This is a genomic window from Microvirga yunnanensis, from assembly GCF_025460875.1.
This window is the reverse complement of record NZ_JAMXFI010000017.1, coordinates 1-102,313: the sequence shown is the minus strand read 5'-3', so window position 1 is coordinate 102,313 and position 102,313 is coordinate 1. Positions and strand designations below refer to the sequence as shown.

Here is a 102,313-nt window from a genome sequence, read left to right as displayed (position 1 = left end):
CGTGCTGCTGGTGGCAGGTCACAAGCATCCGGAGCAGGAGAACGGACAGTTCCTGCACCGCGGCATCGCCACGCGTGCCTTCAAGCAGAGCTTCAGCCTCGCCGACTACGTGAAGGTCCGGGAGGCGCAACTCGAAAACGGCCTGCTGACAATCGATCTGGTGCGTGAGGTGCCGGAGGAGATGAAGCCCCGTCGCATCGAGATTGCCACCGGGGGTGGCCCCAAGACCATCGAGCACGACAAGGCCGCCTAGGAGCTGGATCAGGGGTGAGGTCGATGCTGGTCAAGATCGGCGCCGATCTCACCCGCTTGGCTGAACTGATGAGACAAGGAGGATGCCACCATGACCATGCGCGATCTCATTCCCTGGGGTCGCAACCAGCAGACGACCCCGAGCCGCTACCGCGAGGACAGCGATCCCTTCATGACCCTGCATCGCGAGATGAACCGGCTCTTCGACGACGTGTTCCGCGGCTTCGACATAACCCCGCTCGGCTCTATTGGCAGTACGGGCCGCACCATGGGTTGGCCGAGCTGCCCGGCATGAACGAGAAGGATGTCGAGGTCCTGATGGGCGACGGCGCCCTCACCATCCGGGGCGAGAAGAAATCCGAGGTTGAGGATAAGGAGCGGGCCTTCAGCGAGCGCTACTACGGCCGCTTCGAACGCCGCATCCCACTGGGCCAGGACGTCGACGAGGACAAGGTCGGGGCTACCTTCAAGAACGGCGTCCTGACCGTCACGATACCCAAGACGGCCCAAACCGCCTCGCAGATGAAGCGCATCGCTATCAACAGAGGTGACGCGACCACGCATTAGCCACATGACCGCTGGGCCTGGGTGGGCCGGTTGGCCGCCTGGGCCTAGCCCTCTGCTCAAGAGAGGAAGGATCCTATGGACCCGGTGACTGTTGACCTGCCGCCCACCCGTAACCTATCAGCATCGTCCCTTGCCGTGAAAGCCCACGAGCGCGACGCTGTGCTCGAAGCAGAGCTTCTTGCGTTCGGCGACCCGCAGGAGGTTCTGGCCTATCCTGCCCTCGGCACCAGCGACAAGCGCGCAATCCTCGCCGGCTGGGCCTCGGATGCTTGCGCCGTGGCGAACCTGCCGCACTGGCGCAGGCTGCCCGGGACCGGTGCTCTCGTGCCGCTAGACAACATCCTCGACGCCCTGCAGGCGCTCGATGGCGATGCGCTCCACTAAGCGGGGAGGGTGCCATGATCCCATTCAATCCGCGAGACTGGCCCCGCCTGCCGGACTGGCTCGACCCTCATCAGGGCCGCCGCAGGCCACGGGAGATCAACCGGGAAGCGCTGGAACGCTGCTGCATGGCGCTGGCGTTCTGCCTGTGCTTCGCCTCCCTCGCGCCGGTACACCTGATCCCGTTCGCGTTCGCCGGTTTGCTGTTCCTGGCCGGGATCGCCTCGCTTAGCCTGGCGGTCCTGCGCGGGGATCAGCCGCTGGCATCGCACCTGACCGCCTGGGACGAGGCGGCGCTGCTGTTCACGGTAAGCCTTGGCCTGCGCCTGTGGCTTGGGCCATAGCCGGCCAACTGACACTCCAACCCGTCATTGATCGACTTGCATCTGGAGGAGTGTAATGGAGCAGCAGACGATCAGGATCAGACAGACCCAATCACCACCGCCATTCCTGACCCAAGGTCACTATCGGGGCCTGGGAGACTCGCTGATCACGTCCGCATCAGGCCGAAGATGCAGGGGTCTGGACCCCGCTCCTCCACATCGCGAGACAGGTGCCGCACGCGACGAGTATGAGGAATATCACCTGGACGGGCGGCATGCGCATCGGGTTCCTCCAGTTGGCTGTCTTAAGGCCAAGCCTGAGCCCGGGCCCCCCAAGATCGCCGCCATTGCTCTCCTGGGTTCAGCCATACCGGGGCTGGGCGAGAAACGCCTTCGCTTCGGAATAGCCAAGCATCAATGGTAGTTGACAGGGCCGGCCATGGTGCCGGTCGAGGGATCACACCCCGTCTGTCATTAGCCTTGGCATGGTTTCCGGCCCTGCGGGCGTTATTGTTGGGTGGAGTGCATTGCACGTTTCGCGGTCAGCCTCCGATGTGGGTCGACAAGGTGACTTCAGTGCGTCTCGCAGCCTTCCTGATAGCCTGCGCGGCACTGCTCCCCGAGGGTGCCGAAGCCGCTCGGCTCCATTGCACCACGCTCTCGCATGTCAGGTCCAATGCTGAAGGAAGAATCGAGGAGGCATCGCCAGGGACACGGGCCTCGATCACGAGGAGCCGAAGTCCCGCGAGGAATGGGCGCGCCTCATGCAGCGCGTGGGCGTGAAGGGCATCCACATCGCCGAGCGCGACACACAGCGAGCCGAGCATCCCAAGCCCATGAACGTGTTCGTGAATACCTGGTCCGTGGAGGGCTTCCTGTCGGAAGGCTTGCAGCCGGCCGAACTCGGCTGGGGCACGCACGAGAAATGGATGCACGAGAACGCTCGCACCCATGACAAGGGCTGCGGCGCCGCGATCTATCTGCTCCAGCCCGGTGCCAACACGCGGGTGCGCTCCTGGTGTCCCACGCCCGGTCCGCAATACGGCTTCCTGGTCACGCACAACGAGGCGATCTCGATCGCGGATTTCTTCACCGTGAGCGAGGGCGATGAGGTCGCCTACCGCCCGACCTGCCACTACGCCTATCACCCGGCCAACGACGCGGTGCTCTCCCTGCACGAGATGTTCGGCAATGCCGGGCAGTTCCAGGAGAGGCATCACATCCTCACCGAGGATGAGATCGTCGACGGCATCGACGAACTCGGCGTGCTGCTCTACGGCCATGGCAGGAACGCGTACTGGTACGGCTCGCAGCTCTCCATCGAGGAGACGCGCAAGCTCGTGCCCTACCAGAACGCCACAGGTCTCCAGGTGACCTCCGCCGTCTTGGCCGGCATGGTCTGGGCGCTGGAGAATCCGAACGCGGGCATCGTGGAGGCCGACGACATCGACTTCCGCCGCTGCCTCGAGGTGCAGATGCCCTACCTTGGATCGGTCGTCGGCGTCTACACGGACTGGACCCCGCTCAGCAACCGCCCCGGCTTCTTCCCGGAAGACATCGATGCCTCAGACCCGTGGCAGTTCCGGAACGTCCTCGTCTCCTAGCGGGCACCCACGTCAGCGTCGAAGGCATGATCCGGCCCATGTCCATGTCGGATCATGCCGGAATGGGTGCGGGGCACCCGCTAGGCCATGTCAGGGCATGCCGATCACCATGCAGGCGTGGCGAAATCCCGCAAACTTGCATGTAAACCCTAAAATCCATCCAAGGAAAATCTTCAAATACTTATCGATCGGGCAAGGTAAAGGCTTCGGGTTATTCCACATTCGCCGCAGTTCTTGACTATCATCTTTTGATGCTTACATTTGTATTGTCATGATTACTTCGCATCATATCCTCATCCTCCGCGGAGGCCGCCTGCTGGCAGGCCGCTGAACCCCGAACCCGGGCGAGCGCCTCGCGCCGCCGTCGTTCGGGGTCATAACACATCGCACACAGTCGAATTCAGCAAGCCCGATCCCGGGTGAGCGCGGGCGTTCGCCTCGAGGCAACGCGTCCGCGCGTCCGGGTCGATGCCGCAAAGGAGGATTCCATGTACGGAACCATGAATCTGCCGCCGGTCACCGTCGCAACGCACGACTACAATCGCCTCATGTCCGTCGCGGCTTTGGACAACAACCGGCGCAAGCCGCATCGCGAGTTCCTGATGTCCGAGCTGCGGCGGGCGTCGCTCTGCCATCCCGACGCGCTGCCCGAGGACGTGGTCTCGACCACCGCGAAAGTCACGTACCGCCTGAACGGCGGCGGAGCGCCGAGGGCGCACGTCCTGGTGTATCCGGAGGATCTGCACTGGCCGGGAGCGGAACTGTCCGTGCTGACCCCCCTGGGGATCGCCCTGCTCGGCCTGCGCGTGGGCGACCGCATGCCGTTCCGGACTGGCCAGGATGGGGCATGGCACGAGGTCGTGGTCGAGGATGTCCAGTTCATGCTTGTGCCGGATGAACCCGAAGCCGCCCGCCGTTCACCCGATCGATCGGGCCTCGGGGACGGCAACTCGCGGGACGATCTCGACCGCCGGCTCGACGAGGCCCTGATGGAGACCTTCCCGGCCAGTGACCCGGTGTCGGTGGTGATCTGCGGACGGTCCTGACACGAAGAACCAGAATGCTCGCTACCTTCGCATGATGGGCACATGGCAAGGCGCGGCTACACATCGGAGAAGCTAATGAAACAGGTAACCTTTCCTCCCATCACGATCACCACGGTCGATTACGACCGGCTGGCCTGGATTGCGACCGCCGGCGTCAATGGCCAACGCTACACCGTGGCCGAGATGCTAGCGGACGAGCTCGATCGTGCGACGGTCGCGGCACCCGGCGCCATCCGTCCGGACATCGTGACCATGCACTCGGAGGTCGAGTACGAGGACGAGGTCACGGGCGACGTGCCACCCTGGTGTATCCGGGTGAGGAGGATCTGGATGCCGGACGGATCTCGGTCCTGACACCGGTCGGTGCGGCCCTGATCGGCCTCTCCGAGGGACAGTCGATGGAATGGCTGGGGCCGACCGGCGGACGGCGCAAGGTGACGGTGCAACGGGTGCGTTTCCAGCCCGAGCGCATGGCCGGCCTGAGCACCTGAACCCACACCGAAAACACGCCGCAGGGGCTCGCCCCGCAGCGGCCAGGGAGAAGAAGCATGAAAACCGCAGACAAGATCACGGTCATCGACAAGGTTCCGGTGACCAGGGAGCCGCGTAACCGCCAACGGCCGACTAAGGCAAAGGCATTCGTGGTTCCGGAATGGGTGCCGCAACCCAGCCCGATGACGCGCGAGGAGATCCGGAAGCAAGTGATCGACCAGATCGGGTAGCGGCGTCTCCCCTGCCGCTGCTACCCTGCAACGGACATTCGCGACCGCTCCGAGCCCTCGAAACGACAGGAGACGAACCCATGCACATTCTGGCAGCGACGGACTTCTCGACCCGCTCGCAGCGGGCCGTGCGGCGGGCCGGCCTGCTGGCGCGGGACACCGGGGCCGAGCTCACCCTCGTGCACGTCGTCGACGACGACCAGCCGCCGGAGCTGGTTGCGCTCGAAACGCGCGAGTCCGAACGGATCCTCGGCGAGCAGATCGGTGCGGTGGCCGAACTGCGCGGGTTGCCGTCGCGGGCCCTCGTGGTCGCGGGCGACCCGTTCGACGGCATCCTGCGCGCTGCCGCGTCGACGGGTGCGGACCTCGTCGTGATGGGAGCCCACCGCAAGCAGCTCCTGCGCGACATCCTGGTCGGAACGACCATCGAGCGCGTGATCCGCACGGGACCGCATCCGGTGCTGATGGTGAACGGGGAGGTGGACCGACCCTACCGGACGGCCCTGGCCCCGGTCGACCTGTCGGAGCCATCCGTGAACGCCATCAGGACCGGCATGGCCCTGGGATTGCCAGGCGGCAATCAGCTTGCGCTCGTTCATGCCTTCCAGCCGCTGGCGAAAGGAATGATGCTTTATTCCGGACTGGACCGCGACACCATCGACGGGCACGTGGCCGACGAGCGTGTTCGGGCCACCAGGGAGCTGATCGCGTTCCTGAAGGCGAATGGTCTCGATGATCATGGCCAACCGGTGCGCGTGGTGGAGGAGGGCGCCCCGTTCGAGGTGATCTCCACGGCCGTGAAGCAGGTGAAGCCCGATGTCCTGATCATCGGGACGCACGGCCGCTCGGGGATCGCCAAGGCGTTCCTGGGAAGCGTGACCGAGGAGGTCCTGCGGTCCCTCGACATCGACATCCTTGCCGTTCCGCCGACCCGGTAAGGCCGCAGGGTCTCCGCCGGGGATCCTCGCGGCGGCCTCAGGATCCGTCCGGCACACGGACGGGGCCGCTTCACCATCGGCAATCAAGCGGGAAGTGAGGCTTCCCCGAACTGACGAGCTTCGCCTCGCATGCTTGGCCCGTTCCGGTCACGTGCAGGGAGGAGGTGCCTTCACGGGTGTCCAAATCCGCCGTTCGTCAGTCACCGCCTGGAACGATGCCCCGTTCCGCTTGGCCGATCCTCTTGTGCCCCGCGTGTTACGGCCTAGATCCGACCATAATGGGCAACTTCATGCCCGAACCAGAACATCCCGAATGCCGCCACTCACTCCCGAGCAGTGCCGTGCCGCCCGTGGCCTCCTGGACTGGACGCAGGAGGAACTCGCCGCACGGGCGGACGTCTCGCGCAGCACCATCCGCGACTTCGAGAACGGGCGCCATAGCCTGCATCTGGGGACGGAGGCCCAGGTCGTGGCGGCGCTGGAACGGGGCGGGGCGCTTCTGATCCCGTCTGACGAGGCCGGTCCGGGAGTGCGGCTCCGGAAGCCCGTGGCCTAGGATGCGCACGCTGCGTGCCGCTGGGTTCTATCCTGGAGGGTTCAGGTCCTCCACCGCTTCGGCTGGCGGAACGTCCCTGCTGCCTTCGGTGCGGTCGCGGTAGAGTGCCGCCCGGACGAGCAGCATCAGGGTCACCGGCGTGGTCAGGGTGACGAACACGGCGATCAGGATCTCGTGGACCACGGGCCGCGCCTCGGCCACGCTGAAGAACAGGGCCGATCCGGCCAGGATGCTGGCCATGCCCAGCGTCGTGCCGAGCGTGGGTGCATGGACGCGGGCATAGAAGGTGCGGAGGCGCAGGAGACCAATCGATCCGATCAGGGTGACGGCCGCGCCGAGCAAGACCAGGACGGCCGTCAGCAGGGCCGCCCAGGCGGGAAGTCCTTCTGACATCGTCATTCGATCACCTCGCCGCGCATAAGGAACTTGGCGAGTGCCACGGTGGAGACGAATCCGAGCAGCCCGATGACCAGCGCCGCCTCGAAGTACAGGGTGCTGCCCGTTCGCATCCCGAACGTCACCAGCATCAGCATCGCGGTCACGTAGAGGGTATCGAGCCCGAGGATCCGGTCCTGCGCCCGTGGACCCGTGACGACGCGGAAGGTGGCGCAGCACATCGCCAGGCCGAGCAGGATCTGGGCAACGGTGATGGCCCATCCGAGGATGAGGAGAGCGCTCATTCGAAGATCTCCATCAGCAGTCGCTCGTAGCGGCCCTTGATCGTCCGGATCCACACCGTCTCGTCCACCAGGTCCAGCACGTGCAGCAACAGGGTGCACTTGGCGGCATCGTAGTTCACCCAGATCGTGCCGGGCGTCGAGGTGATGATGATGGACAGCACCGCAAGTCCCTGGCGGCTTCGCATGTCGAGCGGGATGGTCATGAAGCCGGCGTTCACGCCCGGCTCCCTGGAGCGCACGATGATCCGCCCGACCGCGAGGTTGGAGCGCAGGATGTCGACCAGCACCATGCCCGCAAGGCGCAGGGCTGCCCCGGGGCGGCGGATGCGGGGCCTCTCGGGCCGCAGGGCCGCCATGGCCCATGACGCGAGGACGGCGATCACGCTTCCCAGGACGAGGTGGCCGACCGAGACGGACTGGTTGAGCAGCAGCCACAGCACGAGCAGGGCCAGCGAGAGCAGCGGGTAGGGCAGGATCCCGCTCATGGGCTTGCCCCTCCTCCATTGGCGGATCCGACTCTCGGCGCACCCAGCACGCCCGTGACGTAGTCCTGCGGGGCCTGAAGAGCCTGTGCCGTCGCTTCCATGTAGCGCATGGCCGGGCCGCCGCCGACGGTCAGGCCGAGGCAGAGCAGCAACAGGCACAGCACCGGGGCCATCTCGATGACACGCACCCGCGGAACGCTGTCATCCAGGCGAGCCCAGAAGGAGCTGATCCCGCTCCGGGTCATGGCGATCAGGGTCGCCAGGCCCGACAGCACCAGAAGACCGATCACTGTCCAGGCCTCGGCCTGGACGGTGGCGCCGTCGGCCTTCAGCATCGCGGCCATCATGCCGAACTTGCCGATGAAGCCGGACAGCGGCGGAAGGCCTGCCAGGAGGAGGGCACAGGCGACGAAGCTGCCGCCCAGGAGGGCCACGGTCGCCGGGATGGCCACGCCGATCTCCTCGGCGGGATCGTCATCGCCTTCGCCATAGGCTTCCATCGTGACGGCCAGCACGTCGGCGCCGGGATCGCGCATGCGTTCGACCAACTCGACGAGCAGGAAGAGGGCGGCGAGGCCCAAGGTGGAGCTGACGAGATAGAACAGGGCCGAGCCGATCGCCGCGCCGCCTCCTGTACCGATGGCGGCGATCACCGTTCCGGAGGAGACGAGGACGCTGCATCCGGCGAGCCGCGACAGGGATTGCGAGGCAAGCACGCCGACCGTGCCGAACACGATGGTCAGCATGCCTCCGAGCAGCAGCCACTCGCCACCAAACCCGGCGAGGGGGCCTGCCTCGGGGCCGAACACCAGCGTCCACAGGCGCAGGATGACGTAGACGCCGAGCTTGCTCATGACGGCGAAGATGGCGGCGGCCGGGGCGGAGGCGGCCGCGTATGCCGTCGGGAGCCAGAAGTTGAGCGGCCACGCGCCTGCCTTCATCAGGAAGGCGGTGCCGAGGATCGCCGCCGCGGCCGCGAACAGCGCCGCATTGCCTGGCGCAAGGGCCGGGATGCGGCGGGCGAGATCGGCCATGTTGAGGGTGCCGGTGATGCCGTAGGCCAGGCTGGCGCCGATCAGGAACAGCAGGGATGCGACCAGGTTGATGGCAATGTAGGCGAGGCCTGCCCTGACCCGGGCGGTGCCATCCCCGTGCAGGACGAGGCCGTAGGAGGCGGTGAGCAGAACCTCGAAGAACACGAAGAGGTTGAAGAGGTCACCGGTTAGGAAGGCGCCGTTGAGCCCCATGAGCTGGAGCTGGAAGAGCGTGTGAAAGCGCGGCCCGGCGCGATGCCAGCGGGCGAGCGAATACAGCAGCGACGCGATGCCGAGCACGCTCGTCAGCACTAGCATGACAGCGGAGAGGCGATCCAGCACCAGCACGATGCCGAACGGCGCCGGCCAGTTGCCGAGCTGGTAGACCCACACGGCCGAGCCAGTCCTCCCTGCGGACGGCGTATCGGCAATTCCGAGCAACACGATCGAGACAGCCAGCAGCGCAACCGTCGTCGCAAGCCCGATCACACCCTTGAGGGTGCGGCGGCGCTCGTTGAGGAGCAGCATCACGGCCGCGGAGACGAGGGGCAGCAGGATCGGCACGATGATCAGGTGATCGAGGAGGCCGCTCACTGCACATCCTCCCGACCGTCCACGTGGTCCGTGCCCGTGAGCCCCCGCGAGGCCAGCAGGACGACGAGGAACAGGGCCGTCGTCGCGAAGCTGATGACGATGGCAGTGAGGACCAGTGCCTGGGGCAGCGGGTCGGCGTAGAGCGTCGGGTCGACGGCCTCGGGGTTCTCCAGGACAGGCGGCGCCCCGACCCGCAGGCGGCTCATGGCAAAGATGAACAGGCTCACGGCATAGGAGAGCAGGGACAGGCCGATGATGACCTGGAAGGTGCGCGGGCGCAGCAGAAGCCACACCCCCGAGGCGGTCAGGATGCCGACCGCGAGCGCGAAGACGAGCTCCATCATGCGTTCTCCTTCGTCAGGGCAGGCCTCTCGGCGGGGAGTGGCGGTCGGGTGGCGCGTGGGGTTCGGACCGATTGGTGCGCCAGGGCGACCAGGATGAGCACGGTGGAGCCCACCACGACCGCAAAGACGCCGAGGTCGAACAGCAGTGCGGTGGCGGCCGGCACCTTGCCGATGGTGGGAAGCTCGAGGTACCGGAAGTAGGAGGTCAGGAACGGATGGCCGAAGAGCCAGGCACCCACGCCCGTGAAGACGGCGCAGAGCAGGCCGAGGCCGATCCAACTGATGGGAAGGATTCGCAGCCGCGCCTCGATCCAGCGCGTTCCGCCTGCCATGTACTGAAGGATGAGGGCGATCGACATCGTGACCCCGGCCGCGAAGCCTCCGCCCGGCAGGTCGTGGCCGCGCAGGAACAGATAGATCGCGACCATGATGATCACCGGGAACAGCCACTGCATGATGATCCCGGGAATGGTGAGATAATCGGCGAGGGTGTCGCCGACGGCGCGGGTTGCGCTGGCCCTGTCGTAGGCGTCCTGCACCCGCTGCTGCTCCGGTGCCTCGACGCTCTCCGGAGCGGGCCGGAAGCGCCGCAGGAGGGAGAAGACCGTGACCGCCACGACGGCGAGCACCACGATCTCGCCGAAGGTGTCGAAGCCGCGGAAGTCGACGAGGATGACGTTGACGATGTTGCGTCCGCCGCCGCCGGCATAGGCGTTCTCGACGAAGTAGCGCGAGACGGTGTCCGGCAGCGGCCGCGTGAGCATCGCATAGACGACCAGCGTCATGCCCGTTCCGGCCGCAACCGCCAACATCAGGTCCCGTGCCCGCCGCAATCTGGCCCGGACTCCCATCGAGAGTGCTTCGCCAGCGGCCTCGAACCGTTGCGGCAGCCAGCGCAGGCCGAGCAGGATCAACACGGTCGTGACGATCTCGACGAGAAGCTGGGTGATGGCGAGGTCGGGCGCCGAGAACCAGACGAAGGTGATGCAGGTGACCAGCCCGGCCCCACCCAACAGGACCATGGCCGCGAGGCGGTGGAACTTGGCCAGATAGGCAGCCCCGATGGCGCAGGCGCCGCCAACGATCCAGAGCAGGAGGAAGGCGGGGTCGAAGGCCGTGCCTGGGTGGGAGCCAGTCTCAAAGCCCTGGCGGTAGAGCGGCCAGAGGGCCGCGAGCACGGCGAACCCCACCAGCAGGCGCAATTGCGGCTGAAGCCGCTGGGTGCCGAAGACGCGCTCCAGGGACCGGGCCCACTTCCATGACAGGGTGACGAGCACCCGCTCGAAGATCCGCTGACCCTTGAGTCGACGCAGCAGGGGGGCGCCGTCGATGCCCTTCGCGAGGTATCCCTGCAACAGCCAGTACAGGATAACGCCGCCGGTGAGCGCGATCAGGCTCATGAGCAGAGGCTCGTTGAAGCCGTGCCACACGGCCAGGCTGTAGTAAGGGGTGTCAGGCCCCAGGACCGCACGTACTGCCGTGGCGAGGAACGGCTTGATGGTCATCGCCGGGAGGATGCCGACGAGCAGGCATGCCAGGACGAGGAACTCGACGGGAAACCGCATCCAGTGGGGTGGCTCGTGCGGCGTGCGCGGCAGGTCGACCGGCGGAGGGCCGAAGAAGACGCCGTGAATGAACCGCAGGGAATAGGCGACGCTGAAGGCGCTGAACAGCATGGCGAAGTAGGGCAGGGAGTGGTCGAGCAGCGAGTCGATGTGGAAGGCCGCCGCCTCGGCGAAGAACATCTCCTTGGACAGGAAGCCGTTGAGCAGGGGCACGCCGGCCATGGCGGCGGCCGCAACCATCGCCAGGGTGGCGGTGATCGGCATGAGCCGGAACAGGCCACTCAGACGCCTGATGTCGCGCGTGCCGGACTCGTGGTCGATGATGCCGGCCGCCATGAACAGCGACGCCTTGAAGGTCGCGTGATTGATGGTATGGAAGATGGCCGCGACGGTAGCAAGCGGGCTGCTGAGCCCGAGCAGGAGCGTGATGAGGCCAAGGTGGCTGATGGTGGAGTAAGCCAGCAGACCCTTCAGGTCCTGCTGGAAGATCGCTGCGTAGCTCCCGAGGAGCAGCGTGCATAGGCCCGCCGACACCACGATGTAGAACCACGCTTCCGTTCCGGACAGCACCGGCCAGAGCAGGGTGAGCAGGAACACGCCGGCCTTCACCATCGTGGCCGAGTGGAGATAGGCCGAGACCGGCGTCGGCGCGGCCATGGCGTGCGGCAGCCAGAAATGAAACGGGAACTGGGCGCTCTTGGTAAAGGCCCCGAGCAGGACCAGGATCAGGGTTGGCAGGTAGAGGCTGCTGGCGCGGACCTGGTTGCCGGACGCGAGCACCTTGTCCAGATCGTAGCTGCCGACGATGTGGCCGAGCAGAAGAACGCCGACGAGCAGGCACAGTCCGCCTGTGGCCGTGACCGTGAGCGCCATGCGGGCGCCGTCTCGGGCGCCCGCATTGTGATGCCAGTAGCCGATGAGCAGGAACGAGAAGAGGCTGGTCAGCTCCCAGAAGAAGACGAGCTGGATCAGGTTGCCCGAGAGCACGATGCCCAGCATGGCGCCCATGAAGGCAAGCAGGAACGCGAAGAAGCGCGGCACCGGATCGGACGGCGACATGTAGTAGCGCGCGTAGAGTGCCACCAGAAAGCCGATGCCGGTGACCAGCATGGTGAACAGCCAAGTGAAGCCATCCATGCGCAAGGTGAAGTCGAGGCCAAGCGTCGGGACCCATTCGATGCCGATGCGCAGAACGCCGCCGCGTCCGATGGCCGGAAACTGGATGGCGGTCAGGACGGTGCCGCAGAGGGCGATGGTCCCGGCCAGGAAGGCGGCGCCGTTGCGGGCATCCTTCCGCAGGAAGGTGGCAACGATGCTCCCGATGAAAGGAAGGGCGACGATGGCCAGGAGGGGCATGCCACTGGACATGGTTTGGGTGGTCTCCTTCCGGGGGGAGCGCGCGTGAAACTCCGAGACTGGGGGCGATATCGCCCAATATGGTTGACATGGGGGCCAGGATACAAGGGCTTGGCCCGCTCAAACTAACATCTGGGCCGCTCAAGGCCGAAGTCGACGGGCGTGCAGTCCCATTGGGCTTGCCCCAGGATCGCGCCGGAACGGGACGACGGGGCATGGGGAACCAAGTTGAATGGCGTCCGTTTGTCAGCACCGGGCCGGGGAGCTTTCTCGGGAGGCAGTGATGCGCGCCTCGACCATCCTGACAAGTCTTCCCTTGACATTCGTCTTGCTGACACCCGTGAACGCGCAGGAGATGCGGACCGGGGCCGATGCCTTCGGCACCTGGGAGAGGGACGCCCCCGGCGTCAGCCGGCACATCAGGCCCGCCGACCTACCGCCGCCGAGCCTCGATCAGAACGATCCCGAAGCACCGGATTTCGAGCGGCTGCCGAAGGTCGTCGATGCGCCGCAGGGCAGGATGCCGGCCGTGCCGCAGGGCTTCACGGTGCAGGTGGTCGCGAAGGACCTGAACAAACCGCGCGTCATCCGGATCGCCCCAAACGGCGACGTCTTCGTGGCCGAAAGCGGCAGCGGTCGCGTCGTGGTCTTCCCCGCCGAGGCGGCCAAGGGCGGGTCGGCGACACCCCAGGCCTTCGCCGAGAACCTGGATCGGCCCTTCGGCATCGCGTTCTATCCGCCAGCCGACCCCCGCTATGTCTACGTGGCGGCGGCCAACCAGGTCGTGCGCTTTCCGTACCGCGGCGGCGACCGCAAGGCGAGGGGCCCGGCCGAGGTCATCATCGCGGACATCCCCACCAAGCGGCATTGGACCCGCGACCTGGCAGTCTCGCGCGACGGCCAGCGCCTGTTCGTCTCCATCGGCTCGGCGTCCAACGTCGCCGCCGGGATGCCGAACAAGTCGCCCGAGGAGATCAAGGCGTTCGAGAGGACGCATGGGCTCGGTGCCGCCTGGGGCGAAGAGGAGAACCGCGCCGTGGTGCGCGTGTTCGACCCGGAAGGCGACGGCGTCCGCAACTTTGCGACCGGGCTGCGCAACTGCTCCGGCATGACCATTCAGCCCGGCACCGACACCCTGTGGTGCACAGGCAACGAGCGCGATCACATCGGCCCCAACCTGGTGCCTGACTTCCTGACCAGCGTGCGCGAAGGCGGGTTCTACGGCTGGCCCTGGTACTACACGGGTGGCAACGAGGACCCGGCGCACGCCGGCGAGCGCCCTGACCTCAAGGACAAGGTCCTCGTGCCCGACGTCCTGCTCCAGCCGCATTCGTCCACAATGCAGATAGTGTTCTACGACGCGGGCGCGTTCCCGGCCGAGTACCGCGGCGACGCCTTCGCGACCATGCGCGGATCGTGGAACCGGGAGGACAGGACCGGCTACAAGGTGGTGCGTGCCCGCATGAAGGACGGCAAGCCGACCGGCGTGTACGAGGACTTCATGACTGGGTTCGTGCTCGACAAGGACACGGTCTGGGGGCGGCCGACGGGTCTCGCGGTCGCGCCGGACGGCGCCCTGCTGGTCAGCGACGACGCCAATGGCACGATCTTCCGGGTGACGCACGGAGGATCCAGGTAGCCGACATGGCTCCAGCCAACGGTGGGTGTCGGCGAGGGGCCGGGCGACCAAGCCTGTTCGGCGGAGAGCCGGGGAATGCCGTGCCCTGACCGTGTGGCGGGTTTCGCGTGTCAGGCGTCTTCCGGGAGAGGCGGTCGTGATGACCGCCCGCAGACTGGCTCGGCCCATCACGTCGGCGGCTCCGTGCCGGTGTCGGCCGTGTGCATGTCCTGGAGGACGACCACCGGGGTTCCGACCGGAACGCGGCCGTACAGGTCGAGGATGTCCTGGTTGAGCATGCGGATGCAGCCGCTCGACACGGCCTCGCCGATGGTGTCGGGCTCGGTGGTCCCATGGATCCGGTACAAGGTGTCCCGGCCGTCCTGGAAGAGGTAGAGCGCCCGTGGCCCGAGCGGGTTCCCCGGTCCGGGAGACATGCCGCCCGCCCAACGCCGATTGCGCTCGGGGTCGCGCTTGATCATCGCGGCGGTGGGCGTCCAGCGCGGCCATTCCGCCTTGCGGCCCACCTGTGCCCGTCCGGCCCATTTCATGCCCGCGGCGCCCACGCCGATGCCGTAGCGGAGCGCGCGTCCGTTCTCGCGCACGAGGTACAGGTGGCGATTGGCCGTGTCGATCACGATGGTGCCGGGCCGCTCGACGGTGTCGTAGGCGACCTCCTGCCTGAGAAACTGCGGATCGACGCTCGAGATGTCGGTGGCCGGGAAGGGAAACCTCTCGTTCGGCTGCGGTCCATACATGGCGACGTAGGCTGGATGCGGTCCCTTGAGACCGGCCTGTTGAGGGGCTTGCGTCGAGACGCACCCTGCCAATGTCAGCGCGAGCAGCGTGATGCCGAGCACCGCAAGATGGATGGACGAACCCTGATGGGGGAGGAGACGGAAACGGGGCATGGGGAGGGGTTGCTCTTTTGATGGAAGATCGACGGGATGACATCCGCGCGCATTCGCCCGCCGTGCCGCTTGGGTACGGGACGGGACGCGGTAGCGGCTCACGAGTGCGGACGCGCACGGCCGCAGCGGCGTGCAAGCCGATGGGACTGGGTTCAGGGGGTGACCGTGTGCGGCTGGCCTACGCGGCGCACCGCCGGCCAGGAGGCCTGGGTGCCTTAGGCCGGATGGCCCGGCGTCGGTGCGCATGAGGATCGGGTGGGAAGTGCATGATCAGGCTCCGGGAGGCTCCGCACGCGGATGGCGCGCGAGCCCCCTCTGTCATTGGCCTGAGAGCTTCATCGCAGCCTGCTTATCGCGGCGGCGACTTACACCGTGGGCGGGAGCATGACGCTCCGCTTTTCAGAGTGTTGCACCAGCGAGCGGTCCTCGGTGCCTGAGAGTTTCCGGGGCGGTTGCTCCTTCGGCGGCCAGCACGCTGGCTCTCTCCCGCTTGCAGTGGTTCGCACCCTAAGCCGCTTTGCGGCCGAATTGTGAAGCTTGGACGCGGCCCGTACCTCCTGCTGCCGATCAGGGCCGAAGCGCCGACGTGTTGCGGGAAGGGCACATGGTGTTGGCTGGGAGGCGGTCGTGGGGTCAACGGTCGGGCCGGAGATCGCACCACCGAGAGGGCGACCCGGGAGCCAGGGCTGCTCGGGGGTGACTAACCATAGAACCCGATCCCCATGGTCATGACGGGTTCGCCCTCGTCAGGCACGCTCACGCGGGTGATCCGCGGGTCCAGCTCGTTGCCCATGTAGGCCGAGCACCTGCGGACGTAGACGAGCGGCTCCCCGTCCTCGCGGACGCCGCGTCTGATCACCCGGGACTCGAGGTCCAGCACGGCTGCGCCAATCCTATCCTGCACGAATTCCGGAACGAGCATCCGGGACGCGTCTGGCCCTTGCCGTGGCTCAGGCGGCCAATCTGCCTCAGGCTGAGGCTTTGCCACTTGTTGGAGCGGTTCTATCGGAGACCAGCGACTGCTTGGTCGCAGGAGAGCCAGTCAAGATTTCTGGCTTCGGCGGTTTCGTCCCACGCAAGAGTGGCAAACGAAAGGGGCGCGACCCAAAGACTGGGTGCAAGGTGGCGATTGAGCCGCGCACCGTGGTCTCTTTCAAACCATCCGACGTTATGGTTTCGCATGTTAACGACGAGTTGCGCAGGTTGGCCGCAGAATAGCAACCAGCGATCTCAGCGGCGGGGAGGCAGCAGCGAAGTTCCATAACACACTGCGCAATCGGGCTCGGTTAAATGCCTATTCTTCTGCCAAAACCTTTCTCTCAAGTTCCATAATGTTTGTACCGGTCGTTTTGTTGTAGGCGCAGTTACATTCATTGCATCTTTGTGACGGGATTATCAGCCGGCTCTTCGATGCACATTTCTACACTGAAGACCAAATGGTCCTATAATCGCGGATACTCGGGTCGCTACAAGCGTTGCAACCGCGTGCTCGGGTATTGCAGAGTCTAGGATAACTTCCCAGGGAGCGTCGGATTCGAGTCTGGCGCTCTCTACCTGTTTCGAGCTGTCGAAGCGGCTTACAAGTCGCCCGACAGCCAAGAGGCACCATCGGACTCCGGTGTGGATGGCACCACAACCGCCGCGGCATGTCGGACCACGGTCCTCGCGCTGGTCTTCTATCCTGCCCTGCGTCACGAGCCGTATGCGCCCCGTGTGCAGCGGATTGCCGTCCGCACTAAAGAGAGCGGCGGGGGCAGGAGTCAGCAGCCCTTGGCTTAGGCTGTTTGTGGCCTCACGCCCGGGCTCTCCTCCGAGAATAATTCCCGTTCCGCCATGCGGGCCAGCAGGCGGTCCCGCGCGGCGCTGACGTGGTCGAACACGGCCTGGCCCGCCGCCTCGGGATCCCTGTTCTCGAAGGCGAGGATCATCTTCTCGTGCTCGGCAATGACCGTCTCGTAGACGTCCGGCGTGTAGCCGCCGAGGCTGTCAGCCACGGTGCGCACGACCCTGGTCCGGCCTTCGAGAATGAGCTCGGCCTCCGGGTTCCTGGCGATCCCGTAGATGCGGTTGTGGAAGGCGATATTCTCCCGCGACGCCACCATGGCTCTTCCCGACCGGATCAGGTCATTCAGCTCCTCGTGCAGCCGGCGCAGGGTCGAAATATCCTCGTTGGTCGCCTTCTCCACCGCACGATGGGCCAGCATGGATTCAATGCCGACCCGAATGTCGTAGATGTTGCGGATGTAGGGCTCGGTCAGGGCCTCGACCCTGAATCCCCGGTGGACGATCGAAATCAGGATACCCTCGCCTTCCAACTGGCGCAGCGCCTCGCGGATGGGCATGTGGCTGACCTTGTAGCGGGAGGTCAGCGCATCGATCGTCAGGTGAGTGCCGGGCGCGAAATGCCCTGATACCAGATCCCCGATGATGGCGCGCTTCACCCTGAGGTAGGTCGGTTCGTTCAGGGGGAACTCCCCGACGGAGTTTCGCGGCGTCTCCACATGCATCTCCTGTGCAAAGCGTGGCATCGGATTCGGGCCCGACGATGTGGCACTGTTTTATCTCTTCGTTGCTTGACGCGCAAATATATTTGCGCAAATGTACGAGCCATCGATGGTGAGAGCGCTCGCTAGAAGCGTCCCCAAGTCAAGCCGTTCCTGAGAGGATTGACATGGCCGATCACGAGAATACCAAGCATTCACGTCGCCAAGTGCTGCGAGGCAGCGCTTTCGCGCTCATAGCCAGCCTCGGCTGCCAGTTGATCCCTGGCGCCACGTTGGCACAGAGCGCACCAACAGGACTGAGCGCTGAACTGGTCGCGGCGGCCAAGGCGGAAGGCACCCTGACGTACTACCACACGACTGCAATCGACCCGACAGCCACCTGGACGGGAGAATTCACCAAGAAGTACGGGATTAAGACCCAGAACGTCCGTGGACCCAGTTACCCGCTATGGGAGCGCTGGCTCACCGAGGAGCGTGTCGGTCAGCACATGGCCGACGTCGTCCAGATCACCGACACCGTCCTGATCGAGGCTGCCCACAAGGAAGGGCTGATCGCCGACTATACCCCGCCTTCCGGAGCAGGCATCCGCCCGGACATGAAGAAGGAGGGCGTGTGGTACACCCTGTTCGTGAACGCCATGGGGATTGCCTGGAACACGACCAAGGTCACTCCCGAGGAGGATAAGCTGATCCGCGAGGGCGGCTGGAAGGTACTGACCGACCCTCGCTGGAAGGGGCGGATCGCCACGGGAACCCCGGCGTCGGGCGGCAGCAGCTATTCCTACGTCTACATGTTCCTCGGCGGGAAGCGTGACCAGTTCGGGCCCGACTTCGTGGCCAAGATGGCGGCCCTGAAGCCGCAGGTCTACGACAGCAAGTCGCCGATGTACGATCGCTTGGCCGCGGGGGAGCACGCCATCGTCGACCAGGCCTCGCAAAGCGACATGGGCGGCTTCTATCAGAAAGGGGCTCCCATCCGTTGGGTTTTCCCGAAGCCGACCCCGGCCAACCTGACCGTGCAGACCCTTTCTGCCAAGGCTCCGCATCCGAACGCCGCACGCCTCTTCCAGGAGTGGGCCGCAAGCCCGGAAGGACAGGCGGCCTGGTTCAAGGTCGCGGGCGTGGCGTCCGCCAGGCTGGATACCGTTGACCCCCGCAAGGCGGCGAAGGCCGACTGGTACAAGGAGGACTGGTACAAGGACCCGGAAGAGATCTACATCAACTATCTCAACGATCCCGGGTACGTGGATCCGGAGAAGCCGATCATCACCGAGTGGAACCAGATCTTCGGCCGCTGAGGCGCGACGATGTCCATGTCCGTTGCCGCTCCCTCGCTGAAGGCAGATGACCGCATCATCGACTACGCGGCCTTGCGCAAACGCCGCCGAGGAGTCCTGCTTCCTCTCATCCTCGGCGCGATCCTGTGCGTGCTGGTCCTCGTCCCGATCGTGCTGATGTTCGTCGGGGCCGTCCGGACCGGCACCTTCGTCGACCCGCGGGCCCAGTTTTCGCTGCGGAGCGTAATCGCGGTCTACACCACGCTGCCCTACCTCAGGACACTTGAGATCACGGTCGGTGCCTCCCTGCTGGTGTCCTTCATCGCCTGCACCGTCGGGATCGCGCTGGCCTGGCTGCTCGCGCGAACTGACATGCCTGCAAAGGGGTTGATGGAAAATTCCGTCATCGCCCCGCTCTACCTTTCCCCGTTCGTCGGGGCACTGGCCTGGCTGATCCTCGCCTCGCCGAACGCAGGCCTCCTTAATGTACTCGCCCGCGACCTGTTGGGTGTCACCGGCCCGGTCATGAACGTCATGACGGCCACAGGGGTGATCCTCGTGATGGCGCTCTACAACGTGCCGTACGCCTACATGACTGTGTCGGCCGCGCTGAAGGGCATGGACCCGTCGATGGAGGAAGCCTCCTACCTCAACGGGGCGGGAACGTTTCGTACGGCGCTGAAGGTCACCTTCCCGGTCGTCCGTCCGTCAATCGTCTCGGCGTTCTTCTTCGTGTTCGTGCTGACCTGCGGCACATTCTCGATTCCAGCGGCGCTCGGGGGAACGCAGGCCATGCCCTTCCTCGCCGTCGACATCTATCGCTCGGTCGCGACGTACCCGATCAACTACTCCCGCGCCGCGGCAATCGGAACGCTCCTGTTCTGGATCTCCCTCATCGGCGTTGCCTTATACCGCTATGCCTCAAGGGCTGCGGCACGCTTCGTCACGGTCACCGCCCGCGGCTACCGGATGCGGATGGTGAGGTTGCGGGGGTGGCGCCTGCCGGCCATGCTGCTGATCCTGGCCTACGTGACGCTGGCGATCGTGCTGCCTTACTTGGCGCTCTTCTACGTCGCCTTCACGAGCTTCACCTCGTCCTCCATCGGGGAGGCGGCGTTCACGCTCGAGAATTTCCGGTCGGTGGCCGGATCGGTGGCCGTGCAACAGTCCGTCGTGAACACGCTGCTGGTCAGCGTTCTCGCCCCCACCCTATGCGTGCTCCTCGGCCTCGTCATCGCCTATGCCATCCGGCGCATGCGCGTCATTGGCGGCGGCATCCTCGACTACATCGCGATGTTCCCGATTGCCGTGCCGGGGATCGTGTTCGGCACCGGCATCTTCTGGACCTACCTCTTGACCCCGGCCTACGGAACAATCTGGATCTTAGTGATTGCCTTCGTCGCCTCCTATATCCCATTCGCCTACCGTATGGTGGACACCTCGATCATCCAGATCGACAAGGCGTTGGAGGAAGCCTCCTCCGTCTGCGGTGCCTCCCACTGGCGAACAGCCTCTCAGGTGACATTCAGGCTCATCCGCCCCGGCATCCTCTCGGCCTGGATTTTGGTCTTCATATTCTCAGTCCGAGAGATCAGCGCCGCCATCCTCCTGGCGTCGCCGAGCAACAAGGTGCTGTCGGTGATGTCGTGGGATTACCTGGAGTTCGGGAACGTCCAGAACGCGGCCATCATCGGCCTCTTGCAGACGCTCATCCTGCTCGCGGGGGTGCTCGTGGGCCGTTACGTGCTGCGGGTGAGGCTTTCGCAACCGACCTGAGCAGCACAGGGATTTCGAGGGGAACAATGGCCAGACTTAGCGTAGAGGATCTCGTCGTCGCCTACGGCAGCGTTAAGGCCGTCCGCAACATCAGCTTCACGGTCGAGGACGGCGAGTTCGTCTCCCTTCTCGGGCCGAGCGGATGCGGAAAGACAACGACGCTACGCTGCATCGCGGGCCTTGAGGGTTCAACGGCGGGAACGATCCGGATTGGCGATGAGGTCGTCGCGGCGGACGGGCGGGAGGTCCCGCCAGAGAAGCGCGGCATCAACATGGTCTTCCAGTCCTACGCCGTGTGGCCGCACATGACGGTGTTCGAGAACGTCGCCTACGGCCTGCGCACCCGCCGGGAACCCGCAGCGACCGTCGAGGCAAAGGTGCGCGAGGCCCTGAGGATCGTGGGGCTCGAGGGATATGCAGCGCGATACGGGACGGAGCTCAGCGGCGGCCAGCAGCAGAGGGTGGCGCTCGCACGTGCCATCATCACGTCGCCCCGCCTTCTCCTGTTCGACGAACCTCTGAGCAACCTTGACGCGGGACTTCGTGACCGGATGCGCTTCGAACTCGTCGAGCTTCAACGGCGCCTTGGGCAGACCTCGCTCTACGTGACCCATGACCAGTCGGAAGCGATGCTGATGAGCGACCGCATCATCCTGATGAAGGATGGCGAGATGATTCAGTCGGGAAGCCCGCGCGACCTCTATGACCGTCCCGCGACCCGCTTCGCCGCCGAGTTCATCGGCAATGCTAACATCCTGAACGGAATGATCGCCCGCTCCGAAGGCCAGGGAGGCGCAATTGTGGCTCTCGCTGGAGGGGTCACGATCGAAGGCCGCTTCTCCTGGACGGAGCAGGAGAGGGTATCGGGCCCCGTCCTGGTCTGCATCCGCGCCGAGAGCATCCAGCGTGTCGCGGACGGCGAAAGCGGCGCGAACTGCTTCGATGCCGAGGTGACATCCACGAACTTTCTCGGCGCGATTGTGACGTCCGCGATCCGGATTGGCGACGTAGGACTGCGCGCCGAGTTCGCCGCGCGGCGCCCGCCGAGCGTCGGCGAGACAATCCGCGTCCGCATTGAGCCGGATGCCGTGATCCTGATTACCGAACATTAACCAAGGCGGCGATGCCGCCACCTGACCTAGCGAGGGAGAACCCATGCGGATCGAAAGCGTCGAGAGCATCTTCGTGGACAAGTACCTGTTCGTGGAAATCCGCACCGACAATGGTCTCGTCGGGCTGGGCGAAGGGGGAGCCTGGGGTTTCCACGAGGCAACGGCCGGAGCGGTGGTACGGTTCAAAGATTACCTCCTCGGCCAAGACCCACTGAAGATCGAGCACCACTGGCAGTACATGTACCGCTGGGCCCACTTCCGTGGGTCGGCTGTCATGGCCGCCCTCAGCGCCATCGACATCGCCCTGTGGGACATCATGGGAAAGCATTTCGAGGCTCCGGTCCACGCCCTGCTCGGTGGCAAGGTGAGAAACAAGGCGCGAGCTTACTACCACGTGTTCGGTGAGACCAAGGATGAGCTGTTCTCCGGCATCGAGGCAGCGAAGAAGTTGGGCTTCACCGCCGTCGGCCACCTGACGCCCTTCCTGGACTCCCGCAGGGAAGAACCCTATTTCCAGACCCACGCCCAAAAGATCGGGGATGCGGTCGAGACCGTGCGCCAGTATCGAAAGATCGCGGGCCCTGAAATGGACCTGTGCATCGAGATCCATCGTCGGATGACCCCGTACGAGGCGGTGCAACTCGGTCGTGCCATCGAACCCTTCTACCCGATCTTCATGGAGGATCCGATCCTTCCGGACAACCTCGATGAGATGGCCTATGTCGCGGACAAGATCGGCATCCCGATCGCGACCGGCGAGCGCATGACGTCAATCTGGGAATTCCAGATGCTCCTGGCGCGTAACGCGGTTCAGCTCGTCCGGCCGGACGTCTGCATCGTCGGCGGCATCTCCGGCGCGCGGAAGATCGCGGCACTCGCCGAGGCTTCGCATGCGGGAGTCGTGCCCCACAACCCGCTCAGTGCAGTCTCGACCGCAGCCTGCCTCCAGATCGCGGCAACAGCGCCAAACTTCGTCCTTCAGGAATTCCCGAACGATACCTGGGACGTGACTGACAAGCGGCCGGACTCCGATAGCTTCCTTGTCGGCTCCGCACAGCACGACGGCGAGGGCTTTCTGACGATCAGCGACGAGCCCGGCATCGGGGTCTCGCTTCGTCCGGATGCCGCTGAGAAATTCCCGTATCGGCCGCGTACCCTTCACACCCGGTTGCACAAGGACGGCTCGGTTGTGGACCAATAGCATCCTGAGCGCCCCGTCGTCCGGTGCGGGCACGGGGCGCCTTTGGCGGGACCGTTGCATTAACCTAGACCTTGTAGCGAGGGATGCCGATTGAAGAGCCGCGCTGATGTCTCTGCTCAAGCTCCGTCGCTTTCCCGTGGAGATCATCCTGCTGTGCTGCGTGCGCTGGAACTGCAAGTATGGGATCAGCTATCCCGATCTCGCCGAGATGATGCAGGAGCGGGGCGTCGAGGCCGACCCATCTACGAGCTTTCGGTGGGTTCAGCGCTACGCGCCGGACATCGAGAAGCGGGTCCGTCGGTATCAGGGACATCGCACTGGTTCATGGCGTGTGGATGAAACTTATGTGCGGGTCAGCGGGAAATGGAAGTATCTCTTCCGTGCAGTCGATAAGCACGGGCGGCTCGTCGACTTTATGCTCTTCGACTGCCGAAACACCCGAGCCGCTTATCGCTTCTTGCGCAACCCCTCAAGCTGATGGGCGACTATCCTCCATCCTCGATTACGGCCGATAGGCTAGCCTTTTATCCAAAGTCCATCCGACGATTACAAAGCGAAGTGCTGTTGTCGAAAGATGCCGTGCACCCGACCTCGAAATATCTCAACAATATCATCGAAGCGGATCACAGCGCACTCAAGCGTGTGATCCGTCCGACCCGAGGCTTCCAGAGGATGAAAATAGCCTCCGCCACTATCAAAGGTTTGAGGTCATGCGGATGATCCGCCGCGGCCACTGAGTTCTGCCGGCGCCTGGTGCGACAGGTGAAATCCGCCTCGTGAGAGCTCTTCGGTGTTGCCGCCTGACGAGAGCCTTCAGATGGATGCATTGTGCCTTATGGCAGTTACTGCAACAAAGCCGGTTAATGCAACGGAGCCCTCAGGTCCTTGTGGCATCACTCGCGGTTGACTCTCTCACAACGAGGCTGCCAGATAGCCGTCGTATGACCTGGGTCTGTCCAGGTTGACAGGAACCTTCTTGGAGCATCCTGACGGTCTCGCTGACAATGCCGTCAAGAGGCTGACGAAACGTCGTGAGTGCATAATGCGGCCAGCTTGCCATCGCGATATCGTCAAATCCTGCTATTGAGATGTCTTCCGGCACTCGCAAACCCGCTTCCTCCCGCAATGCGTCCATGCCTCCAAGCGCCAGAATGTCGTTGGCGAAGAATATCGCATCTGTTTTACTCCCTGCTGCGATTTCTAGAGCAGTGCGACGCCCAGCATTGTAGCTGTACTCTCCGCCGTCAATGTTGGCTGTGAGCGTCATGCCGAGCTCGGCGACCCTCGTAACGAACGCATTTCTTCGCTCCCGGCCTGTGCTGGTGTGAGCTAATCCGGCGACGTAGGCCACTCGGCGCTGGCCGAGTTCGTAGAAATGGTCTGCAACGGCGCGTCCGCCCTCAATGTTGTCACACGCTACGCATGCAATGCTCACGTCCTCAACGACTCTGTTGATGAGAATGGCCGCACGTCCTTCGGTTACCCGCTGCAGTGTGGGACCTGATAACACCGTGGCCGAGATAACGATCACTGCATCCACATTGTAGCGCCGCAGGGCCGATAACTGCTCCTGAAGGTTAGCACCAGCCGTAATATTAAACAGAAGGCTTTGAAACCCGATTCTCTGTAATTCCTGTGACAGCTTTTCAAGCAAGGCCGGATAGAACGGGTTTTGCATCTCGGAAACGACGATGCCGACGATATTCGTGCGGCGCTTCGATAGCATGCTGGCGATGGCGTTCGGCTGGTAATCCACCGTTGCGGCATACTGTAGGATTTTCTCGCGAAGTTCCGGTGCGATGCTCGCGCCAGGCGTAAACGCGCGTGAGACCGCTGATTGGCTCACTCCGATCATGCGTGCCAGTTCACGTGCTGTAAGGGAGTTACGCTTCGGTCTGGTGTCCATAGGGCCGTCCTGTCCCCCGTTCATATTGCTGATCCCCCGATTGCCGGAGCGGCTACAGGCCATTCTACTTGTGGAGCGGACCGGCTCCAATGGACCAGACCGCACAACGAAAGTCGCAATTGCATACGGATGCAAAACTGTCTAGACCAGAGTCTGTAAGGGAGGAAAGCGATGCCCTTTCTCGCAGCGGCGAATCTTGAACCCGGTTGCATCACGCCGTCCGCTTTAATCGGCCTGAGAGTTGTGGACTTTTCCGACAGTGTTGGAGGACAGTACTGTGCACGGCTCCTCGCCGACTTTGGGGCCGAAGTCGCCCTGATCGAACCAGAGACCGGATCGCCAATCCGGCGCATGCCTCCCTTTTCCGTCCAGGGTGATGAGGTTTCCTTGTTTTTCTGGCACCTCAATTGCGGCAAGCGATCCGTGAGCCTCAATCGGGAGAGTTCGCCCGGGCAACAGCAATTCGAGGCCTTGCTGACTGCAGCTGACGTCGCCGTATTACCGCAAGGCTTCGATGCCGATAAGGTCTCTCGCATCAATCCGCAGTGCATCCCGGTGCACGTCAGCGCTTTTGGGGACGATGGCCCAATAGCTCACTGGAAAGGCCCTGAAATCGTATTGCAGGCGCTGTCCGGAATGATGAACAACAATGGCGAGTACGGCCGGGAACCCCTCTATGGGACTGGTGAGCGTGCCTCGTTTGCTGCGGGTCTTGCGGCTTATATCGGCGTCTTGGCCGCGCTGCGGGCGCGGGACGGCACCGGCGTCGGGCAAAAGGTATACGTCGATGCTGCCGAGACGGCAGCGGCCATGTGCTTTCCGTATGTGATGCGGCATATATACAATGGAAGCGTCCATACCCGGCGTGACCAATCGATCCCGGCCAGCCAGGTGAAATGCCGGGACGGATGGGTGTGCATCTGGATCTACAACCACCGCTGGCATGCATTCTGCACGGCATTGGATCTGCCTGGCGTAGAGTCCGATCCGCGTTTTGCAGATCCCCTGACCCGGCGCAGGAACTGGGATGCGCTCTTCGCGATCATTCAGGACCGCGTCGGCGATTCCAAGGCTGAAGATCTAGTCGATCTGCTCCAGCGAGCCGAAGTGATTGCGGCAAAAGCCTACCGCCCCTCCGAGTTGTACCACAATGCTCACCTCAACAGTCGTGGTTTTTGGGAGGAGGTCGACGGGCGCGTCGTTCTAGGGCCGCCCTTCCGAATGAGCGAGACGCCGCGCAAGGTACGCTCAGGCGCGCCGGCTTTAGGAGAGGCGAATGCCTGCCTCAAACACCCGTCGCGTTCAGGCGGGTCGCCTGCACAGGCACGGCCGGCGATGCGTCGGCCACTGGAGGGTATCAGGGTCATTGAGATTGCAACTGCATGGGCGGGACCGATGGCTGGCCGGGTACTGGCCTACTTGGGAGCAGAGGCGATCCACGTCGAGTCGCCCAATCGGGTCAATTCCTGGCGCCTGAATAAGGAAAAGCCGAACCCGATCAACTTTCCCGACGGCGTACCAGGTGAACGGCCATTCGATCGCGCGTTCCTGTTCAATTCCCAGAACGTTAACAAGCTCTCTTGCATTCTCAATCTCAAGACAGAGGAGGGGCGTCAAACGCTCCGGAAGCTCGCTGCAGTGGCCGACGTACTTATCTGCAACTTCCGGCCCGGCACGCTGGCCAAGCTGGGTCTGGGATATGATGAGCTTGCACGGATCAAGCCGGACATCATTGTCGCCGAGTTGCCCGCCTTTGGCCGGGAAGGGCCTATGTCACGGTATGCCGCACTGGGGCCGACCATGGAAATGGCGACCGGCATGTCCGCCATGATCGGCTATCCAAAAGGTCAGCCTGAAAATACGGGACCGTCTTACCTTGATCCCATCGGAGGGTTCAATGCCGCTGCCGCGATCCTGACGGCGCTGCACTATCGGCAACGGACAGGCCAGGGGCAATACATTGAAGTACCTCAGGTCGAAGCGGCGATGCAGTTCATCGGTGCCGAGCTTTTGCACGCAACGGAGACGGGGACAGATCCTGTGCCTGATGGAAACCATGTCGGGACCATGGTGCCACACGATGCCTTCCCTGCTCGTGGCGAGGATCAATGGGTTGTGATCGCGGCCCAAACCGATGAACAGTGGCGACGGTTGTGCGAAGTCATGGGCCACCCGGAACTCCTGGACGATGTTCGCTTTGCGTCGCTGGCCGGTCGTCGCGTTCATCAGGACGAGCTCACCAGGATCATATCCGCTTGGACCAGCAGCCGCGATAAAGACGACACTGCCAAGATGCTGCAGAACGTCGGCATCGCAGCGGCCCCTGTCGCCGATTCGGCTGATGTGGCGAGGAGCGAGTATCTGGCCCACCGGGGATTCTTCACCGAACTCGAGCATCCTGATGCTGGACGGCATCATCACCCAGGGCTGCCGATTCATCTAAGCGCTACTCCCGGCGATCAGCGGTCAGCCGCCCCCTGTTTCGGGAGCCACAATATGCTGATCCTCCAGGAGGTTCTGGCCCTCACTCGGCATGATATCTCCCACTTAGAGGCAAGCGCTGCCGTCGCCACAGTTCCCTTGCCGGATAGTTGATCTCATGAACAAGCGCCTCTCCTATCAAGCGGGCGAGTTCCCACGGACGTTGAGCCTCCAGATTCGTCTCGACGACGATCCTCGCTACAAGGGATCGATCCACGACGATGCAGTGGCCCGCGCCCGAGGCTATAAGGCTGCACTGGTACCTGGTGCCTTCATCTACGGTCATATCAGTCGTGTCGCGGTCGAGGCCTGGGGCAGGGACTGGGCCGAAAGAGGGGGCATGGGTGCGCGGTTCCGCCGCCCTGTGTACAACGGAGACACACTGAGAATATTCGCCACGAACCTTTCAGGTGGGCCTGAAATGCGTCGAGCTTCTATCAGTGTCGTTAACGAAGACGATGAAGAGGTAGCAACAGGTTGGGTCGGCTTGCCCGACTCGCCGGGGTCACCACCGAGCTTTTCGGATTTCAGGATCATTCCCCGGCCTGAGGTGCCTCCCGAGATATCACCAGGAGCACTTCGCCCCGGGCTGCCGGTCACTACCGCCGACAGAATCCTCAGTGAGACTGAGTTCCGCGCCTCCCTTCGGGCTTTTGGAGAACACCACCCCGTCTACGCTGAACCCGCTTTCGTGCATTCGGGCTGCCTGATGCGCATTGCCATGGGAGACACCAATAACAGCTTCCGGTTCCCCGCACCGATCGTTCTGGTCTCTGTAGAGGCCCGGCATTTCGCGCGCGTTCGCCCTGGTCAACGATTAGCGACTGTCGGCCGGATCACAGGAACCAGTCTCCGAAAAGGCAAATATTATTTCGAAAGCGAAGAGGTCGTGACTGCAAACGGCACCCCGGTCGCTCACTTCGCCCGATCTTCAATCTACGCCTACGAACCGGATCGTGAGTCGTCATGACGGATCAGGATAGATCAGGCGCAGGGATCACTGTTGCCGACCAAAACAGCGGGTGCATCAATGCCTATGATATTTTTTCCGAGCCGCTCGCATACGGATGCAAAGTAGGTCATACTCAATAAGATTGGGATCGCCAATGCGGAGCATACCGCATTCATGGAAACACCAGGAGGATGCTCTGAGCCGCAAAATCGGCAGGCATTATCACATTATTGCGTTCGCCAACCTGCAGAGGTCGGCTGGATCCCTGTTGCTGGGTCCGCGGCAGAAGCTACACGCCAGGGGCATGATAACGCGCCAAACGCGTCGCCTCTCAATGACGCGATGCATTCCAATCGATAGGCAGATATCGCTGTCGCTTCCCTTGGGTCTGCCATCGGCGCACTCGCCCAGACGGATCGGGGCGAGGAAATAGCCATGGCTACCGCCCGCCTCTGGTTAATGGACCTTTGTTCAAAACCGATCGCAGGCGGGCGGCCTTTGAAACGGCGCAATCCGTTAGACCCGCAGCGTCCATCGACTGCGAGGATTCACTCCAGCGCATGTCGTTTCCACTCGAGCGCCCGCCGGGTTCGCTCATCCGCAAAGCGACGCACCTGCTTCGATGTCGCCCAGTCTTCAGTTGAACAATCTGATTCTTAGGAAGGATAAACAACTTGTCGGCCCGCTCCCTCATCGCAAAAATCGACGCCTTTCAGGTTGCTTGGGATATCAACGATCCACCGGGGCGACGCACTGCGTTCGTCCGAGTAACGACTGCGGACGGCCTGGTCGGATACGGCGAGGCGTCTCCAATGATGGGCGGCGAGCATTCTCTCGGAGTCATTCGAGACTTCGCAGAATCGCTGATCGGCGCGGACGTGATGGATCAGGCGGTCCTTCAGGACCGGCTTCTGCATAAATACGTAAAGCTTGGGCCAGAAGGTGCTGTCACAGGGGCTTTAGCAGCGCTCGACATCGCACTCTGGGACATCAAAGGGAAATATTTTGATCAACCCATTTACAAGCTCTTGGGAGGGGCTTGGCGCACCGAAATTCCCTTTTATGCCTCTATCGGCGGGAATGCAGCGCGAACACTCGATGAGACAGTAAGAGTCGTGGAGGCTCGCTGGAAGGCGGAGAAGCCTGCTGCGATCAAAATTCGGTGGGATGGCGATCGAACCCGGCAAGACTACGATATTCCGGGCGACATTGCCAAAGCGCGCGCAGTTCGTAAGCTTGTGGGAGGCGACTTCCCACTGGCGTTCGATGCCAACAACCAATATTCAGTCGGGGGAGCGATCCGTGTTGGCCGGGCACTGGAAGAGCTGGGGTACCTCTGGTTCGAAGAGCCCGTACAACACTACAACGTACGAGCCATGGGCGAGGTTGCGCAACGCCTCGACATTACCGTGTCCGCTGCTGAGCAGTCCTATACTCTCCAGGCTGTCGTGGACATGATCAACGCCGGGGTACGCATGGTGCAGCCCGATATCGTCAAGATGGGTGGTATCACCGGCCTCATGCAATGTGCCGCGATTTGCCACGCTCATGGTGTGGAGTTGGTTCCTCATCAGACGCAACCGTTGATCGGTCACGCGGCCAATCTGCATGTACTCGCAACGATCATGCACCTGACCAAGCCCGCTGAGTTTGCCGATCCCTCCACGCGGATGCATGTTGCTTGCGCCAATCCGCTCAAGCCCGAGGAGGGAAAATTCATCGTACCGTCTGGCCCGGGTTTAGGACTGTCGATCATCGATAACGAACTGGACAGGCGCCGGGTCTGAAACCTGTCTTCAGGAGGAAAGCCAATGACGATAAAACGCCGAGAGTTTCTTCAACTTAGTGCCGCAACCATAGGCCTGACAGCGATTGGGGTCCGGACTGCCCGGGCGGCAAATCGTCCCGACGTCCTTCGTATCGGCATTGCCGCAAAAGGCCCGCGCACCAGCGACCCCAACCAAACAACGCAGGGATCGGATAATTGGGCGACGGAGCAAATTTACGAACAACTCGTTAGGCCCGAGGATGGCGATTTTGCAACCTCACCAAGCAAGTACGTTCCTACGCTGGCGACTGAATGGTCAACTTCATCAGACGCAAGGACCTGGACGTTCAAGCTGCGCCAAGGGGTTCAATTCCATAAAGGTTACGGGGAGATGACCTCTGACGATGTCGTTTTCTCGTACAAACGAGCCATCAAGGACGGCACCAATACGACAATTTTGTCCAATATCGCCGATGTCGTGGCAAAGGGGCCATATGAAGTCGAAATCACATTGAAATCGCCTGATGTGAACCTCCTCGGAACGAGCATATTCTCGAATAATACCTCTATCGTATCTCGGAAGGCCTACGACGCGATTGGAGAGAAGAAGTTCGCCACTGACGCGGTTGGGACTGGTCCTTACGAACTTGTTCGTTTCGACAGCCAGTGGGGTGAGGCCCTAAAGCGCCATGAAGCGTATTGGGGCCCTAAAGCCAAGATTCCCAATGTGGAGTGTGTCTTCATTGCAGACACCACGGCCCGCACTCTGGCCCTCCTATCAGGCGATGTCGATATGATCGAGGCTGTACGTGCCCCAGGATGGGTCGACTCAATGCTTCAACGCGATCCAACGTTGAAGTTCGACATGACTGCTCCTGGTTCCTTCAATACCTTGCATATCAATTTAAACCGCAAGCCATTCGACAATCTCAAAGTTCGTCAGGCGGTCATGTACGCAATCGACCGGCATGCTGTCGCGGACGCCCTGAAACCGATGGGCGGATTCATGGCAGGACTTCAGCCTGACTTCTTCCCGGCAGGATTTAAGACTGAGGAGCTGCCACCTGAGCTGCAATATAACTACGATCCAAAGAAGGCCAAGGCTCTGCTCGCCGAAGCGGGTTTTCCCAATGGCTTCGATTTCGACAGCAACTGCAGCCAGCGGGAAGATTATGCGTCGACCATGCTGATCGTGCAGGAGCAACTGCGGGCAGTTGGGCTGAGGATGAACCTGAAGATCGGCGACCACACCGCTTATCACGCGGATAATCGGAGTGACAAGAACACCTTGGCGATGCATTCGTCCAGTTATCCTCCGATACCGACCCAGCTCTATTTCCAGCAACTGTCGTCGAAGTCCGAGGTCAAGGCCGATGGCTCGGGCGGAGGAAATTACAGCCACTACGGTACGACGATCCCCGGGATCGACGCCCTCTTGGATAAAGCTCTGCAAGCAACCGATTACGAAACCTACATCGATAGTTGTAAACAGATTGAGCTGCAGGTGCTACGCGATCTCCCCTTGATTGGGCTCTCGACACTGTCGTTCACCGTAGCCCGTAACGCACGCGTCGACTTGGGGTATCCGGTGAAAAGCGGGTACGCTCGCTGGAGATTCCATCGCGCCACCAAGACCGCTTGAGCGAAAACACCGAGGCAAAGAGGGTGCGCACGTCATGAACCGCTACCTGCTTCTCAGACTTGCTGACGCCGTTCCAACGGTTTGGCTCGTCCTTACCCTCGTGTTCATTGCGATGCGCATCCTGCCGGGCGACCCAGCGCTAGCGGCGCTTGGCGACATGGCGCAGCCGGAGCAACTGGCTGCGTTCCGGGAAAAAATGGGGCTGAACGTGCCCCTATGGCAGCAATACATCAATTTTCTGGCTGGAGTTCTGACCTTAAACCTCGGTGATTCGTACATGAACGGCTCGTCGGTGCTCGATTTGATCGGCCGGAACCTTCCGTACACGATCGAGCTGACGGCAGTCGCGATGGTCTTCGGGATTGCGGCGGGCGTACCGCTTGGTGTTCTCGCCGCGGTCAATCGCAACAGACTACCAGATTCTGGAGTGCGAGCATTCTCGCTGCTCGGATATGCAATACCGGACTTCTATTTAGCGGCCTTGCTGCTCATCGTCTTCGCACTGAATCTCCGATGGTTCCCGATCAACGGCGTAGGGGAAGGCTTCGTCGACCGAATGCACCACATTGTATTGCCGGCGCTCACTCTAACGCTCGTCAAGGCCGCCTTCATTGGTCGACTAACGCGAACCTCGCTTCTCGAAGTGTTCGGCAAGGACTACATTCGCACGGCGCGCGCGAAGGGAGCGCGCGAACCCAGGGTCATCTATCGGCACGGCCTACGTAATGCTCTTCTCCCACTTTCGACCGGAATGGGGTTGAGCCTGCTTGCCACACTTTCCGGTTCCGTTGCCGTCGAACTCGTTTTCAACAGGCCCGGAATCGGCAGGCTTCTCATTCAGGCAATCAACGAGCGTGACTACGGTGTCATTCAGGGCGGCGTGATCGTCTTCGCGATGATGGTCGTCTTGATCAATCTGCTGATGGACCTCCTCTACATCATCATTGATCCACGCATTCGGGTAACGTCATGAGCATGTCTTCCGACCCGGTGGTCTTGCCGCCCCTGCAGACTGATGCTGTGCCACTTGTGCCAGTGACGCCTGGGGTAAGCGTTCTCCTCCGCCAAATGGTGCTTAACCGGCCTTCAACCGTATTCGCACTCGCGATTGTGGCCGCGTTCATTGCGGTTGCGGTGCTCGCACCGTGGATAGTTCCCTACGATCCGCTGGCTCAAAGCGTCCTCAAGATCAATAAATATCCGTCCGCACAGCACTGGCTCGGCACCGATCAATTTGGGCGCGATGTGCTGTCGCGGATGATCCAGGGATCGCGGAATTCACTGCTTTTTGGAATGATCTCTCCCGCGCTGGCAGCGGTCGTCGGCACGACTCTGGGCGTTGTGGCGGGATACTTCGGCGGGCTGACGGATCGGATCATCAGCCGACTTGTCGACCTGCTGCTCTCGTTCCCGGAGTTGCTTTTGGCGATCATGATCGCAGCAGTTCTTGGGGGCGGCTTCTGGAAGATCATTGCGGTTATCAGCGTAGCCTTCGTGCCCGGATTTGCGCGGGTGGCGAGAGCCTCAACACTTGCTGTTAAGCAGGAGTCCTATATCGAGGCGGCTGTCGCTGTCGGCGTGAGCACCCCGGTCATCATCTTCCGTCACATCGTGCCAAACATTGCGGCGCCGATTGTAGTCCTGATGACACTCTGGGTCGCATCAGCCATCCGGTTGGAAGCATCGTTGAGCTTTCTCGGAATTGGCACTCAGGCGCCGAACCCAAGTTGGGGAAACATCATCCGTGATGGGCTCAACAACCTGTTCGGCTCTCCGTGGCCCATCATCAGTGCCGGCTTCGCGATAACATGCGTCGTACTTTCCTTTAACCTGATGGGCGACGCCGTCCGCGACATGCTCGACCCGGAGACAGCCCCATGAACTCGTTGGTGCGTCCTCAACACGCTGGAATGTCATCAGTCATCCCGCCGTTACTCAGAGTCAAGGATCTTGCGGTAGAGTTTGGGTCGCGAGCCAATCCAATCCGGGTCATTGATGGCGTGAGCTTCGAGATCGGCGCAGGCTCGGTCGTCGGGATCGTCGGAGAGTCCGGATCGGGCAAGTCGATCACCTCGTTGGCTATCATGGGCTTGATCCCGTCACCACCCGGACGGGTCGCGGCCGGTCGAGTGGAGTTCGACGGGATCAATCTTCTTGAACTACCTCGAGCCAAACTGCCCGATATACGCGGGCGCGACATTGCTATGATCTTTCAGGAGCCCATGAGTTCGCTGAACCCGGTCATGACAATCGGCGACCAGATTGGGGAGGCCATAAAGCTACACGAGCGAACGACCCGCGAGGAGCGGCGCTCTCGCACGATCGACCTCCTGCGCCTCGTTGGTATGCCTGATCCTGACAAGCGCCTCGCAGCCTATCCGCATCAGTTCTCTGGAGGCATGCGCCAGCGCGTCATGATCGCGATGGCGGTTGCTTGCAATCCGAAACTCCTAATTGCCGATGAGCCAACCACAGCGCTTGATGTGACGATCCAAGCGCAGGTATTGGAGCTGATGAAGAAGGTCCGGCGTGAGCTCAACACTGCTATACTGTTAATTTCACATGACCTTGGGGTGGTCGCCGACATAGCAGAGCGGGTTATTGTCATGTATGCCGGCCGAGTTGTGGAAGATGGCGACGTTCGGTCGATTTTCCGCCGGCCAGGCCATCCCTATACACGTGGACTTCTTCGGTCGGTGCCAAGGCTTCGGGATGATCAGCAGCGTCTATACCAGATACCCGGATCAGTGCCGCTGCCAGGTACGATCAAGGAGGGATGTCCCTTCGTAACGCGCTGTCCAGATCGGATAGAGAAGTGTGCGAGACAGACACCGCCACTGTTCACGCTTGGACCTAGTCAGAGGGCAGCCTGCTGGGTGAGCGCTGGAGATATGGCATGATACCGATCCAAAGTGAGGCCGAGTTCCTTGCGGTCAGAGATCTAGGCAAGACCTTTAGTGGCCGAAGCGGGTTCATGAAGGGCGCTACTCCTCCAGTGCGAGCTGTCGATGGGGTGACATTCAGCATCCGGCGCGCCGAGACATTGGCACTTGTTGGCGAGTCCGGTTGTGGCAAATCCACTCTCGGCAGGCTTCTGCTGCGGCTGATTGAGCCGTCTGACGGAGACGTTCGCGTCGACAACAAGAGTTTGATGAGCCTCGCTTCTCACGAAATGCGGGCGATGCGGTCTCGGATGCAGATGATCTTTCAGGATCCCTATGGGTCGCTGAGCCCAAGACGCTCCATCGCGCAAATTATTTCGGAGCCGCTGGAAGTGTTCGGAATTGCAAAGACCAGAAGCGAACGGCGCGATCGGGTTGCCGAGCTTTTGACGCAGGTCGGCCTTTCTCCTTCGTTCATGGATCGTTACCCGCGTCAGTTTTCCGGCGGGCAGCGCCAGCGCATCGGCATAGCCAGAGCGATTTCACTAAACCCGGAATTTATCGTAGCAGATGAGCCTGTCTCGGCACTCGACGTCTCGGTACAAGCTCAGATTGTCAATCTGATGCAGGACCTTCAAGAGAAGAGACGGTTCGCCTATTTGTTCATCGCCCACGATCTCTCGGTGGTGCGTCACGTCGCCGATCGCGTGGCAGTGATGTACCTCGGAAGGATCGTAGAGTTGGGGCCGAAGAACCGCGTTTACGATCAGCCAAGCCATCCGTACACTCAAGCTCTGCTATCTGCGGTTCCTGAACCTGATCCTGACGCACCCAAGAAGCGCATTATTCTCATGGGCGACGTTCCAAGTCCTGCCAATATTCCGAGTGGCTGCAGTTTCCACACACGGTGTCCCATCGCATCCTCAATCTGTCGAAGCGAGCGACCTCCGCTCGCCGAGACCACCCCGGGACACTACGCAGCCTGTCACTTCGCCAAACCTAATCCTATTCCGGCGTAAGAACCTACCGAACCTGAATGTGGTCGCATAGCCTCCAATTCCGTGCCTCTGCATGTCCACTTTGGTCGCGGATGCGCCAAACCTTAGCTGTCAGCGACCTGTTGATATGAGCTATTATCCTTAGAGCATTTCGAAGTATGCCAGCACCATAGCTCATATCACATAGTCCTTCGTCGACCCCATTGAATGTGGCTCCCCGCCAGCGAGAGGAATGAAATGGCTGACACCTTCGAAGCCTTTGTGATCGAGGATGCCAACGGCAGGACAAAAGGGACGTTCAGGAACCTCACGCTCGAGGACCTTCCCGACAACGACGTGCTCGTCGAGGTCGCCTACTCCACCGTGAACTACAAGGATGGTCTGGCCGTCACCGGCAAGGGAAGGATTGTGCGCCGGCTGCCCATGGTGGCGGGCGTTGATCTGGCCGGAACGGTGATCGAGTCCCGCTCGCCCGATTGGAAACTTGGTGACAAGGTGATCGTCAATGGTTGGGGCATGTCGGAGACGGTCTGGGGCGGCTACAGCCGTTTCCAACGCCTGAGGCCCGAATGGCTAATCCGCTTGCCGGAGAGCTTCACGCTGGAAGAGGCGATGGCGATCGGCACCGCGGGCCACACAGCGGCGCTGTGCGTGGATGCGCTGGAGGACTGGGGCGTCGTGCAGTCGACTGGCAAGGAGGTTCTGGTTACGGGCGCTTCGGGCGGCGTTGGTTCCATGGCGGTGGCGCTGCTCGCCCAGCAGAAATATTCAGTGGTCGCTTCCACCGGCCGGCCGGAGACGCACGACTATCTGCGCAGCCTCGGCGCGGTGGGCTTCATCAATCGTTCGGATCTGCTTGAGAAGGGACCTTCCCTGCAGAAGGAGCGCTGGGGCGGTGTGATCGACTCGGTTGGCGGCCAGACTCTGGTGAACGCGCTCTCGCAGACCGTCTATGGCGGTGCTGTTGCGGCCTGTGGCTTGGCCGGCTCGGCTGACCTCCCTGCCTCGGTGTTTCCATTCATACTGCGCGGCGTGACGCTCATCGGCATCGAGTCGTCGCATGCGCCGCAGGCCCAGCGCGACGCGGCCTGGGCACGCCTCGCTCGTGACCTTGATCCGGCGAAGCTGAGGACGATGTACGAGGTCTACCCCTTCAAGGCCCTGCCGGAACTGGCGGACGGGATCTTGGCCAACCGGATTCGAGGTCGTATCGTCATTGATCTCAGGGCGTGAGATTCCACTCCCGGATCCCAGCGTCTGGCAATCAGCGTTCTTGCGCCACCTTCCCAGAGCGCAATTTCCACTCGGCCGACATGAAGCCGGGACGCTAATGGCCTAACACGCGATCACGAATGCGTGCAGGCCGCTTGCCACGCCTTTTGCGCCGTTGACGGGAACTCCTGCAAAGCGATCGTGTGGGAGTCTGACTAACCCGGTGCCGCGCCGGGCCTCAGCCCTGGAGGGTACCCATGCGATTATCCCTGATCGGAGCCTTCTTCGCTCTGGCGACGCTCCCGACCCTAGCCCAAACTCCCGAAGGAACACCCACCCGTATCCGCGGGACGGTCGCAGGCGTTGAGGGGCAAACCGTCATGGTCAAGTCCGCAGCGGGGCAGGATGTGCCCGTCACGATGGCGGCGGACGCGAGGATCACTGGTGTGGTGAAGCGGAGCCTCTCGGACATCAGGGCGGGAGATGCCATTGCCTCAACATCCGTGCGAGGCTCTGACGGCAAGCTGCATGCTTTGGAACTGCACTTCCTGCCGCCGGGCGCCAACGAGGGCCAGTTTCCGACCGATCTCGCCCCCGGTAGTCTCATGACCAACGCGGCGGTTGCAGGCATTGCGGCGGCGCCACAAGGGCAGGTGTTGCGGGTGACCTACAAGGGCCAGGAGGCGGAGATCATCGTTCCGCCGGATGTGCCCGTAGTGGCGTTCGTGCCGGCGGACATGAGCCTGGTGAAGCCTGGGGCTGCGATCATCGTCTCCGGTGTGAGAAAGCCTGATGGTTCTGTGGTGGCGACCCGCGCCACCCTGGAGAAGGATGGCGTCAAGCCACCGATGTGATCTGGGTCAGGTCCTCATCGCCCGACATAGAGAGGTTGTCATGAGCAAACTCGCAACGTTTGTCCCGCTTCTTGGATTGCTTCTGTTCGCGTCGGGACCGGCTGGTGCCCAGACTGACTATTCCGAGGTCGAGATCAAGACCACGGAACTCGGCCATCGCACCTTTATGCTCGAGGGAGCCGGCGGCAACATCACTGTGGCGGTGGGTGAGGGCGGCATCATCATGGTCGACGGCCAGTTCGCGCCGCTGCACGACAAAATCAAGGCAGCGATCGCCGCCGTGTCAAAGGAGCCGATCCGCTACCTCGTCAACACGCATTTCCATGGCGACCACGCCGGCGGCAACGAGGGCTTCGCCAAGGACGGTGCGGTCGTGACGGCGCATGAGAATGTCGCCAAGCGTCTGAGCGCCGGCACCACCAACGGACTGACGGGCGCCACGACCCCGCCCGCGCCGGAGGGCGCGGTCCCGACCAAGACCTACACGACGGAAATGACCCTGCAGGTCGGCGGGCGGGAGGCGGTCCTGAAGCACCTCGACAATGCCCATACTGACGGTGACACCTACGTGTACTTCCCCGACGCGAACGTCCTAAGTAGATCGCCAAAAGTTCTGCAACAGCTTTCTGAGCCAGAAGTGTTTGGAGGCCATGCCGGCCTTGCGACATGCCTGCTGCGGCGTCAGCGTCAGAACCCAGGCCGCGGCAGTGGCGGCCAGGGCATTGGCAATGCGAGAAGCATGGTGGAAAAGGCCATCGGACTTGGCGCAAGCTCCACTTGGCTGTTGACCCCGACACCGGTGAAATCGTCGCCCCGGAGTTGACCAGCACCGAAGACGGCGATGCCTCATAGGTCGGACCTTTGCTCGATCAGATCTCAGGCCCGATCGCTTTGGTCACGGCTGATGGCGCAGCATATGATGGCGAGCCAGTCTACCGCACCCTTGCCGCGCGGGATCCTGCTGCGGCTGTGATCATCCCACCGCGCTCAACAGCAGTGCCGAGCAACACGGCCGAGACGGCGCCCACGCAACGCGACCGTCACCTCCAGGTAATCCAAGAACGTGGTCGGCTCGGCTGGCCGAAGGCCGTCAACTACAGCCGGCGGTCCTAGGGCGAGGTGGCGATGATGCGCTACAAGGCTTTGATTGGTCGCCGCCTCCACGCCCGGACTCTGCCAACACACAAGACCGAAGTCGCTGCTGCCGGCAAGGTCATCAACATCATGACCCACCTTGGCATTCCTGTGTCCCAGCGCATCGTCTGAAGCCCTGCGCCAGGGGATGAACGCGTCCCACCGCTGAATTGCGCACCAAAGTCGCATAACTATGCCTAATCGTCCGGGTCTCGGCTTTGATCTTAACCATGCGGCCCTGGAGAACTCACGGTAGCTGGATGGTACGATCTGCACGAGTGAAACTTGGGTATAAGGTAGAGAGACCGCCTCCGGCTGCGTAAGCATTCACAGGCCATGTGTTCCGGGCCGCGATAGCTGCTCCGGAACAGCAGGTACCAGTGCACCGCCCGCAGGATGAGAAGGCGTTGAATGGGTTATTGTTATTCTTCTTCACTGTCAGCCCCTCTCACCTCCTCCTGTCGTAGCTCAGGTCGAGCACGCTTCAAAGCTGCAACAGATCCCGAGTTCAGCCGGGTAGCGATGGCGAGCACAACACGGGTGACGGATCCTCTTCATCCATCACTTATATCTCATCCTGGTCACCCTCTGGTTAAACTGACGGCGCCCTCTTGACATAGGTCAGCGTTTGCAACGCAACCATCACAGCAGCTTGTGTTGGAATCAGGGGGTTTCGTGACGTCAATTCGAGCAGAAACGGTGGATCTCCCACTTGCGCTCGCTAGACGATGTGCCGCTCTCCGCAGCGGAGAGATGACCATGATGGAATTCAGGCCGCTGTCGGACTTGTTGTGCCGCGTGGGCGAAAGCCCTGTTTGGGACGAGCGCCGGAATGCGCTTTTCATTTGCGATATTCCCGGCCCCTCTCTTCATCTCATAGACTTTGAGGGAACAATTCGCGGGACATGGTCGTTCAATGCGCCTGTCGCCTCGGTAGGCTTGGCGGAGAGCGGCCGCGTCGTGATCGCGCTGGGACGGGATGTGATCGTATTCAATCCTGACAATGGAAGCATGAACCTGCTGGCGCGGACTCCGGAGCCCGAGACGAACCGCCTGAACGACGGCAAGGTCGGGCCTGATGGCCGCTTTTACGTCGGCGGCATGGATACCAGTCCGCAGAAGGACTCCATTGCCTCGCTTTATAGGGTTTCTGCGGACGGGAGCATTGAGCGGCTTGTGCAGGACCTGCAGATATCGAACGGGCTTGCCTGGTCACCGGATGGAAAGCGAATGTATCACAGCGACACCCGGGGCCCATGGATCGACTGCTACTCCTTCGATCCCGAGCAGGGTTCGATCTCCGGGCGCCGGCGCTTCGCCGACTTGAACGATGTAACCGGAAAGCCTGACGGAGGAGCATGCGACCAGGCTGGAAATTATTGGTGCGCCGGCGTGACGGCAGGAGTTCTCAATCGTTTCTCGGAGGACGGCGAACTGCTCGCATCCCACCCTCTTCCTCTGAGGGCGCCAACCATGCCGTGCTTCTGTGGTCCCGGCTTGAACCTGATGATCATCACGTCGATCAGCGACGGAGTCCCGGATCTGCAGCCGAACGGCCTTGATGGGCGTGTGCTGATCGGTCCTGCACCGGCTGCCGGTGTTCCGGTCGCGCGCATGCGCGGCATTTAGATCCAGAAGGAGGCGAACGATGTTGCCGGGTACGGATTTGCTTCGCATCCGGAATGCGGCAGCGTCAGCGCAGAAGGGATTGCCCGCCGTCGATCCAGATCGGTGTGCCCGTAATGTGCTTGGCTTGCGGTGACGACAGGAACATGATGGCTTGAGCGATGTCGTCGGGCTCCCCAGGACGGCCTCCGCTGATGGGAATGTCGCCTTCGGGCCAATGAACTGGGATAGCCGCTTCTATCGTGTTGCGCTTGACGGTGCTGTCGCCGATGGATGTGCTGATCTGCCCCGGACAGACTGCATTCACGCGAATACGATGCTTGGCCAGTTCCAGCGCAAGCTGCTGAGCCATCGCGAATTGTGCGGCCTTTGTCGCGATGTAGGCGGTTGCCCCGGCGGTCGTGAAGATGCGGGTTCCGTTCATCGATGACACGATGACAATGGATCCGCCGCCGTTCTGCTTCAGATAAGGAACCGTCAGGTGAAGGGTGTTGTATGTACCTGTCAGGTTGACCGAAATCGTCTTGTGCCATTCATCCGGCTGGAGATCGTCGATCGGGGCCCATACGCCGTTGATGCCAGCATTGGCGACGACGATATCCAGCCTTCCGCTTGCTTCCAGAAGCAAGGCGAGGCCGCTGCGTACCTGCTCGAAATCCGAGATGTCCGCCAATGCGAAACGGGCTTTGCCGCCTGTCTGCTCGATTTCGCTGCAAAGCGCCACCAACTCGGCCTCAACGATGCCGAGAGCCAGGATCTCGGCACCTTGAGCTGCCAGAGCCTTCGCAGACGCCTTCCCGATCCCCGATCCGGCACCGGTGACGAGGGCGATTTTCCCGTTTAGCATGAGCGTGCTCCAGGGGATGTGACGAGACGAGAAGACTTAGAGGCGTTCACCGGCGGATGTGAACAGCGAGACTTGAGACGGCTGCACAAAAACATCCGTCGCCTGGTTCACCGGCACCACCACATCCGTGGACATTCGTGCCGAAAAGGGAGTTCCCGCCACCCGGCCCCACAGCAGATTGTCGGAACCCATCGGCTCCAGGAGATTGAAGACGGCGTTCAGTTTCTCCCCACTGGTTGTCTGCGAGAGGCTGATCTGTTCTGGTCTTACACCCAGGCTTGCCGGCGTGCCGTCCATAGGCCTTGAACGGAATGGGTAGTCCTGCATATTGATCGTGGGGCCATCCGGTATGGTGAAGGTGATAGAGTCGTCTCGCACTTTTAATGCGCCGTCCAGGAAGTTCATCGTCGGAGAGCCGACGAATTCTGCCACGAAACGATTCCTGGGATTCCTGTAAATCTCGTGCGGCGTATCAAACTGCTGAATCACGCCACCATGCATGACCGCAATCCGGTCGGCCAGTGTCAGCGCCTCAATCTGATCATGAGTGACGAAGATCATCGTCGTGCCCAGCTCCTGATGGAGCCGTTTCAGTTCGACCCGAAGTTCGGTTCGCAACTTCGCGTCGAGGTTTGACAAGGGTTCGTCAAAGAGGAAGACCCCGACATCCCGTACAAGGGCGCGGCCGATGGCGACCCGCTGCCTCTGGCCGCCCGAGAGTGCCGAGGGGTAGCGCTTGAGCAGGGGCTCGAGATGCAGGATTCTTGCAGCCTTGGTAACACGGCTTGCGATTTCATCTCGCGGCATGCCGGCCATCCTCAGGCTAAAGGAAAGATTTCCCTCGACCGTGAGGCGTGGGTAGAGCGCGTATGACTGGAACACCATGCCGATACTGCGGTCGCTGGGCTCCTCCCAAGTCACGTTGCGGCCGCCGATCCAGATTTGGCCGTTCGAGACCTCGGTGAGCCCAGCGATGGCGTTCAACAGGGTCGACTTGCCGCAGCCGGATGGGCCAAGGAGCACGACGAACTCGCCGCTCTCAATATCCAGGTTCAGCCCCTCAAGGACTTTGACGTTGTGGTAGCGAATGTCGATGTTGCGAATGGAAACGTTGCTCATCTTCAACCCTTGATCGCGCCGGCAGCAATGCCCCTGACGAACCAGCGTCCTGATACGAAGTAGATCAGAAGCGGAACGAGAGCCGTGAGGATCGTCGCAGCCATATTGACGTTGTACTCGATCTCTGCACCGGACGGGGCCACGATGTTGATCAGTTGAACTGTCATCGGCCGGTTCTGAAGGCCGCCGAAAACGACGCCCAGCACATAATCGTTCCAGATGCCTGTGACTTGAAGGATCAGAGCAACCGCGATCATGGGCGTCGACATCGGTAGGATAAGATAGAAGAAGATCTGAAAGAACCCGCCGCCGTCAATGCGTGCCGCCTTGAACATCTCCTGTGGCAGGCTCGCATAGAAGTTGCGGAACACGAGGGTCATGACCGGGAGCCCGAAGATGACATGCGCCGTCACGAGGGCCAACATCGAGCTGTTCATGTTCAGGAAAGAGAACGTGCGGACGAGAGGATAGAGGAAGATCTGGTAAGGCATGAAAGCCCCGAAGAGAATAACTGCGAAGAGAACATTCCCGTGCTTGGCCCGCCAGAATGTCAGGGCATAGCCCGTGAGCGAACCCACGAAAATCGAAGCGATGACGCTGGGAACCAGGATGCGGACCGAGTTCCAGAATCCGATGCTGATGCCGCCGCATTCGAGGCCGGTGCATGCGCTTGACCAGGCCTTTATCCAGGGTGCGACCGTCCATATCTCTGGAGTGGAGAAGATGTTGCCGAGGCGCACTTCGTCCAATGTCTTGAAGGACGTAATGAACATGACGTAGATCGGCAGAAGAAAGAATGCCGACGCCATGATCAGGAAAGCATAGAGGCCGATCCTGCCGGGGGACAGGCGCTTTGGGCGCGTGCCGAAAGGCTCGGCGCGTCCTTTCGCCGATGTCTGCGCCACTTCGGGAGCCAGGGACCTCGTGGAAGCAAGATCGCTCATTTTGCCCTCGGTGCCGTCGAACGGAAATATTCGAAGTAGAGCCAGGGAGCCAGAACGCTCAAGACAGTGATCAGAAGGACTGTTGCGCCCGCCGCAGCCAGCCCGATGTTCTGACGAATGAATAAGTTGTCCATCACGAACTTCGCCGGAACCTCGGAGGCGATTCCAGGCCCCCCGCCTGTCAATGCGACAACCAGGTCATACAGCTTGACCACACCCAGTGCGAGCAGAACGACGGCGGTGATAATGTTCGGCCGGAGGAGGGGCAGGACGATATGCAAATAGACTCGCCATGTCTTGATACCATCGACCCGGGCGGCATTCCAGAGATCACGATCAATTCCGCGCAGGCCCGCGAGCATGATTGCCATGACGAGCCCTGCCGCGTGCCACACGGCCGCCAGGACCACGCAGTAGATCGCGGTCTCGTTTTGAGCGATCCAGTCGAACTGGAAATTGCTGAACCCCCAGCTTCGAACGGTCTTTTGAACGCCGAGTTCTGGGTTGAGGATCCATTGCCAGATGAAGCCCGTCACGATGAAGGAGATAGCGTAAGGATAGAGCAGAACTGTCCGGAAGGCGCCTTCGCCGCGTACGTGCTTGTCGAGCGCAATGGCCAAGAGCAGGCCAAGGATAAGGGATGCCAGGATCATCAGGCAGCCGAAGATCACCATGTTCTGAAGTGAGACGATCCAGCGTGTGGTGCCAAACAAGCGCGCATACTGATCGAGACCGGCAAAACGGGCGACCGGCAGCATTTTGGACTCAGTCAGGGAAATCCCGATCGTCCATAACATCGTCCCCACGTACCCGAGCATGGCGATGACGGTCGCAGGCGCAAGACCGACATAGACCGCCCATTGAATTGAACTTCGCTTCAGCATGGAGCAGCTACCTTCGGTGATCGAAGCAGGATCGGTGTCCGCGGAGCCACTTGAGGTGCGGCCCCACGGAACGGTCGCTTCACTTCTTGAAGTTCGCCACTACCGCAGCGTACTTCTCGGCGAACTGCTCGGGCGTCATCGTCTTACTTGCCCAGAACTCGACGTTTACGTCCTGAAGCGAGTTCAACATATCCGGAGTTGCCAGCCAGTCAGGTCCAGGTAGTTGCTTCTTGGGATCCTTGAGCACGGACATGCCGATCTGAGCACAGGCGTCGAGGCCGTTCACATCGACATCGGTCCGGACCGGGAGAGATCCTTTCTTTGCATTGAAGGCAAGCTGCACGTCCTTGGACAGGAGCAGCTTCGCCAGAACATCCTGGGTCTTGTCGAGCTCGGGCTTGTTGGTAACCGGCATGACGAAGACGTTGCTGTCGCTCAGAAACGTCTGATCGCCCATGCCGAGCACGCAGCCGTACTCCTTGCCAGCGGTGAGGCCCGCGAGATTGAACTCTCCCTTCTCCCAGTCTCCCATGATGTGCATGCCGGCGGTGCCCTTGATGATCATGGCCGCAGCTTCGTTGAAGCTCCGGTTGGGGCTGCCCGGGTCGACGTAGTCGCGCAGCTTGCTGAAGGTCGAAGCCGCAGCGAGGAACTCGGGCGACTTGACGGCTGATGCGTCCTTGTCGCGCATGATCTTCAGGTACAAGTCCTTGCCGCCTCTGCCGACGAGAACGCCATTGAAGAGCTGGTTGATCCATGGAGGTTGCGCGCCGACTGCGAGGGCGATGACCCCCGAGGACTTCAGTTTGTCGGCGTTTGCAAAGAACTGCTCCCAGGTCGTTGGCTCCTTCAGGTCGTTCTTGGCGTAGATCGCCTTGTTGTACCAAAGCCAGTTCGGGGTCTGGATGCTGACCGGAACCGCATAGATGTGTCCGTTGCGGCTGACAGCTTTTAGGACATCGGGCGGAAGTACAGCTTTCCAATCTTCCACTTCCGCGATAGCATCCAGGTTTCTGAGCAGGCCTTGATCGACCAGCTCTTCGAACTGACGTCCTGCATTCATCTGCATCATGGTCGGTGGATCGCCCGCCACGACACGGTTGATGCCGATCGAGCGCGCCTGATCCGGATTTGCGATGGCGTTATCGACCCATTGGCCGCCCGCGGCCTTGAAAGCCTCCGCGAAGACCTTCACTCCGGCGGCTTGGCCACCGGAAGTCCACCAGTGGAGGACCTCTGCCTTCATGGGTTGCTGTGCGTAGCTGGTAGACGTCAGGGCCAAGGCCAGAGTGCTGGCGCCTAGGAATGCTGCAAGAAAGCGCTTCACGTTTTCCTCCCTCATATGCGGATGCCTCCGGTCTTTGCCGGATGGAGTTCTTGAGTGCGCCCCGCTAACCCGTGGGTATGTCCATCTGTTCAATAGAGAACAGCTCTGCGCCCCATTTGATATTAGGTAAACGACGGTTAATCCGTCAAGACTCAGTTAGGATATACTTGTTTCCCGACTTGAAAATTTAGGTGCCATCCAAGGGTAGGCACATGAACGTTACCGAAGTTCAGGAAGCGCGAATAAATAGAATACAATCTGTGGCTGAGATTGCGGCGCTCGCTGCCCCTACAGACGGCAATGGGCGCTTGCCGATATTGGAAGCAAATCCGGCAGGCGGGATAGACAAGCCCGTAACCTGGGAAGCAGAGAAAAGCTACAGATTGTGCGCAGCGAGTTCTTTCGAGATCGCCTTCGCAGTATTGCAGACGGCTGTTCTCAGCTTCGCAATTCGGGTGTCGTCACCGGTGCTCAGGAACGGAATGCTGACGGCAGCAACAGTGTCCCCACGCTTGTTCTGCACGGGCGCTGCAACGGCAACAACACCTGGAGAATATTCGCCGTTGTCAAAGGCCCAGCCTTGCACGCGGACCTGCTTCAACTCCTTTGCGAGCTTGCGCGGATCGGAGATGGTATGATCGGTAAATCTTTCGAGCGCCGATTTCAGCACGCGGTTGACTTCCTCCTGGCTCAAGTGAGCAAGGAGCACTCTGCTGGCGGCTCCTGCATGAAGCGGTAACCTGCGACCCGGTTTGATGTTCAGCCCGTATTCGCCGGACCCCTGAACGGTCGCCACCACAAGCACTCCGTCGCCGTCCCTGATTGAGAGTTTGCTGGCCTCTCCGGTCGAGAACGAGAGGCGCTCAAGGTGGGGGGTTGCAATCCCGGCCAGATCCGAACTGGAGCCGATGGATACGTTCGCTGCAAGAGAGAGGAGGCGAGGACCAAGGACATAGGCTCCCGACAATCCCCTGCGAACGATCTCGCGGGCTTCCAGTGTGTTGAGGATCCGATAGACCGTAGAACGAGGCGTTTCGAGAAAGTCGCTCAACTCCCGAATGTTCGCGCCATCCGGGCGGCGCTCGATGATCTCAAGAATATCGAGCATGCGCTCGATCACGGGCACATGGTTTCCTTCGCGTCGTCCGACCGCAATTTCATTTGTCTTCATGCTCGTGAGCACCTGTCTGATCGAAATTCACGAACGCACCTTCGCCGACACTTCTGCGGCCAAGTTGTGCCCTGTTCCCAATGTCTTTGCCTCCTCATCAGCTGCTGATCAAGAGGATCTCTCGGGAGTTCCAATGTTGCACGTGGTTTCGGCATCGGATCCTCCCGGTTGAGGGGGCGGAAGCGGACGTCACATTCCCGATTGACAGGACGGTAAAATATCTGAAAGCTGTGGTTAGAACAAGACCTAATCAAATGGGAACAAGGCGGCAATTTCCTCTTGGGGTTGCTGTCGCCGGTTACTCGGAAGGGAGAACAAATGTCTCAAGCCCAGACGAATGGTTTTCGCATCATGCACACGATGATCCGTGTCGGGGACCTGGACCGATCGATCAATTTTTATTCCAAGCACTTCGGCATGTCCGTCGTCAAAAAAGTGGATGTTCCCGAGGCGCAATATACGAATGTATTTATTGGCTACGGAGATGAAAACTCCGATCCCATGATCGAATTGACCTATAACTACGGAACGACCTCCTACGATCCCGGTAAGGGATTCGGCCATATCGCGATCGGCGTTAGGGACATCTATGCCGTATGCGATGCACTGAAGGCCGAGGGCATCAGGATCGTTCGCGAGCCAGGTCCGGTGAAGTTCGGCACCGTGCATATCGCTTTCGTCGATGATCCGGACGGCTACCGCATCGAGCTTATCGATATCGATACCGGCGACTATGCCAACGCGGACCGCCGTTAGATCCTTGCGAGCGACAGAGCCGGCTTTGCTGAACAGAGCGAAGATCCTGGGCCGAGCCAGCTGATGCGCCCGTCGGTCCCAAATGCTGGGAATGATCAAGTGCCACGTTACGAACGCTCGGAAATCGGGGTGCGTGGAGGAGGAAGATCTGAATGACATTCGTCGAAATTGACCGTGTCAAAAAGTCCTACGGTTCTCTCGAGATTATTCACGGCGTCGATGTTCGCATCGATAACGGCGAGTTCGTCGTTCTCGTCGGCCCCTCTGGTTGCGGAAAATCAACGCTCCTGAGGATGACGGCAGGCCTGGAGAACATCAGTGGCGGTGAAATCCGGATCGGTCGGAAGGTGGTCAACGATCTTCCTCCCAAAGACCGTGACATTGCGATGGTCTTTCAGAATTATGCGCTCTACCCGCACATGACCGTCGCACAGAACATGGGCTTTTCACTCAAGCTCAGAAAAACGCCGCCTGCCAAGATCGATGCGAAGGTGAGGGAAGCCGCCGACATTCTCGGGCTTCGCCCCCTCCTTGACCGGTACCCGAGGCAGCTCTCGGGCGGGCAGCGCCAACGCGTCGCCATGGGACGGGCGATCGTACGCAATCCTCAGGTTTTCCTCTTCGATGAGCCGCTCTCCAATCTCGACGCCAAGCTGCGCGTCCAGATGAGGGCCGAGATCAAGGCGCTTCACCAGCGTCTTCACACGACGACCATCTACGTGACCCATGATCAGATCGAAGCGATGACCATGGCCGACAAGATCGTCGTCATGCTGGATGGTCGCGTCGAGCAGATGGGTGCGCCCTTGGAGGTTTACGATCGTCCCGCCAGCCAGTTTGTCGCCGGCTTCATCGGATCGCCCGCCATGAACTTCCTGTCCGGCCAGATCGAAACCTCCAGCGGCACGAGTATCGTTACGAAGGACGGAACGCGCATTCCCATTTCCGGCTTCTCCCGCATTTCGGAGGGGCAGGAGGTCACCCTGGGTATCCGGCCGGAACATCTTGAGGTTGTTCCGCCGGGGACCGCCGGTGCATTCTCCTCCGAGATTCTGGTGGTGGAGCCGACGGGCTCGGAGACAATGATCTCGGCGAATGTCGCAGGCGCACAGATGGGGGCGGTTCTTCGAAGCCGGCGTCACTTCGCGGCAGGCGATCGCATCGGGCTCCGTCCCGAGCCAGGAAGGCTTCATCTATTCGACCCGGCAACCGAGCGAGGTTTGCGGATCGAGTGATCATACGAACCGAAGGAGCCCCGCCTGCAACAGCGGCAAACGACGAGCGTCAAACCATTTAAGAGAATTATCCTAATGACGACATATCGCGCAGAAACGATCGAAATCCTGAAGAAGGCGTCAACGGCAGCCATTACGGGCCTGCTTCTCAAGAGGCATGGCTTTCGTATGCGTGCCATTAACGGGGTTCGCCCCATCGACTTGGCCAATTGCCGGTTCGCAGGTCCTGCCTTTACGCTTCGATATGTCCCGCAGCGGGAGGATCTCAGCGTCAGCGGCGACATCGGCAATCCCAACAATGCTATGCTGAAAGCGACCCAACAGATCGCCGTCGGCAGCGTCCTCGTCATGGATATGATGGGGAATGGCAGCGTCGGCGGCCTGGGCGACGTGCTGACGACGAGCTTCCTGGCGCGTGGCGTGGCTGGGATCGTGTCGGATGGAGGAATGCGCGATGTCAGCGAGATCGCGGCGCTCGGGATGCCGATTTACTGTAAGGGGCCTGCTGCCCCCCCGAGCCCGTCCGCTCTCATGCCGATCGACATCCAACAGCCGATCGCATGTGGAGGCGTCCTCGTACTTCCCGGTGACTTCATCGTAGCCGATAACGACGGCGTCGCGGTAATCCCCGCTCACGTGGCGGATGACGTCGCGGAGCAGGTTGTGGACAAAGAGCTTATGGAGAGCTGGATCCGAAGCCGCGTGGCAGAGGGCGAGGGCGTCTACGGCCTCTATCCCCCGAACGAGGCCAATCTTGAGCGATACAGGCAATGGAAAAGCAGTCGCAGCTGAGTGCGGCCCGGACGGCGGCCGCCGGTTAGCTGCCTTGCGCCGCTGATCATGAGGTAAGGCACACCGCACGTCGATGACGTTCACAGGTGGCCTGCAGTTTAGGAGACAGGTGTTGCGCGTCCATATCCATAGCGACCCGCTTGACGGCAATCCGCGAGCGACGCTTCAGCAATGGCATGATGCCATTGCTCGCGCGGGTGATGTCGCAGCGGATATCACCGCCAGCCTCAGCGAAACTCCAGAAGAGCTTGCCGCAGCTCTGCGCGAGGCCGAGGCTCTCATCACTACGGGCCGCGTCGTCAAATCTCTATTTCCGGCAGATGCGCCGCATCTTCAACTTATTTTCCTGACCCATGCGGGCGTGGACGTGCTCGCAAAGGCGAGCCAGCTGCCACCGCACGTCCGAATTCTCAACAACAGCGGAGCGCATGCGGAGAAGGGTGGCGAGTACGTTGCGATGGCCGTACTCATGCTCGCCAACCACATGCCGACCTTTATCCGTCAGCAGAGCCAGGAGATGTGGGACAGGCGAATGGGCTCGTCTCTGTCCGGAAGGCGCGTGACCGTTCTCGGATTGGGATCTATTGGAACTGCGGTCGCGGAAAAGCTCAAGTTCTTCGGAATGCGTGTCACGGGTGTGAGGACGCGCAGCGAGCCGCATCCCTTCTGCGATACCGTGGTCGCAATTTCCGACATCGATTCCGTTCTGCCTGACACCGAATTTCTCGTTCTGGCATGCCCGCTGACGCCTGCGACGGCCCATATCCTTGACGAACGGCGTCTCGCACTTCTCCCTCAAGACGCCGGCGTCATCAACATCGGCAGGGGGGAGCTGGTTCAGCAGGAGGCTCTGCTGGACGCATTGGATTCCGGCCATCTTGCCGGATCGGTTCTGGATGTCTTCACACCTGAGCCCGTGCCGCCGGGCCACAGGCTGTGGCAGACACCCAATCTGATCATGACGCCGCATATGTCGGCCGGAGATCCGGTGACGTATATCCCGCGCAGTCTCGATATCTTCTTCCATAACCTGAGATGCTTGCGGGACGGCAAGGATCTGCCGAACCAGGTCGACCTGAGCCGGGGCTATTGAGGGAAAGCGATAGGGAAGAGCGACCATCATGGATTTGGGAATTAAGGGACGGCGCGCCATCGTTTGCGCATCATCGCGCGGACTTGGACGAGGCTGCGCCGAGAAATTGGCCGAGGCTGGTGTTCACCTGACGCTGAATGGGCGCTCGGAGGAGCCGCTGCGAACCCTGGCGCGAGACCTGGGTGAGCGATATGGCGTCGACGTTCGATATGTCGCTGCGGATGTGACGACGGAAGCAGGGCGTGAGGCACTTCTGACTGCGGAGCCCGACCCGGACATCCTCGTCAACAATGCCGGCGGACCACCTGCCGGGTTGTGGTCGGACTGGGGGCGGGCTGAATGGCTCAAGGCCATCGAAGCCAACATGTTGACCCCGATCCTCCTGACGAGCGCCGTTCTGCCGGGAATGCTCGAACGCGGGTGGGGACGCGTCGTCAACATCACCTCCGCATCGGTGAAATCGCCGATCCCTCAACTCGGACTGTCGAACGCGTCTCGGTCCGGCCTCACCGGGTTCGTTGCGGGAACCGCCAGGCAGGTCGCGTACAGGAACGTCATCATCAACAACCTTCTTCCCGGCCCTCATGCTACCGATCGGATCGAGGCGCTGGTCGAGAACACGGCGCGTCAGCAGGGCATCTCCAAGACTGAGGCTCGGGACGGCGTCGTCTCTGCCATTCCTGCGAGACGGCTGGGGACTGCCGAGGAGTTCGGCGCCACTTGCGCGTTCCTCTGCAGCGTCCACGCGGGATTCATCGTGGGTCAGAACATCCTGCTCGATGGCGGGGCGTTCAACTCCACCATGGGATAGCATTCAAGGCGGGCTCGAACCCGCACGCGAAAGGCACTTGGTACTAAAATGAGATACGCACCATTCGGCAAGACGGGGATCGAGGTTTCCCAAATCGCGCTGGGCGGACACGAGTTTCTTGCGAACGGACGCTCGCGAGGCTTCAATGAAGACATGGCCAAAGCTGTGACACCCAGTTACTTTCTGCCGGGCTTCGGTGGCCCGAAGCGGCTTGAGATCCTCAAAACCGCGTACGATCTCGGCATCAATTTCTTCGATGTCACAATCGACTCGGAAAAGGAGGCGCTCGGACGGAACTTGGCCGATGCGCCGCCGCCGTATCCCGTCTATATCCAAACGCGTCCCGAAGGGATGTGCTACGGGTACGATCCGGGCAATCGGAAGATGCTGGACTATGCCTTGCTGCGGGAGGAAGTCCAAAGAGGCCTCAAGCTCATTCGCCGCGATGCTGTCGACTTCCTGAATATCGGGCTCCAGAAGTGGTCGATTGATGAAACGCCGGATTACATGCCTCGATTGGCCGACAATCTGCAGCGGCTTCGCGACGAGGGGCTCATCCGCTTTGCCGTCGCGGATTCGTTTGGAGGCCAACGGCTCTACCTGGAACAGTTGGCCTCCGGAGCCTTCGATGCCGTTAATCTGGACCTGAGCATCGGCGAGCCTGGAGGGCTAGAGAAGGTTATTCCGGAGGCCCGAAGCCGCGGGATGGGCGTGATTGCTCGTGAGGTTTTCTTCAAGAGCGAGATCTTCACCATCGGCGAGGACGTCGGCGTCACCGATCGAGCCGCCGTTGCGCGCACTGCATTGGCGTGGGTTGCGAAGCAGGGACCGGATACGATCATTCTCGGCGTGGACAACGCGGAGCAACTTCGAGCGAACGCCGCAACTCTGGAGGCGGGCGAGGTTGCTTTGGATCTTGATCTCGTTGCAAAGCTGGAAGGGGCGCCCGCATTTCAAGCCTATAGGGATCAGCGGCTGCGGGCGTTCTTCGAATTACAGAACGAAAAGTAGCCGTAGTCGGATTTAGAAAATCCGGGTGCGTCAGCGAGCCAAGTATCCGCTCTGCGCAATGAAGTACTTTTCAGGTCTTTGCGTAAGGTGAAACGGGTTCAATCATTGACAAACCCCGGAGAAGGCGCGACGATCAGCTAAGAATAGGTCTTGTTCTCTAATGAACAGGCGGCGACTGCCTCTCCTGGCATGGGCCATGAGAATGCTCCACAGGCGCTGCTCAAACGCTTGATCGGCAAAGCACGGCAAAAATAACGCAATACAATCCGTGCGGTTGATCGAAGGTAACAAACGAAGGGAGGACTGAAAGTGAAACGCCATTTTTTCGGATTGCAGGTCGCCGCCGCCGCCGTCGCGACAATGCTGTCAGCATCGGCCCGTGCCGACGAAGTCACCTGGTGGGTGACCGAACCAGGCAAAGCGAAGGCCCAAGCCCTGGCGGCCGAGTTCGAGAAAGAAAATCCCAACACCAAGCTCAAGCTGCAGTTCAACCCCTACGGCGGCCTTGAGGGCAAAGTGCTGATTGCGCTGAAATCCGGCGCACCGCCAGATGTCATCGAGGTCCAGACATCCTGGATTCCATCCTATCAGGCAACAGGCGCTCTCGACGATGTCGGCGAGGTGATCGCGGGAAGCGTTCCCCTCAAGGACTTCGTGCCGGCGACACTGCAGGCAGCGTCGGTCGGAGGGAAGATCTACGGGCTCCCGTTCCAAGCCGAAGCGCTTGCGATGCTCTATCGTAAGGATCTCTATCGCGAGGCCGGGCTCGATCCGGAGAAGCCGCCCCAGACCTGGGACGAAATGATCGACATTTCCAAAAAGCTGACGAACACTGGCCCGAACGGACAACGTCGCTATGGCTATGGCATCGCCGGAGGCGGTCCGGAAGGGCAGGGCAATACGCTGTATCGTTCGCTTCCATACGTCTGGATGAATGGAGGCGACATTCTTTCGCCCGACATGACGAAGGCTGTGATCAATAGCCCTGAAGCGGTCGAGGCTATTAAATTCTACACGGACATGTACACCACGCTCAAAGTGGCTCCGCCATCGACACTGGAGAATGGCGGACTGGAACTGCGCCGTCTGTTCATGGCTGGCACCATCGCGCAGTATCAGGGTACGCCGACGGAGCTTGAGCGCTTTGCGCAGGATGCTCCCAATCTTGATTACGGCGTGGCCATCATGCCTCACCCCAAAGGTAAGGAAACATCCGCTCTTCTGGGTGGGTGGGCTTTCATTGCTCCCAAGGCGGCAAAGAACAAGGAAGGCGCCGCGAAGCTTCTGAAGTTCCTGGCGAAGCCGGAGCGGCTTGCGGAATACACCCGCACGTTCCCGACCACGACCACCGCCATGAATCTGCCCCGCTTCGCAGATCCTCGCCTGGACGCGTTCAAGGTCATGCTCACCCATGCCAGGCCTCAGCCTCCCATCGGAAGCTGGCTTGAGATATCCAGCGCATATTACAAGAGCATCCAGGAGATCCTTATCGGCGGTGCAAGCGTCAAGGACTCCCTTGATCGCGCAGCCAAGACCATCGACGCAATCCTGAAAAAGTGAGGATTTGTTTCGCCTTGCCTGTCGTCCGACAGGCAAGGCGATCATACGTTGAAAGAACAGTCATGCCCGTCAACGCCCAAGAACAGAGCCGACAACTCACTCAGGTCCCGATCCATTTGGGAAGGCAGAGTGTGGCGCCAGGTGCGTATGCTCGCGCTAAGCAGCGGATTTCACTGCAGCTCGACAAGCCGCTCTTTTTTATTCTGCCGGCGGTTGCGCTCCTGGCAACCTTTATCGTGTACCCTCTCATCTCCACAATCCAGCTGAGCTTCACCGACAGCAGCGGGGCTTGGGTCGGCGCTGAAAACTACATCCAGATCATCGAATCGGAGCGTACGGCGCGCGCGACGCTCAACACGATCTATTTCGTCGTCGCCTCCGTCATCCTTCAGTTGATCTTGGGCACGGCGGCTGGAATTTTGCTGAATGAGCGGTTCAAGGGACAAGCGATCGTTCGCGCGCTGACTCTCGTTCCATGGATCATCCCAGGAATCGTGGGAGCCATGACCTGGGCCTGGATGTTCCACACCGATTACGGCGTCATTAATTCAATTCTCCTGTCGGCGGGGATTGTTGAGGAGCCGGTGCGGTGGCTCACCAATCCGAATGTCGTTCTTCCGGCACTAACGGTCGTCAACGTCTGGAAGATGTTTCCTTTCGTTGCCATCATGGTTCTCGCCGGGCTGCAAGCGATCTCGCCGTCTCTCTATGAAGCGGCTCGTGTCGACGGCGCTACGTTCTGGGAGGAGGTCAGGTACATCACCTTGCCCCAACTGCGCACGATCCTCATGTCGATCTCGCTTCTGCTGCTCATCGCCGGCGTCAATTCCATCACGATCATCTATGCCATGACGAAGGGCGGCCCCGCCGACAGATCCCTGATCACGTCGATCCAGATCTTCGTCGAAGCATTCCAGTACTTCAACTTCAACCAGGCGAGCGCGCTGTCCATCATGTTCTTCGCGGTATCCACTGTGTTCATCGCGACGCACATCTGGGTCGATCGCCGCCGGGCCAGGGAGGGTTAATATGAAGCTCGGCGTCAGAACCGGATGGGTCTACCTTCCCGTCGCGATCCTCCTCTCGATCGCATTCCTCCCCTTCCTGTGGATGATCGTTTCATCCTTCAAGAGCCTTGCTGAACTCTACCACATCCCGATCACGTGGCTTCCGAAGGCGATTACAATCGCCAATTACGAAAAGGTTCTCTTTGACTCGAACGTGCCGCGCTACTTCGTGAACAGCACGATCGTATCGCTCGGGTCCACGATCCTGGGGCTGGTCTTCGCAACGCCTGCGGCTTACGCGTTTTCCCGCTTCGAGTTTCGGGGGCGCTCGGCCTGGCAGATCGCCATCCTCATGTCCCACCTGCTTCCTTCTGCCGCTTTGATCGTCCCGCTCTACATCTTCCTGGGATATCTGAATCTGCTGAACTCGATCTTGGGATTGATCCTGGTCTATCTCGTTCTCACCCTCCCGCTGAGCATCTGGATGTTGACGGGGTACTTCAAAAGCATCCCGTTCGAAGTCGAAGAAGCCGCGCTCATCGACGGGGCATCCCGCTGGGGCATCCTTCTTCGGATCATGCTGCCCCTGTCCCTTCCGGGTATCGTCGTGATCTTCCTATATTCCTTCGTCGCTACCTGGAACGAGTTCATCTTCGCACTGACCTTCGCGAATGACGATACGGTGAAGACGCTGCCCATCGGGCTGGCCGAGTTCTCAACCGAATACGATACGGACTGGGGTGCGATCATGGCCGCGTCAGTGATCATGAGCCTTCCGATTGCCGCCATCTTCCTCGGGCTGCAGCGGGTCTTCGTCGGAGGCATGATGTCCAGCGCAATGAAGGGATAGCGTGGGGGAGTGGCGTTGCTACGCCGGCTCCATGCTCCGGAACACACGTTTTCTACAAAGGCCGATGGCATCGTCGGCCTTTGTCTCGGAGGTAGACAGTGAAGATTTCATCCATCACACCCTGGATCGTCAAAGCCGAAGGAACCTTTTTCGGCGAGTTTCTCTTCGTCGAGGTACAGACGGACGAAGGTATAACCGGCTGGGGTGAAGTGACCACAAGCACGCGCGCGTCGAACCGCGCTGTAGCTTCGACGCTGATTCATTTGAACGAACTCCTTGTCGGCGAGGACCCACTGCGGATCGAGAGCCTCTGGAATCGCATGTTCCGGAACTTCACCTATATGGGAAGCCGGGGAGCGGCAACGCTTGCAATCAGCGGTATCGATATCGCGCTCTGGGACATCAAGGGAAAGGCGCTGAGCCTCCCCATCTACGAGCTCTTGGGTGGATGCGTCAGGGACGATGTGCTTCTCTACACCCATCCCGATCAGACCAAGTTCACGAGCAAGGAAGCCGTGGTCGAAGAAATCCGCGGGATTGTGGAATCGGGCCATACGGCGCTCAAGTTTGACCCGTTCCCGCACCTCAAAGGTCCGGCGGTCCGCAGGAACGGATATCTGGACGGTGAGTTGAGCAGGCAGGCCGAGCGGATCGGCGCGGAGCTGACGGCCCTGATCCGCGAGACGACCGGGCCAGATATCGAGCTGCTCATCGACGCGCATGGCCGCTTCAATGTTCCGACAGCCATCCGCTTGTGCAACACTCTCGAGGATGCCGGCGACATCGACTGGTTCGAGGAACCGGTTCCGCCCGAGAGCTACCATGCGCTCCGACAAGTTCGCGAGAAGATCAATGTCCCCATATCCATCGGTGAGCGCCAGCATACCCGGTGGGAGTTCGTTCCGATTCTGGAGAACGAGCTAGCCGATTACATCATGCCCGATGTGACCTGGACGGGCGGCATCAGCGAGCTCAAGAAGATCTCGACCATGGCGGAAGCTTATTATATTCCTGTCTCGCCTCACGATGCGAGCGGACCCATCAATGTGGTGGCGGGATCGCATGTGATGATTACCGTGCCGAACTTCTACCGCCTCGAAACGTCTCTTCACGATCTGAGCTGCTACAACAAGTTTATCCAGGTTCCTCTAGATAATTCGGGCGGCAGCCTGAAGCTGTCGGGCGATCCGGGTCTCGGCATCGAGATGGATATGGACTTCCTGCGAGGGAACATCATTGATGGCTTCGGTCGCGCGGATTGAGCAACCCTGACCATTGACCGCACAGCTGTCGTGTAAGCGCCGAATAATCCCGGTATTGGAATGGCCCGTTGCGACAAGCCCTGAACATATTGCGGGCCCTGCCGGCCTGAAGACGATAACTGCGGGGGCTTGGCCGTGCTTTATCCCGCCAAGCCAGGAGACGAGAGATGTCACTGATCACTTATTTGACGACCATCCGCTTCGAGTTCGGCGCGATCGCCGGTTTGGCCGATGATCTGCCGGAACTCGGAATCAAGAACCCACTGGTCGTTGCCGATGTGGGACTTGAGCGGGCGGGACTGATCGAGCGCCTCAAGACCGTGCTCCCGAACGGATCTGAAGTGGCCGTCTTCACCGGGACACCGACGAACCCGACTGAAAGCGCCGTGCTTGCAGCACTCGAGCTCTACCGTTCAAGAGGATGTGACGGCCTGATCGCCATTGGCGGCGGGTCACCGATCGATCTGGCAAAAGGTGTGGCGCTTCTCGCCACCCATGAAGGTCCCTTGGAGAACTACGCTGCGATCCTGGGCGGAATCCCGAAGATTACCTCGGCTGTTGCACCCCTGATCGCGATTCCGACTACGGCGGGCACTGGCAGCGAGGTGGGACGCGCCGCCTTGATCACGTTGGACGATGGCCGCAAGCTCGGGTTCATCTCTCCCTATCTTATTCCCCGGCGGGCCGTTTGCGATCCCGAGCTGACCCTCGGCCTTCCCCCGTCGCTGACCGCTGCGACGGGCATGGATGCCATCACCCACTGCGTCGAAACCTTCCTGAGCCCTCGTTTCAATCCTCCGGCAGAGGCAATCGCCCTCGATGGTCTGGAGCGCGCCATCAAGAACATCGAGCGGGCGGTCACGCAGGGCAGCAATCCGGAAGCTCGTCACGAGATGATGATGGCGGCGCTGGAAGGCGGCCTGACCTTCCAGAAGGGCCTCGGTGCCGTGCACGCCCTCTCGCACCCGCTGGGTGGTCTGAAGCAGGTCTCTCTGCACCACGGAACCCTGAACGCAGTGCTGCTTCCCTACGTGCTCGAATTCAATCAGGAGCATTCGGGCGTGAAGTACGATACCCTTCGGCAGAGAGTCGGAATTGGGCGAGGGGAAAACCTCGCCGACTTCTTCCGCGGTCTCAATACGCGGCTCGGAATGCCATCGACCCTCGCTGAAATGGGCGTTCCTCGCGATACGCTGGCAGGCATTGCAGAAAGCGCGACCAAGGATCATTCATCGGCGACCAATCCGCGTCCGGCGACCGTCGGTGACTATCTTGCGATTCTCGAAGCCGCTTATGCCGGCACACCGCTTCGGGCCTCCGCCTGAAGAAAGCGTGCCGGAACAGACAAAGGCTTCCATGTCAGCCGATGCTGTGCCGCCGCTGTGGCACAGCGCTCCGTTCATGACATAAACCCGGAACAGGGATGCACCCAATGCCAGATCAATATGAGCTCAAGTTCAACGACGGTCATACGATGCCTCAACTCGGTTTCGGGCTGTGGCAGGTGCCGAACGCCCAGGCCGCCGATGTCGTGACTCAGGCGATTCACGCCGGATACCGGATGATCGACTCGGCCGCTGCTTACGGCAACGAGGAGGGTGTCGGAGCAGCCTTCAAGGCGAGTGGACTGCCTCGCAATGAACTGTTCGTGACCACGAAACTTGCGAACCCGAACCACGGCTACGACGAGGCCCTGCGGGCCTTTGACGAGAGCCTGACTAAGCTCGGCTTTGAGCATGTGGATCTCTACCTCATCCACTGGCCTCGTCCCTGGGAGGGTCGCTACGTCGAGACGTGGCGTGCTCTTCAGCGGCTCAAGGAGGATGGACGCGCTCGATCGATCGGCGTCTCGAACTTCACGGTCCCGCATCTCCAGCGGCTCATCGATGAAACTGGCGTCGTTCCGGTGTTGAACCAGGTCGAGCTGCACCCGCGCTTCCAGCAGCGCGATATGAGGGAGTTTCACCAGAAATACGGAATCGTCACGCAGTCCTGGAGCCCGCTGGGTCGCGGTCATCTCAATGAGAACAAGACGATCACCGAGCTTGCGGCGAAGTACGGCAAGAGCTGGGCACAGATCGTGATCCGTTGGCATCTCGACAGCGGTTTGGCAGTGATCCCGAAATCCGTGACACCAGAGCGGATCCGAGCGAACATCGACGTCTTCGACTTCAAGCTCTCGCCCGAAGATCTCACTCGGATTGGAGAGATCGACAGCCCCGAGGGACGCGTCGGTGCGCATCCGGATCAGTTCCGTCCGTAAAAGAGTCCAGAGAGGTCTTGCTGGGTAATGAGGTGACACGGGCGAAGTGGTCCAGCCCTTCTGTTAGTCTGGTCGGCAAATTTCCTTGAGGGCTCAGGCAGATTTGTCATGCGGAAGAAGCGGTTATCGGTTGAGCGGATCGTGGCGGTGCTGAAGCAGGCGGGACTGGACCTGCTTGTGGCGGACCTCATCCAAGACGTTGGGATCTCGAAGCAGACGTTTTATCGCTGGAAGGAGCAGTACGCGGGCTTCGAGTCTGACCAGGTACGGGAGCTCGAGTAGGTGGTCGAGGAGAACGCCCGGCTGGGATGGGAACAAGAACTCACAGGGGTCAGCATAAGATCTGCTCCCAAGAACACGCCGGCATTATCAACCTGTGTAGACGCCCCCTGGTGACGCAAGAGAAATCTTCAGGGTTGATGCGGCCTGATGTTGAGGTCAGAGGCTATGGAGTGCTAGATGTCAGGGTTAGGCAAGGAGATGACGCAACCGCGGTGGTTCTCCTGAATCTCAGCAATCCGATGATGATGAAAGGCCGGCGCGGGAGGTCTTTCTCATTCAACGCCAAGAAGTATCTATTGCAAAACCGCGAGGTAAACGGTTCAGCAACGCTCAGATGCTGATTGCTGGTAGCGAGGCCACAACCCGCTTAGCGGATGACCGGCTCATTGTTGATGTGCCGCGCATTGATCGCCTCGAAGTCGTGCATGTGAGCTGGGCAGAATACTATGAGGCGGATCCTATGCGATGTTGACGCCATCGCTGGACCATATTGGGTGGATCAGCTGACGAGTGCGCAGAGTCCACGCCTTGCCATTGCTTAAGCGATGCTGTCGGACCTTGGGCATCCAAATTCAAACTCCGGCACCTGGTGGTCCAACATCGCCCTGGTTGCTGCCGAAGTGGCTCACTAACGTTCAAGGTTCAATCGCCTACGCCTGTATCGGACTTCTACTACCTGTGGGCAGTGCTCAAAGCTCTGTTCGCCCGTCCAGGATCACCATCCGAGTCAAAAGTGGCAAATCCGCGTTGACACCGCACTTCCTAGGCGTGTCAAACCGTAGGATAGGGGAAGGAACAATCCATTGAAACACCAGCCATCCGCGCTCTCGCCCTTTCGACACCCAATCTTTCGGGCTGTTTGGGTGGCCAGCCTTGCATCAAACTTTGGCAGTTTGATTGAGTCGGTCGGCGCCGCTTGGCTGATGACCTCGCTTGGAGCATCGGCGGATATGATAGCGCTGGTGCAGGCGTCGACAACCCTTCCGATTATGCTCTTCTCCCTAGCGGCCGGAGCTATCGCCGACAACTTCGACCGGCGGAGGCTCATGCTCACGGCTCAGGTGTTCCTGCTAGCCGTCTCGCTCGGTCTCACCCTTGTCACCTATTTCGGCCTCGTGACGCCTTGGCTCCTGCTTCTGTTCACCTTTCTAGTCGGCTGTGGCACCGCCTTCAATGGCCCTGCTTGGCAATCCCTGGTCGGCGAGATGGTGCCACGCTCTGATCTTCCCAGTGCCATCGCCCTCAACAGCATGGGGTATAACATCGCCCGAAGTGTCGGACCCGCGATCGGCGGCGCCATTGTGGCCACAGCCGGGGCCTTCGGGGCTTTCGCGGCTAATGCGGTAAGCTATGTCGGGCTTATCGTGGTGCTGGCCCGCTGGCGCCCCGAGACACCTCCCAGGATCCTGCCGCCGGAATCTTTGGGAACCGCCATGGCGGCTGGCCTCCGCTATGTAGCCATGTCGCCGAATATCAGCCTCGTCCTCGTCCGCGGGGCCATGTTCGGGCTGGCTGCGATCGCCGTTCAGGCCCTGATGCCGCTCGTGGCGCGCGACTTGGTGCATGGGGGACCTCTGACCTTCGGACTTCTGCTGGGTGCCTTTGGCGCAGGCGCTGTCTGTGGTGCCTTGGTAGTCGCACGTCTACGGCAAGCTCTGTCGCTCGAGGCCATAGTCCGCCTCGGCTTCATTGGCTTTGCCATCTGTGTGACTGGCGCGGGCCTGAGCTCGTCCGCCATCCTCACCATGGTGGCTATGGTCGTCGGAGGCGCGAGTTGGGTGATTGCTCTGTCGAGCTTCAACGTGACCGTTCAACTCTCCGCACCTCGCTGGGTCGTTGGCCGGGCCCTTGCGCTTTATCAGATGGCCACCTTCGGCGGCATGGCCTGCGGCAGCTGGATCTGGGGGAACCTCGCCGAGCGCTATGGCGTCACTGAGGCTTTGTTGATGGCTGGCCTCGTTCTCGTCGCTGGCGCAGCGTTCGGGTGGCGTTATGCCTTGCCAGAGTTGAAATCGCTCAATCTCGACCCGCTCAGCCGCTGGAAGGAACCCAAGGTTGCGCTTGACATCCGTCCGCGCAGTGGCCCGATTGTGGTGACGATTGAGTACATCATACGCGAGCCTGATGTTATTGCCTTCTTGGAGGTGATGGCCCAGCGCAGACGAGTGAGGCGCCGCGACGGTGCCCGCCACTGGACCCTGCTGCGCGACCTTGAAAACCCCGAGCTATGGGTGGAGCGCTACCATACCCTCACGTGGCTGGAATACGTCCGGCATAACCAGCGCCCGACACATGCGGACGCCGCGATCATTGAAAGACTCCGAAGTTTGCACCAAGGGCCCGAACCGCCGCGCGTCCATCGCATGATCGAGCGCCCAACAGGCTGGATCACGCCAGACGTAGTATCGCCGGTCCGCTACACCGCAGGACCTCTTGCATAATCCTCCCTCACTTTGACGGGTACCTCCAACACGCTCCCGGTGACACGCTCCCGGGAAGCAGGATGGTGTTTGATGACGAAAGGTAAACGCTGCTCAGTCTGCCTCAGCGAATGAGCCATTTGGTCTGCACAGCAATATGCCCTCCCACGTAGGTGTGACGAGCAAGCTGACGATCTAATACCCCTCGGTTCGGGCGTCTGAGGAGCCGTACAGCATCGTGGACGTGTCGACCGGAAGGATGCCGATGACCGGAAGATCCTTCCAAGCGAGTGATTCTGGTTGGAGGGTTTTGCGGGCCGGATTGGGGGAGAGGTGACAACGCTTTATCCAGTGCAGGTCAAGGTAAGGTTGCCTAACGTATAGGTTTATATCCCAAGACTCGCTCCACCAGTTGTCGATCCGTTCTATCCTAGCGCTCAGTCACGAACGAATCTTGTGCTAGCGTCCATTACGGCGCCCACGCTCTTGGCAGGGCCGCGATGGCACCGTCAACTTAAACCTTTACCTGCCCTTGCTGGTGTTTAGGTCCGGGACGGGCCACGCATTTTAATAGCTTAGATCCGCCTAGGAGCCGCTGAAAACGCCAGAAAACGGCCCTTACTCAGTTAAGTTGCCAATGCCCTCGGGCCAAATCATGCACCGAGCTCCGACTTAGATGCACATCATCAGTTGGAGATCCCATCCATGCCTTATTCTTCTCTCTGTTAACCAACTGCTCTCCATGTGAGCTCCACGGTATGGCTCCTCTTTCGCAATTAATTTAATTGAGTTTATGTATAATCAGATATATTTTAGTTTCCAGGGCGGTGGCATACAGGTCGCAGAGGCGTTACATATTAAGAATGGATTATCCCAGATTTTGAGAGCACGCATTGGACGAAATTGATCCGAACACCCTAACAGCTGAGGCGATTGCCCGTGTGCCGCGTCGCCGAGGTCGCCCCCCCAAGGGTACGCCCGCCACGCCGAAGCCGCCGAGACGTGAGCCCGACTACGGACGGCTGCAGCACCTCCTTCGCGAGGATATCCTTGAAGGCCGCATCCCGGCCGGCTCGCGCCTCAAGGTGAGCGATATCGCAGCCCGCTACGCGACAAGCACCAATCCCGCACGCGAGGCGCTGCAGGGCCTTGAGGGCGAAGGTCTGATCATCATCAGCCCCAATCGGGGCGCGCGAGTCCGCATCATCAACGAGGATTTCGTCCGCAATATCTTTGCCCTTCGAGGACTGATCGAGCCCTATCTCGTGCGCGGCTTCGCTGAATTCGCTCGTGTCGAGGATATCACGGCTCTCGAAGCGCTCCAGCAGGACTGCCAAGCCGCTGTCGAAGCGGCCGACTATCCTGCCTTCCACCGTGCCAATGTCGCCTTCCACGACTTCATCATCGAGCACCACCACAATGTTGAGGCAGTGAAGACGATGAAACGGCACAGCGCCTGGATCCGGGCGCTCTCGCGTCGCAATCCCCTGACGCTCGCCAGCATGCGGCGTTCTAACACGGAGCACTGGGAACTGGTCGAGGCCGTGCGACGTGGGGATCCGGACGCCGCCGCAGCCGTAATCGAGCGGCATATAGCAAATTCCCTGGCGGTATTCCTCGGACACATGCAGCGCGACCGCGCCCAGCGCTAGCACCTCAGTAGGAAATCGTATAACACATAGATTAATTCATATAATCCACAATATCTATTTTCCTGCTTGTCAGCTCGTTAATGTCCGTTGTAGTGTTTTAGAAATCACCTACACGACGGCCGCACGCCCTCAGGAACAAGCTTTGGGCATCAAAGCGACCCGCGCCTGAGGGAGGAGAACGATGCGCCCACCGGCAACGCTCGGCTTATGCAGCTGGTCGGCCCCTCCTCCCGCGGTGAAGGCAGTATCTGACCTGGGATGCGACAGCCCTCGCGATCGTTCGCACGGTAAGTCTGCTTCGCGACAATGAGCGCTCTCGGGGAGATCGCATGACTCTTGATCAAACCGCAGCGAGGGGTAGCTCATGGTTCGCCGGGAGTCTATCGAAGCCGCAAAGGCGCATCGGTGTGGCGCGGCAGCAATATGAGGCCTACCTCTTCCTGCTTCCTTGGTTCGCCGGTCTCTTTATCCTCACAGCGGGTCCGCTCTCAGCCTCGCTCTATCTGTCCTTCACCGACTTCGATCTGCTCGGTAGCCCTACATGGATCGGACTCGCCAACTACACCGACCTCTTCACTTATGACCCGCGTTATCTCGGGGCGTTCATCGTAACACTTCTTTATGTCTTTCTCGGCGTCCCGCTGCAGCTCATTTTCGCGCTTCTGATTGCGATGCTCCTCAATCAGAAGGTTCGAGGGCTCGGTTTTTTTCGCGGGATTTATTATTTGCCATCCCTACTTGGCAGCAGCGTCGCAGTGGCCGTGATGTGGCGCCAGCTGTTCGGCGATGCCGGCGTGATAAATCAATTCATGGGCCTCTTCGGGATTGATGCGCCAAACTGGATCTCGACGCCGCAATACGCACTTTACACGCTAATCCTGCTCCATATTTGGCAGTTCGGCTCTGCCATGATCATCTTTCTCGCCGGGCTGAAGCAAGTCCCGCAGGAACTTTACGATGCCGCGGAAATCGACGGCGCCAACCGCTGGAAGCAGTTCCGGCATGTCACCCTCCCGATGATAACGCCGGTGATCTTCTTCAATCTTGTGCTGGGAATCATCAATTCCTTCCAAGCCTTTACCTCCGCTTATATAGTCAGCGGGGGCACAGGTGGACCGGCGGACTCCACGCTATTCTATACGCTTTACTTGTACCAAGAAGGATTCAAGAACTTCCACATGGGTTATGCCTCGGCTATGGCCTGGATTCTTCTCATCGTGATCGCCTGTATCACCGCACTCAACTTCGCCATTTCGCGCCACTGGGTCTTCTACGCGGACGAATGACAATGGCGGCGCTCGAATTGACCCCCAAATCAAACGACGTGATCGGACAGAATCAACGGGCGCGCGCAGGATGGGCGGCCTATGCAGTGCTCGTTATCGGCACCATCATCATGGCCTACCCGCTCGTCTGGATGGTATTGAGCTCATTCAAGTCCGATGAGGAAATCTTCTCGAACTCGGCGGCTCTGCCGACTCATTTCAGCCTCGACAACTATGTCCAGGGCTGGACGTCCACCAATCCGAGCTTTACGCGCTATTTTATCAATTCCTTCGTCATCTGCCTCGGCGCAGTAACTGGCAATGTGCTCGCCTGCTCGCTGACTGCCTTCGCCTTCGCGCGGCTGAGGTTCCCGTTTAAGGGCGCGCTCTTCACCATCATGCTGCTGACGCTGATGCTGCCCTCGCATGCCCTCCTTATCCCGCAGTATGTGCTTTACGTCCGCCTCGACTGGGTGAACACCTATCTGCCGCTGATTGTCCCGAAGTTCCTGGCGACTGATGCCTTCTTCATTTTTCTCATGATCCAGTTCATCCGTACCATCCCGCGCGAAATGGACGAAGCCGCGACGATCGACGGCTGTAGCACCTTCGCGATCTACCGGCACATTATCTTTCCGCTGATGCGGCCGGCGATCATCACCACGATCATCTTTACGTTCATCTGGACCTATAATGACTTCTTCTCCCAACTAATCTACCTGACTTCGCCGGGCTCGCTCACGGTTCCAGTCGCGCTGCGCAGCCTCGTCGACACATCGGGAGGAGCCTATGCGCAGCTCCTTGCAATGTCGGTTGTCAGCCTTGTGCCAACCTTCATCGTCTTTCTCATCTTCCAGCGGCGGCTTGTGGAAGGGATCAGCACGTCGGGCCTCAAGGGATGAGCCGTTAGTCTTCGCCCCTAGCGGCCTATCGAAGCGAACCAGGGCTTAACGCCCGAAACGGAGGAAGAATAACGCGATGACTACGTCCAACACCCAAATGAGCCGGCGGACACTTCTGCTCGGCAGCGCGGCGCTCGGTGGGCTCGCCGCCTTCGGCAGCTCGCCATCCCGGGCGCAGACCGGTCCGGTGCGCTTTGGAATCTTTGGTAATGCGCAGAAGCTTGAAATCCGCGGTAAGTCGATCGCCCGGTTCAACGAGCGTCATCCGAATATCCCAGTCACCTTTGAGGGCATACCGAGCGCCTCGTGGCCTGATAAGATTGCAGCCATGATCGCAGGCGGCAATGCACCCGACGTCATCACGCTCGGCTCCGAGGACCTGCCGCAATATGCGTCCCGTGGCGCGCTCACTCCACTCGACAAGTTTATTCCGGCTCTCTTCCGCGCAGATCTCTTCGACAAGACCGTGCTCGATCTCGGCAGGATTGATGACAAGATCTACGGTGTGCCGATCGCGGTCAGCATACAGGGGCTCGCCTACAACCAGTCCGCTCTCGAGCGGATCGGAATGGGCGAGCTGCCCGCAGCATGGAACTATGACGAGTTCGCGAAGTTCTGCGCTGACATCCATCGCGCCGACCCCAACCTTTATGGCAGCCATGACGGTGCCGCGAGGCTCGACGCCTTCCAAATGTATCTCATCAGTCAAGGCCGGTCGCTTTACAGCAACCGGAAGCTGTCGGTCACGGCCGACGAAGTAGCTGCATGGCTCGATTACTGGGACAAGATGAGAAAAAGCGGAGGTGCGGTGCCCGCCGATCTTCAGGCTCAGTTCACCGGTACCGAGTGGCCGAACAGCCCACTCGTCAAGGGCAAGGCAGTTTTTGCTTCAATCGCATCGCAGGATCTCTCTGGCGGCTATCAGGCACTCACCAAGGACACGCTCTCGATCACGACCCCGCCCTCGGCGGCTCCCGGCGGCAGCCCGGGCTACTTCCCTCAGCCCACAAGTTCGCTCTGCCTCTACTCGAAGAGCCGGAATCAGGAAGCGGCGGTCAAGGTCATCGATTGGTTTGTGAGCGATCCGGAATCTGCGAAGATCCTTGGCCTCATCAGCGGGCCGCCGGCTTCAAAGCCAGCGCTCCAAGCCGTGCTTGAGCTTACGGACCTCGCGCCGGTCGATCAGCGCGTCCTCAAATACAGCCAGGCCGCCCTTGCGAAGGCGGAGCCTGCCCCGCCGCCGCAAGTTGCCGGACGCGCAATGGAAGACCTGATGCGCCGGGTCAACGAGGACGTCGGATTCAGCAAGTCCTCAGTCAAGGACGCTGCCCAAGCGTTCATCAATCAAGGCAACGCACTACTGAGACGGGCCTGAGGCCCGCCTGCCGGAGCTAAAATCCCTAACGGAGAAAGTCCCTCGATGCCCCTCGATATCGAAGCTACCCCCACCGTCGAAGCCGCCGGAGATCGCGCTGGAGGCTGGTGGAGCCAACCGTTCTCGGTGTTCCAGACCAACCTGCAGGAAATCGATGCGGTGATGGACGTCGAGAAGACCCTCGACTTCATCGAGGGCTACGGTGCCGACACCTGGCTCATCAACACAGGCGGGATCGTGTCCTTCTATCCAACGGACTTGTCGTTCCAGACGCGCAATCCGTTACTCGCTAACCGGCCATCAGGAGACTTGATCGGCGACGCTGTGGCGGCCGCACACCGCCGCGGCATCAGGGTTCTCTCGCGGCAGGATTTCTCGAAGGTTTCCACCCGTATTGCGCAAGAGCATCCCGAATGGCTGTTCGTGTCCCCGACCGGAGCGCCGCAGGTCTACAACACGCTTTTCAGCACCTGCCCCTCAGCCGACTATTATCAGTACCGCTCGCTTGATATCCTCGATGAGGTGATCGACCGCTATCCCGTCGATGGCTTCTTCTTCAACTGGTTCGGATTCTCTGAACGCGACTATAGCCGCGTTTATCACGGCGTCTGCCATTGCAAGAAATGCCAGGAAGGCTTCGATGCCTTCAGCGGGGGGAAGAAGCTGCCGGAGGGCCCTCAATCAGCGACCTATCCGGAGTGGCTGCAGTTTTCGAGCCAAGTGATCAAGACACTCACATCGAAAATCGCCAATCACATCTCCATGCGGCGTCCGGATGCTGGCCTCGTGCTTGGTCGCGGCGCACCGATCGTTTACCACGAGGCCAACAACGCCTTCGGCCGGGAGCTTTGGCATCACAACACAGCAGAATGGGTGAGCGCTCATGTAACGGCTATGCCCGAGATCGCACTGATGGTTAACTCTGTATCTTTCGTCGACATGCCTTATCGCATGGCGGGTGAGCAGCCAGAGCATTTCGCGCAATACCTGCTGCAGGCGATCGCACGCGGCGGCAATCCCTCGACCTACATCATGGGTACGCCCGGCCGCATTCCATACGCCAATCTCGCTTATTCAAGCTCAATCACGAAGTTCCACCGTAAGCACCGTGACCTCTACGCCCAGCTAAAGCCAGCCTCCAGCATCGCGCTGGTGCGGCCGGATCGATTGCGGAGTGCGAGCCCCGGCTATACGGAATCGGTCGAGGAGTTCCGCGGTCTCTATAAGGCGCTGCAGGAGAAGCATTTTCCCTTCGACGTCATCGCCGCAGAATTCATCGGCAAGATGGCCGAGGAGGGAGCTCTCGAACGCTACTCGCTCATCGTCTTACCCGATCTCGGCCCGCTCGAGCGGCCGGCCGCTGAAGCACTCGACGATTTCATCAGCAGGGGCGGCAATGTTGTGCTGACGGGCAGTAGCGGTGTAACCGAGAGCGGCGGGATCGAACTCGCCAGCAGCCCAGCCCTGATGCGAGTTGGCGCGCCGAAATCGGGCGATGAGCTCTGGTCGACCTATGTCACCGACAGCGAGCAGCCGGAGATCGGTGCCTATCGCTACGTGCCGTCTGTCATCCCGACCTATGGCAGCTATGCTCGCTTCGTCTGGAAGCCAGGCGTGGAGAAGATCGGCAAACTCCTGCCCCAGGCTCCCTTCGGGCCGCCCGAGAAGTGCTACGGTCATACGGCCAGCGACGACCCCGCTTTCGTCAAGCATGTGAGCAAGGGCACGATCGTCCAGTTCCCCTGGACAATCGGTCGGACCTACCGCGAATTCGGCACCACACAAGTTCGGGACCATTTCCTTGAGGCGATCAAACCGCTCACTGGCCAGAAAGTCTTCGCCGAACTGCCAGAACAGGTTGAGCTATTCCTCGGTCGGGACGAAAAGGGATTCGTCGTCCACCTCGTCAACCAATCGGGCGCGCGACGGAAGTCATTCGGCCCACATCTGGCGATCAAGGGTGGGCGGCTTCGGCTGAGGGGAGCGGGTATGACCCGAAACCCGGAGTTGCTGGTATCTGGTGAGACAGCAGCGGCCCGGGAATCGAACGGCGACTTGGTCATCGATCTTCCCCCGATCGAACTCTTTGAGGTTGTTAGAATGAATGCTGGCAGGTGAGGGCCGGCTTACGGGGAGGCGAAGGACTGGCGTTCTGAATAGTTCACAGCGATCTGGCCAGGTGGCGCGACCGAAAGCCATCGGTCTTGATAAAGGGAGGACATCAATGGCCATTCGAAATGAGACCATGATTGCGGCGACACTTTTTGCCGCGTTGACCGCTTCCATATCAGCGGCGCAGGTCAGAGCAGGCGAGGCACCGATGTTGGCCTCGAAAGCGGCGGCTGGACAGTTGCCACAGTTGACGGCGCGGATTCCACAGAATCCGCTCGTCGTCTCGCCCGTGGATCGGGTCGGGGTTTATGGCGGCACGTGGCGTTCCGCCATGGTGGGCGGATCCGATGACGGTTGGATCCTGCGCACTCTCTCCTACGAGAACCTCATGCGCTGGTCGCCAGACTGGAAACAGGTCGTGCCCAACATTGCCGAGACTGTGAATGTTAGCCCAGACGCCCGGGAGTTCACGTTCAAGCTCAGGAACGGAATGAAGTGGTCCGACGGCGCTCCTTTTACCGCCGAGGACATCAAGTTCTGGTACGAGGACTTATTCCTCAACAAGCAGTTCACGCCGTCGCCCCAGGAACCGTTCATCAACTCGGATGGCACGCCAGTCGCATTTGAGATGGTTGATGCGACGACTTTCAAATTCGCCTTCAAGAATCCGAAGGGCCTGTTTCTGCAGTACCTCGCCACCGCGCGCCCACTCGACAACGCGACGGTGCGTTACCCTAAGCATTACCTGAAAAAATTTCACCCCAAATACAACCCGAATATCGATGCTGACATCAAAGCCGCAGGCCAAACGGACTGGATAGGGCTGATGGTCAACAAGTCGAATTTCTGGGCTAACACCGAGGTTCCAACCCTCAATCCCTGGATTTTCACGCAAGGGTATGGCTCGGGCACGGCAACGAGGGCGTTTGCCGAGCGCAATCCCTATTACTGGAAGGTGGACACCGCGGGAAATCAACTTCCTTACATCGACTTCCGCCATTTCGATGTGCTCTCTGATCCGCAGGTGTTGGTCACGAAGACACTTGCCGGCGAAATTGATTTCCAAGACCGCAACTTGGCGACCACGGCGAATAAGCCTGTGCTTTTCGAAGGGCAAAAGGCGGGAGGCTACGAGTTCTTCGAGGAGACGCCTGTCAGTCCGAATTACATGGTTATGATGCTCAATCTTAACCACAAGGATCCCAAGACCCGCGCGCTCTTCCAAAGCAAGGATTTCCGCATAGGGCTCTCGTACGCGATGGATCGGCAGGAGGTGCTGGATACTGTCTGGCTTGGACAAGGCGAGGTTGCTCAGACATCACCGCTATCCGGTTCGGTTTACTACAACGAGCGGTTGGCAAAGCAATACACTGAGTACGACGTCTCGAAGGCAAACGAATATCTGGACAAGGTTCTACCCCGCAAGAGCGGGAATGGAATACGCCTGAAACCGGACGGAAGCCCCTTCGTTCTGAACTTTGCTTACAGCGCCGCTGTGCCTGTTTTCGGCGACGCACTGGAGCTGATTGCCGCACAATGGGCCAAGGTCGGAATCAACATGGTTCCGACGCCGCTCGATCGCACGTTGATCCAGACCCGGCAGGATGCCGGCGAATTAGAGGGCGTAGCCTGGGAGCGGGGCGGAGGCGATGGTGCGGAGGTCGTGCTCGACCCACGCTGGTGGTTCCCTGCCAATAACGATAGCTACTACTGGGCACCGGCGTGGACGGCCTATTACCTGGGTGTCAACCCGGCGACCTCGCAGGTAAAACCTGAGGAGCCGCCACCCCCGGCGCGCGAGCAGATGAAACTCTACGGTGAGCTTCAAGCTTCGCCCGATCCCACGAAGCAGATCGAGATCATGAGGGAAATCCTCGACATCGCCGCTGAGGAGTTCTGGACTATGGGCGTTGCATGGCCGGCTAGCGGATATGGCGTGAAGAAGAAGAACTTCCTCAACGTGCCGGCGTCCATGCCTGCATCGTGGATCTATCCCACGCCTGGCCCATCTAATCCCGAACAGTATTTCATGGCGAAGTAGTGTGTCTGCCCAACCGTTTCATTCATGACGGGCGGCTCATGCGGTCGGCGGCTGCGCCGCCGACCATCACCAACTGCAGGCAGGAATGGGGGTATAATGGTCCAGCGCGTAGTAATGGTCGATGCCGAAGTGCCGTTCAAGGGAGGGCACTGGGACCGGCTTGTGGCAGCCATCGAGCCTGATCGGCTGATTGCAGTTTCATCCAAAGATCCGGTGGCCGTGGAGGCAGCGTTGGGCGAGGCCGAGATAGCTATTCTCGCAGGAGACCTCGACGAACGTCATCTCAATGCACCGAAGCTGAGATGGATCCATTGTGACCATGCCGGACTCACGAAATCGGCTCGGCCGGAGGTCTTCGAGCGCGGCTTGATCGTGACAGGGTCTGCGGGCCGCTCCGGTCCTGCCCTCGCCGAGCATGTACTCATGTTCAGCTTGGTGCTCTGCTCCCGCTTCCCTGAATTCTTAGAGGCCCAGAAGCGGCATGAGTGGCGCCGCACGCCAGAAATGAGCGATTTACGTGCTCTTTATGGTCGCACGATGGGAATCCTGGGCATGGGACATACCGGCAGGGAACTCGCCACGCGAGCCAAGGCCTTCAACATGAGGGTGCTCGGCTACCGTCGCCGCGATCTACCCTGTCCTCCCGGCATTGACCGAATGTACTCCTCCGATAAGGGCGAGACGATTGATCCGATCTTGGAGGAAGCCGATATCGTGGCGCTGGTGTTGAACCTTTCAGACGCCACGTATCACCTGATCGACGAGCGCGCGATCGAGCGCATGAAGAAGAGTGCCATCATTGTCAATCTCTCGCGCGGCGGCGTCATTGATCAAGCGGCCTTGATTGCCGCCTTGAAGGAAGGGCGGCTTGCTGGCGCAGGCCTCGACGTCACCGATCCCGAACCTCCCGCTCCCGACGACCCAATCTGGGACACACCCAATCTGCTCATCACGCCACACTTCACCCCGGCGGTGCCCGACAAAGTCGATCGGTCCCTCGACGTAATCACTGAAAATCTTCGCCGCTATAGAGCAGGTCGGCCGATGCTAAACCGCATTACAGAGGAAGACCTGTGGACCAAGGACTCCACGGCCTCCCTCCGTCCGCTTGAATAACGAAGGAGGCCGCGAACATGCTCGCCTATGTTCTCAAGCGCATCCTCTACATGATCCCGACGCTGTTCGCGATCTCTGTCGTATCCTTTCTTCTCATCCAGCTGCCGCCTGGCGACTTCGTCACCTCTCTTGCCGCTCAAATGTCGCAACAAGGAGACACCATCGATCCGGCGACCCTCGCTCAACTGCGTGCTGCCTACGGCCTTGATCAGCCGATCTGGGTGCAGTACTGGATCTGGATTAAAAAGATCATCCTTTACGGCGACTTTGGCCGCTCGTTCGACTGGGACGCTCCGGTTTCAGATTTGCTCTGGAATCGTCTGGGTCTCACATTCGTACTGTCATTCACCGCTCTTATCTTTACATGGCTCATAGCGCTGCCTGTCGGCATCTACTCAGCCGTGCGCAAGTATTCGATCGGCGATTACGCCGCGACATTCTTTGCCTTCATAGGCTTGGCGGTGCCGAACTTTCTCCTCGCCCTCATTCTCATGTATCTGGCGCTCAAATTCTGGGGCATCAGCGTGGATGGGCTGTTCTCACCTCAATACGTCGATGCGCCCTGGGACTGGGCGAAGACGGCCGATTTTGCCCAGCACCTGGTCATCCCTGTTTTCGTGCTGGCCACTTCGCACATCGCCTCCCTCGTCCGCATCATGCGCGCCAATCTGCTCGATGAACTCTTTAAGCCATTCGTCGTGACGGCCAGGGCAAAGGGACTCTCCGAGTGGCGTCTCATCCTGAAATATCCTGTGCGCGCGGCGCTCAACCCCTTCGTATCAACCATCGGATGGACCCTGCCGGAACTGGTATCTGGCGCGACGGTCACTGCGATCGTTCTCAATCTACCGACAACAGGCCCGTTGCTCCTGCGCGCGCTTATTGGGCAGGATGTCTATCTGGCCGGCGCAATGATCCTGATGTTATCGGTCCTGACTGTCGTCGGGACCCTCATCTCTGACCTTTTGCTTGCGTGGCTCGATCCGCGTATCCGCTATCGGTGAGGCCCACTCCATGAGCCTACAAGACAACGATCTCACGCTCAGTACCCCGACGAAACCGGATACCGGCGTTCCGGAGGTAGCGGATGTTGGTATCACGCAGTATCAGCGCGCTGGTCAATGGCGGCTCGCGTGGTGGAAGTTCAAGCGCCACAAGTTGGCCGTCGCAGGCGGGTTCGTCGTGCTTCTCGTGTATTTCGTCGCCGCCTTTGCCGAGTTTCTCGCGCCGCAAAGTCCAGGTGCTTATACAGCACGCTACACGTACGCACCGCCGCAACAGCTTCATTTTTGGGATGAGACGGGGTTCAACCTCCACGTAAACGGCTACAAGGTAGCTGTGAACAAGCAGAGTTTTGCACGTGAATTCGTCATCGACCCTCAACAGAAGATCCCGGTCGGCCTGTTTGTCAGGAGCGCGCCTTACCAGCTTTGGGGCCTGATCCCATCCGACATTCATCTGATCGGCCCGCTCGATCCTCGCCAGCCGATGTATCTCTGGGGTGCGGATAGACTCGGGCGTGACATGTTGAGCCGTGTCATTCACGGTACGCGGATATCGATGACGATCGGACTCCTGGGCGTTTGTCTGAGCCTGTTCTTTGGCATTCTCCTCGGTGGCCTGTCAGGCTATTACGGCGGGCAAGTCGATAATATCATCCAGCGCATCATCGAATTTCTGCTCGCGATCCCGACTATTCCCCTCTGGATGGGACTTGCGGCAGCGATTCCCCCGTCGCTTTCCCCCGTCCAGGTCTATTTTATGATTACCATCATTCTGTCCCTCGTCGGCTGGACCGGGCTGGCGCGCGTCATCCGAGGCCGCTTCATGTCGATCAAGAACGAAGATTTCGTTGTTGCCGCACGGCTTGATGGGGCAAGCGAACTCGGAATCATACTGCGCCACATGGCGCCTAGTTTTGCCAGCCACATCATCGCATCCGTAACGCTCGCGATCCCGGTGATGGTGCTCAGCGAAACTGCGCTGAGCTTCCTCGGCATAGGCTTGCGCCCGCCAGTGGTGAGCTGGGGCGTGCTCCTCCAAGAGGCTCAGAACATCCGCTCGGTAGGGACCGCTCCGTGGCTGCTGCTACCTGGCATCGCGGTGATAGTGACCGTCCTTGCCCTTAATTTTCTGGGTGACGGCCTGCGCGACGCGGCTGATCCGTATTCGGAATAGGAGTTCTCGATGCAACCCACCGCCGACAGCTCCGATATCGTCCTAACCGTCAACAACCTGTCGCTTGACTTCGACAACGGGCGGTCTGTCGTTCACGCTGTCAAGAACGTCAGCTTCCGGATGACGCGAGGCAAGACTCTGTGTCTTGTAGGGGAAAGCGGCTCAGGCAAGTCGGTGACAGCGCGTTCGCTCATGCAGATCGTCGACCCGGCCGGACGGATCACCAAGGGCCGAACGATCCTCAGCATCGACGGCAAGGAGATCGATATCACTGCCCTTGACCCCAAGGGCAGGGAGGTGCGGCGGCTGCGAGGGGCAAGATTGGGACTCGTCTTCCAGGAGCCGATGAGTGCGCTTTCACCCTTTCATAGCATTGGTGACCAGATCGATGAGGTGATTGAGCTTCACCTGGGGCTCGACAAGGAGGCGGCGCGTGCCCGCACCATCGAGCTCCTTCGCCAAGTCGAAATTGCCAATCCGGAGGCTATGGCCAACCGCTTCTCCTTCGAGTTTTCCGGCGGCATGCGCCAGCGTGTCTGTATCGCCATGGCACTTGCTTGCAATCCGGACATACTGATCGCAGACGAGCCGACGACCGCACTCGACGTTACGACGCAGGCGGAAATACTGGACCTCATCAAGCGGCTGCAGATCGGGCGCGGCATGGCCATGCTGCTGATCACGCATGACATGGGCATAGTCGCTGAGGTGGCCGACGAAGTAGCCGTCATGAGGCGCGGTGAAATCGTGGAATCCGGCACCGTCGATCAGATTTTCTACGATCCAAAGCATCCCTATACCCGCCAGCTCTTGAACGCGACGCTGAAGCTTGAACATAAATCCGAGCGTCGGCTTGCCACGAAACAATCTGAGGTCATGACTGCGGAGCCTATCCTTTCCGTTCGGGGGCTGACCAAGCGCTACGGTGACGTGAAAGGCTTCTTTGGCCTAAGCGCGTCGGAAGGCTTCAAGGCAGTCGATGGCGTGGATTTGGACTTGTACCCCGGTGAAAATCTCGGGATCGTCGGCGAGAGCGGGTCGGGCAAGACGACGGTTGGACGCTTGATCCTGAGGATCATCGAACCGACGGCAGGCAAGGTGCTCTATCGCCCTGAAAATGGGGAAAGGGTTGACGTGGCCACGTTGACCAAGTCGGACCTTCGTCGCTTTCACCGGGAAGTGCGGCTCATCTTTCAGGATCCGTTTGCCTCACTTAATCCGCGTATGACCGTTAAGCAGATTGTGGGAGATCCGCTCTACATCAACCACCGAGGGCAGGGGAGGGAGCGCGAGGACCGGGTTGCGGAGCTCATGCGCCTTGTCGGCCTCGATCCGGCAATGATGGACCGTTATCCCCATGCCTTCTCAGGTGGGCAGCGGCAGCGTCTCGGAATCGCCAGGGCGCTCGCCCTTAATCCTCGCATCATCATCGCCGACGAGGCAACCTCCGCATTGGACGTCTCGATCCGATCCCAGATCCTAGACCTCATGCTTGATCTTCAGAAACGGTTGGGCCTCTCCTTCATTTTCATCTCCCATGACATCTCGGTGGTGCGCTATTTCTGCGACAGGGTAGCCGTGATGCACAGGGGCCGCATCGTGGAAACCGGTGATGCGGAGAAGATTTGCACGGACCCGGACGAGCCCTATACCAGATCGCTCATATCCGCTGTGCCCAGTCCTGATCCGCGTAATAAGCGCATGCTACATCGCCACCGCTTTGGTGCGTACTCGTAAGACAGCATATACGGTGATAACGCCGGGGCTAAAGTGTGCTTCTCTTTCGAGAACAGGAGGTGATCATAACCCAGAGCTTCTCCTTGGATCTGCGCGTGCGGCTTGCGGCCTTTGTCGAGGCGGGCCATCTCTGCCGGGCGGCGGCCCGCCACTTCGAGGTCTGGCCCTATTACATGGTTGGCCACGAGGATTGGGTGAGGGGCCGAGCAACCTCCTTCCTGCCGGGTGAGCCAAAGTGGCAGATGGTGTTCCAGCCATGATGAACACCTTGGCGTGCTCCCTTTGTGGTAGTTTGGAAGGCAGTATCTCATCGCTCTTAGAGTAGGAAGCAAATGCCGTCTCGATAGAGCCATCTACCAGGCCAGAAAGCCGATGGTACCAGGGCCAGACACACTTGAGCGCCAGCACGAGCACCGCGATGTGATCATCGTCGGGGCCGGACTATCTGGCATTGGCGCTGCGCACTATCTGCAGACACGCTGCCCGACTAAAACCTTTAACATCCTGGAGGCTCGGGATGAAATTGGCGGAACTTGGGACCTGTTCCGCTATCCCGGGGTGCGCTCAGATTCCGACATGTACACCCTGGGCTACAGCTTCCGTCCTTGGCGGCAAGAGAAATCGATTACAGAGGGCCCATCGATCCTTCGCTACATCCGTGACACCGCCACAAACTGGGGGATCGATCAAAAGATCCGCTTCGCTCATCGCGTCACGCGCGCCGAGTGGTCCTGCGCGGATGCACAATGGACGGTCGAGGCGCAGGTCGGACCAGACGAGAAGCCGATCCGGTACACCTGCGGTTTCCTCTATGTCTGCAGCGGCTACTACGATTACGACGGGGGCTATTTACCGGGATGGCCAGGCATGGATCGCTTCCAGGGCAAGATGGTGCATCCGCAGCACTGGCCGGAGCCTCTCGACTACGAGGGCCGTCGGGTTGTCATCATCGGCAGCGGCGCAACGGCCGTGACACTGGCTCCGGCCATGGCCGCAAAGGCCAGCCACGTGACCATGCTGCAGCGGTCGCCAACTTACATCGTCGCGCTCCCGGCGCAGGACGCCATCGCCAACGGGCTCCACCAGTGGCTGCCGGCAAACCTGGCCCATCGGCTCGCACGCTGGAAGAACGTGCTCATCGGGATGTTCTTCTACAATCTTGCACGTCTCTCGCCCGAGCGCACCAAGCGGCAGATCCTGCAGGCTGTGCAGACGGAACTCGGTCCAGACTACGATGTGGCCAAGCATTTTACCCCCACCTACAATCCTTGGGACCAGCGCCTGTGTCTGATTCCAGACGCCGATCTGTTCCAAGCTATCCGCTTGGGCAGAGTATCGGTTGTCACGGACGAGATCGAGACCTTCACCGAAACCGGTTTGCGACTTCGTTCGGGAGAAGAGCTCAAGGCGGACATCATCGTCACCGCCACTGGTCTTAAGGTCAAATTACTCGGGGGCATCCAAATTGCTGTCGATGGCATCCCGGTCGATCTGTCCGAGACCCTGCTCTACAAGGGTATGATGTTCAGTAACGTACCGAATCTGGCCTGCGCCATTGGCTATACCAATGCGTCCTGGACGCTGAAATGTGAACTCACCTCAGCGTATATCTGCCGCCTGCTCAACTACATGGACGCCTACGGCTATGCCTGGTGCGTGCCACGCCGGCAGGACGGTCTTGCTGAAGAGCCTGCGATCACTCTGACCTCCGGCTACATCCAACGAGCGGCCTCACTTCTGCCGAAGCAGGGATTACGCAAGCCTTGGCGGTTGTATCAGAACTACGCTCTCGACATGGCAGCCCTGAGCTTCGGCAGACTTGCAGACGGCACGATGGAGTTCGGGCGATCGGACGCCCGACACCGGAACTCCTAGGATCTGGAGCAGCGGTATGGCTCATCGGATGCAACTGAAGGGCAGAACAGCGGTCGTGACGGGAGCAGCAGGCGGCATCGGCCGGGCCATCGCCGTTTCTCTGGCGCAGCGCGGCTGTCATCTGGCCCTGGTCGATATCAATGACACTGGGCTTGTTGAAACAGGTGCTTTGGTGACCAAGCCTGGGATGCGCGTGAGTCAGCACCATCTTGACGTAGCAGATCGTGCTGCGGTCGCGGCGTTTCCAGGAGCCGTTCAGGCGCTCCATCCAAGCCTTGATCTCCTCATCAACAACGCCGGAGTGGCTCTTGGCGGCGCGTTCGAGCAGCTGAGCGAGGAAGACTTCGAGTGGCTGTTCGAGATCAACTTCTGGGGCGTGGTGCGTCTGACCCGAGCTTTCCTGCCGTTGCTGAAGGCAAGCGATGATGCCAGGATCGTCAACCTGTCAAGCATCTTCGGCATCATCGCGCCACCCGGCCACAGTGCCTATGTCGCAAGCAAGTTTGCCGTGCGCGGCTTATCGAATGTACTGCGGTTTGAGCTTGCTGGGACTCCGGTTGGAGTCACGGTGGTCCATCCAGGCGGGGTCGCCACTTCCATTGCCAGGAACGCCCGGGTTGCTGCAGCCATCTCTGCCGAGGAGGCAGCACGGGGGCGCGAAGACTTCAGCCGGCACTTGCGGCTGCCGCCCGAGAAGGCGGGAGAGGTCATCGTCAGAGGCATTGAACGGCGCCAAGCACGGGTGCTGGTGGGCTCTGACGCCAAGCTGATAGCAATGATTGAGCGCTTGGCTCCGGTCTCCTATGGGCGATTCCTGCGCTGGCTGGAAGGAAAGGCATGATGTGACCCGGCACCGAAGGTTGCCCGCTCGCGAAGGAAGCGCAACACCTTGGCTTAGCGACGCAAAATGGAATTCGGCGGGGGGGCGAGCGGGGGCGCTCGGGTAGCCCCTCCCCCCCCCACTTTTTGGTCTCCCCCACCCATCTGGTTCGGGGCCGGCCCCCCCCCCCCCCCCCCCCCCCCCCCCACCGCCGCTACGAATTTGCAGCAACGTCCTGCACTTGGTTGCAGTCGGCTCGGGGGTCAGCTTCGATGCTGATTCACAGGCGAGAGGGAGTATCAGTTATGATGCACATAACGTGACGTTGATAGCGTAGGCCTTGTCACTCACCTGCTCAAGCTTTCAGGACAAGCCCATGATGACTGACTCTCGGCGGGTGTCGAAGCAGGCCACAAGAAAACCCTCCGAAATTGGCGCTGGCGCTGGCCATGCATTGTCCGTCTCACTGGGATGGGGCCAAAGAGAACCTGCCCACAAGGGTTAGCTCTTCTGCAGGTCTACCTGAGGCCAGATGAGGAGAGCAGGATCGCCCCTCGTCACGCCTGTGCCGTGACAGACACCATTGGGAGGGCCTCCAATGTCACGTCCGCAGACCGTCAGAACTTTGCGCTCAACCACCTTCGCACTAGTGACCGCTGTTGGGCTTGGCCTCGCCGACATATTCGCGGCCGCCGCGTCACCCGAGGACGAGATCGCCCGGCTTGATCGCGTGCGAACCAACCTGTTCGAGGAACTCGTGAGGACCCGGGCGGAAGCGGCCACTGCGCGTGCCGAACGGGACGAAGCTGTCAAGGCCCGTGATGCCGCCGAGGCTGAACTCGTACGGCTGAAGCAGGAGGCTGCCAGTGCCAAACCTGCTACCTCTGGGATGAGCGCAGAGACCAAAGCCCAGCCGCAGCACCGTGCTGCGGCCGCAGCATCATCTGCGGTTCGTCGCCAGAGTGTGCGCCCAGCGGCACCGGCAGCGACTGGATCGGTTCCGAGGGCGAGCACGGCGCGTGCGCAGCAACAGTTCGTGCGGGCGAGCCCCACGCCACGCTCAGCCATCAGGTCGTCGGAGCCGGCACCGCGTCAGGGGGCGCCGGTTGCCCGAAGCCAGGAACTGCCTAGCGTGCTGCGCCTGCAAGATCCGCAATAGTCGCCTGCCCGTGGCGGTCTACACGGCATTCGACGATACCCTGGCGGGCTTCGCGTCCGCTTGACCGCGAGTAGACGATCCCCACCTCCACCGGTGCCCGCTGGCCGCTACGGGTGCGCCGCAATTCACCGGCGCTGGTCGCATCAACCCGGATCAACTCCGCGCCCACTTCGCTTGCATGGGTGCGCCCCGCCGTGATGGCCGCCTGTCGGCAGGTTTCGACGATCTCATTGGGGGTGCCCGGACGATACTGGAGCTTGGGAATGCTCGCCCGTTCGGCCGCGTAGCCGCCTCCCAGTCCGGCGGCACCAAGGAGAAGAATGACCCACAGCATGTCTGTCTACCAAAGCGCCCTGCAGATGATGGGCCACGGCATCATGAGTACCGCTTCAAGAAATTCTCACCTGGGCTGTCAGTTCCTTATCCTGAGGTATTAGGAAGGTGGCGCTGCGTAGCTATCGATTTGCCTGTCCCAACAGTCCTGTCACCACGGCCTAACTGAAGTTCAGGATTTGACGGATACTGTTGACAAAGTCGGCACGCGCCGCTTTTTGCCTGCTCAACATACTGAATGTTGGGCCTAATTTGCTGGGCTATGCTAAGTGTTGATCGCCTCAGCCACATCTATGATTTTATCAGCCTTACCGGCACTCACCGGAAGAAAAGCTTTGGTCCGGTTAGGAGGCGAGAAGCAGACCTTCATTTCCGTTTTAGCCGTGTGCTCCAGTGTGCCGAACTCACGGTTAGATCGTTGCATTCGAGCCCTGGCGCGGCTTCGGCTTTCAAGGCCATACGCAAGACCCCTTGCCGCAGGTCACACTCCCTCGAATACTTCGACCGTTGCCTCTGAACAGGCGAGGACCGAATGGAAAACCAGAACCCTGCTCTTGAAGCCGATGTCGTTATGCGGGGCGGCATTACCAGTGGCATCATCTATCCAGGGGCCATCTCAGCGATCGCGAAACGATACCGGCTTCGCTCCCTCGGTGGCACCTCGGCTGGGGCTATTGCGGCCACTGTCAGTGCCGCAGCGGAGTTCGGCCGGTGGAGCGGGCGGAATGCAACAGCCTTTCCGGACATCGTCAGCCCAATTCCAGCTTGGCTTGGGACCAAGACCTCGAGTGGGCGCTCCGCCCTGTTCCATCTGTTCACACCGGACCCGGACACGCGTCCCGTATTCAAACTTGTGACGGACCTAATTGGAGTTCTGGACGGTTCAGGCTCCGCCAAGGCCAAAATCGGCCGTGCCGTCCGGTTGGCTGTGGATCTCCTGCGGCTTCCGATCTTCTGGTTTGGAAGCCTCATGGCTCTGATCGCGCTGTTCGCCTGGGCGGGCATCCCGTTTACACCAGCGACGGTCCTCGTCCTCATCGCAGGCTCGCTGGGCATAGGAGTTCTCGCAAGCCTTGGCCTCGCCGTCTACCGGCTCTGGCATTGGCTGCCCGAGACAGCGGCGCGGCTCAAGACGAATTATTTCGGCATCTGCTCCACCACGGCGGCTGCTCCGGATGTCCAAACCGAGGGGGGAAGACCCATCCCAGGTCTCTCAGCCTGGATGCACCAGACAATCCAGGACGCTGCCGGGATCGGGGACGACGAGCATCCTCTGACCTTTGGAGATCTCTGGAGGGCCTCGGAGTGCAAGCCGGGCCAGCGTGCTGTCGATCTCAACGAGAACACAGACGGAGATGCAATCCGTCAACGGGCACGCGACATTGATCTCGTGCTCATGGCATCGGATCTGACCCGGGGCTGGTCGGCACGCCTGCCCTTCCTCGAGGGGCCGCTCTACTTCCGAAAGAGTGAGCTTGCGATGCTCCTGCCGGAAAGCGTCGTGACCTTCATGTGCACCCGCAAGGCCGACAGCCTCGGCATTCGTATGGGCGATGATGCTTCATGCCCTCCTGATCTGTACCTTCTTCCCGAACCTGAGAACCTTCCGATCCTGTTCGGGGCTCGCCTTTCGCTCAGCTTTCCCTTCTTGATCTCCGCCGTGAAGCTCTACGCCGTAAAACACTACTCCGAAGGGGGCGTCCAACACTTGGAGCCGGTCTGGTTCTCGGATGGCGGCATCACCTCCAACTTCCCGATCCACTTCTTCGATGCGCCGGTTCCGAGTCGCCCGACCTTCTGCATCAATCTCGTCCCGTATGATGCCTCTCTTGAACGGGTTTCGTCGCGCGATGACGATATCGTGGACGAGACGGCTGACGGACAAACATCAGAAATGGCTCAGCAGGGCGAGGCAACGCCACCTCCCTTCTCTGCGGACAATCTCACACGCTCTGCCCCCCTCGACAGGAACACGGATCAGGAGAACTGGGGCTTTATTTGGATGCCATTGAGCAACCATGTTGGCGGTGTGCGCTTCAACAATCTCGATGGAGCAGGGGGCCTGAGCGTCCTGATTAAGTTCTTCTGGGCCGTGTTCGACACGGCCCGTGGCTGGGGCGACAATGAGCAGATGCGTCTGCCGGGCTACCGGGAGCGGATCGTCCATGTGGCCCTGCGGGCCCACGAGGGAGGCCTGAACCTGAACATGCCCGAGGCGACGATCTCGGACCTCGCCCGGCGCGGTGCTCTGGCCGGCGAGTTGATCGCCGCACGGTTCGATCCGTTCGCCCTGACCGACCCGCAAACGGGGTCCCGGCTGGACATGACGATTGGATTCACCAATCACCGCTGGATTCGCTTCCGCACCTTTATGGCGAGTCTCGAAAACCTGGGGCGCAACTTCGTGCTGAGCCTGGAGCGGAGTGCCTCGGCTGCGGCTGAGCGCAACGAAGCGTCATTGGATGAACTCATTAGAAAGGGTGGTGCGGCTCCGGGCCGGCGCGGCAAGATCGGATACGAGTTGGTCAAGCGGCAGCGGAGCTTCATTGAGAAGGAGACTAAAGCCTTTGTGACCCTGATGGAAAAGTGGGCTAAAAAGAGTGTTGCGAGTGAGGATTGCACCTTTGATCGCACGGCAGGCCGGTCGGATACCGGCCGTGCACCACGTCCGAAACCTGCCCTTCAGATCCGTCCGCTGGGTGATCGGGACCCGCGCCAGATCACCTGCGATGCGTCGGCCGTCCTCGCAAGGTCATCCACGAGCGAGAGAAGCCTTGGAGGCTTAGTGCAGCAGGAGGCGGCAGCCTTGCCCACCGTCGCGACAGAGCCTCCGAGCTGATGCATGGAGAATTGCGTTGTTCACGATCGATGTAGATGTCGGTATGTGACATGCCCAATACCGTTCCGTAGTCGCCGTCGTCAGCCTTGCAGAATGTCTGAATGTAGCACACCTGCGACGCTAGCCGGAGGGCAGCAATCTTCACATGACCAGACATTCCGAAAAGTGAATGGACTTCACTGCTTGACCCGATGCCGATGCCCGGCAGATCGCCGCGCCGCTCGGTAGCAAGCTTGCACCGATGGATGAAGTAGCAACCATCTCCCGGATGGAGAGGGGTTCTTCAGATCGGGGGTTCACCCCGACATTTGCGCCCTTTAAACACTCGAAAGAATTGGATCTGCATGCTTGTGCGAGACCCATGATTTCTGGATGAGCGCGTGTTGCACCTCCACCCCAATCCACGAGAGTGATCGGGATGAAGGTGCAAAGCCGTCGAGTTCATTCAGTTGCCGATCGCCACACCCTCACGGCGACTGTCCGCTCCTCCTGTGAGGCCATTCTGGCCCACCACGATGGCTTGGATGCCGGAGTTCATGCTGACCGCCTTCACCTGATGCCCCCTGGCCTCAAGAGCTGACTTCCAGGCCTCCGCTTCTGTGCCGGCCTCGATCTCGGTCGGCCCATTGCGGCTGCCGAAGTTTGGCAGGTCCACGGCAACCTGTGGGTCGAGCTTCCAGTCGAGAAGAGCGACAAGGGTCTTGGTCACGTAGGTGATGATCTGGCTGCCGCCGGGCGAGCCCACCACCGCGTAGAGCTTGTTGTTGGCGTCAAACACGAGCGTCGGCGCCATGGAGCTACGAGGGCGCTTACCCGCATCAACTCGGTTCGCAACCGGTTTGCCATCCTCCTCGGGGGCGAAGTTGAAGTCGGTGAGTTCGTTGTTGAGCAGGAAGCCGCTGCGCGTCATGATGCGAGCACCGAGGCCATCCTCGATCGTGGTCGTCATCGCAACGGCTTTGCCATCCTGATCCACGACAGAGATATGGCTCGTGCCGAACTCGATCCCGTCCGAGGGCGCGAAGCGGAACTCGGTCTTCTGGAACGGCGGATCGCCGGCCTTGGCCCGGCCCATGGACTTGTCCGGGCTCACCAGCCCAGCACGGCTCTTCAGGTATCCGGGGTCAGTCAGGCCACGCACCGGCACGCTCACGAAGTTCAGATCGCCGAGGTAGAGGGCTCGGTCTGCAAACGCGAGGCGGCCGGCCTCGGACACCCAGTGCACTGCATCGGGACCAAGCTTCATGGATGCCATATCCTGGGTCTCAAGGGTGCTCAGCATCTGGAGGACGGCGACGCCGCCGGAACTCGGGGGGCCCATGCCGCATATCTGGTACGTCCTATACGGTCCGCAGACCGGCGCCCGCTCCTCGACCTTGTAGCCCTTGAGATCATTGATGGTCATGTCCCCAGGATTTGTGGTGTGGCGCGTCACGGTCGCGACAACGTCGGCCGCGATCTCGCCGGTGTAGAACGCATCGGCGCCTTTGTCGGCGATTTCCCGCAGGGTGCGCGCGAAGGCGGGGTTCTTCAGGATTGTGCTGACGGGCTTTGGCTTTCCATCCTCGCCGTAGAAGTAGGCCCGAGCGATAGGGTCGTTCTGGAGGTACTTGTCCTGGGTGACAATGCCGTTGAGATACGGGGAGATCGCAAACCCCTCGTCCGCCAAGCGGATGGCCGGGGCGATCAACTGTGGCCACGGGAGTTTGCCCCAGCGTTTGTGCGCTGCCTCCAGGAGGCGCAGCGTGCCCGCGACTCCAACGGACCGGCCGCCTACCACGGCATCGTAGAAGGGCATCGGCTTGCCGTCAGGCCCGAGGAAACGGTCTGGCTTGGCCGCAGCCGGCGCCACTTCACGCCCATCCAGGGTCACGACATTGGAACCGTCCCAGTGCACGATGAACGCACCGCCGCTGATACCGGAGTTCTGAGGCTCCACGAGGTTCAGAACGAATTGGATCGCAATGGCTGCGTCAACTGCGCTTCCGCCTGCCGCCAGGATCTCGCGTCCGGCTTGGGACGCCAACGGATTAGCGGCGGCTGGTGTTGTCACGTTAACCAACCCCGGGCGCACTGAGGCAGATTTGGCCGCATGACAGTTTCGGAGGGCTAGATTCTACAGGAAAAACGGCTTTTCAAACAGTATGTTAGCGCATCCGGTTGGATACCCTGGACGATAATCTGGACACTAGGTGCATTGGATTTCCACGAATAATTTGGCCGACGAACTATCCGGACCGTCTGCTCTCCCGTGCCACTGAGATGTCACCTGAAAACTTATTCAGGCTTCGACCTTCTCCTTGCCATGGTCTTGCGCTGAGATAATTTAGCTATCTGTTTCAAGAGCTTATCCTTCCTTGTAGGGCTAACCTGGACAGGAACCTGGACATTCGGAGCGTCAGCTTCCAAGTTGGATTTTGCCACCAGTTCCTCCAATTTCTCACGGCGGCGCTTAGAGGCTTCGTTAGCCCTGTTTTGAAGCTCCAACATGTCAGCAGGAGGGACATGGGAGTAATGCTTTGCCGTTATGGCGATGTTTGCATGACCGAGATGTTGCTGTACGGCCCTTAAGTTTCCCGTGCCCCGGAGCAACCGCCCACCGGAGGTCCGACGACAGTCGTGAATACGGATGTCAAATCCCAGTTTTGTTCTGGTGCGATGGAACCAAGTAGCGAAGCCCCATTTGGTAAGGGGATAGCGTTTCCCAGCAACATAGCGCAGCCCATTCTTTGGGTTAGTCCATGTCTTCCTGCACACAAAGGTGAATACGTAAACTGGGTGCTTACCTCGTTCATTCAGTAGGATTTCCAGCATCTCGTCATCAATCTTGATGACGTGTTCACGACCACCCTTCTGCACCACTTTGATCTCACGGTTGCCGAGATCGATCTGCTGCCAAGTCAATGTCGCGAAGTTTGAGAGGCGCAGACCGGCCAAAAGCGCGAACATGAAGCACGCGCCGTAATCTTCGCGGCAATGCTCCCTTATCTTGGCCTCTTCTTCTAACTTAATCTCGCGGGTGCGCGGACCAGCCTCCCTTTGCGCAAGAAGCGACCACTTGATTGGGGTCACCGGCACTTGCCATTCATCACGTGCCATCATGTAGACGCGGCGAAAGAGAGACCACGTGTAGCGGTTGATAGTAGCGCCAGAGAGTTTCACTGGTTCCATTGAGCGCGTTTCCGGGTTCCACTTTAAGACCGGTTCACCCTTCCCATTAAGTCTTGGCTGAAGTTTCCGCCTCTCCACGATCATACGCATGGTTTCCAATGTGACATTACTCATCAGAGTGTCAGGGCCAATCCAGTCAACGATCCGCTCAAACTCTTTTTCCTCGGTGCCGAGATCCCGTAGGTTGATATTGCCGTTCGAACGCTGACGCTCCAAATACTTGGAAACAGCATGCAAAACAGTCATACCAGCGCCTGCTTGCTGATGCGGAGTCGCAAGCGCTTGCTTCTGCACCTCTATCTTTGCAGCGCGCTCGATCCGCTCAGCTTTGCGCTTGTCGGTTTCACCCGTACTACCTTGGAATCTTTGCCCTTTGAAGAAGAAGCGGTAGGTCCAGATATTTGTCCCAGGCGGCCTATAAAGTGTCATGTGATCACGCTCCGTGTTTGGCGCGGAAGCGCTCCGCGAACGATGCAGCACTGACGGGTTCGACGGTTTTTTGGGACGGCCTTGAGGCTTGTGCGCTTGTCGGAATAGGATTGCTCACGTTTCGACGTGTTCTCTTAGAAGCGTAGGCGTCCAACTGAGCAGCCGTGAAGCGAATCTCGCGGTGTTTCGAGCCACGCCGCGCAAGGTCTATGTATTCGATCTCCCCGTCATGAACGAGACCGAGGAGGTGATCACGCGAACACTTGAGCCTCCGCGCAGCCGCAGGGATGTCGTAAAGGCCGCCAGTTCCTGAATTGGCGACAGTTATTAGGCCATCGACGAATGCTGCCAGTGCTCGCTCCAGCACTGCCAAATCGCCGAGGGCATGAGTCTGACGAGGTCTGCGAGGCATTATTGAAACGCCTCCGGATTGGTCATGAACGGCTTCAGCATCCCGGCAATTGTGCGCAGCGCCTTTTCGCGTTCGAAATACGACGCAAATCCTTCCGGGTAGACGGGAGTGACAGAGGTCTGAACCAACTGACCGGTTATGTTCGCCCGAAGAATGAAAAAGCTGCGATCCTTCAGAAACCGGTATGCAGTGGCCGCTGCCATAGCCATATCGAGATCATCTTCGAGAACTGCACAGACAATCAATTCACAGAGTCGCTGCTCCGCTGAACGAACATCAATGGCAGCCTTGCCGTGTCCATGAACAAGTTGATGCGGCTGCTCGACGCGAGAAAGCTCGAAGTGCTGAAGCAGTTGTTCCGCCTCAGTTGTATAACCAACTCGGATTGGCATAATCTGTTTATAATGGTGCGCTGGAACGTATAGGCAAAAGCATCCGAATGCCTCAAACCCTGACTCTGTCAGGTATGTATTGTGATTCTGATTCATAATTTCTGATGAAGACATCATTCACGCCTCCCGATGCTTCAAAGCACTTGCGATCCTGATCGCTTGTCGGGATGGTCACGATATGTTCTCAGATGGTCAAGCAATATATTCCGGATACTTATGCCATTACACTATTGACAAAACCAGTTTTTACAGGTGTGTATTTGCCAATATACTTATACTTACTTTCGTTCTACCAGTTTTAGTTTAATATATAAATGCAGATTAGTTCAACAAAAATTGGTTCGCGCTAAATTGTTGCTCCACACTAACGGCAGCAAACGCCCCGTGGCGCAGACCAGCCTCGGACAAGATCCGCCTCAGCCGAGAGCAGCGTTATGGTTAGCCACTCGATATTGTTCAAAGAATTGGTGTGCCCCTTGCCACGAAGCCTGCTGATGTGCCTGATTCTAATGGGCTGCTGACGAAACAAGGCCCGGTCGAAGGTGATGGTATATCAGTGGTTGAGTTGGAGCGTATTAAGCCGGGCAGTCGGATAAGGGGTCTCGATCCATCTGGCGTCGCAGATATCATTAGCGTCTCTTGGTTCGGTTCAGATACGCTGGAGGTCGTTTACCGTGTTGACGGTCGCGTAGGGCAGCGGCTCATCTTTCGCTCAGAAGAGCCTGAGTTTGAAACGATTGCTGGTGGTCGCGCATTCAGCTTTGACGGCGACGGCCATCTCCTTCGGCTTGCATCCGAAGCCATGCGGATCAGGCTCGCTCATCTGTTTGATCCTTACATGGCGGTGCACGCATCCCGCATAGAAGCACTCCCGCACCAGATCACGGCGGTTTATGCAGAGATGCTGCCACGCCAGCCTCTCCGGTTCTTACTTGCGGACGATCCCGGCGCTGGGAAGACGGTGATGGCCGGGCTGCTCATGAAGGAACTACTCATCCGAGGCGATCTTGAACGATGCCTAATCGTCGCCCCCGGCTCTCTCGTCGAGCAGTGGCAGGATGAACTCGATGAGAAGTTTGGCCTCAAGTTCGATATCCTCACGCGCGACCAGATTGAAGCTTCAGTGACAGGTAACCCCTTCGCTGAGAAGGGTCGCCTCATCGTCCGCTTAGACATGGCTGCGCGTTCAGAAGACATCAAAGCGCGCATTGGGGCCGCCCCCGACTGGGACATCATTATTTGTGATGAAGCTCATCGCATGGCTGCCTCCTACTTCGGGGGCGAGGTGAAGGAGACACAACGCTACAAGCTTGGCAAACTCCTCGGGCAGCGTGCTCGCAATCTCCTGCTCATGTCAGCAACGCCGCACAATGGCAAGGAAGCCGACTTTCAGTTGTTCATGGGCTTGCTCGACGCAGATCGTTTTGAAGGTCGCTTCCGGGAAGGGGTCCACAAAGTGGATACCTCCGACATGATGCGCCGCCTGACAAAAGAGGAACTTTATCGGTTTGACGGCACACCGTTGTTCCCAGAACGCAGAGCCTATACGGCAACCTACGAACTATCGCAGGCGGAGCAGGCGCTTTACGAGGGGGTCACGACATACGTTCGGACAGAGATGGACCGTGCAGACCGGTTCGGCGATGACAAGCGACGCGTGAATGTCGGCTTTGCACTTCAAATCCTTCAGCGTCGCCTTGCATCTTCTCCAGCCGCAATTCACCGGTCACTTCAGCGGCGACGCGAGCGTCTTGAAACCCGGCTTCGAGAAGAGCATCTTATTCGCGCGGGAGCCGATGCAGGAGCCCGACTAAGAATATCTTCCCCTCAAGTCCCATCCTACGATCCTGACGAAATAGATGAAGTTCCAGGAGACGAGGCTGAAGAAACTGAAGATCGCATCGCCGATCAAGCAACGAGCGCTCAAACTATCGCTGAACTTGAGGCTGAGATAGCTACTTTAAGAGCGCTTGAGACCCAAGCGCTTGCAGTTCGCCAATCCAGACAGGACACCAAATGGCGTGAACTTGTCTCGATCCTGGAACACCCGCTGATGTTTGATCCAGAGACGGGTTCACGACGCAAGCTCCTGATCTTTACGGAGCCAAAGGACACACTGGAATACCTCGCCGATAATATACGGGTTCGGCTCGGCAAGCCTGAAGCCGTGGCAGTCATACATGGTGGAGTGGCACGCGAGGCGCGGAAGGCCGCGATTGCTGCGTTCAATGACGATCCTGTAGTACGCGTCCTTATAGCCAATGATGCCGCTGGGGAGGGTGTGAACCTCCAGCGTGGCGCTCACCTAATGGTCAATTATGACCTACCATGGAACCCAAATCGACTGGAGCAGCGATTTGGGCGCATTCACCGGATCGGCCAGACGGAGGTCTGTCATCTATGGAACTTGTGCGCAGCCAACACTCGCGAGGGTGAAGTATATCGGCGGCTCCTTGAGAAGATTGAGGACGCACGCAAGGCATTAGGTGGACGCGTCTATGACGTACTTGGGCAACTCTTTGAGGGACAGGCCCTGCGTGATCTGCTCGTTGAAGCAATCCGTTATGGCCAAGATCCAACCGTTCGCCAGCGTATGTTCCAAGCCGTTGATAATGCGGTTGATACAGAAACTATCAACCGGTTGGTGGAAGCACGAAAGCTCACCAGCGAGGGTCTCGACCCACGCAACGTCGGTCATATCCGGGACGAAATGGAGCGTGCTGCCGCGAGGCGACTGCAACCGCGCTACATTCGCTCATTCTTCGAGGCGGCCTTCGAGCGGCTCGGAGGGCGCATGGCACGTCGGGAGACCGGGCGTTACGAGATCAGCCGAGTACCTCCATCGTTGCGGGATAGAGACCGTTTGATCGGCAGAAGTGATCCTGTTCTGGAGCGATACGAGCGGATTACATTTGATAAATCGTATATCATCGGCCCTCCCCCGGCATCCCTAATCGCCCCTGGCCATCCGCTACTTGATGCAACCGTCGATCTCGTTCTGGAGCGGTTTGGCTCCGTAATGAAGCAAGGTGCTGTCCTCGTTGACGAGACGGACGAGAGCAACGTATGCCGCGTCATGTTCTATCTTGAGCATGCTATCCGCGACGGGCGTACAGTCCAAGGTGGCGAGCCACGTGTAATTTCGCAGCGCCTTCAGTTCGTAGCACTAGGCGAAGATGGGACAGCACGCGATGGCGGTCCTGCTCCCTACCTGGACTACCGACCGATCACCAACGAGGAGCGAGCTACAATCGGCTCTGCTCTTCAGGCATCCTGGTTATCAGGTGATCTTGAGCGACAGGCATTTGGATTTGCCATCCAACACATTGTACCAGCCCACCTCCGAGAGGTGCGTGAGCGGCGGCTTGCTGAGATTGAAAAGGTGGAGCGGGAGGTAGTCGCGCGCCTCACCCGCGAGATCACCTATTGGGACTCGCGTGCGGCTCGGCTCAGGGAGGAAGAGCGAGCGGGTAAGGAACAGCGCCTTAACGCGGTGAATGCTGAGGCCACCGCACAAATGCTGGCAGATCGGCTTGAACGACGCAAAGCTGAACTTGATCGCGAGCGCCAGATTACAGCGCTTCCTCCGCTGGTGCGTGGTGGTGCGCTAGTCGTCCCCATAGGACTATTGAAACACATCCAATCGTCGCAGCCGGGTCGGCCTCCGTTCGGCAATGATCCTATCTCGGTGGCAGAAGCCCGGTCACGCGTCGAACGAGCGGCGATGGAAGAGGTGATGGCGGCAGAGCGCCGGTTGGGACGCTTGCCGCGCGACGTGTCCAATCTGAAGTGCGGTTACGATATTGAGAGCCGCGATCCAGTTTCGGGCCACCTCATCTTTATTGAGGTGAAGGGGCGTCACCCTGATGCCGATCACGTTATAATCACCCGTAACGAAATCCTGACCGGTCTCAACGAACCAGATGCCTGGGTGCTCGCCATCGTCCGCGTAGACGGCACCGTCGTCCAAGAGCCTATTTACATTCGTGCACCGTTTGAGAGAGAGCCCGGCTTCAATGAGATTGCAGTGGTGTTCAAGCTGGACGACTTACTGGCAATAGGGGCTCCTCCCTCATGACGCCTCCCCGCGCACTTAACGGGCAACATAGGATCGGATCGGTTGCCTACACCTCTGCCAAAGTTCACGATCCGTTACTGAAATTACCGTACAACATCGCCTTTTAACTCAGGCCCTGCATGTCGTCTCTCTCGTCCTCTCCTGCCCGTAAGAAACTCATCGAAGTCTCAATTCCGCTAGAAGCCATCAACGCGGCCTCTGCAAAAGAGAAATCGATCCGTCATGGTCACCCTTCAACCCTTCATCTCTGGTGGGCACGGCGACCGCTTGCCGCGTGTAGGGCCATCCTATTTGCCCAACTCGTTGACGATCCTTCTGCTTGGCCAGACCGATTCCCGACAGTGGAAGCGCGTGACGCCGAGAGAAGGCGGTTGCACCGCATCATTGAAGCCATCGTGCCTTGGGAAGCAACGAACAATGAGGCGGTCCTGAACGCTGCGCGCTGGGAGATCGCTCGCTCAGTGGCCTGGGGGCTTGGCGAGGAGCCGCCGCCGCAGGATGATGCTTCTGCCATCCTCGATTACCTTCAGGCTAAGGCCCCGCCAGTTTACGACCCGTTCTCAGGAGGTGCCTCCATTCCCTTGGAGGCACAGCGACTTGGGCTCCGCGCGTATGGCTCAGACCTCAACCCAGTGGCTGTCCTTATTGGGAAGGCGCTGGTCGAGATCCCACCGAAGTTCGCTGGATGCGCCCCCGTAAACCCAGATGCGCAAAGTGATCAACGGCTTGTAGGTAAGACTTGGAAGGGCGCTCAGGGCCTTGCAGAGGATGTCCGCTGGTATGGACACTGGATGCGGGACGAGGCTGAGCGACGCATCGGTCACCTGTATCCGCAAGCTACGTTGCCGAACGGGTCAAAGGCCACAGTGATCGCTTGGATTTGGGCGCGCACGGTTCGCTCTCCTGATCCGGCCGCAAAAGGAGCGATGGTCCCACTGGTCTCCTCTTGGGTGCTCTCCACGAAGGAAGGTAAGAAAGCGTGGATAGAGCCAATCATTGATCCATCTGTACAGGATGGCTATCGTTTTGAGGTGCGGACTGGAAGCCTCGAAAAGATACATCAAACAAAGCTTGAACTCGGGACGAAGTCTGCAAAAGGTCAAGCCTTTAACTGTATCCTGACCGGCGCTCCAATTGAACGCACTTACATCCAGAGCGAAGGTAAGTCAGGTCGCCTTGGAACGCGGTTGCTGTGTGTAGTCTTCGAGCAGAACGGCAAGAGAGGCTTTCTTGATCCAGACCGATACGACGATCACGGGATAACGGAGCAAGAACTTTCGAAGTACGCAAGTGATGCCCGGTCGGACTTCCTGGCAGGGGAAACTCCGACGCGCGCAATGATCACTGGAGGAGTGTGCTCTGCTTACGGGCTCAGCACATGGGGCGACCTATTCACATCGAGACAGGTTGTAGCCCTCACGACTTACGCCGAGCTTGTAGCGGAAGCCAGAAATCGAGTTCTTGAAGACGGCATTCGCCTTGGCGAAGACGCGCCCAGCTATGCAGATGCCGTCGCAACGTATCTCGGGCTCGGCGTAGGGCGACTGAGCGACATACAGAACGCGTTGTGCCGCTGGGAGGCTTCGAAAACGCAAGTTCGAAATCTTTTCAGTCGCCAAGGCATGGGCATGGTTTGGGACTTTGCCGAGAACAACCTGTTTAACAGTGCAGCGGGTGACTTTCTAACCAGCTTGGAAAGTCTAATTAAAGCTATCGGCAGCGCACCAGCGAAGGGCACCGGTTCAATCAAGCAACTTGATGCAACTCGCAACAACTATCCAGTCAGGCCGATTGTTATTTCCACTGACCCTCCGTACTATGATAATATAGCTTACTCGATACTCTCGGACTTTTTCTACGCTTGGCACCGGAAAGCACTCATTAATGTTTGGCCGGATCTATTCCGGCGGCTTACTACACCAAAAGAAGGAGAGCTTGTTGCGACCGCATACTTACACGGTGGTCGCGCTGAGGCAGAAGCATTTTTCATGAAAGGCATGAGCGATGCCTTAGCTGCTATGCGCAAGGCCGCCACAGATGGAGAGCCGCTGGTAATTTACTATGCCTTTAAGCAGTCTGAGTTGGCTGAGGAGGGACTCACATCTGCCGGTTGGGCTTCTTTCCTGCAAGCAGTGGTAGATGCGGGTCTAGTTGTGGATGGGACATGGCCAGTGCGAACTGAACTCGCCAACAGGATGATTGGGCGGGATGCTAATGCACTTGCATCGTCCATCGTCCTAGTCTGCCGAAAGCGACCAGAAAAAGCCGCCGTTGCTACGCGCGCGGAGTTCCTTCGAGAACTTCGCCGCGAACTTCCAATGGCGATGAAGGAAATAATCGCTGCTCGCGTAGGGCCAGTCGATTTTGAGCAAGCTGTGATCGGACCCGGCATGGGCGTTTTCACCCGATACGTCAAAGTGTTGGAGGAAGATGATAGTGTGATGAGTGTTAAGACAGCCTTGGCTCTCATCAATCGCGCCCGTCTTGAAGTTGATCCAACACCAGCAGGAAACTATGACCCGGCGACCCAGGTCGCTATTGCTTGGTTCCAAGCCCATAGTTACAGCGAAAAAACCTCCGGTGAGGCGATACTACTCGCTAATGCCAAGGGAGTTGCTCTTCACGATTTATTCTCGGCAGGGGTCTTTCATGATGGACACGGGAAGGTTCGGTTGGTGAAACGCGAGGACTTGCCAGCGAACTGGTCCCCTGCGACGGACAAGACATTCACCGTCTGGGAATGTGTCCAGCACACAGCCCGTGCACTCGACCAAGGTGGATCACAAGCAGCGGCGGGGCTCATCAAAGCAATGGGCCGCAGGGCCGAAGATGCACTCTCGCTCGCATACCGGCTTTACGACATTGCAAATGCACGCGGCGACGTTATCGAGGCTCGGGTCTACGCCGAACTCGCAGCAGAGTGGCCAGACTTGGAGGCGCTCGCAGCGAATCTCCCAGATGACGCGTTGCCAAGATCGACGCCTATCCAGCCATCGCTATTCGGTTAACTTACTGATCCGGCACAAGAGAGAAAGAGATTTCAATGTCTGAGGCGAAGGAGACGCTTCATAGGCTGCAAAGCGCGCTGTTCCATCTTCAGCGAGGAATCCATCCCTTTGTTCAACAGCACCTCTCAGCCAAGCACGGGGCGAACTGGCGGCACTACGCGAGCCGAGCTAACGGCTCCGACCCACGCGGAGATCTTGATGCCTACGCGCTTCTAAAGACCATACAGGACAACTGGTCGGATGTATTTTCCGCTCGGCTCCCCCGTAACACGCGCTCCTTCATCTTCGCCGCGTTTGACGCACGAAACGCATGGGCGCATCCACCGCTCACGGGCATCCCTTCTGACGACGCCCTGCGCTACCTAGACGCCATTCATCAGTTGCTTCTCGCTGTCAGGTCAAGTGAGGCGTCAGCCGTGAAGGCCCTGCACCTAGAACAGGTTCGTGTTGCGGCGGGAATGCCAGACGGCGCGGGTGCCACAACATTCGTGAAGTCCTCATCCGTTCCACAAGAGAGTCTCGGTTTTGATGTGCCCCAGCAAACCTCGGTTGGGCAACTCAAGCCTTGGCGCGAGGTTGCTGCCCCACATACGGATGTTTCGGCGAGCCGGTTTGAGGAAGCCGACTTCGCCGTTGATCTCACCCAAGTAGATCTGAACCGTGCTCGCGGCGACTACCAGAACCCGCGCGATTTCTTTGCCAAGACCTATCTTACTGAAGGCTTGCGACGTGTGTTGAGGCTCGGCTTAGAGCGACTGACGGGAAAAGGTGGCGAGCCAATCATTGGGCTCCAAACCAGCTTTGGCGGCGGTAAGACTCACACCATGTTAGCGCTTTGGCATCTCGCCAATGCCGAGGAACCGCGTGCCTTGACAGGTATCCCGGAACTCCTCGATGCACTCGGTATTGAGACTCTTCCCACTATCAAAACCTTCGTGTTCGTGGGCACTGGCAAGGGACCGAACGAGCCGATGAATCGTCCCGACGAGCCGACCGTACGGACGCCGTGGGGCTATCTTGCGTGGCGTCTTGCTGGAGATGCTGGACTTGAACTCGTGCGCGAGTCCGAGAACGCCCGGACCAATCCTGGCTCCGAAGCGCTCATGAGCGTGCTGGCCAAGGCCGGGCCGTCTCTCATCCTCCTTGATGAGGTAGTAGCGTACGGACGCCAATTGGAGGGCAGCGCATTTGAGGCATTCCTATCTTTCATCCAATCACTTACCGAAGCGGTAAAGGCATCGCCCGGTGCGCTCTTAGTTGGTTCGCTCCCGGAATCGATCCAGGAGGCGGGTGGCGTTGCAGGGCAGCAAGTTCTTGTGCGCCTTCAATCAATCTTCGGCCGCGTCCAGTCCCCTTGGCTGCCTGCGCAGGGGATGGAGACCTATGAGATCATCAGACGCCGCCTGTTCCAGGACCTTCAGCCCGAGGAAGCCAAAGAGAGAGACAAAACAGTCAAGCGGTTTCATGATCTCTATAAACAGAACCCGAACGATTTTCCCGCCGAGTGTCGAGAAGCCGCTTACCTAGAGCGGATGCGCGTCTGCTACCCCGTACATCCGGAACTCTTTGACATGCTCTCGTCAGACTGGGCAACATTATCCCAGTTCCAGCGGACGCGCGGCGTGCTGAGGTTCATGGCGAATGTCATTTACGCTTTGTGGCGGTCAGAGACTAATGAACCACTGATCCTTCCCGGCTCCCTTCCGCTTTCTGATCAACGGCTCCGATCTAGTGCGCTCCACCCGCTCCAGCCAGCCTATGCAGCAATACTGGATAGCGAGATCGAAGGTGATAACAGCCTCGCGCAACGCGTAGACGCTTCAAAGCGGCGGTTTGGGGAAATCCGAGCCGCGACGCGTGCTGCTCGTGCCATCTTTATGGCAACTGCACCACACGCCGGAGCCACCCATGCCGGAATGACAGGGGCTCAACTGCGTGTTGCCTGCGCCCGGCCAACCGATCCTCTTCCGACGTTCGGCGATGCGCTACGCGAACTGAAGGAACGAGCCAATTACCTCTACGAGGACGGTGGCCGCTATTGGTTTGCGACCCAGCCAACCTTGAACCGAATTGCAGATGAGAAGGCGAAGTCAATCCCGTTGCATGAGGTCAATACTGCTATTGCCGCAGAACTGCGCGAGGATGCACGGAGCAGGGGCGGCTTTTCGCGGGTACATGCCGCGCCAGATGACCCTAATGATGTTGAAGATGGAGGGGACCTCGCCCTGATCATCCTCGGCCCGACGACAGCACACACTGGCCGTACCGCTGGACCTTCTCCAGCAACTGATATTGCCACGTCAGTCCTACAGCGTTGCCGTTCCTCGCAACGTATTCGGCGCAACACCTTGTTTTTCGTAGCCGCCGAGGAGGTCGAACTCGGTAAAGCCACCGAGAACATTCGGCAGCGGATCGCGTGGCAGACTATCCTCAACGACGAGACGTTAACGGGCGGACTCACCCAAGCACAGTTGGGGGACGCCAAGGAAAAACTGCGGTCATTCACTGAGAGTACTCGGCGGAGTTTGCGCGCAGCATGGTCACATGTGCTTTACCCGCTAAAGCCTGAAGCGACAGCGACGGGAACGGCATTCGAGCTTGCTCATCTACCAGTTACTGCGCGTGAACGCGCCTCCATTGCGTCGGCAACCTACGACAAGTGCCGTGCTGACGGCGTTATCTTGGAAAAGCTTGGGGCGGAGACCTTCGCCAGCCATCTTGCACCCCTGTGGCCTGAAGATGAGCCACATTTGCCGGTGAAGCGTATTGCCGATTGGTTCGCATCCTACGTTTACCTTCCAAAACTAAAGGACAATGTCGTTCTGGCTGAAGCCATACGCCTTGCCCTGAGCAGTCTCGGGGCTCCCTATGGTTACGCGGAGGAGTACAATGAAGCGACTGGGAGATATCGTGGGCTGTCACTAGACAAAGCCGTTCCCGTGGACATTGGCTCAGACGCAGTTCTGGTAAGGCGCACGGTAGCGGAGCGCCAGATTGAGGCTGATCAGCCAGTTCGATCTCAGGAGTATGGTGGGAGAACTGCGACGGTCTCGAATCGTCCTGAAGGTGGCATATTAGGTGGGGAAACGGCAACGCGCACACCTCTTGGTCATTCGCCAAAGCGCGCCCTGCGTCGCTTTGTAGGTGTCGTTGATCTTGATCCGCAGCGACCTATTCCGACCATCCAGAAGGTTGTCGAGAATGTTATTGCTGAGCTTCAGCGCACACGAGGAGCATCCATCAAGCTCACACTTGAGATTGAGGCGGAGGCGGCGTCTGGCTTTGATGAAGGTGACGCATCAATCGTCAGGGACAATACCAAGGCACTGAAGTTCAAAGAGGGGCCGACAGGATTCTTCGAAGAGTAACTGCGAACCAAAACCTGGAGTGGTCTGCAATGACGAGACCCGCGCTGGAATTGCCGTGCTCATCAAAACAGAGCCGTAGATCACCGAGCCAGAACGTTTCCAATCCTATAAGGTGAAGTTCTTCTCCTGCACCCGCAAGCAGTAGTCGGCGAATGCTTTGTCGGCTTGCTCGGTTGGGTGGCTCCCAAGGAATTGGCTGATGCGATCCTCGGTGACCGCTGCAAGTCCGTGCTTGAGCACGCAGTTGAAAGCTGTGATTTCTTCCTGGGGCTGGATCAGCTTGCGCTGGTTCGGGCTTAGATTTGCTATCCCACATGCTTTCAGCATTTCGGCATAACTGTTCTCCAAGACGCGCTTGTTGGTAGAGGAACCAATAAAGTCATCTAGGTATACAGAAATGAAGACCCCTTCTGCCTCGGCTTTTCTAATTGCCGCCATAACAGGGGAACGCATCAGAACAAGGCTCGCTAGAGCAGGCGACTGAACAAACCCGATGGGTAGTGCATATCTCGGTCCAAGAAGCGGGTTCTTGACGCACGACCACTTGCCGTAGGTCCGAGCTTTTTCGAATCCAACCTTGTGAAGAGCTTCGCAGGCGCGATTGCGCGAAATCGCGTAGTAAAAGTGCTGGAGATCAATCCGGAAAAAGAAACGGTTGTCGAGGTGCCGATGGAGGGCCGCTACGTGGCCTCCACTGCGGTAATGGTAGAAGCAATCCGGAAGTTCTACGCGACTCCGGCAAAACTCAACAATCCGCTCGCCCTTGCGGGTGCACTCATCGTTGGGCACAAAGATAAACTTTTCACCCAGCCTGAACTTTTCTTTGTAATTTTGGAACATAGCTGGTGATAGTTGACGGCCTTGTTCACGATTTCAATCACAACAGGGAGAGCCTTGTGACAGGCCCAACCCAGAAGGACGATCTCGCGAACAAGGCGTATAAGGTCAGCGTATCTGCGCATTCCATTGCCTCCATTCGTGACCACCAGCTACCCACGACTCCAAGCGTATGGAGCCGTCAACCAATAAGACAATCTTATGGTCAAGCCATAAGCATGTCAGAAAGACATATCGATGCTTGCCCAAAGGCAGACACTCGATAGTCCGGGAGCCGGGGCAGAATGCTGGCGGCTGTCGATGACAATAAGCTTAGCAGTTTAAGGGGCAAGAAAATATTCAATTTAATCCACTGATTCCACAAGGCTGCGCGAACCCTGGCAAGCTCATAGACCTCAGCAACTGTTTGCCGGGAGTTCTCAAGGATGTATGCCCTTCCAGCCACTACTTTGTTCGCCCTCGGGATGCCTCGCATCTAATGCTTGTGGTGCAGTGCTATGGATCATTGTATCAGTATTGCCGAATCTCCTCCTGACGCGCCCAGCGCCTCCCTCGTTCTAGGTGTCACTTGTCGTTGTTTGTTCGATCCATGGTTCCCAGGACCTATGACCCAGTTGATCGGTGTATTTACTGTGGTGCGGAGCGCTATGCAGCGGACAGCAATCGGTACTTGGCCGAGGAGCACATCATCCCGTTTGGCCTCAATGGCGGACTTGTTTTGCCCAGGTCCAGTTGTCGCAGATGCGAACGTGTTACCGGGCGGGACGACTCGTTGGTTCTGAAGGGAGCGTTGCTCGGATGTAGAACAATCCTCGGCTTGAGGACCCGAAATCCAAAGGACAGGCCCAAAGCACTTCCGCTCTTTGATGCAACCACAACACCGAACCGTAAGGTGATGGTCGCGATTGAGGATTATCCGATATCTATCCTGCTCCTGCATCTCGGGCCTCCTCCCGCCTTAACGGGTGACGTGGCAAGCGCAGGGAGACCAACAGGTACTTGGTGTCACTTCTTCAGACGGGACACGGCCGTCCTACGCTGGAAGTATGGGCTTAAGGAGTTCGGAACCTCATCGCTGGACAGTTGGGCGCTCAGCCGTGTCCTTGCGAAGATTGCACATTCCTACGCAGTCGCAGAGCTTGGCCTTGAGGGCTTTTCCGCACTCTTGGCAGAACCAATCCGCGAGCAAGCGGATCATATTTATAACTTTGTCGGCGGCGCACAGGAATATCTACCGCCAAGCAATCACCTACACGAGATCGGTTTCGAGCCTACTTCATCTGAACACGATTACATCGTTGTCCGAATAAGACTATTTGCCTTTCTGGGTGCGCCTGTCTACCGAGTTGTTGTCGGCACACGATGTGTTCAGCATCCTCGCGATCAGGATGGTACAGTCAAGAACGTGCTAAAGCGATCTCGATGCGGGTCTGAATCCTTTGAGGCAGGCTAACGATTGATCAAGCCCTGGCCTAACTTGGCGCTTGAACAAACTCGACGCCGTACTTGGCTGCAATGTCTCGAAAGCTGGATGACCCAGCCTTTGCTGGGTTGCCACTGTCCACTTGGGCGTCAACGATCTCGGTGATGAATGCCTCGAACACCCCGGCTGGGGAGGTGATGCCCATCTGCCGCCCAACGCCAGGACCAAGGTTCTTAAGCCCATGGATCGTGCCCCCAGGTGCGAACATCGCTTCTCCTGGGCCGAGGATGCGAACCTCGTCCCCGACCTGACCTTCGAACCGGCCCTCAATGACAACATGCCACTCGTCGTAGGGATGGCGGTGAAGGCCAGCCCCGGACCCTGGAGGGCCGCTCGACACACAGATGCTGTAATCCCCCTGTATTGAGGTCGGGTTCATGAAGGTGAGGTCGATACTGCCGATCCGGATGGTTCTTCCCTCATCAGCGCCGAAGAAGCCGGATGCTTGAGCCATGTCACCCTCCTGTGCTGCCCGGCGATTTTACACGAAGCACTGCCAGCATGACTGGGGCAAAGGAGATGAAGTTCAGAATGAAGCCAGTTCGGCTTTAGGCGCGTAGGAATAGGAAGACGCGCGATCTCTGATAAGGCACAACCGAAATCTTCAGAACCGTTCCCGGATAGAGCAACAGGCCCGACAGGAAGCTTTCGGTACCGCAAAAAATCGTTTTTCCGTAAACGAAAAATCGACGACGAAAAGGGAATCGGACAGGGCTTTTCTGCAAGTGAGGAGCGCCAAGAACATCGGTACCCGGCCTACCCTGGATAAAACCTGGATGATTTTCGCCGCACTTTGTCGCTTTTAGGCGACCTAGACCGATTTCGCCGTCCGCCCTGCACGCTTGGGCTAATGGCGAAAACTCAGCGAAATCCGAGATGTACCTGGGCAATGATGGCGCACCCGACACGATTCGAACGTGTGACCTTTGCCTTCAAGAGGCGACATTCGCTGCGACTTTCCAATCGGCCATGGCATTGCGGCGGTGAAGGTAGGTCGCACGGGCAGAGCGGCGGGAGCGGGGTGGAACGAAAAGATTGCGGACAGCAGAGAACACGCTGACGAACCGCTGCAGGTATCTGGGTGATCGAAAGCCCTGCCTCGCCCGCTCTCGTCGCCGGAACGGCAGATGCGAATTCTCCGCTCTGTTACTCAGCCCTTTATGCGAGCGGTACTCGACGTCTGGCATGACTTGGCGCCGGGCGGCCGCATACGAGCCGAGCTTGTCGGTGATCATGCGCCGGGGTGGGCCGCCTTGTTTCTTCAACAGGCGGGTCAGCAAGCGCTTGGCGGCCGTGGTGTCGCGTCGGCTCTGGACAATTTCATCAAGCACATAGCCGTCCTGATCAACCGCCCGCCACAACCAGTGTTTCTAGCCGGCAATGGTGACCACGACTTCGTCGAGATACCAGATATCGCGACAGTTTGGTCTCTTACGCCTGAGGCGGCGAGCGTAATCTGGCCCGAACTTCAGCGCCCAGCGGCGGACGGTCTCATAGGAGACGAGGATGCCGCGCTCGAGCAGCATCTCCTCAACCAGCCGCAGGCTCAAGGGGAACCGGAAGTATAGCCACACCGCATGGGCGATGATCTCGGGCGGGAAGCGGTGACGTTTGTAGCTGACAGGCTTGGTCATGCGGGCCTGTCTAACCCGGCCCCAGTCAAACCCGAGTTAACGTGATGTCGTGGATGGCGCCCTCCACCAGCGTCGGACATGCCAGAATGGGCATGTTGAAGAACCGGAGAGGATCCACGCTCATGTCTGAGATTGTCACAATCGGCCTTGATATCGCGAAGA

Annotated in this window: 82 protein-coding genes, 5 pseudogenes and 1 riboswitch; of the genes and pseudogenes, 63 read left to right on the top strand and 24 right to left on the bottom strand. The window is 59.8% G+C overall.

Annotated elements, in window-relative coordinates; translation table 11 throughout:
* The 11 genes and pseudogenes from NF876_RS11360 to NF876_RS11315 all read left to right on the top strand — a co-directional run.
* On the top strand, positions 1-253 hold a 253-nt coding region (locus tag NF876_RS11360), incomplete at its 5' end, for an Hsp20 family protein (protein ID WP_262268904.1).
* Between the two features lie 90 nt (positions 254-343).
* A pseudogene (locus NF876_RS11355) lies at positions 344-819 on the top strand (Hsp20/alpha crystallin family protein).
* A 75-nt stretch (positions 820-894) separates the two neighbouring features.
* Entirely contained in the window at positions 895-1,203 is a 309-nt protein-coding gene (locus tag NF876_RS11350; protein ID WP_315975027.1) for a hypothetical protein, read from the top strand.
* Between the two features lie 14 nt (positions 1,204-1,217).
* Entirely contained in the window at positions 1,218-1,544 is a 327-nt protein-coding gene (locus tag NF876_RS11345) for a hypothetical protein (RefSeq protein ID WP_262268903.1), read from the top strand.
* A gap of 680 nt (positions 1,545-2,224) precedes the next feature.
* Positions 2,225-3,127: pseudogene (locus NF876_RS11340) on the top strand (saccharopine dehydrogenase C-terminal domain-containing protein); the annotation flags it as partial.
* 488 nt (positions 3,128-3,615) lie between these two features.
* Positions 3,616-4,173, top strand: a complete 558-nt coding sequence (locus tag NF876_RS11335; RefSeq protein ID WP_262268902.1) for a GreA/GreB family elongation factor — start codon at positions 3,616-3,618, stop codon at positions 4,171-4,173.
* Positions 4,174-4,248: 75 nt separating this feature from the next.
* A complete protein-coding gene (locus tag NF876_RS11330) occupies positions 4,249-4,527 on the top strand; it encodes a GreA/GreB family elongation factor (RefSeq protein WP_315975026.1) in 279 nt (92 codons plus the stop codon).
* Positions 4,479-4,664, top strand: coding sequence for a GreA/GreB family elongation factor (locus NF876_RS43150; protein WP_315975025.1), 186 nt, complete (start codon positions 4,479-4,481; stop codon positions 4,662-4,664). Before NF876_RS11330 ends, NF876_RS43150 begins: the two co-directional genes overlap by 49 nt.
* Before the next feature lie 57 nt (positions 4,665-4,721).
* Positions 4,722-4,895, top strand: a complete 174-nt coding sequence (locus NF876_RS11325; protein ID WP_262268901.1) for a hypothetical protein — start codon at positions 4,722-4,724, stop codon at positions 4,893-4,895.
* An 80-nt stretch (positions 4,896-4,975) separates the two neighbouring features.
* Positions 4,976-5,833, top strand: a complete 858-nt coding sequence (locus NF876_RS11320; RefSeq protein WP_262268900.1) for a universal stress protein — start codon at positions 4,976-4,978, stop codon at positions 5,831-5,833.
* A 313-nt stretch (positions 5,834-6,146) separates the two neighbouring features.
* Entirely contained in the window at positions 6,147-6,389 is a 243-nt protein-coding gene (locus tag NF876_RS11315; protein ID WP_262268899.1) for a helix-turn-helix transcriptional regulator, read from the top strand.
* A gap of 27 nt (positions 6,390-6,416) precedes the next feature.
* Here NF876_RS11315 and mnhG read toward each other — a convergent pair whose 3' ends face one another.
* Genes mnhG through NF876_RS11285 form a run of 6 tightly spaced genes read right to left on the bottom strand, consistent with a single transcriptional unit; the run spans position 6,417 to position 12,459 of the window.
* The gene (gene mnhG / locus NF876_RS11310; protein ID WP_262268898.1) at positions 6,417-6,788 is read right to left on the bottom strand and encodes a monovalent cation/H(+) antiporter subunit G; all 372 of its coding nucleotides are present in this window, start codon (positions 6,786-6,788) and stop codon (positions 6,417-6,419) included.
* Positions 6,785-7,069 (bottom strand): K+/H+ antiporter subunit F, encoded by a 285-nt coding sequence (locus tag NF876_RS11305; RefSeq protein WP_262268897.1) that lies wholly within the window; start codon positions 7,067-7,069, stop codon positions 6,785-6,787. Before NF876_RS11305 ends, mnhG begins: the two co-directional genes overlap by 4 nt.
* Entirely contained in the window at positions 7,066-7,554 is a 489-nt protein-coding gene (locus NF876_RS11300) for a Na+/H+ antiporter subunit E (RefSeq protein WP_262268896.1), read from the bottom strand. Before NF876_RS11300 ends, NF876_RS11305 begins: the two co-directional genes overlap by 4 nt.
* On the bottom strand, positions 7,551-9,182 hold the full coding sequence (locus tag NF876_RS11295; protein WP_262268895.1) for a monovalent cation/H+ antiporter subunit D: 1,632 nt from the start codon (positions 9,180-9,182) through the stop codon (positions 7,551-7,553). Before NF876_RS11295 ends, NF876_RS11300 begins: the two co-directional genes overlap by 4 nt.
* Positions 9,179-9,523, bottom strand: coding sequence for a Na+/H+ antiporter subunit C (locus NF876_RS11290; protein WP_262268909.1), 345 nt, complete (start codon positions 9,521-9,523; stop codon positions 9,179-9,181). Before NF876_RS11290 ends, NF876_RS11295 begins: the two co-directional genes overlap by 4 nt.
* Positions 9,523-12,459: a monovalent cation/H+ antiporter subunit A gene (locus tag NF876_RS11285; RefSeq protein WP_262268894.1), complete on the bottom strand. Its 2,937-nt coding sequence runs from the start codon at positions 12,457-12,459 to the stop codon at positions 9,523-9,525. The genes NF876_RS11290 and NF876_RS11285 overlap by 1 nt, the downstream gene beginning before the upstream one ends.
* 271 nt (positions 12,460-12,730) lie before the next feature.
* On the opposite strand from NF876_RS11285, the gene NF876_RS11280 reads away from it, so the two are divergent.
* Positions 12,731-14,086, top strand: coding sequence for a PQQ-dependent sugar dehydrogenase (locus tag NF876_RS11280; RefSeq protein ID WP_262268893.1), 1,356 nt, complete (start codon positions 12,731-12,733; stop codon positions 14,084-14,086).
* A 167-nt stretch (positions 14,087-14,253) separates the two neighbouring features.
* Here NF876_RS11280 and NF876_RS11275 read toward each other — a convergent pair whose 3' ends face one another.
* A complete protein-coding gene (locus NF876_RS11275) occupies positions 14,254-14,976 on the bottom strand; it encodes a L,D-transpeptidase (RefSeq protein WP_262268892.1) in 723 nt (240 codons plus the stop codon).
* A gap of 410 nt (positions 14,977-15,386) precedes the next feature.
* Positions 15,387-15,475: riboswitch (glycine riboswitch) on the bottom strand.
* 201 nt (positions 15,476-15,676) lie between these two features.
* Positions 15,677-15,898 (bottom strand): hypothetical protein, encoded by a 222-nt coding sequence (locus NF876_RS11270; protein WP_262268891.1) that lies wholly within the window; start codon positions 15,896-15,898, stop codon positions 15,677-15,679.
* Here NF876_RS11270 and NF876_RS11265 point away from each other — a divergent pair.
* Complete coding sequence (locus NF876_RS11265; protein ID WP_262268908.1) at positions 15,883-16,194, top strand: HU family DNA-binding protein; 312 nt, start codon at positions 15,883-15,885, stop codon at positions 16,192-16,194. The genes NF876_RS11270 and NF876_RS11265 overlap by 16 nt on opposite strands.
* A gap of 557 nt (positions 16,195-16,751) precedes the next feature.
* Here NF876_RS11265 and NF876_RS11260 read toward each other — a convergent pair.
* The gene (locus NF876_RS11260; protein WP_262268890.1) at positions 16,752-17,477 is read right to left on the bottom strand and encodes a GntR family transcriptional regulator; all 726 of its coding nucleotides are present in this window, start codon (positions 17,475-17,477) and stop codon (positions 16,752-16,754) included.
* Between the two features lie 170 nt (positions 17,478-17,647).
* On the opposite strand from NF876_RS11260, the gene NF876_RS11255 reads away from it, so the two are divergent.
* The 6 genes from NF876_RS11255 (at position 17,648) to NF876_RS11230 (ending at position 23,566) form a co-directional block, all read left to right on the top strand.
* Positions 17,648-18,778, top strand: coding sequence for an ABC transporter substrate-binding protein (locus NF876_RS11255; RefSeq protein WP_262268889.1), 1,131 nt, complete (start codon positions 17,648-17,650; stop codon positions 18,776-18,778).
* Positions 18,779-18,787: 9 nt separating this feature from the next.
* Complete coding sequence (locus NF876_RS11250) at positions 18,788-20,533, top strand: ABC transporter permease (protein ID WP_262268888.1); 1,746 nt, start codon at positions 18,788-18,790, stop codon at positions 20,531-20,533.
* Positions 20,534-20,559: 26 nt separating this feature from the next.
* Positions 20,560-21,645: an ABC transporter ATP-binding protein gene (locus NF876_RS11245; protein WP_262268887.1), complete on the top strand. Its 1,086-nt coding sequence runs from the start codon at positions 20,560-20,562 to the stop codon at positions 21,643-21,645.
* Between the two features lie 43 nt (positions 21,646-21,688).
* Positions 21,689-22,846: a mandelate racemase/muconate lactonizing enzyme family protein gene (locus NF876_RS11240; RefSeq protein WP_262268886.1), complete on the top strand. Its 1,158-nt coding sequence runs from the start codon at positions 21,689-21,691 to the stop codon at positions 22,844-22,846.
* Between the two features lie 106 nt (positions 22,847-22,952).
* The gene (locus tag NF876_RS11235; RefSeq protein ID WP_262268885.1) at positions 22,953-23,324 is read left to right on the top strand and encodes an IS6 family transposase; all 372 of its coding nucleotides are present in this window, start codon (positions 22,953-22,955) and stop codon (positions 23,322-23,324) included.
* The gene (locus NF876_RS11230; RefSeq protein WP_262268884.1) at positions 23,324-23,566 is read left to right on the top strand and encodes a DDE-type integrase/transposase/recombinase; all 243 of its coding nucleotides are present in this window, start codon (positions 23,324-23,326) and stop codon (positions 23,564-23,566) included. Before NF876_RS11235 ends, NF876_RS11230 begins: the two co-directional genes overlap by 1 nt.
* 157 nt (positions 23,567-23,723) lie before the next feature.
* On the opposite strand, the gene NF876_RS11225 is transcribed toward NF876_RS11230, so the two are convergent.
* Positions 23,724-24,752 carry a LacI family DNA-binding transcriptional regulator gene (locus NF876_RS11225; protein ID WP_262268883.1) on the bottom strand — a complete coding sequence of 343 codons (1,029 nt, stop codon included), beginning with the start codon at positions 24,750-24,752 and terminating at the stop codon, positions 23,724-23,726.
* Between the two features lie 171 nt (positions 24,753-24,923).
* Between NF876_RS11225 and NF876_RS11220 the strand changes: the two genes are divergently transcribed.
* The 13 genes and pseudogenes from NF876_RS11220 (at position 24,924) to NF876_RS11160 (ending at position 40,304) form a co-directional block, all read left to right on the top strand.
* The gene (locus tag NF876_RS11220; RefSeq protein ID WP_262268882.1) at positions 24,924-27,347 is read left to right on the top strand and encodes a CaiB/BaiF CoA transferase family protein; all 2,424 of its coding nucleotides are present in this window, start codon (positions 24,924-24,926) and stop codon (positions 27,345-27,347) included.
* 4 nt (positions 27,348-27,351) lie between these two features.
* Positions 27,352-28,203 (top strand): hotdog family protein, encoded by an 852-nt coding sequence (locus NF876_RS11215; RefSeq protein WP_262268881.1) that lies wholly within the window; start codon positions 27,352-27,354, stop codon positions 28,201-28,203.
* Positions 28,204-28,859: 656 nt separating this feature from the next.
* Positions 28,860-29,972, top strand: coding sequence for a mandelate racemase/muconate lactonizing enzyme family protein (locus NF876_RS11210; protein WP_262268880.1), 1,113 nt, complete (start codon positions 28,860-28,862; stop codon positions 29,970-29,972).
* Positions 29,973-29,996: 24 nt separating this feature from the next.
* The gene (locus NF876_RS11205) at positions 29,997-31,595 is read left to right on the top strand and encodes an ABC transporter substrate-binding protein (RefSeq protein ID WP_262268879.1); all 1,599 of its coding nucleotides are present in this window, start codon (positions 29,997-29,999) and stop codon (positions 31,593-31,595) included.
* A 34-nt stretch (positions 31,596-31,629) separates the two neighbouring features.
* Positions 31,630-32,568: an ABC transporter permease gene (locus tag NF876_RS11200; protein WP_262268878.1), complete on the top strand. Its 939-nt coding sequence runs from the start codon at positions 31,630-31,632 to the stop codon at positions 32,566-32,568.
* Complete coding sequence (locus tag NF876_RS11195) at positions 32,565-33,476, top strand: ABC transporter permease (protein ID WP_262268877.1); 912 nt, start codon at positions 32,565-32,567, stop codon at positions 33,474-33,476. The genes NF876_RS11200 and NF876_RS11195 overlap by 4 nt, the downstream gene beginning before the upstream one ends.
* On the top strand, positions 33,473-34,495 hold the full coding sequence (locus NF876_RS11190) for an ABC transporter ATP-binding protein (protein WP_262268876.1): 1,023 nt from the start codon (positions 33,473-33,475) through the stop codon (positions 34,493-34,495). Before NF876_RS11195 ends, NF876_RS11190 begins: the two co-directional genes overlap by 4 nt.
* Entirely contained in the window at positions 34,492-35,496 is a 1,005-nt protein-coding gene (locus NF876_RS11185; protein ID WP_262268875.1) for an ABC transporter ATP-binding protein, read from the top strand. The genes NF876_RS11190 and NF876_RS11185 overlap by 4 nt, the downstream gene beginning before the upstream one ends.
* A 216-nt stretch (positions 35,497-35,712) precedes the next feature.
* Positions 35,713-36,708 carry an MDR family oxidoreductase gene (locus NF876_RS11180; protein WP_262268907.1) on the top strand — a complete coding sequence of 332 codons (996 nt, stop codon included), beginning with the start codon at positions 35,713-35,715 and terminating at the stop codon, positions 36,706-36,708.
* Between the two features lie 236 nt (positions 36,709-36,944).
* Positions 36,945-37,541, top strand: coding sequence for a hypothetical protein (locus tag NF876_RS11175; protein WP_262268874.1), 597 nt, complete (start codon positions 36,945-36,947; stop codon positions 37,539-37,541).
* On the top strand, positions 37,480-38,364 hold the full coding sequence (locus tag NF876_RS11170; protein WP_315975024.1) for an MBL fold metallo-hydrolase: 885 nt from the start codon (positions 37,480-37,482) through the stop codon (positions 38,362-38,364). Before NF876_RS11175 ends, NF876_RS11170 begins: the two co-directional genes overlap by 62 nt.
* Positions 38,259-38,807, top strand: a pseudogene (locus tag NF876_RS11165) (transposase); the annotation flags it as partial. The gene NF876_RS11170 and the pseudogene NF876_RS11165, both read left to right, overlap by 106 nt.
* A 627-nt stretch (positions 38,808-39,434) precedes the next feature.
* Positions 39,435-40,304, top strand: coding sequence for an SMP-30/gluconolactonase/LRE family protein (locus tag NF876_RS11160; protein WP_262268873.1), 870 nt, complete (start codon positions 39,435-39,437; stop codon positions 40,302-40,304).
* A 64-nt stretch (positions 40,305-40,368) separates the two neighbouring features.
* On the opposite strand, the gene NF876_RS11155 is transcribed toward NF876_RS11160, so the two are convergent.
* From NF876_RS11155 to NF876_RS11130, 6 genes are all read right to left on the bottom strand, one after another.
* A complete protein-coding gene (locus tag NF876_RS11155; RefSeq protein ID WP_262268872.1) occupies positions 40,369-41,148 on the bottom strand; it encodes an SDR family oxidoreductase in 780 nt (259 codons plus the stop codon).
* 36 nt (positions 41,149-41,184) lie between these two features.
* A complete protein-coding gene (locus NF876_RS11150) occupies positions 41,185-42,267 on the bottom strand; it encodes an ABC transporter ATP-binding protein (protein ID WP_262268871.1) in 1,083 nt (360 codons plus the stop codon).
* A gap of 2 nt (positions 42,268-42,269) precedes the next feature.
* Complete coding sequence (locus NF876_RS11145; protein WP_262268870.1) at positions 42,270-43,211, bottom strand: carbohydrate ABC transporter permease; 942 nt, start codon at positions 43,209-43,211, stop codon at positions 42,270-42,272.
* The gene (locus tag NF876_RS11140) at positions 43,208-44,095 is read right to left on the bottom strand and encodes a carbohydrate ABC transporter permease (RefSeq protein ID WP_262268869.1); all 888 of its coding nucleotides are present in this window, start codon (positions 44,093-44,095) and stop codon (positions 43,208-43,210) included. The genes NF876_RS11145 and NF876_RS11140 overlap by 4 nt, the downstream gene beginning before the upstream one ends.
* Positions 44,096-44,174: 79 nt before the next feature.
* Complete coding sequence (locus NF876_RS11135) at positions 44,175-45,422, bottom strand: ABC transporter substrate-binding protein (protein WP_262268868.1); 1,248 nt, start codon at positions 45,420-45,422, stop codon at positions 44,175-44,177.
* Positions 45,423-45,798: 376 nt separating this feature from the next.
* Positions 45,799-46,593 carry an IclR family transcriptional regulator gene (locus NF876_RS11130; protein WP_262268867.1) on the bottom strand — a complete coding sequence of 265 codons (795 nt, stop codon included), beginning with the start codon at positions 46,591-46,593 and terminating at the stop codon, positions 45,799-45,801.
* A 318-nt stretch (positions 46,594-46,911) separates the two neighbouring features.
* On the opposite strand from NF876_RS11130, the gene gloA reads away from it, so the two are divergent.
* From gloA to NF876_RS10995, 27 genes and pseudogenes are all read left to right on the top strand, one after another.
* On the top strand, positions 46,912-47,349 hold the full coding sequence (gene gloA / locus NF876_RS11125) for a lactoylglutathione lyase (RefSeq protein ID WP_262268866.1): 438 nt from the start codon (positions 46,912-46,914) through the stop codon (positions 47,347-47,349).
* Between the two features lie 152 nt (positions 47,350-47,501).
* A complete protein-coding gene (locus tag NF876_RS11120; RefSeq protein ID WP_262268865.1) occupies positions 47,502-48,584 on the top strand; it encodes an ABC transporter ATP-binding protein in 1,083 nt (360 codons plus the stop codon).
* Between the two features lie 75 nt (positions 48,585-48,659).
* Entirely contained in the window at positions 48,660-49,376 is a 717-nt protein-coding gene (locus NF876_RS11115) for a ribonuclease activity regulator RraA (RefSeq protein ID WP_262268864.1), read from the top strand.
* Between the two features lie 112 nt (positions 49,377-49,488).
* Positions 49,489-50,469 carry a D-2-hydroxyacid dehydrogenase gene (locus NF876_RS11110; RefSeq protein WP_262268863.1) on the top strand — a complete coding sequence of 327 codons (981 nt, stop codon included), beginning with the start codon at positions 49,489-49,491 and terminating at the stop codon, positions 50,467-50,469.
* 28 nt (positions 50,470-50,497) lie between these two features.
* On the top strand, positions 50,498-51,280 hold the full coding sequence (locus NF876_RS11105; protein ID WP_262268862.1) for an SDR family oxidoreductase: 783 nt from the start codon (positions 50,498-50,500) through the stop codon (positions 51,278-51,280).
* A gap of 48 nt (positions 51,281-51,328) precedes the next feature.
* Positions 51,329-52,291: an aldo/keto reductase gene (locus NF876_RS11100; protein WP_262268861.1), complete on the top strand. Its 963-nt coding sequence runs from the start codon at positions 51,329-51,331 to the stop codon at positions 52,289-52,291.
* 330 nt (positions 52,292-52,621) lie between these two features.
* Entirely contained in the window at positions 52,622-53,851 is a 1,230-nt protein-coding gene (locus tag NF876_RS11095) for an ABC transporter substrate-binding protein (protein WP_262268860.1), read from the top strand.
* 62 nt (positions 53,852-53,913) lie between these two features.
* On the top strand, positions 53,914-54,879 hold the full coding sequence (locus NF876_RS11090) for a carbohydrate ABC transporter permease (RefSeq protein ID WP_262268859.1): 966 nt from the start codon (positions 53,914-53,916) through the stop codon (positions 54,877-54,879).
* Between the two features lies 1 nt (position 54,880).
* Positions 54,881-55,708: a carbohydrate ABC transporter permease gene (locus tag NF876_RS11085; RefSeq protein ID WP_262268858.1), complete on the top strand. Its 828-nt coding sequence runs from the start codon at positions 54,881-54,883 to the stop codon at positions 55,706-55,708.
* Positions 55,709-55,806: 98 nt separating this feature from the next.
* Positions 55,807-56,970: a mandelate racemase/muconate lactonizing enzyme family protein gene (locus NF876_RS11080; protein ID WP_262268857.1), complete on the top strand. Its 1,164-nt coding sequence runs from the start codon at positions 55,807-55,809 to the stop codon at positions 56,968-56,970.
* A gap of 167 nt (positions 56,971-57,137) precedes the next feature.
* Positions 57,138-58,295 (top strand): 4-hydroxybutyrate dehydrogenase, encoded by a 1,158-nt coding sequence (gene gbd / locus NF876_RS11075; RefSeq protein WP_262268856.1) that lies wholly within the window; start codon positions 57,138-57,140, stop codon positions 58,293-58,295.
* Between the two features lie 107 nt (positions 58,296-58,402).
* Positions 58,403-59,233, top strand: a complete 831-nt coding sequence (locus NF876_RS11070; RefSeq protein WP_262268855.1) for an aldo/keto reductase — start codon at positions 58,403-58,405, stop codon at positions 59,231-59,233.
* 108 nt (positions 59,234-59,341) lie between these two features.
* Positions 59,342-59,512: pseudogene (locus tag NF876_RS11065) on the top strand (transposase); the annotation flags it as partial.
* Positions 59,513-60,318: 806 nt separating this feature from the next.
* The gene (locus NF876_RS11060) at positions 60,319-61,956 is read left to right on the top strand and encodes an MFS transporter (RefSeq protein ID WP_262268854.1); all 1,638 of its coding nucleotides are present in this window, start codon (positions 60,319-60,321) and stop codon (positions 61,954-61,956) included.
* An 872-nt stretch (positions 61,957-62,828) separates the two neighbouring features.
* On the top strand, positions 62,829-63,587 hold the full coding sequence (locus tag NF876_RS11055; RefSeq protein ID WP_262268853.1) for a GntR family transcriptional regulator: 759 nt from the start codon (positions 62,829-62,831) through the stop codon (positions 63,585-63,587).
* Between the two features lie 329 nt (positions 63,588-63,916).
* Positions 63,917-64,873 (top strand): carbohydrate ABC transporter permease, encoded by a 957-nt coding sequence (locus NF876_RS11050; RefSeq protein WP_262268852.1) that lies wholly within the window; start codon positions 63,917-63,919, stop codon positions 64,871-64,873.
* A 2-nt stretch (positions 64,874-64,875) separates the two neighbouring features.
* Positions 64,876-65,754, top strand: a complete 879-nt coding sequence (locus NF876_RS11045; RefSeq protein WP_262268851.1) for a carbohydrate ABC transporter permease — start codon at positions 64,876-64,878, stop codon at positions 65,752-65,754.
* Between the two features lie 76 nt (positions 65,755-65,830).
* Positions 65,831-67,129, top strand: coding sequence for an ABC transporter substrate-binding protein (locus NF876_RS11040; protein WP_262268850.1), 1,299 nt, complete (start codon positions 65,831-65,833; stop codon positions 67,127-67,129).
* A 45-nt stretch (positions 67,130-67,174) separates the two neighbouring features.
* Positions 67,175-69,247, top strand: a complete 2,073-nt coding sequence (locus tag NF876_RS11035; RefSeq protein WP_262268849.1) for an alpha-amylase family protein — start codon at positions 67,175-67,177, stop codon at positions 69,245-69,247.
* Between the two features lie 106 nt (positions 69,248-69,353).
* The gene (locus NF876_RS11030; protein WP_262268848.1) at positions 69,354-71,282 is read left to right on the top strand and encodes an ABC transporter substrate-binding protein; all 1,929 of its coding nucleotides are present in this window, start codon (positions 69,354-69,356) and stop codon (positions 71,280-71,282) included.
* Positions 71,283-71,378: 96 nt separating this feature from the next.
* Positions 71,379-72,398 carry a D-2-hydroxyacid dehydrogenase gene (locus tag NF876_RS11025; protein WP_262268847.1) on the top strand — a complete coding sequence of 340 codons (1,020 nt, stop codon included), beginning with the start codon at positions 71,379-71,381 and terminating at the stop codon, positions 72,396-72,398.
* A gap of 17 nt (positions 72,399-72,415) precedes the next feature.
* Positions 72,416-73,402 (top strand): ABC transporter permease, encoded by a 987-nt coding sequence (locus NF876_RS11020; protein WP_262268846.1) that lies wholly within the window; start codon positions 72,416-72,418, stop codon positions 73,400-73,402.
* Positions 73,403-73,412: 10 nt separating this feature from the next.
* Complete coding sequence (locus NF876_RS11015) at positions 73,413-74,576, top strand: ABC transporter permease (RefSeq protein WP_262268845.1); 1,164 nt, start codon at positions 73,413-73,415, stop codon at positions 74,574-74,576.
* 9 nt (positions 74,577-74,585) lie between these two features.
* Entirely contained in the window at positions 74,586-76,313 is a 1,728-nt protein-coding gene (locus tag NF876_RS11010) for an ABC transporter ATP-binding protein (protein ID WP_262268844.1), read from the top strand.
* Positions 76,314-76,372: 59 nt separating this feature from the next.
* Complete coding sequence (locus NF876_RS11005) at positions 76,373-76,573, top strand: hypothetical protein (protein ID WP_262268843.1); 201 nt, start codon at positions 76,373-76,375, stop codon at positions 76,571-76,573.
* 112 nt (positions 76,574-76,685) lie between these two features.
* A complete protein-coding gene (locus NF876_RS11000; RefSeq protein WP_262268842.1) occupies positions 76,686-78,188 on the top strand; it encodes a flavin-containing monooxygenase in 1,503 nt (500 codons plus the stop codon).
* A 16-nt stretch (positions 78,189-78,204) separates the two neighbouring features.
* Entirely contained in the window at positions 78,205-79,029 is an 825-nt protein-coding gene (locus tag NF876_RS10995) for an SDR family NAD(P)-dependent oxidoreductase (protein ID WP_262268841.1), read from the top strand.
* Between the two features lie 1,106 nt (positions 79,030-80,135).
* On the opposite strand, the gene NF876_RS10990 is transcribed toward NF876_RS10995, so the two are convergent.
* The gene (locus tag NF876_RS10990) at positions 80,136-80,501 is read right to left on the bottom strand and encodes a hypothetical protein (RefSeq protein ID WP_262268840.1); all 366 of its coding nucleotides are present in this window, start codon (positions 80,499-80,501) and stop codon (positions 80,136-80,138) included.
* A 531-nt stretch (positions 80,502-81,032) separates the two neighbouring features.
* On the opposite strand from NF876_RS10990, the gene NF876_RS10985 reads away from it, so the two are divergent.
* The gene (locus NF876_RS10985; protein ID WP_262268839.1) at positions 81,033-83,339 is read left to right on the top strand and encodes a patatin-like phospholipase domain-containing protein; all 2,307 of its coding nucleotides are present in this window, start codon (positions 81,033-81,035) and stop codon (positions 83,337-83,339) included.
* A 445-nt stretch (positions 83,340-83,784) separates the two neighbouring features.
* Here NF876_RS10985 and ggt read toward each other — a convergent pair whose 3' ends face one another.
* The 4 genes from ggt to NF876_RS10970 form a co-directional block, all read right to left on the bottom strand.
* Positions 83,785-85,392: a gamma-glutamyltransferase gene (gene ggt, locus NF876_RS10980; protein ID WP_262268838.1), complete on the bottom strand. Its 1,608-nt coding sequence runs from the start codon at positions 85,390-85,392 to the stop codon at positions 83,785-83,787.
* Positions 85,393-85,616: 224 nt separating this feature from the next.
* On the bottom strand, positions 85,617-86,939 hold the full coding sequence (locus NF876_RS10975; protein WP_262268837.1) for a tyrosine-type recombinase/integrase: 1,323 nt from the start codon (positions 86,937-86,939) through the stop codon (positions 85,617-85,619).
* 4 nt (positions 86,940-86,943) lie between these two features.
* A complete protein-coding gene (locus tag NF876_RS43425; RefSeq protein ID WP_373696644.1) occupies positions 86,944-87,351 on the bottom strand; it encodes a helix-turn-helix domain-containing protein in 408 nt (135 codons plus the stop codon).
* Positions 87,351-87,860 (bottom strand): hypothetical protein, encoded by a 510-nt coding sequence (locus NF876_RS10970; protein WP_262268836.1) that lies wholly within the window; start codon positions 87,858-87,860, stop codon positions 87,351-87,353. Before NF876_RS10970 ends, NF876_RS43425 begins: the two co-directional genes overlap by 1 nt.
* Before the next feature lie 352 nt (positions 87,861-88,212).
* On the opposite strand from NF876_RS10970, the gene NF876_RS10965 reads away from it, so the two are divergent.
* The 3 genes from NF876_RS10965 to NF876_RS10955 all read left to right on the top strand — a co-directional run bounded on the left by NF876_RS10965 (position 88,213) and on the right by NF876_RS10955 (position 98,197).
* Positions 88,213-91,821 carry a helicase-related protein gene (locus tag NF876_RS10965; RefSeq protein ID WP_315975023.1) on the top strand — a complete coding sequence of 1,203 codons (3,609 nt, stop codon included), beginning with the start codon at positions 88,213-88,215 and terminating at the stop codon, positions 91,819-91,821.
* 119 nt (positions 91,822-91,940) lie between these two features.
* The gene (locus NF876_RS10960; RefSeq protein ID WP_262268835.1) at positions 91,941-94,829 is read left to right on the top strand and encodes a DUF1156 domain-containing protein; all 2,889 of its coding nucleotides are present in this window, start codon (positions 91,941-91,943) and stop codon (positions 94,827-94,829) included.
* 35 nt (positions 94,830-94,864) lie between these two features.
* Positions 94,865-98,197 carry a DUF499 family protein gene (locus tag NF876_RS10955; RefSeq protein WP_262268834.1) on the top strand — a complete coding sequence of 1,111 codons (3,333 nt, stop codon included), beginning with the start codon at positions 94,865-94,867 and terminating at the stop codon, positions 98,195-98,197.
* Between the two features lie 105 nt (positions 98,198-98,302).
* On the opposite strand, the gene NF876_RS10950 is transcribed toward NF876_RS10955, so the two are convergent.
* The 3 genes and pseudogenes from NF876_RS10950 to NF876_RS10940 form a co-directional block, all read right to left on the bottom strand.
* Positions 98,303-99,037, bottom strand: a complete 735-nt coding sequence (locus NF876_RS10950) for a reverse transcriptase domain-containing protein (protein WP_262268833.1) — start codon at positions 99,035-99,037, stop codon at positions 98,303-98,305.
* 1,469 nt (positions 99,038-100,506) lie between these two features.
* On the bottom strand, positions 100,507-100,971 hold the full coding sequence (locus NF876_RS10945; RefSeq protein WP_262268832.1) for a cupin domain-containing protein: 465 nt from the start codon (positions 100,969-100,971) through the stop codon (positions 100,507-100,509).
* Positions 100,972-101,449: 478 nt separating this feature from the next.
* Positions 101,450-102,151 (bottom strand): annotated as a pseudogene (locus NF876_RS10940) (IS6 family transposase).
* Positions 102,152-102,313: the final 162 nt, after the last annotated feature.

Coding starts and splice junctions, on each gene's coding strand:
- NF876_RS11350 (WP_315975027.1), top strand. CDS start 895: ATGGACCCGGTGACTGTTGACCTGCCGCCCACCCGTAACCTATCAGCA.
- NF876_RS11345 (WP_262268903.1), top strand. CDS start 1,218: ATGATCCCATTCAATCCGCGAGACTGGCCCCGCCTGCCGGACTGGCTC.
- NF876_RS11335 (WP_262268902.1), top strand. CDS start 3,616: ATGTACGGAACCATGAATCTGCCGCCGGTCACCGTCGCAACGCACGAC.
- NF876_RS11330 (WP_315975026.1), top strand. CDS start 4,249: ATGAAACAGGTAACCTTTCCTCCCATCACGATCACCACGGTCGATTAC.
- NF876_RS11325 (WP_262268901.1), top strand. CDS start 4,722: ATGAAAACCGCAGACAAGATCACGGTCATCGACAAGGTTCCGGTGACC.
- NF876_RS11320 (WP_262268900.1), top strand. CDS start 4,976: ATGCACATTCTGGCAGCGACGGACTTCTCGACCCGCTCGCAGCGGGCC.
- NF876_RS11315 (WP_262268899.1), top strand. CDS start 6,147: ATGCCGCCACTCACTCCCGAGCAGTGCCGTGCCGCCCGTGGCCTCCTG.
- mnhG (WP_262268898.1), bottom strand. CDS start 6,788: ATGACGATGTCAGAAGGACTTCCCGCCTGGGCGGCCCTGCTGACGGCC.
- NF876_RS11305 (WP_262268897.1), bottom strand. CDS start 7,069: ATGAGCGCTCTCCTCATCCTCGGATGGGCCATCACCGTTGCCCAGATC.
- NF876_RS11300 (WP_262268896.1), bottom strand. CDS start 7,554: ATGAGCGGGATCCTGCCCTACCCGCTGCTCTCGCTGGCCCTGCTCGTG.
- NF876_RS11290 (WP_262268909.1), bottom strand. CDS start 9,523: ATGGAGCTCGTCTTCGCGCTCGCGGTCGGCATCCTGACCGCCTCGGGG.
- NF876_RS11285 (WP_262268894.1), bottom strand. CDS start 12,459: ATGTCCAGTGGCATGCCCCTCCTGGCCATCGTCGCCCTTCCTTTCATC.
- NF876_RS11280 (WP_262268893.1), top strand. CDS start 12,731: ATGCGCGCCTCGACCATCCTGACAAGTCTTCCCTTGACATTCGTCTTG.
- NF876_RS11275 (WP_262268892.1), bottom strand. CDS start 14,976: ATGCCCCGTTTCCGTCTCCTCCCCCATCAGGGTTCGTCCATCCATCTT.
- NF876_RS11270 (WP_262268891.1), bottom strand. CDS start 15,898: ATGCTCGTTCCGGAATTCGTGCAGGATAGGATTGGCGCAGCCGTGCTG.
- NF876_RS11255 (WP_262268889.1), top strand. CDS start 17,648: ATGGCCGATCACGAGAATACCAAGCATTCACGTCGCCAAGTGCTGCGA.
- NF876_RS11250 (WP_262268888.1), top strand. CDS start 18,788: ATGTCCATGTCCGTTGCCGCTCCCTCGCTGAAGGCAGATGACCGCATC.
- NF876_RS11245 (WP_262268887.1), top strand. CDS start 20,560: ATGGCCAGACTTAGCGTAGAGGATCTCGTCGTCGCCTACGGCAGCGTT.
- NF876_RS11240 (WP_262268886.1), top strand. CDS start 21,689: ATGCGGATCGAAAGCGTCGAGAGCATCTTCGTGGACAAGTACCTGTTC.
- NF876_RS11235 (WP_262268885.1), top strand. CDS start 22,953: ATGTCTCTGCTCAAGCTCCGTCGCTTTCCCGTGGAGATCATCCTGCTG.
- NF876_RS11230 (WP_262268884.1), top strand. CDS start 23,324: ATGGGCGACTATCCTCCATCCTCGATTACGGCCGATAGGCTAGCCTTT.
- NF876_RS11225 (WP_262268883.1), bottom strand. CDS start 24,752: ATGGACACCAGACCGAAGCGTAACTCCCTTACAGCACGTGAACTGGCA.
- NF876_RS11220 (WP_262268882.1), top strand. CDS start 24,924: ATGCCCTTTCTCGCAGCGGCGAATCTTGAACCCGGTTGCATCACGCCG.
- NF876_RS11215 (WP_262268881.1), top strand. CDS start 27,352: ATGAACAAGCGCCTCTCCTATCAAGCGGGCGAGTTCCCACGGACGTTG.
- NF876_RS11205 (WP_262268879.1), top strand. CDS start 29,997: ATGACGATAAAACGCCGAGAGTTTCTTCAACTTAGTGCCGCAACCATA.
- NF876_RS11200 (WP_262268878.1), top strand. CDS start 31,630: ATGAACCGCTACCTGCTTCTCAGACTTGCTGACGCCGTTCCAACGGTT.
- NF876_RS11195 (WP_262268877.1), top strand. CDS start 32,565: ATGAGCATGTCTTCCGACCCGGTGGTCTTGCCGCCCCTGCAGACTGAT.
- NF876_RS11190 (WP_262268876.1), top strand. CDS start 33,473: ATGAACTCGTTGGTGCGTCCTCAACACGCTGGAATGTCATCAGTCATC.
- NF876_RS11185 (WP_262268875.1), top strand. CDS start 34,492: ATGATACCGATCCAAAGTGAGGCCGAGTTCCTTGCGGTCAGAGATCTA.
- NF876_RS11180 (WP_262268907.1), top strand. CDS start 35,713: ATGGCTGACACCTTCGAAGCCTTTGTGATCGAGGATGCCAACGGCAGG.
- NF876_RS11175 (WP_262268874.1), top strand. CDS start 36,945: ATGCGATTATCCCTGATCGGAGCCTTCTTCGCTCTGGCGACGCTCCCG.
- NF876_RS11170 (WP_315975024.1), top strand. CDS start 37,480: ATGGTTCTGTGGTGGCGACCCGCGCCACCCTGGAGAAGGATGGCGTCA.
- NF876_RS11160 (WP_262268873.1), top strand. CDS start 39,435: ATGATGGAATTCAGGCCGCTGTCGGACTTGTTGTGCCGCGTGGGCGAA.
- NF876_RS11155 (WP_262268872.1), bottom strand. CDS start 41,148: ATGCTAAACGGGAAAATCGCCCTCGTCACCGGTGCCGGATCGGGGATC.
- NF876_RS11150 (WP_262268871.1), bottom strand. CDS start 42,267: ATGAGCAACGTTTCCATTCGCAACATCGACATTCGCTACCACAACGTC.
- NF876_RS11145 (WP_262268870.1), bottom strand. CDS start 43,211: ATGAGCGATCTTGCTTCCACGAGGTCCCTGGCTCCCGAAGTGGCGCAG.
- NF876_RS11140 (WP_262268869.1), bottom strand. CDS start 44,095: ATGCTGAAGCGAAGTTCAATTCAATGGGCGGTCTATGTCGGTCTTGCG.
- NF876_RS11130 (WP_262268867.1), bottom strand. CDS start 46,593: ATGAAGACAAATGAAATTGCGGTCGGACGACGCGAAGGAAACCATGTG.
- gloA (WP_262268866.1), top strand. CDS start 46,912: ATGTCTCAAGCCCAGACGAATGGTTTTCGCATCATGCACACGATGATC.
- NF876_RS11120 (WP_262268865.1), top strand. CDS start 47,502: ATGACATTCGTCGAAATTGACCGTGTCAAAAAGTCCTACGGTTCTCTC.
- NF876_RS11115 (WP_262268864.1), top strand. CDS start 48,660: ATGACGACATATCGCGCAGAAACGATCGAAATCCTGAAGAAGGCGTCA.
- NF876_RS11105 (WP_262268862.1), top strand. CDS start 50,498: ATGGATTTGGGAATTAAGGGACGGCGCGCCATCGTTTGCGCATCATCG.
- NF876_RS11100 (WP_262268861.1), top strand. CDS start 51,329: ATGAGATACGCACCATTCGGCAAGACGGGGATCGAGGTTTCCCAAATC.
- NF876_RS11090 (WP_262268859.1), top strand. CDS start 53,914: ATGCCCGTCAACGCCCAAGAACAGAGCCGACAACTCACTCAGGTCCCG.
- NF876_RS11085 (WP_262268858.1), top strand. CDS start 54,881: ATGAAGCTCGGCGTCAGAACCGGATGGGTCTACCTTCCCGTCGCGATC.
- gbd (WP_262268856.1), top strand. CDS start 57,138: ATGTCACTGATCACTTATTTGACGACCATCCGCTTCGAGTTCGGCGCG.
- NF876_RS11070 (WP_262268855.1), top strand. CDS start 58,403: ATGCCAGATCAATATGAGCTCAAGTTCAACGACGGTCATACGATGCCT.
- NF876_RS11050 (WP_262268852.1), top strand. CDS start 63,917: ATGACTCTTGATCAAACCGCAGCGAGGGGTAGCTCATGGTTCGCCGGG.
- NF876_RS11045 (WP_262268851.1), top strand. CDS start 64,876: ATGGCGGCGCTCGAATTGACCCCCAAATCAAACGACGTGATCGGACAG.
- NF876_RS11040 (WP_262268850.1), top strand. CDS start 65,831: ATGACTACGTCCAACACCCAAATGAGCCGGCGGACACTTCTGCTCGGC.
- NF876_RS11035 (WP_262268849.1), top strand. CDS start 67,175: ATGCCCCTCGATATCGAAGCTACCCCCACCGTCGAAGCCGCCGGAGAT.
- NF876_RS11030 (WP_262268848.1), top strand. CDS start 69,354: ATGGCCATTCGAAATGAGACCATGATTGCGGCGACACTTTTTGCCGCG.
- NF876_RS11025 (WP_262268847.1), top strand. CDS start 71,379: ATGGTCCAGCGCGTAGTAATGGTCGATGCCGAAGTGCCGTTCAAGGGA.
- NF876_RS11020 (WP_262268846.1), top strand. CDS start 72,416: ATGCTCGCCTATGTTCTCAAGCGCATCCTCTACATGATCCCGACGCTG.
- NF876_RS11015 (WP_262268845.1), top strand. CDS start 73,413: ATGAGCCTACAAGACAACGATCTCACGCTCAGTACCCCGACGAAACCG.
- NF876_RS11010 (WP_262268844.1), top strand. CDS start 74,586: ATGCAACCCACCGCCGACAGCTCCGATATCGTCCTAACCGTCAACAAC.
- NF876_RS11000 (WP_262268842.1), top strand. CDS start 76,686: ATGGTACCAGGGCCAGACACACTTGAGCGCCAGCACGAGCACCGCGAT.
- NF876_RS10995 (WP_262268841.1), top strand. CDS start 78,205: ATGGCTCATCGGATGCAACTGAAGGGCAGAACAGCGGTCGTGACGGGA.
- NF876_RS10990 (WP_262268840.1), bottom strand. CDS start 80,501: ATGCTGTGGGTCATTCTTCTCCTTGGTGCCGCCGGACTGGGAGGCGGC.
- NF876_RS10985 (WP_262268839.1), top strand. CDS start 81,033: ATGGAAAACCAGAACCCTGCTCTTGAAGCCGATGTCGTTATGCGGGGC.
- NF876_RS10975 (WP_262268837.1), bottom strand. CDS start 86,939: ATGACACTTTATAGGCCGCCTGGGACAAATATCTGGACCTACCGCTTC.
- NF876_RS43425 (WP_373696644.1), bottom strand. CDS start 87,351: ATGCCTCGCAGACCTCGTCAGACTCATGCCCTCGGCGATTTGGCAGTG.
- NF876_RS10970 (WP_262268836.1), bottom strand. CDS start 87,860: ATGATGTCTTCATCAGAAATTATGAATCAGAATCACAATACATACCTG.
- NF876_RS10960 (WP_262268835.1), top strand. CDS start 91,941: ATGTCGTCTCTCTCGTCCTCTCCTGCCCGTAAGAAACTCATCGAAGTC.
- NF876_RS10955 (WP_262268834.1), top strand. CDS start 94,865: ATGTCTGAGGCGAAGGAGACGCTTCATAGGCTGCAAAGCGCGCTGTTC.
- NF876_RS10950 (WP_262268833.1), bottom strand. CDS start 99,037: ATGTTCCAAAATTACAAAGAAAAGTTCAGGCTGGGTGAAAAGTTTATC.
- NF876_RS10945 (WP_262268832.1), bottom strand. CDS start 100,971: ATGGCTCAAGCATCCGGCTTCTTCGGCGCTGATGAGGGAAGAACCATC.